Source organism: Streptomyces sp. NPDC096012 (assembly GCF_040426375.1).
In the GTDB taxonomy this organism is placed as follows: domain Bacteria; phylum Actinomycetota; class Actinomycetes; order Streptomycetales; family Streptomycetaceae; genus Streptomyces.
Map to the genome: position 1 here is coordinate 1 of NZ_JBEOTD010000040.1, position 80,847 is coordinate 80,847.

Here is an 80,847-nt window from a genome sequence, read left to right on the forward strand (position 1 = left end):
GCGTGGCCGGACCGGCGGCCGGACCGGCGGCCGGAGCGCGACCGGCGCGCCGCCGTCGTCCTGATCGCGGGCGTGCTGGCGGTGGTCCTGGCGCTGGCGGGGCTGACGTACGCGCTGCTCCACCGGGGCGGTGGGGGCGGCGCGGCCGGCAGGGCGAACGACACGGCGAGCACCGGACGCGCAGGCGGCGGTGCGCACTCCCCCGCGCCGAGTGGCGCCCCCGAGTCGGACGGCGCGGTTCCCCCGCCCGCGCACGGGACCCCTTCGGCGAGCGGTGAGCCGGCCCAGTCGGTGAAGGTGCGCCTGGCCGGGGCGCACACGGCGTACGCGGGGACCTGTCCGCCGCCGGCCGCCCAGGCGCCGTCGTTCACGGCGACGTTCACGGTGGGGCGGCTGCCGGCGAAGGTCGAGTACCGGTGGGTACTGAAGCACGGATCGGTGTCGGACCCGGGGTGGAGGACGCTGTCCTTCCCGGCCGGCGGCGACAGGTCCGGGCAGGTGCGGGTGACGGTGACGGCGTACTCCGACGCGGGGACGATTCGGAACGAGATCGCCGTGGAGGTGCGTGGCCCGGTCCGCGTCACCTCGGAGTCCGTGCCGTTCTCGGTGACCTGCGTGACGGCGGAGACCCCTTCGGCAGGGGCCTCCGCGTCCGCCTCGGGCTCGCCCGGGAGTTCACCCTGACGGGCGAGCTCGTACGGGTCAGGCGGCGTTGGTGAGTACCGGCAGATAGCCGCCGGACTGCCCTGCCGCGGTGGGGTGGTAGGACTCGCCGATGCTGAGCCAGTTGACGCTGTGCAGCCAGGAGTTGCCGGAGCAGATCTCGTGGCCGGAGAACGTGGTGCGGACGTCGCCGAAGACGAAGCCGTGGGCGCCGGCGCGGGTCTTCACGGTGGCGTCGAGGAGGTCGGACGCGTCGTTGATCGCGGACCGCTTCGTCTCGGAGAGGCCGAGGCAGGTCTGGCCGAGCAGGTAGAAGCGGGGGTAGCCGATGACCACCACGCGGGCGGACGGGGCTTTGGCGCTGATCGCGTTGTAGACGGTGTCCAGCTTGCCGGGGAGCGTGTTGGTGACGTACGACCTCGCCGTGTTGATCTTGGCGAGGCAGTCGCTGTCGGACTGGATCACACAGGTCGTCATGACGTCGGCGAAGCCCGCGTCGTTGCCGCCGATGGTGATGGACACCAGTGAGGTGGAGGAGTTCAGGGAGCCGAGCTGGTTCGCGAGGACGTCGTCCGTCTTGGCGCCCGAGCAGGCGTTGAAGGCGAACGAGGACGGGCCGTGGGCGGCGTTCCACAGGTACGGGTACGCCTTCGTGCTGCGGTTGCAGTCACCGCTGGAGCTGATGTAGCTGCCGGAGCCCACTCCGGAGGAGTAGGAGTCACCGAGGGCCACATAGCCGCCGGTCGCGGCCGTGGGGGACGCCTGCGCCGAAGCGACCCCGGTGAGACCGAGGCCGGCGGCGAGGAGGAGCGAGGTAACGAATCCGGTAAGTCGGGAACGTCTCATGGAACCTCCCTTTAGCAGCATCTCTGCCGTAACTGTGGTAGCAACTACGCGTGTTGACGGGAAGTGTCCATGCCAAAACTCTTGGCGTCTCAACAGGATCAACGCAAAATGTTCACCACTCACCTATTGCCTGTGGCAGGTAACGCCCCTTGACGGTCCGTCAGGCGAGCGGCGACGGCCCCGGATCGAGCGCATACCAGGCGGGGGGTCGTCGTCTTGACGGCCCACCCCCGCCTGCGCCACATTGAAGTCCGGCATCCGGCGCGTCGGGGGGCAAACTCGCCCATGCAGACCTTGGGTAGCAAGACACCTTCGTCCGGCGGCTCCCCGCCCGACGCCCTGGGGGGGCGGCCGGGTCCGGGGAGAGATCCGTCGCCGCTGCTCGCGGGAGCCGCGACCGCCGTGGCAGCGGTGGGCGCACTGCTCGCGTCCATCGACTCCGCTTCTCCACTGCGTGGCCCGTGCGCGCTGTTCTTCCTGCTCATGGCGCCGGCCGCGGCGATCGGCACGGCACTGCGCGGGCTGGATCCGTTCGGCCGCGTCCTGTGCGCGCTCGCGGGCGCGGTGGCGGTCGACATGCTGGTCGCCCAGTGCATGCTCGCGCTCCACCGGTGGTCGATCCGCGGCGGGGTGGTCGCGGTGACCGTGCTGAGCCTGTCACTTCTGCTCCTCGGCCTGTTCCGGCAACGGATCTCCGGAAGACGGGCACAAGAGCGAACAACGAAGACCAAGGTGGTGTAACGGCCGAACCAGGAAAGAAGCAAGGAAACCTGGCAGGTCTTGCCTTTCGGGTTCCATCGTCAATACCGTCATGGATCTCACTCGCACCGGTACGTCGGCATACGGCTCCAGGGGGAGGGCTCAGGGCCGCGGCGTCTCCGGGGCGGGGCGCGGTAGGGGGGTGCCGTGCTCGGTGAGCGCAACCGTCACCGAGCCGTGCCGCGCGACCGGCTGCCGTTCTTCCGCGGCTGCCCGGCCAGCTTTGCCAGCTCGTCTGCGGGCACGCGGATCGGTCCACCGTGCCTAGGACGAGAACCCCCCTTTCGAACCGGACACACAGCAGGGCCGCCCGGGGGTGGGCGGTCCACCGGACGAGAGGGAAAAACTCATGAGTTCCGTTGTGCGCCCGCCGAGTTCGGGCAGCGACCCGTCACTCCACGCCGGCTATCGGCCCATCTCCTCCCACCTGGCGATCACTCCGCCGGTGAGCGTGGTGATCCCCGCCATGAACGAGGCGGAGAATCTGCCCTACGTCTTCAAGTCACTGCCCGGCTGGATCCACGAAGTCGTCCTGGTGGACGGCAATTCCACGGACGGCACGGTCGACGTCGCCCGCTCCCTGTGGCCGGAGGTCAAGGTCGTCGATCAGCACGGCAAGGGCAAGGGGGATGCCCTGATCGCCGGATTCGAGGCCTGCAGCGGCGACATCATCGTGATGGTCGACGCGGACGGCTCCGCCGACGGCAACGAGATCGTCTCCTACGTCTCCGCGCTGGTGTCCGGCGCGGACTTCGCCAAGGGGTCGCGCTTCGCCAACGGCGGCGGCACGGACGACATGACCTTCATCCGCAAACTCGGCAACCGGGCGCTGTGCGCGGTCGTCAACCGCAAGTTCGGCGCCCGCTACACCGACCTCTGCTACGGCTACAACGCGTTCTGGCGGCACTGCCTCGACAAGATCGACCTCGACTGCACCGGTTTCGAGGTCGAGACGCTGATGAACATCAGAGTGGTCAAGGCGGGGCTGAAGGTGCAGGAGATCCCGAGCCACGAGTACCTGCGCATCCACGGCACCAGCAATCTGCGGGCCGTCCGCGACGGGCTGCGGGTGCTGAAGGTGATTCTCGCGGAGCGCTCCAACCGGCGTGACCTGCGCCGGCGCACGAACCGCTCGCCGCTGCCGCACACCGGGCGGGGAGAGGTGTCTTGAGCGGTCCCGGCATCTCCGTCGTGATCTGCGTGTACACCGAGGACCGCTGGGAGGACATCCTCGCGGCGGTCTCCTCGGTGCGCGCACAGTCGTATCCGGCGCTGGAGACACTCCTGGTCGTGGACCACAACCCGGCCCTGAAGGACCGGCTGGCCCGCGAGTACCAGGACACCGAGGGCGTGCGGATCCTGCCCAACGCGGGCCCGCGCGGCCTGTCGGCGGGCCGAAACACCGGCATCGCCGCCTCCCACGGCGAGGTGATCGCCTTCCTGGACGACGACGCCGTGGCCGAACGCGACTGGCTGCGCCGCTTCGCCGGGGGCTACGCCGACCCGCGGGTGATGGCGGTCGGCGGCCGCACGATGCCGGTCTGGGCGTCGGGCCGGCGCCCCGCCTGGTTCCCGGAGGAGTTCGACTGGGTGGTGGGCTGCACCTACAAGGGGCTGCCGCCCGGCCGGGTGCGGGTGCGCAACGTCCTCGGCGGCAACGCCTCCTTCCGGCGCACGGCGTTCGAGGCGGCGGGCGGCTTCGCCACCGGCATCGGCCGCGACGGCGACCGCCGCCCCCTCGGCTGCGAGGAGACGGAGCTGTGCATCCGCCTCGCCCGGGCCCGCCCCGGCGCCGTCCTGCTCATCGACGACCGGGCCGTGATCCACCACCGGGTCCCCGGCCCCCGCGAGCACTTCGCCTACTTCCGCACCCGCGCCTACGCCGAGGGCCTGTCCAAGGCCCTGGTCGCCCGGAGCGTGGGGGCGGGCAAGGGCCTGGAGTCCGAACGCCGCTACGTCACCCGGGTGTTGCCGGCCGGGGTGGTCCGGGGCCTGCGGGACGCCCTGCTCGGCAGACCGGGCGGGGCGGGGCGCGCGGGGGCGATCGTCGCCGGGGTGCTCACGGCGGCGGGCGGATACCTCGTGGGCAGTGCGCGGGCCCGGCGGGCGGCGACCACCTTCCGCGTCGTACCGGTCGGCGGAGGCGCACATGACTGACACGCCCGTGCCCATCCTGATGTACCACTCCGTCGCGACCGCTCCCAACGACGCCACCCGCGCGCTGTCGGTCGCTCCGCAGGCCTTCGCGGAACAGATGGCGCTGATCGGCGACCTGGGTCTGACCCCGGTGACCACCACCGCCCTCGCCGACCGCTGGCGCTCCGGCCGGCCCCTGCCCGCCCGGCCGGTGCTCATCACCTTCGACGACGGCTACGAGGGTGTGCACCGGCACGCCCTGCCCGTCCTCGCCGAACACGGCTTTCCGGCCACGCTGTTCGTCTCCACCGGCTGGCTCAAGGGCCCGTACGACACCGGAGGCGGCCTCGACACCATGCTCGACTGGCCGCAGGTGCGCGAACTCGCCGCCGCCGGGGTCGAGATCGGCGGGCACAGCCACACCCACCCGCAGCTCGACCAGCTCGGCGACGGCGAACTGCGCACGGAGCTGACCCGCTGCGCGGAGATCGTCGAGGACGCACTCGGCACCCGGCCGGTGTCGTTCGCCTATCCGTACGGCTACTCCAGCCGTCGGGTCCGCCAGGCCGTGCGGGCGGCCGGGTACGCCCAGGCGCTCGCCGTCGGCAACGCCCTCGCGCGCCGCCGCCAGGGGCCGTACGCGCTGCGCCGCGTCACGGTCCGCCGCGGCACCGGCGCCGAGGAGTTCGAGCGACTGCTCGAAGGCCGCGCCCTCACCCGCGCCTTCGCCCGGGACCGTGCCCTCACCAGGGGGTACGCCCTCGTCCGCAGAGCCCGCCAGGTCCGCCGGAAGGCCATTCGTTCCCGTGTCTGACACGACCACCACGACCGAGAAGGAAGCGCCCGGCGCCCAGGCGCCCGCGACGAACCGGCGCCGTCTGCGGCTGCCCGGCACGGGGCGCTCCCCCGGCGGCAGCCCGTTGTTCCGCAACGCCTACGCGCTGATGCTCAACACCGGCATCTCCGCCGTCCTCGGACTCGGCTTCTGGCTGGCCGCGGCACGCTACTACTCCGAGTCCGCGGTCGGCCAGGGCTCGGCGGCGATCGCCGCGATGAAGTTCCTGGCCGGGCTCACCGCGGTGACCCTGACCGGCGCCCTGGCCCGCTTCATCCCGGTGTCCGGGTCCCGCACCGGCCGGCTCGTTTTCCGTACCTATGCGGGCAGTTCGCTGATCGTGGCGCTGGCCGCCGGTGTCTTCCTGGTGACGCTGGACAGGTGGGGGCCGTCGTACCGGTTCCTGCACGGCCCGGTCAACGGACTCGGCTTCGTCGCGGCCGTCGTCGCCTGGAACCTGCTCACCCTTCAGGACGGTGTGCTGACCGGGCTGCGCAGCGCGCCCTGGGTACCGGTCGGCAACACCGTGTTCTCCGCGGTGAAGCTGGCCCTGCTCGCCGCGTTCGCCGCCGCCGTGCCGACCACCGGTGTCTTCGTGTCCTGGGTGGCCGCGATCGCCTTCTCGGTGGTGCCGCTGGGCTGGCTGGTGTTCCGGCGGCTGGTGCCCCGGCACGTCGGGCGGACCGCGGGCCGCGCCGAGCCGCCCACGCTCAGGGAGGTCGGGAGGTTCCTGGCCGGGGACTACACCGGCTCGCTGTTCTCGCTCGCCGTGATCTACCTCGTTCCGGTGATCATCGCGTCGCAGGTCAGCTCCGCGGACAACGCCTACTTCTACATCGCCACCACCATCGGCGGCACGACCGACCTGCTCGCGATCAACATGGGCGCGTCCCTCACGGTCGAGGGCTCGCACGATCCGGCACGGCTGGCGGCCCACACCCGCGCCGCGCTGAAGCGGATGGCCCGGATCATGCTGCCGATCGCGGGCCTGCTGTTCCTCGGCGCGCCCTGGATCCTCGGTGTGTTCGGCGAGGGCTACGCGCAGGCGGCGACCCCGCTGCTGCGCTGGCTCGCCGTCGGCTCGGTCCTGCGGGTCGTGATCGAGACGTACTTCGCGGTGCTGCGCGCGCAGAGCCGCACCGCCGGACTCGCCTGGCTCCAGGGCCTGTTGTGCGTGCTGGTGCTGGGCCTGACCCTGCTGCTCCTGCCCCGGACGGGGCTGACCGGCGCGGGCGTCGCCGAGGCCGGCAGCATCGCGGTGATCGTGGCGATCACCGCGCCGAGGCTGTGGCGGACGGTACGGTCGGCGCCCGCCGCCCCACCCGACACGGCGGCACCGGACGGCGACCTCGCCGACCTGGGGATGCTCCCGCGCGCCCGCCTCCGCCCGCGCAAGGGGGACCCCACCGCCCCGGCCGGCTCCCCGGCACGCAGGCGCAGCCCGGCGTGGGCGCTGGACGCCGACACGCTGGGCCTCGGCATCCATCTCGACTTCGACCACGCCGAGCGCCGGCCGGACGTCCGGCCGGGCCCCGGCACACCGCCCACGGGCACACCGGTACCGCCGCCCGGCACCCTCTCCGCACCGGCCGACGGGTCCCGCTCGAAGACCGGCGCCCCCTCCACGACGGCCGACGGGTCCCCCGCCAGGACCGGCACTCACTCCACGACGGCCGACGCGTTCCCGACGAAGACCGCCACTCCCTCCGCGACGGCCGGCGTGTCCCCCGCGAGGGCCGGCGTGTTCTCCGCGAGAACGGGCCTGCGCCTCTCGGGAGTGTCCGCTCGCCTCACCGGGAACGGGCGCGAAGCCGCCGGGGCGGACGGAGCCGCGGTGCAGGATGCGGTGCCCGGGGAGCGGGCCGTCCGTGCGTCGCTCCGGGAACGGCTGCTGCCCACCCGTTCGGGCACCGCCCTGGGGTGTCTGCTGACCGCCGCGCTGCTGCTGTACTGGGTGCCCGCGCTCCGGCTCGGCGAGGCCGACCTGGACCGGATGGGCGGTCTCGGGCTGATCTCCGTGCTGCCGCCGGCCACCCTGGTGGGGGCGGCGCTGCTGATCACGGTCTTCGCCGCGCTGCTCCGGCTGCGCGGCGAGCACCGGGCGCTGCTGCTGGTCACGCTGGTGGCCACCGTGGTGTCCCTGCACGCTCTGCCCGCGGTGATCGAGACCGCGCCGCGGTTCCCCACGGCCTGGCAGCACCTCGGCTTCATCGACTACATCGACCGCACCGGCTCCGCCGTGCCGGACCTGGACGCCCGCTGGAGCTGGCCCGGCTTCTTCGCCGTGGCCGCCTTCGCGGGCCGGGCCTGCGGTGTCACCGACTTCACCGAGATCATCCGCTGGTGGCCGACCGCCGTCCAACTGGTCTACCTGGCACCGATGTTCCTGCTCACCCGGTCGCTGCGGGCGAGCTGGCGGGCCAGGTGGACCGGGGTCTGGATCTTCGTGCTGAGCGGCTGGGTCGGCCAGGACTACTTCTCCCCTCAGGGCTTCACCTACCTGCTGTACCTGACCTTCGCGGCGATCCTGCTGGTCTGGTTCCGTCCGCCGCGCGTGCTGTGGAGCGGGCTGCGGCCCGGCGAGGCCGAGGTGGAGCCCACCGACCGGCGTCAACGTGCCGTGCTGCTGCTCGTGCTGGTCGGCCTGTACGCGGCGAGCGTCCCGGCGCACCAGCTCACCCCGTTCGTGATGCTCGGCGTGCTGGCCGCCCTGGTGGCGGCCGGGCGGTGCGAACTGCGGGGCCTGCCCCTGCTGTTCGCGGTGCTGGTCGCGGTCTGGGTCGGCTTCATGGCGGAGCCGTACTGGTCCGGGCACTTCGACGACCTCTTCGGCGGGGTGGGCGGGGTGGGCGGCAACGTCTCGACGTCCGTCTCCGGCCGCATCCAGGGCGGGAGTCCGACGCACAAGCTGGTGCTGTACACCCGGGTGCTGATGGCCGGCTCGGTGCTCGCACTGGCCTGCTGGGGCTGGTGGCGGCGCCGCGCGCACCGGTACCGCGAGAGGTCCCTGCCGATCCTCGTCCTCGTGCCGTTCCTGGGCTTCGGCATGCAGTCGTACGGCGGTGAGATGGCGCTGCGCGTCTTCATGTTCGCCGTGCCGGGCGCGGCCCTGCTCGGCGCCCTCGCCCTCTTCCCGCGCACCGGCGCGACCGCCCCGGCACCGGCCACCGCGCCCGAGACCGCCACCGCCACCGCCACCGCCCGGGAACGCGCCGCAGCGCGGGCGGGGCTCGCTCCGCTGGCCGCGCTGCTCACCGGGCTGCTGCTGATGGGCGGTTTCCTGGTGGCCCGCTGGGGCAACGAGCCGTTCGAGCGGGTCCGGCCGGGCGAGGTCGCGGCCATGGACTGGGTGTACGCCCACGACAAGCCGACCGTGCGGCTGCTGTGGCTGACCCAGGACCCGGTCAACGACGTGACACCGGCGATGCCGTGGGGCGCCCGGGACATGGAGCGGGTCGACTATCTGCCGACGTTGGCGCCGGCCGACCCGGCGCTGGCGTCGGGCCTGGTCAAGGCGCTCAGGGACGCGGGCCCGAACTCGTACCTCATGGTCAACCGGAGTCAGGTGACCTATCTGGAGCTGGACGCGGGCTACTCCACGGACTGGGAGTCCCGGCTGACCGGGAACCTGGACGGCCGCCGGCAGCTGACGAAGGTCCTGGTCAACGAGGACGTCACGCTGTACGCGCTGCGCGAGCGGCCGGCGGGTCCGGTGCCGCGGCCGGATCCGGGGCCGATCGGGCCGCAGGTGACGTGGACGCCGTGGTCGGTGGTCGGCGCGCTGGCCGCCGTGGCCGTGGTCCTGCTGCTGACCGCCCGGGAGGTGGTGCGGGTGGCGGTCCGGCCGAGCGTGCGCCGGCTGCGGCTGCTTCAGGGGTCCTTCTGGTTCTCGCTGCCGCTGCTGGCCACGGTGCTGGCCTCGCTGGTGCTGCGGTTCCTGACGATGAAGTGAGCGTGCGGTGGCTCAGCGGTCGAGCCACTTCACCTCGTAGGCGCGCAGGTCGAACCGCCTGCCGTCGACCTCGGCGCTGATCGTGCGGTTGAGGGTGTTCACGACCAGGACGGTCCTGTCGTCGGCCAGTACGCGGACGTTGGGCCTGTGGTCGGCGGCGACCGGCACGGACGCGTACCTCGTCCCCGGCGGGAACGCCTCGGCGAACCTGGAGACCAGGCCGTACATGGGCAGGGCCCGGCCGCCGTCCGAGCCGCCGGTCGGCGTCCACAGGCAGCCGGCGCAGGCGCCCGACCGCTCCTGCGGGTTCCAGTAGAAACCCGATCGGGCGCCGCCCTTCGCCATGGCGATCATCCCGGTGGCCTGGACCGCCACCCGGTGCGGTTCGCTCCAGCCGTCGCGCTCGTCGTCGGCGCCGCCGGGTTCCACGTAGTACTCGGCCCACCACAGCGGCAGGCCGTGCGTGCGGCGCCGTACCCACGCGCCGACCGCGGTGAGTTTGCCGGTGGCCGCGAACTCGTCGGGGAGCAGTTCGTCGTCGCGGGTGTAGCTGGAGCCGTCCACCACGGCGAAGTCGGCGCCCGCCTTGTGCTCGTTCCAGTAGTCGAAGGCTTCCAGGACCCGCTGGTCCATGGCGCCCCAGGGGCCCTTGAGGGTGGCGGAGGCGTTCGGGTCGCGCGGGTCGACGCTGTCCATCGACAGGTACGGGCCGCCGACCATGATGTCCTTGCCGACCTTCTTCAGGGCCCGGTACACGAGGTTGTACATCCTGGTGTAGCCCTCGTAGTCCCAGCGGGACCGGGCGTCGTTCCAGAATCCCTTGAACTCGTTCCAGACGATGAAGTGCCGCACGTCGGGGTAGCGCCGGGCGACGGTCGCGGCGAGGTCGGCGAAGTCCCGGTAGTGGCCGGCGGTGGGGGCGGTCTCCAGGGCGGCCCGGCTCCAGTCCGTGTCGCCGGCCCCGGCCTTGCCGCCCTTCATCCAGTCCGGGGCGCAGCACAGCGTGATCACGGGGGTGCCGCCGGAGGCGCGGACGAAGTCGATGCGGCGGTCCAGCGTGCCGAAGTCGTAGTGGCCCCGGACCGGTTCGGGGTTGTCCGCGCCCCAGCCCATGATGTGCTGGTTCTGCGGCAGCCCGCCGCCCTGTCCGAGCAGCTGCCGTGCCCGCCGGGTGGCGGCCTGCCCGCCCTGGTCGGCGCTGTACTGGGTGTGCGTGAAGCCCCAGCCGACGTCCGGCGACGGTGGTGCGGCGGGGAGGGCGGGGGTGCCGTGCACCTTGTCGCCGTCGCGGGTGGTGCCCTCGGTACCGGGAGCGCCGGACGGCGTGCCGAGCAGGGTCACGACCAGGGCCAGCACCGCGGCGCCCACCCCGAGCAGGGCGATGAGCCGCCACCGCCGAGTCCCCGCATCCCACCCATGACGCGCCATCGAGGACAACAGTAATGGGGGAGGCCGGACGGGGGGCAGGTCTTGGAAAGACCTGGCACCGGCTCGGAACACCCGGAACGAGCGGCTTCAAATGCCGTGCGCCGGGCCCGTCCGTGCCGGATCATGGCGGCATGTCCGCCAACCCACACGACGCTCTGCCGATCCGGCTCCACGTCGACGACTCCGACTCGCCGTCCGACGTCGTCGACGCGCTGTTCCTCGGCCGCTTCGCGACGGGCGAGCAGCCGTACTCGCACGCGGTGAACATCGACCGCGTGCGCTCCGGCGCGACCCTGCTGCCCGACGGCGCCCGCGTGCTGCGGGTCGCCCGCGACGACGACCGCAGCGCCACCCTCGCCGAGGGCGAGGGCTGGACCCTGCTGGTCTCGCGCTGGAACCGGGGCGCGGACGTGACGGTCACCGCGACCACCGACGAGCTGGCCGAGCGGATCCTCGGCCAGGCCACGGACGGCGCGGCCGACGAGCCCGAACCGCAGCCCGAGAACGTGACGATGGGCTTCTGGTACGTCTCGCCGAGGCGCGGCCCGCACCGCACCACCCGGCAGATCTCGGCGGGCACCTGGAACGAGGTCCGGCCCAACTACACCGGGCCGGTGGCGGACGCGATGGACCGTCTGATGAAGACGACCCCGGAGGACATCGCGGGCCGGCTGCTCCTGCTGCACGGGCCGCCCGGCACCGGGAAGACCTCCGCGCTGCGCACCCTCGCCCGCTCCTGGCGGGACTGGTGCCAGGTCGACTGCGTCCTCGACCCGGAACGCCTCTTCTCCGACGTCGGCTACCTGATGGACATCGCGATCGGCGAGGACGACGGCGCGGGCAAGGGCCGCTGGCGGCTCCTGCTGCTGGAGGACTGCGACGAGCTGATCCGCGGTGAGGCCCGGCACACGGCGGGCCAGGCCCTGTCCCGGCTGCTGAACCTCACCGACGGCCTGCTCGGTCAGGGCCGCAACGTCCTGGTCGGCGTCACCACCAACGAGGACCTGGAGCGCCTGCACCCGGCCGTGGTCCGCCCCGGCCGCTGCCTGGCCCGCATCGAGGTGGGCCCGCTGACCCGCCGGGAGGCGGTGGACTGGCTCGGCACCGAGGAGGGCGTCGGCCGCGACGGGGCCACGCTCGCCGAGCTGTACGCGCTGCGCCGGGGCACGACACCGACATCGGTGCCGGGCGCCCGGGAAGGGGCGGACGCGGGTCTGTACCTGTAGTGCTTTGATGGTGCCATGACCTTGTTCGTCGGCACCTCGGGGTGGCAGTACAAGGACTGGCGGGACGTCGTCTACCCGGCGGGGGTCCCGACCCGGCTGTGGCTGGAGGAGTACACGCGGCTGTTCGCGACGGTGGAGCTCAACAACGCGTTCTACCGGCTGCCCTCACGCGAGAACTTCGCCGCCTGGCGCGAGCGGGTGCCGCCGGACTTCGTGGTCGCGGTGAAGGCCAGCCGCTATCTCACCCACATCAAGCGCCTGAAGGAACCCGAGGAGCCCGTCCACCGGCTGATGACCCACGCGGCGGGCCTGGGCGACCGGCTGGGGCCCGTCCTTCTGCAGCTGCCACCCACCCTGCGCGCCGACCCGCCCCTGCTGGACGCCTGTCTGGCCTGCTTCCCGCGCGGCACGAGGGTCGCGGTCGAGCCGCGCCACGACTCCTGGTGGACGCCCGAGGTGCGCAAGGTGCTGGAAGCCAGGGGCGCAACCCTGTGCTGGGCGGACGTCCTGGCCCGCCCCGTCACCCCGCTGTGGCGCACCACCGACTGGGGCTACGTCCGCTTCCACCAGGGACGCGCCCGGCCCTGGCCGCGCTACGGGCGCCGTTCCCTGGACACGTGGGTCGACCGCATCGCGACGACCTGGTCGGACGGGGAGGACGTGTACGCGTACTTCAACAACGACCCGGGGGGTGCGGCGGTGGCGGACGCGGGTGCCTTCGGCCGAGCGGCCGCCCGGGCGGGGCTCACGGTGACGCGGATCCCGGAACCGTCCCGGCACGGCTGACGGACTCCCGGCGCGCCGACGCCCGGCCACGGGCCTGCCGGTTCGGCTCGGCAACGGCGCCGGCCGACACGGCTCGGCACGGCGGCACGGCACGGCCGATACGGCACGGCACGGCTGGGCACGGCCGGCACAGCACAGCTGGGCACGGCACGGCACGGCACGGTACGGCATAGCTCGGCACAGCACAGCTGGGATCAGCTCGGCGAACGGTGTTCGGCGACGGCGACGGCGACGGCGACGGCGACGACCCGTACGGCTCAGCGACGACGCTCGGTTCAGGGGCCGGCTCGGCTCGGCTCAGCGCTGTCCGTAGGCCGCGCGCAGCGCCTCGCGCACCGCGGCCAGCGCCTCGGGCTCCCCGAGTCCGAGGCGGCGTACCCGCTCGGCGTACGCCTGAGCGGCCAGGGACGCCTCGCGCTCCGCGGCAGAGCCGGCGGCGGCGACGAACGTGCCGTTGCGCCCCCGCGTCTCGATCACGCCGTCGCCCTCCAGCGCCCGGTACGCCTTGGCCACCGTGTTCACCGCGAGCCCCAGGGACTCGGCGAGCCCCCGCACGGTCGGCAGCCGGTACCCGACCGGCAGCGCCCCGGACCGCGCCTGCTCGGAGATCTGCGCCCGCACCTGCTCGTACGGAGGCGCGCTGTCATCGATGTGGATCTTCAGGCTCACAACGCCGATTGTCCCGTACCCGGGGGAAAATGAGAGGCACCCCGGCTTTCCCGCCGCGTACGGTGCCTGCCCATGACAGTGATCGTGCGTGCACTCCGCCCCGACGTCCCTTCCGACGCCGAGGGTTTCGCCCACGTCCGCCGCCTGGCCCTGCCGTACATCCTGTTCACCGCGGAGTCGGTCCGCCACACGGCCGCCCATGTGCACGCCGACGCCCGCTACCGGCCGCTCGTCGCGGAAGAGGACGGCGAGATCATCGGCACGGCCCAGGTGCATCTCGCCCACGACAGCCCCGAGCCGGGCCAGGGCTGTCTGAACGTGTACGTCCGCCCGGACCGGACCCACCGCGGCGCCGGGCGGCTGCTGGTCGCGGCCGGCGAGGCGTACCTGGCCGAGCAGGGTGCGACCAGGTTGTTCGCCTGGGCGCTCGACGAGCCCCCCCCCACCGCGCCTTCGCCGAGCGGCGCGGCTACACCCGGGGGCGTTCGGCCCATTTCCTCCGTCTCGACCTGGCGCACGGCCGCCTCCCGTCCCTGCTTCCGGTTCCGCCGGACGTCGAACTGCGCCCCGCCACCGACTTCGCGGACGATCCCCGGCCGCTGTTCGAGCTGGACGCGGAGACGGTGCGGGACGAACCGGGCGATGTGGCCGTCGAGTTCAGCGACTACGAGGCGTGGCTGGAGGAGACCTGGCGGCATCCGCTGCTGGACCGGAAGCTGACCACGGTCGCCTGTGTCGCCGGCCGCCCCGCCGCCTTCACCGTGGCCTACACCGACGGCGCCGGCCGCTACACCACGGCCATGACCGGCACCGCCCGCGCCCACCGCGGCCGCGGTCTGGCCAAGCTGGCCAAGGTGCACGCCCTGCACCGGGCCCGCGCCGCCGGTGTCACCGAAGCCTTCACCGGCAACGACACCGGGAACGACCCCATGATCGCGATCAACAAGTGGCTCGGCTACGAGATCTGTGCCACGGAGGTGCGCTATGTCCGCGAACTCGGCCGGTGAGCCGGTGTGGTGGCAGGTCGTCCTGGTCAAGGCGGGCCGTACGAAGATCCGTTACCCGGCCGAGCTGCTCCGGGACGACGGGATCCGGATCGCCGTCCGGGCCCCCTGGGCGGGCTCCGGCGTCCGCGACTTCGGCTTCGTGCGCTTCGAACCGGGGGACGTGTTCACCGAGTACTACTGGCGCGACCGCTGGTACTCGGTGAAGGAGGTCCGCGCCGCGGACGGCGGCGTGAAGGGCTGGTACTGCGACATCACCCGCCCCGCGGTCGTCTCCGGCCGGGAACTGGTCGTGGAGGACCTGGACCTGGACCTGTGGCGCTCCGCCGACGGGTCGGAGGTGCGGCGCCTCGACGAGGACGAGTTCGCCGAGAGCGGGCTGACGGAGACGGACCCGCAGGCCGCGTCCGCCGCCGTGGCCGCCCTCGACGAGCTGGAGGCGCTGGCCCGCGCGGGCGGCTTCGGGACGCTGCTGACCTGAGCACCGGACCCTCCGGCCCGCTCACGCACAGCCCCCACCCGGCCTCACACGGTCGCGACCACCGCGTACCGCTCGTCGTCCACGTCCCTCCCCCACAGCAGCGGGTCACCGGACAGCCGCTCCACGGACACCTCCTCCGCCAGCGGCTCCAGGAGGGCGGCGAGCCGGGCGGCGGGTATGCCGACGGGGTGCAGGGCGCCCCAGACGCCTTCGACCAGCACGAATCGGCCGCCGGGCCGCAGCAGGCCCCGCCAGTGCCGCAGCGCCCCGGCCGGGTCCGGCAGCGTCCACAGCACATGCCGTACGAGGACCGCGTCGAAGTGCCGCCGCCCCACCGGCGGGGTGGCGGCCTCGCCCTGCAGCACCACCGCGTCGTGCCCGGCGAGCTTGGCGCGGGCCCGTTGGACCATCGCCGGGGACCGGTCGACGGCCGTGACGCGGTGGCCCTGTTCGGCCGCGAGGAGTGACAGGGTGCCCGTGCCGCAGCCGAGGTCCAGGAGGTCGGCCGGGCGCTCGGACAGCCAGGTCCGGAGCCTGGCGGCCCAGGCCGCTCGGACTTCCGGGTCGCGCAGTCCGTGGTCCGGCTCGTCGTCGAAAGCGGCGGCCTGTGCATCCCAGTCCACGATCGGGGCATTCGCAACCGTGGGCCCGTTCTCTCTCGTCATGACCAGAGAGTGACAGACGCCACTGACAACCCGGACGTGACAGCCGCCACTGACAGAGCCGCATCGATGAGGAACTCTCGCCGAAAGCGTCTGCCTCCGTGACGACACGGGATCCGGCAGGCACCGAAGGAGGCAGTCATGCGCCGTGTGACCGTGCGGAAGCCCCTGAAGAGGACGGACAGCCGCCGGATCCGCGAAGAGGCGCAGGAGCGCCCCTCGGGACATCTGCAAGCGCGTCCGGAAGTGCGCAAGGACGTCGCACGCACCTGGTGGCCGGACGGCTGACGCCGCCGGGGCCCCCGCCGGCACCCATCCTGAGCGCAGTCTGAGCCTCCCCTTAACGGCACCATAAGGATCTCCTCCACCCGTCTCCGGCGGGCGGTTCCACGGTTTTCCGGGGCTAGCTTCTGATCACCCCACGGGATCCAGTCCCCCACGGACCGTTCGGAGGAGTTCCGCATGCCCGCTCGCGCCCGCCGCAAGGCCGCCGCCGCCCTGACCGGGTTGACCCCGCTCGCCCTCACCGCTCTCGCCGCGGCCCCCGCGTCCGCCCACGGCTCGATGGGCGACCCGGTGAGCCGGGTCTCGCAGTGCTACGCGGAGGGGCCGGAGAGCCCGGATTCGGCGGCGTGCAAGGCGGCGGTGGCGGCCGGCGGCGCGCAGGCGCTGTACGACTGGAACGGCATCCGGATCGGCGACGCGGGCGGCCGGCACCGGCAGGTGGTCCCGGACGGCAGGCTGTGCAGCGCGAACAACGACGAGTTCAAGGGCCTCGACCTGGCCCGCGCCGACTGGCCGGCCACGAGCGTGCACAGTGGCTCGTACACCTTCAGGTACCGGGTGACCGCCCCGCACAAGGGCACCTTCGAGGTCTATCTCACCAAGCCCGGTTACGACCCCGCGAAGCCGCTGGCCTGGTCCGCGCTGGATCTGGAGCATCCGGTGGCGACGGTCACCGACCCGGTTCCCTCGGGCGGCTTCTACACCTTCTCCGGCTCGCTCCCCGAGCGGTCCGGGCGTCAGCTGCTGTACGCGGTCTGGCAGCGCTCGGACAGCCCGGAGGCGTTCTACTCCTGCTCGGACGTCGACTTCGGCGGAAGCGGAAGCGGAAGCGGCGACACCGATACCAACGGCAACGGCAACGGCAACGGCAACGGCAACGGTGGTACCGCGGACAACGGCAGCGCGGCGGACACCGGCGGCAAGGGGGGCGCCGGCGGCAAGGGGGGCGCCGGCCGTGCGGGAGACGCCGGGGCCGCCCCGGCCACGGCCACCCCGGCTCCGGCCGCCTCCGCGCCGTCCGACGAGCAGATCGCGGCGGGTGCCGACAGGTCGACGATCGAGCACCACGGCCACGGCGACGACGACGCGAGCACCTCGGCGGAGCCCGGCGCCCCGGCCGACCGGCCGATGGCCGCCGGGTCCCCGGGGAACCTCGCGGAGACCGGCGCGTCCGCCGGCACCTCGTACCTCGCGATCGGCGGCGCGGCGACGCTGGCGCTCGGTTCGGCGGTGCTGTTCGCGTCCGTGCGCCGGCGCGCCACGGCCGGCGGCCACCGCCGGTGAGGTGTTCCGGGGCCCCTCCGGCGGCTCAGGCCGGACGGGCCCCGGCGGCGCGCTTGGCGCGCCAGGTCCTCAGGTATGACAGGTCCCCAGGTGTGACAGGGCCTCAGGTATGACGGAACCTCGGGTGTGACGGCACCTCGGACATGGCGGGCACTCAGGTGCGTCGGCGTCCTCAGACGTTCAGGTGCCTCAGGCGCGTCAGCCGGATCGGGGGCGTCAGGCGCGTCAGCTGAAGACGGACGCGCAGGTCGTGGCGGTGGCGTGGGCCGGGTCGAGTGCGTTGGCCACCTCGTGGAAGGCGATCCGGTCGATCAGGCCGATCGCCACGTGTTCGGAGAGGTCGAGCGGGCACAGGTCCTGCAGCAGGACGTTGTGGACGTCCGAGCCGTTCAGGTACTGGGTGCGCCAGGGGGTGACGACCTCGTCGTGCTGGGTGGCGATGACCGTGTAGTGCACTCCGGGGACGGTGTCGCCGCCCGCGTTGAGCTTGGTGAGGAACGCCGATCCCCTGAGCTGGTCGGCGAGGCCGGGGGTGGTGGCCTTGATCAGGTCCTCGGCGCCGGGGAAGTACGGCAGCAGGTTGGCGAAGCCGTCGAGGTCGGTGCCGTGGTTGTCGGGGGCGATGCCGACGAGGGCGTTCACCTTGGCGGCTCCGCCGAGGAACTTCAGGTAGTAGCGGGGCATCATGCCGCCCTGGGAGTGGCCGACGAGGTCGGCCTTGGCGGCTCCGGTGGCGGCGAGCACCCGGTCGACGTAGGCGGACAACTGCTCGGCCGACCTGTCGATGGGGCCGAGGCCGTAGAAGAGCGGAACGCCGGTCAGCTGACCGTAGTCGAGGGAGAAGACGCAGTACCCGCGGTCCTTCAGATAGGGCGCGAGGGAGAGCCAGTTGTCGACGGAGTTGCCCAGGGTGCCGTGGACCAGGACGACCGGGCGGGGGTGGGCGGCGGAGGGCTTGCAGGAGAAGTCGTTCCAGCCACTGCCCGAAGCGGCGGCGGCCTGAGCGGTGGCAGCGGCGGGGGCGGTCCCGGCAGCATGGCCGGTGCCGGTGCCGGTGGCGTGGGCGGTGGCGGCGGGTACGACGGCGACGGCGGCGGTCAGCAGCAACGCGGTGAGGGGTCTGAGCACTCGCTTCCAGGGCAGCATCGAGTGATCTCCTTGCGGCTCAGAGGGAGGTACGACGGCCTGACCCTGTGATCCGGATCACGAGGATGCTGTTCACTCGTCAAGTTACGAGCGAGTAGTGCAAGTGTGAAGTTACGCGTCAGTAAAAACTTCCAGCGGTAACCGGCGCGTCACCGGAACGCTGACGGATCATCACCAGGCGGGCTTGATCGGACCATAGGGGGCGATCCGCATCAATGGGACCCGCAACACGCGCACTTCCCCCTCGCCCAGCAGTTCGTCCCATCCCCCCACCACATCGGCGGCCGCCGCCTCCGCCGCCCGCACACAGGCCCGCCCCGCGCTCCGTCGGCACCACCAGCCGGGCCCGCGCATCGCCGGGGTGCGACCGCCGGACCACACCGCGATCTCCTGGGTCACCACCTCCGCCTGCGTGGAGGCACGACTCGCGGACGGCACGCGCGCCGCTCCGCCGTGGGCCGGCTGAACCTGCCCGGGGAGACCCCGGGCGCCCCTCGCCGGGAGACCGGACGAGCCCTTCCTGGGGGCCGGGCGGAAGCGGCCCCTCCCCGGGAGGGCGAGCCGCCGCCCGCTACGCCGCCAGTCTTCCCGGTATCACCGCCCGCGGCCCGAACTTCGCCCGCGCGCGGTCCGCGACCTCCTCGATGCGGCGGACCTTCTCGTCCACGGGGTCGAAGGTGAGCTGGTGGGAGGCCCGGTCGGCCGGGGTGAGACCCTCGGCGCGCAGGGCGAGCGCACGGACCCGGGCGCGCTGCAGGCCGAGCGCCTCGTACATGCCGTAGGCCGTCCCGGCCAGGGCCGCCGAGTGCGCGGTCGGTTCCTTCAGGGTGCGGCTGCGGGTGGTCGAGGAGCGGTCGGCGTAGCGCACGGTGAGGGTCAGGGTGCGGCAGACCTTCTCCACCGCGCGCAGCCGGACGCCGATCTCCTCGGCGGCCGACAGCAGCGCCCTGCGGTGCCGGTCGGGATCCAGTTCGTCCACGTCGAAGGGGCGTTCGGTGACCAGGGAACGCGAGACGGCGTTCGGGACGACCCGGCTCCGGTCGATGCCGCTCGCCTTCTCGCGCAGTTCGCGGCCCGTCTTCGCGCCGATCAGCCGCTGGAGCGTGGACAGCGGCGCGGCGGCGACCAGGCCGAGGGTGTCCAGCCCGTACTCGCACAGGGTGCGGGTGGTCGCCGCGCCGACGCCGGGCAGCGCCGACACCGGCAGGCCGGCGAGGAACTCCGCGATGCCGTCCGGGTCCTCGGGCACCGCGCAGGTCACCCCGGGCCGGGCGGCACGCAGCGCCACCCTGGCCAGCATCGGGCCCGGACCGGCGCCGATCGCACAGTCGACGCCGTACCGGGCCAGGGCCCGGACCCGGATCACCGAGGCCAGTTCCACGGCGCTGCGCCCGAAGTACCGTTCGGCGCCCCGGAGATCGGCCAGCGCCCCGTCGGGTGGCAGCGCCTGGACGACCGGCGTGAAGTCCTCCAGCAGTCCGAGCAGCCCCGGCAGGGCCGTCTCGTACATCGGCGGCAGCTGGAAACGTACGCAGAGGATGGTCATCCCGCACTCCCCGGACTCTGGTGCCACAGTTTCCTTCCCACCGCGGGCCCCTCGCCCGCGGGGCGCAGATCCGCCCAGGGGTGCATCTCGTACCCCGTGGGCATACGGATCGTCCGGCCCTCCATCGGGTCGCGGGCCGCGGAGCCGGCCGGTGGGGGCAGCCCGTCGGATCCGGCGAGCCGGGCCCGGGACGGACCACCGCCGTCCCCTGCCGCCGATGCGTCCCGCGCCCTCGTTCCGTCACCCGCCGTGCCGGACGGTTCGGCCAGCCGTGCCGCCACCCCGTCGAGGCCCTCCTCGCCGCGCACGTCGACCAGTTCGGCGAGGTTCCAGGCGGCGGCGCCCACCACGCTCAGGCTGCGCGGGCCGCGCCGCTGCACCACTCCGCGCACCAGCAGCAGCCAGGAGTGGAAGACGGTGTGCGCGCAGGCGTCGTGGGAGTCGTCGAAGAAGGCGAGGTCGACCAGGCCCGTGCCGTCGTCCAGCGTGGAGAAGATGACCCGCTTGCCGGACCGGATCGGCGGGGTCTGGGTGGCCGCCTTGGCGCCCGCGACCAGCACGGTCTCGCCGTGCCGTGCCTCGCGCAGCCGGCGCGCCGAGACCACGCCCAGCTCCTTCAGGAACTCCCGGTGGTCGTCCATCAGATTGCGCGAGGCGTCCATGGACAGCACGCCCAGCTCGGCGCTGAGCCGTTCCGCCGAGGACAGGTCCGGCAGCCCGGCCGGTGCCGTCCTGCGGCCCCCGGCCAGCGGGAGCTGGCCTCCGCCGCCGCCCCGGGCGCCCCGGTGCAGCTCGGTCAGATGCAGTTGCAGATCACGCCGGTTGGCGCCGAACGCGTCCAGTGCGCCCACCTGCGCGAGCCGCCCGGCGAGCGGCCGGCTCGGCCGGGCCCGCTCCCAGAAGTCCAGCAGCGAGGAGTACGGCTGCCCGTCCTCGATCCGCCGCGCCTCGGCCTCGCTGATGCCGTGTACGTCGCACAGGGCGAGCCGCAGCCCCCACACCGCCGGTGATTCAGACACCAGTTCGATCCTGTGTGCGACTCCGGAGACATTGACGTCCAGCGGCAGGATCGGCACCCCGCGCCGCCGCGCGTCCGCCAGCAGCAGCCGCTTGGGGTACATGCCGGGGTCGTGCGTGAGCAGCCCGGCGTAGAAGGCGGCGGGGTGATGGGCCTTCAACCACGCCGACTGGTACGTCGGCACCGCGAAGGCGACCGCGTGCGCCTTGCAGAAGCCGTACGACCCGAAGGCCTCGACGATCTCCCAGGTCCGTCCGATCGTCTCCGCGTCGTACCCCCTGGCCGCCGCGTGCTGCGCGAACCACACCTTGATCCGGGCCTGCGACTCCGGATCGGACAGCCCGCGCCGGATCCGGTCGGCCTCGCCCCGGCCGCAGCCGGTCATGACGGCGACGATGTCGATGACCTGCTCGTGGAAGACGACGACCCCGTACGTCCCCTTCAGCGGCTCCTCCAGGTCCGGGTGCGGATAGCGCACCGGCGCGCGCCCGTGCCGGGCCTCGATGAACGGCCGCACCATGTCGGCGGCGACCGGTCCGGGCCGGAAGAGGGAGATGTCGACGACCATGTCGTGGAAGGTGGCCGGCTGCAGCCGTCCGACCAGGTCACGCTGGCCCGGCGACTCGATCTGGAAGCAGCCGAGCGTCTCGGTGGAACGGATGAGCCCGTACGTCGCCGGGTCGCCCGGCGCCAGCGCGTCCAGGTCGACCCGCTCGCCCGACACCCGCTCGACCTCGGCGACCGCGTGCGCCATCGCCGACTGCATCCGCACGCCCAGCACGTCCAGCTTGAGCAGCCCGAGGTCCTCCACGTCCTCCTTGTCGAACTGCGCCATCGGCAGCCCCTCGCCGCTGGTCGGCACCACCGGCGTACGGGCGAGCAGGGAGGCGTCGGAGAGCAGCACCCCGCACGGGTGCATGGCGATCCCGCGCGGCAGGGCGTCGAGCGCCTCGACCAGCTCCCAGAGCCTGCCGTACCTCTCCTTCTCCCCCGCCAGCCGTTTCAGCTCGGGCAGTTCCTCCAGCGCCGCGCGCGCGTCCCGCGCCCGGATGTGCGGAAAGGACTTGGCGACCCGGTCGATCTCGGCCGGGTCCATGGACAGGGCGGCACCCACGTCCCGGATCGCGTGCCGGACCCGGTAGGTCTCCGGCATCGAGACGGTGGCGACCCGCTCGCCGCCGAACCGGTCGATGATCGCCCGGTACACCTCGAGCCGGCGCGCGGACTCCACGTCGATGTCGATGTCGGGCAGCACCACGCGTTCCTTGGACAGGAAGCGTTCCATCAGCAGTCCGTGCTCGACCGGATCGGCGTGCGCGATCCCGAGGAGGTGGTTGACGAGCGACCCGGCTCCGGAGCCGCGCGCGGCCACCCGGATCCCCATCGCCCGTACGTCGTCCACGACCTGAGCGACCGTCAGGAAGTAGGAGGCGAAGCCGTGGTGGGCGATGATGTCCAGCTCGTGGTGCATCCGCTCCCAGTACGCGCGCCGGCCGCCGTGGCCGAGCCGCACCATGCCCGCGGCCGCCCGCGAGGCGAGGGCCCGCTGGGCGGTGCGGCGGCCGGCGCCGACGAGGTGCGGCTCGGGGAAGTGGACGGTGCCGATGCCGAGGTCGTCCTCGGGGTCGACCCGGCACTCGGCGGCGGTGGCCCGGGTCTGCTCCAGCAGCCGGTGCGCGGTGTCGCGCCGGTACCCGGCCGCCTCCACCACCCGCTCGGCCACCTGGAGCATGGCGCCCGCGTCCTTCAGCCAGGCCTCACCGGAGTCCAGCTCCCCGCGCGGGTCGATCGGGACCAGGCGCCGCGCGGCGTCGAGCACGTCGGCGACCGGCCCCTGACCGGGGTCGGCGTACCGGACGGCGTTGCTCAGCACGGGCCGCACCCCCTGCTCGGCGGCGAAGCCGACGGTACGGGCGGCGAGCCGCAGGGAACCGGTCCCCGTGCCGGTGCGGCCGTGCCAGACGGCCTCGAGGCGCAGGGCGTCGCCGTAGACCTCGCGCCACGGGGCCAGCAGGGTCGCGGCCCGGTCGGGCCGTCCCGCGGCGAGCGCGCGTCCGACGTCGGAGCCCGGACCGAGCAGGACGACCAGTCCGTCGCCCTGCTGCCCGGACCAGGGCAGCAGCGGAGCGCCCCCGCCCGCGTGCGCGGCCGTGACGAGCCGGCACAGGCCGGCCCAGCCCCGTGCGCCGTCCCGGGCGAGGAAGGTCACCCGAGGGGCCGACTCGTCGAGGAAGGCGCCGCCCCGCACCGGGGTACGGCGCCGCTCACCGCGTACGGCCTGGGCCGGTTCCACCGCCAGGTCCACCCCGAACAGCGGGCGGACGCCGACCTTGGCGCAGGCCTTGGTGAAGCGGACCGCGCCGGCGAGGGTGTCGCGGTCGGTGAGGGCGAGGGCGTCCATGCCCCGCTCCGAGGCGCGCTCGGCCAGCCGCTCCGGGTGGGACGCCCCGTGCCGCAGGGAGAACCCGGAGGCGGTGTGCAGATGCGTGAAACCCGGCACACGCACCTCCCCGCACTCGTGAGTCCCGAACGACTCTCGAACATCAGTTCCCACTTCCGCACTCCACCATACCCCCATTCCCGAACATCTGTGCGACACGCGCTCGGCCGCCTCCCACCTGCGTAAACACCGCGCAGACCGCGTCTGCGGGGACATGACACAGCCACCCGGGGACCCGGCTCGGCGGGGCCACCCACCGCGCCGGGCAGGCGGAGCAGCGTTCTCCCTCCATCCCGGCCCCCGGCCCCGGCAACGGCCCCGACCCCGACCCCCGCCCCAGCCACGGCCCCGAAAAAAACGATCTCCCGCCCCGGGCGCCCGGGGCGGGAGATCATGGGGGTCGCTGCCGGTTCAGCCGATCCGCGCTCCCGTGGCCGACAGGGCCGCGGTGACCGGCTGGAAGAACGTCTCCCCGCCGGAGGTGCAGTCACCACTGCCGCCGGACGTCAGCCCGATCGCGTCGCTCCCCGAGAACAGCGAGCCGCCGCTGTCACCGGGCTCGGCGCACACGTCGGTCTGGACCAGGCCGCCGACCGAGCCCTCGGAGTAGTTGACGGTGGCGTTCAGGCCGGTGACCGTGCCGGAGTGCACCTGGGTGGTCGAGCCGCTGCGGGTGACCTTCATCCCGACGGTGGCCTCGGCGGCGCCGGTGATCTGCTGGGTGGAGCCGTTGTAGAGGTCGACCTCGCTCGGGTGGTCGACCTGGGCCGTGTACGCGACCAGGCCGAAGTCGGTGCCCGGGAAGTGGGACTCCGCGTTCCGCCCGATCTGCTTGCCGCTGGAGTCCGTCCAGGTCGAGATGGACTCGGTGCAGTGCCCGGCGGTCAGGAAGTACGGCTGGCCGCCCTTGACCACGTTGAAGCCGAGCGAGCAACGCCCACCCGAACCGGTGATCGCGTCACCCCCGGCGATGAAGGGCTTGAACTCTCCCCTGGAACGCTTCAGTTCGGCCTTGCCGCCGAGTCCGTCGATCACCTTGGCCAGCTTGTCCCACTGCGTTTCGGACACCGTCCGGTCGGCGGTGACGACGACCTTGTCGCCGACCGGGTCGATCGCCCAGGAGGTGCCGGGGATGGTCGCGTCCTTCTTCAGCGTCGCCCGCGCGGCGCCGAGTTCGGCCAGGGAGTTGGTGACGATTCTGGCCTTGGCCCCGGCCGCCTCGACGGTCCTGGCGGCGGCCCGGTCGAGCACGTTCACGACGAGGCTCTTCGCGTGGGCGTCGTAGTAGCTGCCCGCCCCGGCGGCGCCGAGGTCGCCGTTCAGGCTGGAGGCGAGCTTTCCGGCCGCCGGCGCGGACAGGACCCGCAGCTCCGGCGCGGGCTTCGCGGGCTCGCTGGCGTTCGCATTCTGCAAGGTGACACCCGCGGCGACCAGTGCGGCGATGCCCGCGCCGGTCATGGCGGTCCGCCGGCCGGTTATGCGTCGGTGCTTCAAGTCACGTCCTCCTGTGGGGGCCGGCCGGTGAGGTTGTGGGGGCCTGACGGGCCGGAAGGCTGGTTGGCGGGCGCCCACTCTTCCGAACCGCACAGGGAGCACACAAGGTCGACTTCAGGACGCGCGCACGGAGGACCTGCGCGCCCCGTTCGGCACGGCCGCGCGCCCCCACGTCAGGGAATTCGCGCAGCAAACACTACGAGCGAGTAACCGCCAGGCGGACCGCGATCGCCGCCCGTGGCCGAAAACCGCCCCCGTATCCGGCCGTTCCGCCCAGCCGAGAGCCCCCGCACGCGGCATGGCGTGCGGGGGCTCGGCGGAACCGGGAGTCAGTCCGTCAGGGAAGCGTGACCCCGTAGTAGCTCAGTGCCTCGGTGACCGGCTGGAAGAAGGTCGTACCGCCGGAGGTGCAGTCGCCGCTGCCGCCCGAGGTCAGACCGTAGGCCACGCTGCCCCCGTAGAGCGGGCCGCCGCTGTCGCCGCCTTCGGCGCAGACCGTGGTCTGGATCAGGCCGTAGACGACGTCACCGCTGCCGTAGTTGACCGTGGCGTTGAGCGCGGTGACCCGGCCGCTGTGGGTGCCGGTGGTCGAGCCGCGCCGGTAGACGGTCGTGCCCACGGACGGGGTGGCCGCGCTGCTGATGGTCTGGCTGCCGACCGCGCTCGGGTGCGCGACCGAGGAGTTGGTGTAGCGGACCAGCGCGAAGTCGTTGCCCGGGAAGCTGTAGCCGACGTTCGTGCCCAGCACGGTCGTGTGGGCGGAGTTGCTGTACCAGGTGGAGGCGACCTGACCGCAGTGGCCGGCGGTCAGGAAGTAGTAGGTGCTGCCGCTGCGCACGTTGAAGCCGAGCGAGCAGCGGTAGGAGCCGCCGTAGATGGCGTCGCCGCCGGTGATCAGCTTGTTGAACTTGCCGGAGGTGTGCTTGATGGTGAGCGCGCCCGCGTTGCCGCCGGCCTGTTTCTTGATCTTGGCGATCTCGGCCTTGGACACCGTGCTGTCGACGGTGACGAGGACCCGGTTGGTCTTGCTGTCCACCGCCCAGGCCGTACCGGGGATGTCGGCCTTGAGGACGGAGGCGCTCGCGCTGGTGAGCTGGGTGGCGCTGAACGGGTGGGCGTCACTGGCGTTCGCGGTGGGGGCGGCGAACGCCGCCGCGGCCAGGAAGCCGGTGGCCACGGCCACCAGCCGGGTCCGTCTGGCAGTGGCGCTGCGGGGAGTGGTGCGCTTGATCCTCACGTTTCGTTCCCTCCATGGGAAATCGGGGGCCCGCGTGGGGTCGGGGCCCGTGAGGCGCAGTCAGGTATGCGGTTGATTCCCGAACATGCATGTTCCTGACAAGCGCTGAGGGGGAGTATTCGGCCGAACGGCCGGTCGGCACAAGGGCGCCTTTCGGCCGTCGGATTTTGAACTACCTCGGGCCTCGTGGCGCACGCGCGCCGCCCCGGCGCGTCTTCTGACGCCGGCTCAGCGGATCCCCGGGCGGCGTTCCCCTGACACCGGCTCAGCCCACGTTCCGCCGGTCAGGCCCCCCTTCCCCCGGGGCTCAGCCCAGCGCACGCTCCCCCGCGTCGATCGCCACGTCGAGCGTGTTGCCGGGGGGCGGGAACGGGCAGACGAAGTGGTCGGCGAAGGCGCACGGCGGGAGCTGGGCGCGGTTGAAGTCGACGACGGTACGGCCCTCGGCGTCCGGTGCCTGCGGATAGAGGAAGCGGAACCGGAAGCTGGTGTCGCCGCTGGTGGCGTCGGCGAACACCGCCCACAGCAGCCCGTCGCCCTGCTGCGCGACCTGCAGCGTCCGCTCCTGTCCGGCCAGGGTGAAGGCGAGTTCGCCGGCGAGTGCGAGCCCGCGTTCACGGCCGTCCGCGTTGCCGACGCGCACGGTGCGCGGGCCGGCGTAGGGCGTGAAGCGTCCCGGCACCGACCAGCGGGAGGCGTGCGGAGTGACCTCGACACCCCGGAAGGCACGACGGGCAGGGAACTCGGGGTCGTACACCCGTACGCCCCAGACGCCCTCGCGGACCAGCACGAACAGCCGTTTCCCGCCGAGCGCGACGCGGGCCCCGGACTCCGGCCCGCGGTCGGCGGCGAGGTGGACCTCCCCGGTGAAGGGCCGGCCGTCCACGGTCAGGCCGTCGGTCTCGGTGGCGGTGAGCACAATTCCCGCACCATCCGCCACCCAGATCCCGGGAATGTCCGGAAGTCGCCCTTCCGGATAGTCCCCGACCCAGTGCGTGGCCGTCAGCGCGAGCGGGCCGTAGGGCGCCGAGACCGTCTTCTCACGCTCGGCGTGCCAGTGCTCCCACGCGTCGGAGGCGTCCGTCGTCATGCCGTCGTTTCCTTTCCCGTGCGATCGACCTTTCCATACCGGGTTGCCCCGGTCACAACGGGATGGCCGGTGCGCCGGTCGGCGGGGCGGTCGGCGGGCCGATCGACAGGCCGCTCGGTGAGCCGGTCGGCGGGGCGGTCGGCGGGCCGGTCGGTGGAGCCGGACAGGCCGAGGTGCTCGCGCAGGGTGCTGCCCGGGTAGAAGGTGCGGAACAGCCCTCGATGCTGGAGCAGCGCCACCGTGCCGTTGACCAGCCTCTCCAGATCGCGGCGCGGTTCGACGGGGACGAGGTGGAACCCGTCCGCGGCGCCGTCGGCGTGCCAGGCGGCGACCAGCTCCGCGAGATCGACCGGACCGCCCCGGTACAAGGGGCCCTGCGCGGTCTGCCGCGGTCCCCCTCCGCCGTGCCCGGGCTCGGCCGCGTGCTCACCGTCACCGAGGTCCACCAGCAGACTCGCCAGCACCCGCAGGGAGTCCGGCTTCCGCCCGAACCGGTCCGCCCGCGCGCGCAGCCGGTCGCGTACGGCTGCGGCTTGCACCGCGGTGACGGCGCGGACGAGGACCACGTCCGCGTACCCGGCGGCGTCGGCCGCGGCCCCGGCCCCGGTGGCGTCGACGTCGACCACGCGGACGAGGTGTCCGTGCGGCGGCCGTGGCACCGCAGCCACCGGACGGGGGCCGGACGGCGGAGCGTCCTCCCCGGTGGCGGACACGTCGATCCGCCAGCCCGCCCGCCCCCCGCTGACCTGGTCCAGGCCGGCCACGGCCGTCTGCGCCCGCAAGGGCCCGGTGCGGGCGGTGACCGTGGGGACCAGCCCGATCCGGCGGGTCGCGGACGCCACTCGGGACAGCGTCTCGAGCGCGTCGAAGCCGGGCCGGCCCGGAGAGTCGTCCAGCGTCACGAAGTCCAGCCCGCCGCGCTCGGCGAGCCGGGCCAGCTCGGCGTAGGAGCCGGCGTCGGGGGAGTCCGGCTGATCGACGGCGGCGGCGAGGTGCAACAGCCCCCGGCCGTACCGCGAGGCGCTCACACCACCACCTCGGCCCGCCACCCGCACCGGCCGGCCAGGTCCCGCAGGAAGGTCAGCACCGCCCGGGCGGTGGCGTCGTTCTGCCGGAAGGCGGCGCCGCCGGTGCGCGGCCGGGTGAAGGCGCCGGGGGTACGGGCGTCGGTGTAGGGGCCGAGGGCGAAGCGCCGCGGATGGGGGCGTCCGGCACCGTCGAGGATGCGGCCGTCGCCGGGATCGACCCGGAGCAGCCCAGCGGGGGTCTCGCAGGCGCCGTCGTCGTGCAGCTCGCGCAGCAGTCCGTCGCGGGCCCGGCCGACGGTGGGCGCGGGCAGCCGGGCCTCGACCAGTGCCCGCGCCTCGATGTGGAAGCCCGGCACGGTGGGGCTGGCGGCCCGGAACACCCCGTCCTCGGCGGTGACGGCCATGTCGGCACCGACGAACCGGAGCAGACCGGCCCGGGACAGCGCGAGCATCTGCCGCAGCCGGGGCCCGGGCGGGCCGGACGCCAGATAGCTGAAGAACCCGTGCCACCAGGGGCCTGTGTCCCCGAGCCGCACGAGCTGCCCGTAGACGGAGAGCAGCCCGAGGAAGACCCCGAGGTCGGCGCTGTGCGCCGGGTCGTGACGGCGGCTCAGGTCGCCCTCGACATAGTCCCGCAGTCCTTCCTGGAACGCCTCGTGGGAGGTGTGGCGCACTCCGGCGAGCGGGTGGTCCAGTGCGGCGAGGTCGAGGCGGTCCGCCGGGTCCGGTACGGCGGCGGCGATCAGCGCCCGGGCCTCGGCGGGGTCGCCGGCGGTCGCGTACCTCTCCTCGAAGTCGGTCCAGGCCATCGCCGTACGTTCCGGATGCGCGCCGAACAGCCGGTGGTAGTGGGCGAAGCCCAGCTCCTTCTCCACCAGGGGCCACACATCGCGCCGGAAGTCGAAGCCCCCGGGTCTGGCCAGCAGTTCCCGGACCTCGGCCGGCCCGAGGAATCGGGGCAGCGGGGGGCGGGCGCCGGTCCAGTCGTAACCGATCTTCGAGTGGTACGGCACCCCGCGCCGCGAGCCGACGTACAGCACCGGTTCGCGGCCCGAGGGGAGGTAGGCGCCGTCCCGGTACCGTCCGCCGCGTCCCTCGGTGAGGAGCACCATCAGGTCCACGAAGGCCAGCCCGAAGCCCCGTACCAGGACGGGTTCACCGGCCGGCAGCGCGGACAGGTCGCTGTCGGCCGTGAAGTCGGGCGGCAGGTGGAGCAGGCCGTGTTCGGCGGCGTACGCGGCCAACCGGGCCTGTTCGTCGTCCGGTTCGGCGTCCAGATGGCCGAGGGCGAGGACGACCAGGTCGGCGAGGAGGGGGCGCGGGCTGCCCTCCAGCCACACCTGCTGGCGGCCCTCGCGCGATCCGGTGACCCGCAGGGCGCGCCGCGGATGGTGGTGCACGCCGACGCCGGGCGGCAGGCCGGCGCGGGCCTGCTCGTACACCCAGCGCAGATAGCGGCCCTGGAGCCGGCGGTCGGCGAAGGTGCGGCCGTCCAGTGCGGCCCACTCGTGCAGTGTGGGGCCCTCGCGCACCGGGCCGTCCATGGTCACGGTCTCGTCGGTGAACATGGTGACGTCCTCGGCGTGCGAGTTCATCCACAGCAGCGGTGACTGCTCCTCGCGCCAGATGCGTCCGCCGCCCGGTGGATGGGGGTCGACGAGGTGGATGTCGAGGCCCGGGCCCGCGTACAGCTCCGGCGCGTTGGCGGCGAGGCGTTCGAGGACACCGGTCCCCCGCGGCCCGGCCCCCACGATCACCAGCTGCGGCCTCATCGGACGTACCCCGCGCGGTGCGCGCGGTTCCTCTGCGCCGTACAGGGCCGGACGCGGGGCCGCACATGGGACCGGGCGCGGAGCCGGCCGCGGGAACGGCAGGGGACGTTGGCGGAGGTGTCGGATGGCATGCGAAGGCTCCCGGACGCATTGGTCGTCAGAACGGGGTGATGCCTTCACACGAGTGCGCCGAGCGGCGCGGGCACGGCCGAGCCCCTCAGCAGGGCCGTGCCGCGAGAGTACGCGGAGGTTTCCCTCCGCTGTCAAGGTTGTCCAGACTATGAGCCGTACGTCTCAGGTCAGTTGACGCGCAACCGGATGCCTGTTCCACTTGCCCCATGCATCCGCAGCAGTGGCTGGTCACCCGCTCCCACATCGACTTCGGTCGCGTGTGGTCCTGTTCCTGTTGAGCCGACCCCCTGCGTGCCCGCCCCGCTGAGGGGCGGCCGTCTCACGCGCTCCGCGCCCCCCTGCTTCCCCCTTCGCCTTCACACGCGCACCCCTCCCCTCGCGCCCCCTGCACGCTTCCGCCTCCAGGAGACCGCCACCGGATACGCACGCCGTGCCTTCCCGGCCGTCAGGCCCTCGTGTGCTCAGCAGCCATCACATGGGCAACAGCAGTCGCACCCGTCACATCCGCAGCCATCGCACCCGTCGCAAGGACAGTCGCAGTCGCAGTCCCGGCAGCAGCCCTCTCGCTTCTGGCGCGACCACGGGCCCTCGTACTCCCCGGCGCAGCACATCTGGCAGCTGCAGCACAGCAGGAGGAACATGCCGCAGCCGGGCAGGAAGCCACGGGGCGGCCTGGGCTTCGGGGCGGGGACGGAGGGAGGGAACAGGGGGTGCCCCGGCGCCGCCTGCGCCCGGTACGCCGGTCCCGACTCGTGCGCCACCCCCGGCAGGTAGGCGCCCCCCGACTCGTGCGCCACCTCCCGCTGGTCCGCCGCGCCCGGCCGGTGCTCCGCGCAGCTCGGCAGTGCGCCGAACGCCCGGTCCACCGAGCGCCGCAGCTCGTGCACCAGCAGCAGATGCGCCAGCTTGCCGTCGGTGAACTCCGCCTCCCGCAGCGCCAGCCGGATGCCGTGCAGGGCGTCGTCGGCGAGCCGGCGGACCTCGGCGAGGGAGGTGCCCGTGGCGGTGAGCGGGTTCCAGGCGCCTGACGCGGCGTCAGCGTGCCGGTCCTCCACGGCGTCCAGCAGGTGCGCCAGGCGTCCGAACAGCCGGCCCGCCTCCGCGAGCGGCTCCGCGTTGGCCGGCCGCCCGGCCAGCACCGCGGTGTGCGCGAAGGCGGCCGCCGTCGCCGTCTCGGTCGGCTCGGTGACCGTCAGGATCGGGGTGCCCGGCCCGGCCAGGGCCTCCAGGCCCGGCTGCCGGTCGACCGCGTCCACCAGGACGTCCGTGTCGAAGCCCACCGCCGATCCGCCGCGCGCCCCGGCGCGGCCCCAGCCCGCCGCCACCCGGCGCGCCGCGGCCGCCAGGGGGCGGCGCGCGAGCAGCCCGTCCCGGTCGGCGACATGGTCGCGCACCTTGGCGGAGGCGAGGACCAGGGAGACCGCGGCGGCGAGTCGCGCGCCCTCGCCCTGGGCCACGGACGCGGTACGCATGCCGCGCAGCGCGCACGGGCCGGCCGTGCGCCGGGCCCCGCTCACCACACCGGCCTGAGCCTCCGTCAGAACCGATATGAGCAAGCCGTCGTAGTTCGTCACGATGCGTGCGAATTGCCCGTGATCCCGCCGCAACGCGAGACACAATCCGCACAGATGCGCCATCCACTGGGCCTTCAGGCCGCCCCCGAGTCGATGGGAGCAGGGTCTGACGATTCCGAACACAGTGATCCCCCGTGCCGTGAGACGACGTTGAGCTGCGGCAGCGTATCGGCCGACCGTCGGCTCGTAGCACCGCGTCCGTTCACCCGTATGCACGGTGCATCACCCATCCGCCGCCGACAATCATATTTCACTCACAGTCAGCAGCCGTATGAGTCGCGACCCTTGGGGCACAAGGACTCTCGACGGATCCGCTGTGCACCAGTACCGTCACAAACCCCCCGCGCGGCGTCTATCCACTTGGCGCGCCGTCCGCATCATGGATGACCATAGGGATGCGGAAAGCAAGAAAGACCGCTGTGAGAGGAGGCGTCCATGGGATCGGTACGCAAGGCGAGTGCGTGGCTCGGCCTCGTCGACGACAACGATGACGAGCGATACTACGACGACGAGTACTCCGAGGGCCCTGAGCCCGGGTCCGGGGACGCCTGGGTCACGGACCCCCGGGTGAAGGTGGCCACGGACACGGCCGAGGAGAAGGGCCGGCGGATCGGCACGGTCACCCCGGACAGCTTCCGGGACGCCCGCGCCATCGGCGAGCTGTTCCGGGACGGGGTCCCGGTCATCATGAACCTCACGGCGATGGAGCCCTCCGACGCCAAGCGCGTCGTGGACTTCGCGGCCGGACTGACCTTCGGCCTGCGGGGCACCATCGAGCGGGTCGCCAACCGGGTGTTCCTGCTGACGCCCTCGAACACGGAGATCATCAGCGGTGAGCCGGCCGGCCGCCGCGAGGACGGCTTCTTCAACCAGAGCTGAGGCAGGGCCGCTCACCGGCCCTGCCTCCCCGGAGGCTCACCGGAAGGCGTCGAGCCCGGTGAGCGCCTTGCCCAGCACGAGCTGGTGCATCTCGACGGTGCCCTCGTAGGTGAGCACCGATTCCAGGTTGGTCGCGTGCCTCATCACGGGATATTCGAGGGAGATCCCGTTGGCACCGAGAATCGTGCGTGCCGTGCGGCAGATCTCGATGGCCTCGCGGACGTTGTTGAGCTTGCCGAAGCTGACCTGCTCGGGACGCAGGCGGCCGACGTCCATCCGCCGCCCCAGATGATGGGCGAGCAGGATCCCCTTGTGCAGCTCGACCGCCATGTCGGCGAGCTTGGCCTGGGTGAGCTGGAAGCCCCCGATGGGCCGCCCGAACTGCTCCCGTGTCCTGGCGTACTCCACCGCGGCCTCGAAACTGCTGCGCGCGGCGCCCATCGCGCCCCAGACGATGCCGTAGCGGGCGTGGGAGAGACAGCTGAGCGGTCCGCGCAGGCCGGTGACCTCCGGCAGGACGGCCGTCGCCGGCAGTCGTACGTCGTCCAGGACGAGCTCGCTGGTGACGGAGGCGCGCAGGGACCACTTGTGCCTGATCTCCGGCGCCGAGAAGCCGGGGCTGTCGGTGGGCACGGCGAACCCGCGGATGCCCTCCTCGGTCTGCGCCCAGACGACGGCCACCCCGGCGACCGATCCGTTGGTGATCCACATCTTGCGGCCGTTGAGGATCCAGTCGTCGCCGTCACGCTTGGCGTGGGTGCGCATGGAGGCGGGGTCGGAGCCGTGGTCGGGCTCGGTCAGGCCGAAGCAGCCGATCACCTCGCCGGCGGCCATGCGCGGCAGCCACTGCTGCTTCTGCTCCTCGCTGCCGAACCGGTGGATCGCGTACATCGCGAGCGAGCCCTGCACGGAGACCAGGGACCGGATGCCCGAGTCGGCCGCCTCCAGCTCCAGGCAGGCCAGCCCGTACTGCACGGCCGTCGCCCCCGCGCAGCCGTACCCGGTGAGCGACATGCCGAGGGCGCCGATGGTCCCGAGTTCCCGGGCGAGTTCCCGGATCCGCGGCAGCTCCCCCTTCTCGTACCAGTCGGCCACGTACGGCAGCACGCGGTCGGCCGCCCAGCCGCGGACGGTGTCCCGGACGGCCAGGTCCTCCGGCTCCAGCAGGTCGTCGATCCCCAGCGGGTCGGCGGCATCGAACGGGGGCAGCTTCGCGGACGCGGACATGGGAACACCCTCCGGGACACGGAACTCGGAAAAACTAGCAGCGCTAGTTACGGCTCTCCGGCCGACGTTACGGTGCAGTGTCCCGCACGTCCAGAGGCGGTCAGGCCGTGACCCGCGGCTTCCCGGCCGCCGCCTCCGAGTCCCGCGGCGCCGGCAGCCCCGCCCCGAACCCCGTGCTCTCCGCCCCGGCCCCGGCGCTGTCCGCCCCGGCCCCGGCGGCGTCCTCGCCGCACTGCATGATCCGCGGCAGTCGCAGCGCCATCACCGCGCCCAGCAGCAACAGGCCCGCACTGACGAGCAGCGTCACGTGCAGCCCGTGCACGAAGGAGTCGCGCGCCGCCTGGCGCAGGGCGGCTCCGGCGGATCCGCCCAGCCGTCCGGCGACGTCGTAGGCCTCGCCGAGCGAGTGCCCCGCCGCAACCGACGCGGGCCTCGGAACGCCCGGCACCGACCGCAGTCCCGGCGCGTAGGCCGCGTTCATGACAGTGCCGAGCAGGGCGATGCCGATGCCGGCGCCGAGTTGGTACGACGTCTCGCCGATCGCCGCCGCGCCGCCGGCCTGGTCCGCCGGGGCCTCGCTGAGCATCGACTCGTACGCGCCGAAGAGCGTGGTCTCCAGGCCGAAGCCCAGCAGCACGAAGCCGGCCAGCAGCAGAGCGGTGTTGTCGGTGCCGCCCATCGCCGTCAGGGTGAGGACCGCCGCCGCCGTCAGGCAGAAGCCGACACTCACCATGCGGCGCGGTCCGAAGCGGCGCAGCGTGCGCGCGCCCCCCAGGCCCGCCGCCATCGCGGCGACGGTCAGGGGCAGCAGCCGCAGGCCCGTCTGCAGGGGGGAGAGGCCGAGCACCAGTTGCAGGTACTGGGCGGCGATCAGTTCCAGGCCGACCAGCGCGAGCATCGCCAGCACGATGCAGCCGACGGAGGTGCTGAACGCGGGCCGGCGGAACATCCGCAGGTCCACCAGCGGGTGCGGGAGCCGGCGCTGGCGTCGTACGAAGAGGAAGAGGAGGGCCGCGCCCAGCAGCAGCGGCGGCAGGGCGGACAGGCTCGTCGGCGGATCGCCGGCGCCCAGTTGCTTCACCCCGAGCACGACGCCGAAGAGCCCGGCAGCCGCCATCAGCGCGCCGGTGACGTCCCACGGGCCGCCTCGATCGCCGCGGGACTCGGGCAGCAGGATCCTGCCCACCGGCAGGCTGACCAGCATCAGCGGGATGTTGACCAGGAAGACCGCGCCCCACCAGAAGTGCTCCAGCAGGAACCCGCCGAGCAGCGGGCCGACCGCCGCGCCGACGGCGGCGACCGCGCTCCAGATGCCGATGGCCAGCGCCCGCTCGCGCCGGTCGGGGAAGACCTGGCGCAGGATCGACAGCGTCGCGGGCATGATCATGGCCCCGCCGACGCCGAGCAGCGCACGGGCGAGGATCAGTGTCTCGGCGCTGGGCGCGAAGGCGGCCGCGGCGGAGGCGACGCCGAAGAGGGCGTAGCCGAGCAGCAGGACGCGTCTGCGGCCGATCCGGTCGCCCAGGGTGCCGAAGAGGATCAGCAGCGAGGCGCAGACCAGCGGATAGACGTCGACGATCCAGAGCAGTTCCGTGGCACCGGGCCTGAGGTCCTCGGTGACGGCGGGGACCGCCACGTGCAGCACGGTCGCGTCGAGTGCGACGAGCAGCAGGCTCGTGCACAGGACGAGGAGGACGACCCAGCGGTTGGCACCGGCCCCGGCCGCCCGACGGCGCGGCCCTGCGGCAGCCGTGGTCGTCCCGGACATGTACGTACCTCCCAGATGGTCCCTCGCGTGGGGCGGAGTGACGGGGTGGGGATCCCCTGTCGTACGGCCGGAGAGGAGCGGTGTCTCCGGCCCGCGCAAACCCTCGCAGGTGACTCGCCAGCGTACGCGAGTTCACCGCACGGTCACGTGGCGGACGTCTCACACGCAGGACGGAACCCGTGTGGCGTACAGCACCTCGCCTCCTTCCGGCCGGGGCCCGGCGACCGGTCCGGCTCCCCGTGCGGTCGATAATCGAGCCCGTGACCGACCTTGCGACGCGCGTGGGCCCGCCCCGCACCCCTCTCCTGCGCCGGGCCGCCCCGGCCCTCCTGGGCTATGTGGCGGTCCGCGCCCTGGGCCTGCTCGCGCTGGTGGTGTGGAGCGCCGCGCGCGGCAAGAGCGCGTACACCCTGCTGACCGCGCGCTGGGACTCCCTTTGGTACACCCGGGTCGCCGAGCGGGGGTACGGCTACCAGGTGCGGCTGCCGAACGGCGACGTCCACTCCAATCTGGCGTTCTTCCCGCTGCTGCCCTGGCTGGAGCGGCTGCTGCACTCCGTGGCGCCGCTGTCGTACGCGGACGCCGGTTTCGTGGTGAGCCTGGCGGCCTCGCTCGCCGCCGCGGCCGGGATCTTCGCGGTCGCCGATCACGTCCACGGCTCGCGGGCGGGTGTCTTCGCGGTGCTGCTGTGGGCGGTGCTGCCGGTCGGCGTCGTGCAGTCGATGGCGTACAGCGAGTCGCTCTTCACGGCGCTGGCGGCCTGGTCGCTGTACGCGCTGCTGACCGGGCGGTGGATCGGCGCGGGTGTGCTGGCGGCGTTGGCGGGGCTGACCCGGCCGGTGGGGGCGGCCGTGGTGGCGGCGGTGTGGGTGGCGGGGGTGATCTCGTTCGTGCGAGAGCGAAGCGCACCCGATGCGCACGGCGCGCACGGTGACGAAGGCGCCCCGGAGCGGGCTCTCGGAGCGCGCGCGGGGAGCGAGCGCTGGGCGCCTGCGCCGAGGGGCACGGGGGGCGCGGGCGGTGCTCCGTACGCGCCCCGCGGGCGTCGCGCGCTCGGTATGGCGCTCGCTCCGCTGGGCGCCGCCGGCTACGTCCTGTGGGTCGGCCGGCGCACCGGCAAGGGTCCGCTCGGTTACCTGGACGTCCAGGCCGGCTGGCGCAACGGTTTCGACGGCGGGTACGCCTTCGCCCGCTTCGTGGCCGACAAGTTCACGTCGTTTCCGTCCGCCCTGGCGGGTCTCGGCCTGATCCTCGCGGTCGCCCTGCTCATCTGGCTGTACGTCACCGGTGTCCGCGGGCGTCAGCCGGTCGAACTGCCGGTCTACACCGGCGTCGTGCTGGCGCTCGCCCTGTGCGCGTCGAGCTACTTCGGCTCCAAGCCGCGGCTGCTCATACCCGCCTTCCCGGTGCTGCTGCCCCTGGCCTGCGCCCTCGCCCGGGCGCGTACGTCCCGATCCGTGCTGGTCACGGCGGGGTTGGCGGTCGCGGCGGCGCTCTACGGGGCGTTCTGGCTGAACGGCTCCGGCCCACCATGATCCACACCGACGGGCCGATGACGTCCCGGAGAATTCCACGCCAGGACCGGGTTAACGCATTTATAAGCGCCATATAAACAACACCCGGCATGATCAAAGGAATTGAAGAGAGGGGCCTCACAGGATTGCGGAATCCCGGGAATTCGGGCCGCCCTTGAGAGGTTTCCCACATCACATCGTCATCACAAAGCCCCTGTTTCGTCCGGGAACACAGCTCACTCGCTGTAACGTCGATTGGGTGCGTACCGAACGAAACCTCACCCGGCGTCTGGACCGGGTGTTCGCGAGACTCGACCGAGAGCCGGAACGACCTGCCCACATCGATGTGCCGAGGATGAGCCGGCACCGGGTCGTCCTGTTCTCGGCGACCCTGGCCTTCTACCTGGCGATCGTGTGGGCCGTGGTGACCACCTCCTGGCTGGTCCGGCTGGACTGGCAGGTCATGTTCTTCCGGCCGTACCAGCAGTGGCCGCAGATCCACGCCTTCCTCGACTACTACGTGGTGCTCGGCCAGCGCGGCCCCACCGCCGTGATGGTCGCGTCCTGGCTCGGCTGGCGCTCCTGGCGGCAGCACACCCTGCGCCCGCTGCTGACGCTGGCCGCCTCCCTGCTGCTGCTGAACATCACCGTCGGCTCCGCCAAGATCGGGATGGGGCGGCTCGGTCCGCACTACGCGACGGTGATCGGCGCGAACGAGATGGGTCTGGGCGGCGATATATTTCCCAGCGGGCACACCGCCAACGCGGTGGTGACCTGGGGAATCCTGGCATATCTGGCCTCCACCCCGAGGGCGCGCCGCTGGTTGTCCGCGCTGTCGGCGGTCACCTCGCTCGGCGTCGGGCTCACCACCGTCTACCTCGGTACGCACTGGCTGAGCGACGTGCTGCTGGGCTGGGCCGCCGGTCTGCTGATCCTGCTGGCCCTGCCGTGGTTCGAGCCGCTGATCGCCATGTCGGAGGGCCGACTCTTCGACCTGCGCGACCGCTGGCGCGACCGCCGCAGCCGGCCGGTCGCCGAACCGGTCGTCCCCGTCACGCCGGTGGTGCTCAAGCCGCGCGGCGTGCCCGCCGAGGCGGCGCCGGTGCGCGAGCCGGTCTCCTCGACGCGCGCCTCCCGGGGGGCGGTGCACCTGGCGCCCGGACCGCACACGACCCGGTCCGAACGCACCCCGGTCACCCCGGTGGGCAGCCGCCGGCCCCCGCACGCCGACCGTCTCCCGCGCGGCGCCTCCCCGTCGGCCCGCCCCCTGGCCGGCGGCTGAGGACGGGCGGCACCGCGGGTCCGGTACGCACGACCAGCCCGCGCCACGCCGAAGGCCCCGCTCCCTGACAGGAGCGGGGCCTTCGTCGCGCATACGTCCGCGGCGCCGGGGTCAGCCCTTCCAGGCGCGGCTCACCCGGCCGTCCCGCACCTCGAAGTTCAGCCGCCCGGCCCGGTACTCCATGGTGATGATCGCGCCCGGCGGCAGCGACCGCACCGTCGGCCACCCCCGCTGCCGAGCGAGCCGCTCGGCGTGCGCGGCGTCGAGGCCGACGTACCCGTCCGGACTGTCCTGGGGCTCCGCTGGCGGAGTGGGAATCGGTGCCATGCCGCCACGCTAGGCCGCATCCGGCGGGGACGGAAGCCGGGCATGACCGGGTAAGAGAAGCATCCGATCCCGGTCACACTTGTGTCACAACCGCCCGGGTCGCGTTTCCGTCGAACTCCGTCACACGTACGGGGGTTTCCGTACCGCTCACCGGGGTAATCGAACAGAATTCTTGCGCGCCGGCAGCACCGCTTCGTAATAACCGGCGGAAAGTTCACCGGCGCGGAACGGGGCATCCCGGGATGCGATTCCCCGAGTAATCCGGCGCCGTCCCCGGGCAGCTGACGGCGCATAGGAATTTCACGGATTCAGCACACAACCGCCGTACGCCCCCTGTCGGCGCCCCGGGCCGCGCGAGCACCGAGTGCGGGCACGGGGGCCGAGCCCGCCCGCGGACGCGGACGGCCGCCGCCCCGGTGGGGCGGCGGCCGGCCGGTGCCGGGTTCCCGCTCAGAGCGCCAGGCGCTGTCCGGGCACGATCAGGTCCGGATCGCCGCCGATGACGGACTCGTTGGCGGCATAGATCCGCTGCCAGGAGGTGCCGTGCCGGGCGGCGATGGTGCTCAGCGTGTCGCCCTCGCGGACGGTGTAGTCACCTCGGGAGGCGCCGTGGGCCGCCGGGGCCTGCGGCTGCCGCGGCGCCCTGGCCGGGGCGGACGTCGACCGGACCGGTCGCGCCGGGGCGGACTTCGTCGTCACGCCCTTGGAGACGGTGCCGCCGGAGGAGCCGCCGGTGGCCGAGGCGGGCGCGGCGCCGAAGGCTCCGGCGCGGCCGGAGCAGACCGGCCAGGCGCCCCAGCCCTGGGCCCGCTGGACCTGGGTGGCGACGGCGATCTGCGCGCTCCTGGAGGCCTGGTCGGCCGTCGGGGCGTAGGCGGTGCCGCCGTACGCGCGCCAGGTGCCGGCGGAGAACTGGAGCCCGCCGAAGTAGCCGTTGCCGGTGTTGATGTGCCAGTTGCCGCCGCTCTCGCACTGGGCGATGCGGTCCCACACTCCGTTGTCCGCCGCTGCGGCGTTTCCGGTCGCGGCCAGCAGCCCCAGTGGGGCCAGCAGGGCGGCGCCGGCCAGCGCGGCCGTCGTACGGCCCTTGCGGGCGCTGTCGTCACGGGCGGTGCTGCGGGTGGTATCGGCACACTCGGACATGTGATTCCCTCTCCACGAACCCGGGCTCCCCCGGGCGGAGCGCGGCTCGCCGCGGAAGGCCGCGGTTCCTCGCGTCCGCCCCGTCCGTCGCGTCCGGCGTCGGCGATCGTGCTCTGCCTCTTCCGGCCCGGCGGACGTACCCGAGCGGTGCTCGTTGCACACGGCGGAGGAATGTAAGGAGGTCGAGCGGCCGGGATCAACCAACTGGCCGTCATTCCAGGCCAGTTGCCCGTTACCGCGGGTACCGACGATTTTCGGTCACCCATTTCATCCGGCGATTTCCTGATTTGTGGACCAACAGGTGAAGCGATCTGTGACCCACTTCACCCGTTCAATTCCCCTGACGGCGTGAAGAGTTGACACTCCGTGTCCTTTTGTACACCCAAAGTGACGCCATGCGGCAGATGGTTGCAAACGGTCCGTCTCGGGGCGTGACTCCCACCACAGGACGTCCGTTGTCTTCTTCATGAGCCCGGAACCCCGGGGCTCATCGGCCGGGAGCCACCCGGCCGGCCCCAGCACCGCATCCCGAGGGAGCCACCGTGCCGCGCATGCTCGACGTCAGTGACGCCGTACGCGCCGAGATCGGCGACGAAGAAGCCGACCGGCTGCTCGCCGGAGAGAACGCCCCGGGCAGTTACGACTGCACGTCCTGTCGCACCCCGGGCGACTCCGAGCAGGAGCGCACCAGCACCGTTCTGTTCGTCGGCGACGAGACCGCCGTCCTCGCCTTCGCCCACGCCGGCTGCCTGCCCTCGCAGGTCGTGCAGGTCACCGAGGAGCAGCTGCAGGGCGCCGTCCGCTCCATCGGCGGTGCCGCCGGCGACATCGCCGGCGGCACCCCGGACAAGGCCGTGCCCGAGCAGGCGGTGCTCGGCGTGACGAGCGGACTCGTCCTGATCGAGGGTGAGTTGCACCCGGCGCTCGTCGTCGAGCCGACCTCGGCGATCGTGCGCCCGGGCACCACCGGGGCGGGCGACGACTTCCTGCCGCTGCTCATCGAGCAGGGCTACCTGCCCATGACCGACCTGTCCACGGTGCCGCCGGTGCTGCACGGCTGGTCGGTGCTGCTCGCCGTGGGCCAGCTGCACGCGGTGCTCCAGCCCGGCGCGGGCGGCGGGCAGCCGGTCGCGTGGTGGCAGGCGCACCAGCCGCTGCAGGTGACGGACAGCTGGCGGGCGGCGGCCAACAAGCACCAGCAGGTGCTGATGTTCGCGGCCCCGGTGGGGTCGATCGGGCGGCAGCCGCGCGAGGACCTGCTGCGGGACGCGCTGGACAAGGCGGCGGCGAACGGCAGGCTGGTCGCCGCCGCCCTGCCGCTCGCGGGTACCTGAGCCCGCCTGCCGGGCGGTGAGCCACGGTGCGCCGGCGGCCGCGGACCGCCGGCGGTCGTCCGCGTGGCTCCCCCGCGCTCCCTCAGGCGTGCGCGCAACCGCATCCCTTTGGATGCGGCGTCGTTTGGACATACGTGCACGCATACGACACTCCCCCTCCTCGCCGGTCCTCCTTCGTCTCCGTTCCGTCCGCCCGGTCGGGGCAGGAGGGTCTCGGCGGGCCGTCGGCCACGCCGATCTACGACACGCTCTACGCGGAGTGGGTCAGGAGCTTCCGCACGCTGCCGGGTGACCGCAGCGGCGAGGAGGAGCTGGGGTTCAGCGCCTTCGGGGACCTCCCGGACGGCCTGGGATCGTACGGCGGGCACCGGGCGGGTTCGTTCAGCAGCTCGTACAGCGCCTACAGCGCCGGGGCCTACAGCGCGCGGCAGCAGTCGCAGTCCCAGTGGCAGCGCGTCGGCACGCTCGGACGGCAGCAGGACACCGGGATGCACCACGTCCCGGCGGCCCTGCCGCTGCCTCCGGGACCGCGCCGGGGAGTGTGACGGAGGAACGGCGAAGGGGCGGCCCCCGGTGCTCCGGGGGCCGCCCCTTCATGTCGTGCGGCGGTTACTTCTTCTTGGCGCCGCGCTTCTCGCGCACCCGCACCGAGATGTGGATCGGGGTGCCCTCGAAGCTGAACTCCTCACGCAGCCGGCGCTCGATGAAGCGGCGGTAGCCCGCCTCGATGAAGCCGGAGGCGAAGAGCACGAACCGCGGGGGCTTGGTGCCGGCCTGGGTGCCGAAGAGGATGCGCGGCTGCTTGCCACCCCGGACCGGGTGCGGGTGGGCCGCGACCAGCTCGCCGAGGAAGGCGTTGAGACGGCCGGTGGGCACCCGGGTCTCCCAGCCGGCGAGGGCGGTCTCGATGGCCGGGACCAGCTTCTCCATGTGCCGGCCGGTGCGGGCCGAGACGTTGACCCGGGGCGCCCAGGCGACCTGGCCCAGCTCGGTCTCGATCTCCCGCTCCAGGTAGTAGCGGCGCTCCTCGTCGAGGGTGTCCCACTTGTTGAAGGCGAGGACGACCGCCCGGCCCGCCTCCACGGCCATGGTGACGATGCGCTGGTCCTGGATGGAGATGCTCTCGGACGCGTCGATCAGGATGACGGCGACCTCGGCCTTCTCCACGGCGGCGGCCGTGCGCAGGGAGGCGTAGTAGTCGGCGCCCTGCTGCAGGTGGACGCGCTTGCGGATACCGGCGGTGTCGACGAACTTCCAGGTCACCCCGCCCAGCTCGATCAGCTCGTCGACCGGGTCGCGGGTGGTGCCCGCCATCTCGTTGACGACCACGCGCTCCTCGCCGGCCACCTTGTTCAGCAGGGAGGACTTGCCGACGTTCGGGCGGCCGATCAGGGCGATGCGGCGCGGGCCGCCGACGGCGGTGCCGAAGGTCTGCTCGGGCGCCTCGGGCAGCGCCTCCAGGACGGCGTCCAGCATGTCGCCGGTGCCGCGGCCGTGCAGGGCGGAGACCGGGTGGGGCTCGCCGAGGCCCAGGCTCCACAGGTAGGAGGCGTCGGCCTCGCCGCTCGGGCCGTCGACCTTGTTGGCGCACAGCACGACCGGCTTGCCGGCCTTGCGCAGCAGCCGTACGACCGCCTCGTCGGTGTCGGTCGCGCCCACCTTGGCGTCGACCACGAAGACGACCGCGTCGGCCGCCTCGATCGCGTACTCGGCCTGGGCGGCCACGGAGGCGTCGATGCCGAGGACGTCCTGCTCCCAGCCGCCGGTGTCGACGACCTTGAAGCGGCGTCCGGCCCACTCGGCCTCGTAGGTGACGCGGTCGCGGGTGACGCCCGGCTTGTCCTCGACGACCGCCTCACGGCGGCCGATGATCCGGTTCACCAGGGTCGACTTGCCGACGTTGGGGCGGCCGACGACGGCGAGCACGGGCAGCGGACCGTGGCCCGCCGCCTCGATGGCGCCCTCGACGTCCTCGCGGTCGAAGCCCTCTTCCGCGGCGAGCTCCATGAACTCCGCGTACTCGGCGTCGCCGAGAGCCCCGTGCTCGTGCTCGTGCTCGGCCGAGCCGTCGGGCTGGATGTCGTCGTTCATGAAGTGCGTACCTCGTCGTTCATTCTTGGTGGTCGGTGGACCGGCCCGGAGTCGTCCCGGCTGATCCACTACTCAAGTGTCGCCGAGCGCCCGGTCAGGCGCCTGGCGTTTTCCAGGTGGCGGCTGAGCTGCTTCTGGATGCGCTCGGTCGCCTCGTCCAGCGCCTTGCGGGTGCGCCGCCCGCTGCCGTCGCCCGCGTCGAAGGGATCGCCGAAGACGACGTCGACCCGGGTGCGCAGCGGCGGCAGCGCCTTTACCAACCGTCCGGGCCGGTCGGAGCTTCCCAGTACGGCGACGGGCACGATCGGCGCCCCGCTGCGTACCGCGAAGTAGGCGAGCCCGGCACGCAGGGAGGCGAAGTCGCCCTCGCCCCGGGTGCCCTCCGGGAAGATGCCCAGCACTCCCCCGGCCCCGAGCACACCGAGGGCCCGGGTGACGGCGGTGCGGTCGGCGGAGGCGCGGTCCACCTTCAGCTGGCCGATACCGGTCAGGAAGGGGTCCAGCGGGCCGATGAACGCCTCCTTCTTGATCAGGAAGTGCGTCGGCCGGGGCGCCACGCCCATGACCATCGGGCCGTCCACGTTGTGGGAGTGGTTCACCGCGAAGATCACCGGGCCGGTCGCCGGCACCCGCCAGGCGCCCAGCACGCGCGGCTTCCACAGCCCGTACATCAGGCCGACGCCGATGCGGCGCCCGACCTCGGCCCCCCGCTCCGAGGGCAGGGACGGTCCGGTCACTTCCCGGCCCGCTTCTCCTCGACCAGGGTGACGACGCACTCGATGACCTGGGCGAGGGACAGCTCGGTGGTGTCCACCTCGACCGCGTCGCCGGCCTTGGCGAGCGGCGAGGTCTTGCGGCTGGAGTCGGCCGCGTCCCGGCGGATGAGGGCCTCGCGGGTGGCGTGGACGTCGGCGCCCTGGAGCTCCCCGCTGCGGCGGGCCGCGCGGGCCTCCGGGGAGGCGGTGAGGAAGATCTTCAGGTCGGCGTCCGGCAGGACGGTCGTACCGATGTCGCGGCCCTCGACGACGATGCCGTTCTCCGCGCCGGTGGCGAGCGAGCGCTGCAGCTCGGTGATCCGGGTGCGCACCTCGGGCACCGCGCTGACCGCGCTGACCTTGGAGGTGACCTCCTGGGTGCGGATCGCTCCGGCCACGTCCACGCCGTCGACCGTGATGGCCGGGGCGGCCGGATCGGTGCCGGAGAGGATCTCGGGCTTGCCTGCGACGGCGGCGATGGCGGTCGGGTCATCGATGTCGATGCCGTTGGTCACCATCCACCAGGTGATCGCCCGGTACTGGGCACCGGTGTCCAGGTAGCTCAGGCCGAGCTGCGCGGCGACGGCCTTCGACGTGCTCGACTTGCCGGTGCCGGAGGGACCGTCGATGGCGACGATCACGGGCTTGGCGGTCGGGGCGGCGCCGTTTTCCACGGGAGGGCACCTTCCTGGTGAAGGGTGGCGGGCGGGGTGCGGGACGCGAGGGCGCCCCGCACAAGGTTACTGGCTCACGGGAGGCGCCCTCACCGGCCGGTGGGAGCCGGTCCCGGCAGGGCGCGGGAACCGCTCGCGGAGGAGCCGTGGAAGCCGGTGCGCGCGCTCACTGGCGCAGGGCCCAGCCCCGCTCGCGCAGCGCCTCCCGCAGGCCCGCCGCCGCCCTCGGTTCGACCATGAGCTGCACCAGGCCGGCCTGCTGCCCCGTGGCGTGCTCGATGCGCACGTCCTCGATGTTGACCCCGGCCCGTCCCGCGTCCGCGAAGATGCGGGCCAGCTGGCCGGGCTGGTCGTCGATGAGCACGACGACGCTCTCGTACGCCCGCGGCGCGCTGCCATGCTTGCCGGGTACCCGCACCTGGCCCGCGTTCCCGCGGCGCAGCACGTCCTCGACGCCCGCGCCGCCCTCGCGCCGCTTGGCCTCGTCGGAGGACTGCAGGGCACGCAGGGCCCGCACGGTCTCGTCCAGGTCGCCGGCGACGTCGGAGAGCAGGTCGGCGACGGGCCCGGGGTTCGCGGAGAGGATGTCGATCCACATGCCCGGGTCGGAGGCGGCGATCCGGGTCACGTCCCGGATGCCCTGCCCGCACAGCCGTACGGCGGCCTCCTCGGCGTGCTCCAGGCGTGCGGCGACGATGCTGGACACGAGGTGGGGCATGTGGGAGACGAGGGCGACGGCGCGGTCGTGGGCGTCGGCGTCCATGACGACCGGGACGGCACGGCAGTGCGAGACCAGCTCCAGGGCGAGGTTCAGCACCTCCGTGTCGGTGTCCCGGGTCGGCGTGAGCACCCACGGGCGGCCCTCGAAGAGGTCGGCGGTGGCGGCCAGCGGGCCGGACTTCTCGCGGCCGGACATGGGGTGCGTGCCGATGTACGCGGACAGGTCGAGGCCCAGCGCCTCCAGTTCGCGGCGCGGGCCCCCCTTGACGCTCGCCACGTCCAGGTAGCCGCGGGCCACGCCCCGGCGCATGGCGTCGGCGAGCACGCCGGCCACGTGCGCGGGCGGGGCGGCCACGATCGCGAGGTCGACGGGGCCCTCGGGGGCCTCGTCGGTGCCGGCGCCCAGTGCGGCGGCGGTGCGGGCCTGTCCGGGGTCGTGGTCGGTGAGGTGGACGACGACCCCGCGCTGGGCGAGGGCGAGGGCGGCGGAGGTGCCGATCAGTCCGGTTCCGATGACGAGGGCGGTTCTCACTGGGCGATGTCCTTGCGCAGGGCGGCCGCGGCGCCGAGGTAGACGTGGGCGATGCCGGTGCGGGGCCGGTCCGACTCGACGTGGGCGAGGACCCGGACGACGCGGGGCATGGCGCCCTCGATGTCGAGTTCCTGGGCGCATATCAGGGGGACGTCGACGATGCCGAGCTTGCGGGCGGCGGCCGCCGGGAAGTCGCTGCGCAGGTCGGGGGTGGCCGTGAACCAGATGCTGATCAGGTCGTCGGTGGTCAGCCCGTTGCGTTCCAGCACGGCGGTGAGCAGTGCTCCGACCTGCTCGTCCATGTGTCCGGACTCGTCCCGTTCCAGCTGGACGGCCCCCCGGACCGCTCGTACCGCCACGGCGCTGCTCCTCGCTGACAGGTGTGTCTGTTCTGGCCCGTCCAGCGTAGTCAGCCCGCGCGGTCCGGGCGTACGGCGCCCGATCACTGAGACGATGCGAATGGTCCGGTATCCACCGGTTTCACACCCTGCTCTTCGACATCTGTACGGAGTGGTGACATGACCCAGCCCGCGACGCGGCGCACGGTTCTGGCGACGGGCGCTGCGGCGCTCGCGGCGGGATGCGTGGGATGCGGTGGCAACGACAAGACCTCGAAGCCCGCGTCCCCCTCCTCCGCCGCCTCGGGACCGACCTCCCCCACGGCCACCGCCTCGGCCTCCACCACCGCCTCGGCCTCCACCTCCTCAGCCGGGAAGGAACTGACGAAGACCAGTGACATCCCGGAGGGGGGCGGCAAGGTCTTCGCCGACCGCAAGATCGTGGTGACCCAGCCGGCGAAGGGCGAGTACAAGGCGTTCTCGGCGATCTGCACGCACGAGGGCTGCACGGTGCGGCAGGTGGCCGACGGCACGATCGACTGCCCCTGCCACGGCAGCAAGTTCCACATCACCGACGGCTCGGTGGCGCACGGACCGGCGACCAGGCCGCTGCCCGCGCGGAAGATCGAGGTGGAGGGAAATTCGATCCGGGTGATCTGACCGGGCCGCGTACGCTCCGGGCATGCCGCCCGAGGATCCCGAACACCTGGTACGCGACCACACGATCTACTCCTGTGTCATGGGTTCGCGGGCCTTCGGCCTCGCGACCGACGCCAGCGACACGGACCGGCGGGGCGTGTTCCTCGCCCCCACTCCCCTGTTCTGGCGGTTCCAGAAGCCGCCGACGCATGTGGAGGGGCCGGGCGAGGAGCGGTTCTCCTGGGAGCTGGAGCGGTTCTGCGAGCTGGCTCTGCGCGGCAACCCCAACATCCTGGAGTGCCTGCACTCCCCGCTGGTGGAACAGCTGGACGGCACCGGCCGCGAGCTGCTGTCCCTGCGCGGCGCCTTCCTGTCCCTCCAGGTCCATGAGACCTTCGGCCGCTACGCCCTCTCCCAGCGCCGCAGGCTGGAGGCGACCGTCCGGACGAAGGGCGCCCCGCGCTGGAAGCACGCGATGCACCTGCTGCGGCTGCTGATGAGCGCCCGTGACCTGCTGCGCACCGGGGAGCTGCGGATCGACGTCGGTGACCGGCGCGAGTCCCTGCTGGAGGTCAAGCGCGGTGAGGTGCCCTGGGCACGGGTCGACGCGTGGATGGCGGCCCTCGCGGCCGAGACCGAGGAGGCCCTGCGGGGCAGCCCGCTGCCGCCGGAGCCGGACCACGCACGCGTCGCCGACTTCCTCTTCCGCGTCCGCCGGGACTCGGCCGCCGGACACCGCGGGCGGACACCGCCAACGCCGGCCCCCGGGGTCGAGGCGCCCGCCCCGGACCGGCGGACGCCCGCGCCCGGTTCAGCCCGCCAGCCGCAGGCGCACCACGAAGTCGTGGAGGGCGTCGTGGGCGCCGGGGGCCTCGGGGAGGGCTGAGCCGGCCTGCGCCTCGTCGAGCAGCGCGTGCAGCCGCTCCACGTCGGCCTCCACGCGCGCGGGGTCGACGTCGGCCGTCCCGTGCTCCCGCACCGCCTTGGCGGCTATCAGCTCCGGCAGGTAGCCGGGAGCGCCGACGGTGGCCAGGAGCGTGGGCAGATGGGCCTGGACCTCGCCGGTGCGCATGAGGTGGATGCCGGTGAGCAGCACCCGGAACGTGTAGAGCAGCGGCTTGAGTTCCTGGGTCTTCTCGAAGAGCCGCCACTGGGTCACCGCGAACCCCCGGTAGTGGTGGGCGTGGTGGCTGGTGAGGACGCCGGGTGCCAGGGCGGCCAGCTCCCGGTGGGCTTCACCGGTGTGCACGACCAGGGGGGACAGCAGCTGCTCCAGGACGTAGCCGTTGCGGCGGAGCATCAGCCGGACGAACTTGCGCAGGTCGTGGGTGACGAGGTCGAGTTCGACGCCGAACCGCACCCAGGCCCGCGACCGGGTCTCCTCCGGCTCGCGCAGGCCGACGAGTTCGGCCGCCGGCAGCAGGTGGACGCCGCGCAGGTCCACGTCGGAGTCCTGCGAGGGGAAGCCGTACAGGTGGGCTCCGGAGACGGTCGCGAACAGCAGCGGGTCGGGCTGTTCCGCGACCACGGGCGCGAGGTCGATGCCGAGGTCTTCGATCATGGCCCTAAGCGTCCCAGAGCGCACCAAGGGCCAACAGGTCGCCTCGGTACTCGATCCGCTCGGCCCAGTCGGCCGGCCAGGCGTCCGCGCCCAGCCAGGCACCCGCGAAGGCGCCGGTGAGACAGGCGATGGAGTCGGAGTCGCCGGCGGAGCAGGCGGCCCGGCGCAGCGCGGTGACGGGCTCGTCGGGGAAGAGCAGGAAGCACAGCAGACCGGTGGCGAGGGCCTCCTCGGCGATCCAGCCCTCGCCGGTGGCCAGGCACGGGTCGGCCTCCGGGGAGGCGGTCCGCACGGCCTCCTGGAGCCGGTCGAGGATCGCCAGGCACTCGTCCCAGCCGCGCGCGGCGAAGTGCTCCGGGCCGGGATCCTGGGAGCGGGTCCACAGGTCGCCGAGCCAGGTGTGGTCGTAGCGGGTGCGGTTGTCCAGGGCATAGGAACGCAGCCGGCCGACGAGTCCCGCCGGATCGGTGCCCTCGGCGAGCAGGTGGACGGCGTGGGCGGTGAGGTCGGAGGCGGCCAGCGCGGTGGGGTGGCCGTGGGTGAGCGCGGACTGCAGCCGGGCGGCGCCCGCGCGCTGTTCCGCGGTGAGCCCGGGCACGAGGCCGACGGGGGCCACGCGCATGTTGGCGCCGCAGCCCTTGGAGCCGACCCGGCTCGCGTCCCGCCAGGACAGCCTCTCGTCCTGGAGCGCCTCGCAGGCGGTCAGGCAGGTGTTGCCGGGGGCCCGGTTGTTCTCCGGCGACCGGTACCAGTCGACGAACTCCTCGCGCAGCGGCCGCGCAAGCCGCTCCGGGGTGAGGGGCCCGCCTTCCCTTGCGGTCCGCAGTGCCCGCCCGACGGCCAGGGTCATCTGCGTGTCGTCGGAGACGAGGGCGCGCCGCGGCAGCTCCATCTCCCGCCAGGGCCCGCACTTGGCGAGGATCGAGGGCACGTCGTGGAACTCCGTCGGGAAGCCGAGAGCGTCCCCGAGGGCGAGGCCGATCAGTGCTCCGGTCGCGGCACGTTTGGACACGCGATTCACCATCCCCTTTATCGTCAGTCTGACAATAAAGGGGATGGGTGATCAGGGCAAGCCGTTCTAGAGGTCGACTTCCTTCATCAGCATGCCGACCTCCGTGTTGGACAGGCGCCGCAGCCAGCCCGACTTCTGGTCGCCCAGGGTGATCGGGCCGAAGGACACGCGCACCAGCTTGTCGACGGGGAATCCCGCCTCGGCCAGCATGCGCCGCACGATGTGCTTGCGGCCCTCGTGCAGGGTCACCTCGACCAGGTAGTTCTTGCCGGTCTGCTCCACGACCCGGAAGTGGTCCGCGCGCGCGTAGCCGTCCTCCAGCTGGATGCCGTCCTTCAGCCGCTTGCCGAGATCGCGCGGGATGGGGCCGACGATGTGCGCGAGGTAGGTCTTCTTCACGCCGTACTTGGGGTGCGTGAGGCGGTGCGCCAGTTCACCGTGGTTGGTGAGCAGGATGACGCCCTCGGTCTCGGTGTCCAGCCGGCCGACGTGGAAGAGCCGGGTCTCCCGGTTGGTGACGTAGTCGCCGAGGCACTGCCGGCCCTCCGGGTCCTCCATCGTCGAGACGACACCGGCGGGCTTGTTCAGCGAGAAGAACTGGTACGACTGGGTCGCCACGGTCAGGCCGTCGACCTTGACCTCGTCGTTCTCCGGGTCCACCCGGCGGCCCTGCTCCAGCACGATCTCGCCGTTGATCTCGACCCTGGCCTGCTCGATCAGCTCCTCGCAGGCCCGCCGGGAGCCGTAGCCCGCGCGCGCGAGGACCTTCTGCAGCCGCTCGCCCTCCTGCTCGGCGCCCGGGAAGGTCTTGGGCAGCTTGACGTCCTTCTTGTCGGCGTACCGCTCCCGGTTGCGCTCCTCGACCCGCGTCTCGTACTCACGCGAGCGTGCGGGGGTCGTACGGCCGCCCTGCTGGGGCTTCTTCGGGCCGCCCTTGGCGCCACCGCGGGCCGCGCCGCCGCGCCCGGACTTGGGGCCCTCCTGGGAGGCGCCGGGACCCACGTCGTAGCGGCGCTCCTCGGGGCGGGGCTTGCGGGGACGCCCCTGCCCCTGCTTCTGGTCCCTGTCGTTGCCGGCACCGCGGTAGTTACCGCGCCCGCCGCTCTTGCCGCTGCCGCTGCTTCGCATCAAGGTTTCCGTCTTAGTCGTCTGCGTCCTGACCGCCGGGCGCGTCGGGCGCGTCCGGGTCGAACGACGGGACCCCCTCCTGGGTCTCGGCCTCGATCGCCTCCGCCTCCGGGAGGAAGGGCGCGAGCTCCGGAAGTTCGTCAAGGCCGCGCAGGCCCATCCGCTCCAGGAAGTAGTTCGTCGTCCTGTACAGGATCGCACCTGTTTCGGGTTCCGTCCCCGCCTCCTCGACCAGACCCCGTTGCAGGAGGGTGCGCATCACGCCGTCGCAGTTGACTCCGCGTACGGCGGAGACGCGGCTGCGGCTGACCGGCTGGCGGTAGGCCACCACCGCGAGGGTCTCCAGCGCCGCCTGGGTGAGGCGTGCCGTCTGGCCCTCCAGGACCAGCCGCTCCACGGCGGGCGCGAAGGCGGCACGGGTGTAGAAACGCCAGCCCCCCGCGACGAAGCGCAGCTCGAAGCCGCGGCCCTGCACGGTGTACTCGTCGGCCAGCTCGCGCAGTGCGTCGGCGATCTGCCGCCTCGGCCGCTCGAGGATCCTGGCCAGGTGCTCCTCGGTCGCGGGCTCGTCCACGACCATGAGCATCGCCTCCAGGGCGGGCTTCAGCCGGAGGTCGGCGACGGCGCGCGGCCCCGCCGGGAGCTCTGCGGTCTCCTCGCTCATGCCTTCTTCTCCTTGGGCTCCTCGGGCGGCCGGTCGAACTCGTCGGTGACCATCGGCGCCTCGTGCGTCTCCCCGCCCGTCCAGCGCACGGTCAGCTCGCCGAGTGCGCTCTCCTGGTCCAGGGCGACGGCCTTCTCGCGGTACAGCTCCAGCAGGGCGAGGAACCGCGCCACGACGGTCAGGGTGTCGTCGGTGTCCTCGACGAGCGTCCGGAAGCTCGCCTCGCCCAGTTCCCTGAGCCGCGCCACCACGATCCCCGCCTGCTCCTGCACGCTGACCAGCGGGGCGTGGATGTGGTCGACGTAGACCTGCGGCCGGGGCCTGGGCTGCATCGCCTTGACGGCGAGCCGGGCGAAGCCCTCGGGGCCGATGCTGATGACGACCTCGGGCAGCAGCTCGGCGTGCCCGGGTTCGAGGCCGACGGTACGGGGGTAGCGGCGGGCCTCCTCGTCGAGGCGCTCGTTGAAGATGTCGGCGATCTTCTTGTACGCGCGGTACTGGAGCAGGCGCGCGAAGAGCAGGTCCCGCGCCTCCAGCAGCGCCAGGTCGGCCTCGTCCTCGACCTCGGCGGCGGGCAGCAGCCGGGCGGCCTTGAGGTCGAGCAGGGTGGCGGCCACGACCAGGAACTCGGTCGTCTGGTCGAGGTCCCAGTCCGGCCCCATGGCCCGGATGTGCGCCATGAACTCGTCGGTGACCTTGGACAGGGCGACCTCGGTCACGTCCATCTTGTGCTTGGAGATCAGCTGGAGGAGAAGGTCGAAGGGGCCCTCGAAGTTGGCGAGGCGCACCTTGAAGACGCCGTCGGCGGGAGCCTGCTCACCGGGAGAGACGTCCGGCCCGGACAGGACCGGCTCAGCGGCCGCGGGTGCGGGGGGCTCGGGCGGCTCGACAGGCTCAGTCTCGGGGGCTTGCGGTCCGGGAACCGCTTCCGGTCCGGGAACCGCTTCCGCTCCGAGAACCCGTCCGGCTCCGGGAGCCTGATCCGTTCCAGGAGCCTGTTCCGCTCCGGGAAGCTGCTCCGGCACCCGGGAGTCGCGCTCCGCCGGGGCGGGCTGCGGCGGTGCGGCCGATGCTGCTCCCGGGCCCCGGCCCAGCGCACGCCGGCGACCGGCGGCGCCGGACGCGGATGCTGGTACGGGTGCGGGAACATCGTTCGAGGACATGGCCCCCGCAGGCTACCGTTACCGTCCGCGCAGCCGTCGTACCAGGATGCTCGCGTCCCCGCGGGACTCCAGGTCGGCCAGGACCACGGCCACCGCCTCGCGGACGATGCGCCCGCGGTCGACGGCGAGACCGTGCTCGCCGCGGAGCACGAGACGGGCGTGCTCCAGGTCCATCAGCTCCTCGGCCGACACGTACACCGTGATCTTCTCGTCGTGCCGCTCACGCCCGCTGGGCCGCCGGTTCGCCGCCCGGCCTCGCTTGCGCGGCTGCCCGGCGGCGGAATCCTCCTGCGCCGCCTGACCGCGCGCCGGGCGGCTGCGGGACTCGCCGTCCTCGGCCGGCTCGGCCTCCGCCGCGGCGTGCTCCGCGCCTTCGCCGTCGCCGTTGTGCACGGGCACCGACTGCGGTGCGTCCTCGGCGGCGGCCTCGTCGCTCTCCCCCGCGGGAGCCGGCACCCGGGCCTCACCGTTGGCCGGGCGCCGGGGAGTCGACGGCTGCAGCGCCGTTCCCCCTGTCGTACGGAAGAGTTCGTCGGCCCCCGGCAGACTCACTCGGCGTGACACCGGGCGAGCACCTCCCTGGCGAGCTGGCGGTAGGCGGCGGCACCGACGGAGTTGGAGGCGTACGTGGTGATCGGCTCACCGGCGACCGTGGTCTCCGGGAAGCGGACCGTGCGTCCGATGACCGTGTGGTAGACGTGGTCGTCGAACGCCTCGACGACACGCGCGAGCACCTCACGGCTGTGCACCGTGCGCGAGTCGTACATCGTGGCGAGGATGCCGTCCAGTTCCAGCTCGGGGTTGAGCCGCTCCTGGACCTTCTCGATGGTCTCCGTCAGCAGGGCCACACCGCGCAGCGCGAAGAACTCGCACTCCAGCGGCACGATCACCTTGTGCGCAGCCGTCAGAGCGTTGACGGTCAGCAGGCCGAGCGAGGGCTGACAGTCGATCACGATGTAGTCGTAGTCGGGCAGCAGCGGCTTGAGGGCGCGCTGGAGCGTCGACTCACGGGCCACCTCGGAGACCAGCTGGACCTCGGCGGCGGACAGGTCGATGTTGGACGGCAGCAGGTCCATGTTGGGGACCGCCGTCTTCAGCAGGACCTCGTCGGCGGACATGCCCCGCTCCATGAGCAGGTTGTAGACGGTGAGGTCCAGCTCCATCGGGTTGACGCCGAGACCGACCGACAGCGCGCCCTGCGGGTCGAAGTCCACGAGCAGCACGCGCCGTCCGTACTCCGCGAGCGCGGCACCCAGGTTGATGGTCGACGTCGTCTTGCCGACGCCGCCCTTCTGGTTGCACATCGCGATGATCTTCGCGGGGCCGTGATCGGTCAGCGGGCCCGGGATCGGGAAGTACGGCAGCGGGCGTCCGGTGGGACCCACGCGCTCACGGCGCTGGCGGGCCGCGTCGGGCGCGAGCGTGGCCGCGTACTCCGGATCGGGCTCGTACTCGGCATCGGGGTCGTAGAAGTGCCCCTCGGGCAGTTCGTCGTAGTCGGCGAGTTGGTTGTGGGGCGCGCCACTTCCGTCGCCGGCCATGGCGTTCACGTGATGGCCATCCATGCTCTGGTGTGCTGTCCGGGCCGGTTGCGGCCCCGGACTCTGGTGGGCTGCGAAGGTGCGCACAGCTACGGAGCCGACAGCCTCGAATCCCGTGGGGTCCTGGCCCCGTACCGGCATTCCTGGTTGACCACCCCCGGGAGAAAATGTCGACTCATTCACAAGTCGTCTTACCTCCTTGGTGACCAGGAAACTTCTAGACAAGGTCAGCGTGGCACCATGCCGACGGTTGGCGACTCTATGGCGTGTCGGCGGTCCGCAGCAACACAATCCGCCGGACCCGGCCGGATGTGTCGGCAATGAAACATCTCGCTGTCAAGGGCGTACGGCCGTCGCACAGCAGGTTTCACCGGTGTGCGAATCGGTCGAAGGGTTACGTTCGAGGCGAGTTGACCGAGAGCCGCAAAGTGACCATACACACATCCGGCCGGACCTTGTCGGGCAAGGTCCGGCCGGTTGCGTGGTGTTGACGAGCCGTGTTGACGAATCGCCTTTTTCCGGTGGGCGACTTAGCGACTCAGCAGGTCACCGGGTCAGCCGAGCACCGAGCTCAGCTCGACGTGCTCCAGGCCGAGCGCCTCGGCGACCTCCTTGTAAACCACCTTGCCGTCATGGGTGTTGAGACCCTTGGCGAGCGAGGCGTCGCGGCGCAGCGCCTCGGCCCAGCCGTTGTTGGCGAGCGAGACGATGTACGGCAGCGTCGCGTTGGTGAGGGCGTTGGTGGAGGTGTTCGGCACCGCGCCCGGCATGTTGGCCACGCAGTAGAAGACCGAGTTGTGGACCGTGAAGGTCGGCTCGGTGTGCGTGGTGGGGTGGGAGTCCTCGAAGCAGCCGCCCTGGTCGATCGCGATGTCGACAAGAACACTTCCGGGCTTCATGCGGGACACCATCTCGTTGGTGACCAGCTTCGGGGCCTTGGCGCCCGGGATGAGGACCGCGCCGATGACGAGGTCGGCGTCGAGGACGGCCTTCTCCAGCTCGAAGGAGTTGGACATGATCGCCTTGACCTTCGTGCCGAAGATCTTGTCGGCCTCGCGCAGCTTGTTGATGTCGCGGTCGAGCAGGGTCACGTCGAAGCCCATGCCGACGGCGACCTGGGTGGCGTTCCAGCCGGAGACACCGCCGCCGATGACCACGGCCTTGGCCGGGGTGACGCCCGGGACGCCGGCCGGCAGCACGCCACGGCCGCCGGCCGCGCGCATCAGGTGGTAGGCGCCGACCTGCGGGGCCAGCCGGCCCGCGACCTCGGACATCGGGGCGAGCAGCGGCAGCGCGCGGTTCGGCAGCTCGACCGTCTCGTAGGCGATGGCCGTGGTGCCGGACTCGATGAGCGCGTCCGTGCACTCCCTGGAGGCGGCCAGGTGCAGGTAGGTGAAGAGGGTCTGGTCCTTGCGGAGGCGGTGGTACTCCTCCGCGACGGGCTCCTTGACCTTCAGCAGGAGGTCGGCGGCGGCCCACACCTCGTCGGCGGTGTCGAGGAGGGTGCCGCCGGCGGCGGTGTACTCCTCGTCCGTGATCGAGGAGCCGAGGCCGGCGCCCCGCTCGATGACGACCTGGTGACCGTTGCGCACCAGCTCGTGCACACCGGCGGGGGTGATGGCCACCCGGAACTCGTTGTTCTTGACCTCGCGGGGGATGCCGACCTTCACGTCGATCACGGTCCTTGGCTCAGAGGGTATGGGGGGGTGCATTGCGTGACATACCCAGGCGTGCGGGGCACACCGGGAGACACCGCAGGAGAACGTGCGGCAGAGCCAGTTTAATGAAGGCGTTCCGGGTGTCTAGCCTTTCATTGCATCAATCTTTGTCGGATGCACTACGGATTTCGCAGGCACTCGCGCCCGCTTCCAGCCCTTCCTCGCCCTCCGAGGGCTCCTCATCCAGCATGCGCTCGGCCGCGGCGCGGTGCAGATGGGCCGACGCGGGGTCGCCGAGACGCTCCAGGGTGTCGGCCAGCCGCAGCTGCAGGGCGGCCTGCAGGCGGACGTCCTCGGCGCGGCGCGCCCACTCCACCGCCAGCTGGCAGGTGCGCAGCGAATCGGCGGGCCGTCCCGCGTACTCCTGCACCCGGGCCAGTTCGCTCAACGCACGGGCGTGGGCGGCCACATCGCCGCTCCTGCGGTAGCCGTTGACGGCGGCCCGCCAGTTCCTGAGCGCCTCCCCGTAACGGCCCGCGTAGGTGTGGGCGCCGGCGATCCTGCCGTACAGCCGGGCGGCCTGCTCGCGCTCACCGCGGGCCAGCCGGTCGCCCAGGGCCCGGCCGAACCAGTCGGCCGCCCGGTCGTAGTCCCCCAGCTCCTGGTACGCGCCACCTACGGATTCCATTGCGCGACCGGTGGCGTACGGGTCGTTCGCTTCGCGTCCGGCCGCCAATGCCAACCGATATCGTGCCAGCGCGTCCCGGGTGCGGCCGGTCTGGGCGTCCAGATCGCCCAGGTTCAGCAGGGCCGCGGCCTTCTCCCGGGGCAGCCCGCGGCGCTCGGCGACGTCGAGGACGAGAGCGTGGACGCCGTACAGGTCGGGAGCGGCCGCCTGGGTGCCGACATGCGCCACGATGGCGCGGACCAGCTGCGACAGCAGCCGCCTGGCGAGGGTGTCCAGCTCCCCGTCGGCCACCGCGAGACGTGCGGAGGCCAGCAGGGCGGGCCGCCGGATGCGCAGCCAGTCGGCGGCGGCCCGGGGATTGGGGAAGCGCACCTCGCGGGGCATCGCGCTGAGCTTCTCCCGGGCCTGCGGACTGTCCGTCTCGGTGATCGCCCGGCAGGACTGCAGCAGCCGCACCGTCCGTTCCAGCATCCTGGCCCGGGCCAGCTGCAGTTCCGCGGGCCGCTCCTGGCTCTCGGCCAGAGCGCGCAGCATGGGGTGCAGGCAGCCGGGGACGTCGTACTGGGGCAGGGGGGTGTGCGTCGCGCGCAGCAGGCCGTGGGCGACGAGGTCGTCCAGGACGGTGCGGGCCGCGTCCACCGAGCAGCCGGCGAGCGACGAGGCGGTGTGCGGGTCGATCAGGCCGGCCGGGGCGAGGGAGAGCAGTCGCAGTATCCGGGCGGCCGGCCCGGGCAGCTGGGCGTGGACGAGCCGCAGGACGCGGGCCAGCGGGGTCCCGTCGGCGCCCTCGTCGGTGCCGGTGTGCAGCCTCTTGGCGAGGTCGGAGACGGCGGCCTGGGGGCGCGCGGCGAGCCAGCCGCCGGCCAGCACCAGTGCGGCCGGGTGCCCCTGGCAGGCCTCGGCCAGGCTCTCGGCGGCGCGCGGGTCGACGGTGATGCGGACCGAGCCGGTGAAACAGGCCAGCAGTTCCACCGCGGACTTGGTGTCGAGTCCGCCCAGGGTGCAGGGGCGGACGTCGGCGATGCCGGTGAGCGGTCCGCCGGAGACGGCCACCACCAGGCAGTCGGGGGCGTCCGGAAGCAGCGCGTCGACCTGTTCGGCGCCGGCCGCGTCGTCCAGCAGGAGCAGCGCCCGCCGGCCGGCGAGGGCCGTGCGCAGGGCCTCGGTCAGGTCCTCCTCGGCGGCTCCGGCCGGGGCGGGCAGGTCCAGCGCGGCGAGCAGTTCGCGGGCGGTGCGCTCCACCGGGACGGGGCTGCCGTCCGGTTCGCTGAGCCGGGCCCGCAGCACCCCGTCGGGGTAGCGCCCGGCGACCTGCCGGACGAGTTCCTCGGCGAGCGCGGTGCGGCCCGAACCGGGGCGGCCGGCGATCAGCAGCACCCGCGCGCGGGGCGCCTTGCGGCCGGAGAGGGTGTCCAGGCCCGCCCGCTCGATGTCGGCACGCAGCTCTTTCAGCTCACGTGTGCGGCCCAGGAAGCGATCCCCCGCGACCGGGTGCGCGGACAGCCGCGCATCGTCTGTGTCCACCGCCTGATCCGTCACGGGCCACACTCCCGTCCCACCGCACGCGCGAGCCCGCCGGTGACTTCCGGTACGGGCGTTTGCAGAGCCTAGTTCACGCTCTGCGACGTTCCGTGACGAGCGCGGCGGGCACATCGCCCGATCGGATCAGGCGATGGTCACACCAGTGGGCCGGACGGGGGACTCAGGCCTCGAAGGGGCGGGCCGGCCACGGCGCGTCGGCCGGCCGCAGGGCGTCCAGTCCGTCCCCGGCGCGGGCGGCGACCAGCGCCAGGACGCCCACCACCAGGCAGTTGTTGTGCAGGTCACCGGCCAGCACCCGGCGCACCAGCTCGTCGACCGGCACGCGCGCGTGCTCCATGTCGGTCTCCTCGTGCTCCGCCTCGAAGCGCTCTCCCTCGGCCTCCGAGAGATCGCGGGCCAGGAAGATCCGTACGGCCTCGTCGCAGCCGCCGGGGCTGGTGTACACGTCGGTCAGCACCCGCCAGTCCTCGGCCTTGACGTGCGCCTCCTCGTACAGCTCGCGCTGGGCCGCGTGCAGCGGGTTCTCGCCGGGCACGTCCAGCAGGCCGGCCGGGATCTCCCACAGCCTGTGCCGCACGGGGTGGCGGTACTGGTTGATCAGCAGCACCCGGTCCTCCTCGTCCAGGGCGAGGACCGCGACCGAGCCGGGATGGACCTGGTAGTCACGGCGGGCCACCGAACCGTCGGGCATGACCACGTCGTCGGTGCGGACGGAGGTCTTGTTGCCCGTGAAGGGCGTCCGCGTCGCCCGGATCTCCCACTCCTCGGGGGTGTCCTTGATCGTCATGCCCTGTCCTCCCATGAGAAAGCCGGGGTGCCCGCCCTTGCGGGCATGCACCCCGGCCACCGTACAACCGGTGTGTTACTCGGCGTTCTTCCGCTCGACGGAGGCCTTCACCAGGCCGGCGAACAGCGGGTGCGGGCGGGTCGGGCGCGACCGCAGTTCGGGGTGCGCCTGGGTGGCGACCAGGTAGGGGTGGACGTCGCGCGGGTACTCCACGTACTCGACGAGCTTGCCGTCCGGGGAGGTGCCGGAGAACAGGATGCCGGCCTTCTTCTCCAGCTCCGCGCGGTAGGCGTTGTTCACCTCGTAGCGGTGCCGGTGCCGCTCCTCGATGTACTCCTTGCCGTCGTACACCTCGCGGACGATCGAGCCCTCGGCCAGCTTGGCCGGGTACATGCCGAGTCGCATCGTGCCGCCCATGTCGCCCTCACCGGCGACGATGTCCATCTGCTCGGCCATGGTGGAGATGACCGGGTGGGCGGTGGCCGGGTCGAACTCGGTGGAGTTGGCGTCCGGGATGTCGGCCAGGTTGCGCGCGGCCTCGATCACGATGCACTGCAGGCCGAGGCAGAGGCCGAGCAGCGGGATCTTGTTCTCGCGGGCGTAGCGGATGGCGCCGACCTTGCCGAGCACGCCGCGGTCGCCGAAGCCGCCCGGGATGCAGATGCCGTCGACGTCGGCGAGCTGCGCCTCGGCACCGGCCGGGGTCTTGCAGTCGTCGGAGGTGACCCACTTGATCTTCACCCGGGCGCGGTTGGCGAAGCCGCCGGCGCGCAGCGCCTCGGTCACCGACAGGTAGGCGTCGGGCAGGTCGATGTACTTGCCGACCAGGGCCAGGGTGATCTCGTGGTCGGGGTTGTGGACGCGGTCGAGCAGGTCGTCCCAGGTCGTCCAGTCGACGTCGCGGAACGGCAGGTCCAGCTTGCGCACCACGTAGGCGTCGAGGCCCTCGGCGTGCACGACCTTCGGGATGTCGTAGATCGAGCGGGCGTCGGGGCAGGCCACGACGGCGTCCTCGTCGACGTCGCACATCAGCGAGATCTTGCGCTTGATCGCGGTGGGGACCTCGCGGTCGCAGCGCAGCACGATGGCGTCCGGCTGGATACCGATGTTGCGCAGCGCGGCGACCGAGTGCTGGGTCGGCTTCGTCTTCAGCTCGCCGGAGGGGCCGATGTAGGGCAGCAGCGAGATGTGCACCACGAAGACGTTGTCCCGGCCGACCTCGTGGCGGACCTGGCGGACGGTCTCCAGGAACGGCAGCGACTCGATGTCGCCGACCGTGCCGCCGACCTCGGTGATGACGACGTCCACCTCGTCGGTGGCCATCCGCCGGATGCGGTGCTTGATCTCGTTGGTGATGTGCGGGATGACCTGCACGGTGTCGCCCAGGTACTCGCCGCGGCGCTCCTTGGCGATCACGGTGGAGTACACCTGGCCGGTGGTGACGTTGGCGGAGCCGTCCAGGTTGCGGTCGAGGAAGCGCTCGTAGTGGCCGATGTCCAGGTCGGTCTCGGCGCCGTCGTTGGTGACGAACACCTCACCGTGCTGGAAGGGGTTCATCGTGCCCGGGTCGACGTTCAGGTACGGGTCGAGCTTCTGCATCACGACGCGCAGGCCGCGGGCCTTGAGCAGCATGCCCAGGCTGGAGGCGGTGAGGCCCTTGCCGAGAGAGGAGGCGACACCCCCGGTGACGAAGATGTGCTTGGTCGTCGTGTTTTTCGGCGGCATGGCCAAGAGGGGGCTCCCGTGGTCGCTGTCTGTCGTGCGGTACGGCCTCCGGCCCGGATCTTCGGGGGTGCCGTCGCTGCGGTTCGGGGGTTCCAGTCCCACCGGTCCACGGGCTACCAGGGTATCAGCGCCTGGAGGAGATGGCCTCCGGCCACGCTCCGCGCCCGGCCGGGCACGGCACGGCACGGCAGGTGTGACCATGGCACGCTCCGGTCACATGGTTCTCACCCGTTGGTCACCCGTTCGGCCCACACGGGTTGCCCGGAGCGGCACGCAGATCATCTACGTGCGTCGTATCCTGCTCGGACATTCGCTGCCGAGCCCGGCCGGAAAAGACGGCACACCCCCGCCACCATCATCCGGAACACGAGAGCGCGGCAGTTCGTTGAGCAAGGACTGTCGTGTTGCCTCAGGGCTCGGCGGCTGCTTTGCTTCACCGCTCAACGACGCATAACAACGACCCCTTGACCGCACTAGCGACAGCCCCCTGCGCGGGGGTGACGTGGCCGTTCGACTGGAGTTGCACGTGGCCGGGCGCATCGAAGACTACGCACTCATCGGAGACATGCAGACCGCCGCACTGGTCTGCCGGGACGGCACGGTGGACTGGCTGTGCCTGCCCCGCTTCGACTCGCATGCCATCTTCGCCGGCCTGCTGGGCACCGAGGAGCACGGCTTCTGGCGGCTCGGCCCGGCGCACGCCGCCGACGCCTGCCCCCCGTCGGCCGCCCGGCGCAGCTACCGCGGCGACTCGCTGATCCTGGAGTCGGAGTGGGACACCCCGCGCGGCACGGTCCGTGTGACCGACTTCATGCCCCCGCGCGACGGCGCCCCGCAGCTGATCCGGATCGTGGAGGGCGTCACCGGCCGGGTGCCGATGCGCTCGGCGCTCAGGATGCGGTTCTCCTACGGCCGGGTCGTGCCGTGGGTGCACAAGCACGAGGGGCGGACCGTGGCGGTCGCGGGTCCGGACTCCGTGTGGTTCGACACAGAGGCGGAGACCTACGGGAAGTCGCTGACGACGTACGCCGACTTCACGGTGGCCCCGGGTGACCGGATCGCCTTCACCATCTCCTGGGAGCCCTCGCACAAGCCGCCGCCGCCGCTGCCGGAGCCCGAGCAGTCCCTGGAGGCCACGGAGACCTTCTGGCGCGAGTGGGTCGAGCACTGCACGTACCACGGCCCGTACCGCGAGGCGGTCGTCCGCTCGCTGATCACCCTGAAGGCGTTGACGTACGCCCCCACCGGCGGCATCGTCGCGGCCCCCACCACCTCCCTGCCCGAGGACATCGGCGGGGTGCGCAACTGGGACTACCGCTACACGTGGCTGCGGGACGCGGCGATCACCCTGTCCTCGCTGCTGCGCACCGGCTACCGCGAGGAGGCCCGTGCCTGGCGCGAGTGGCTGCTGCGCGCGGTCGCCGGCGACCCGGAGAACCTGCAGATCATGTACGGCATCGCCGGCGAGCGCGAGCTGGGCGAGGCCGAGCTGGACTGGCTCCCGGGCTACGAGAACTCCGCCCCGGTCCGGGTGGGCAACGGCGCCGCGCACCAGCTCCAGCTGGACGTGTACGGCGAGGTCACCGAGGCCCTGCACCTGGCCCACATGACCGGCCTCGCCCGCAACGACTACGCCTCCCTGCTCCAGCTGAAGCTGATCCGGTATCTGGAGGACCACTGGCAGGAGCCGGACGAGGGCATCTGGGAGGTGCGCGGCCCGCGCCGGCACTTCGTGCACTCCAAGGTGATGGCCTGGGTCGCGGTGGACCGCACCATCAAGCTGATCGAGTCCGGTGACGCGGACGGCCCGCTGGAGCGCTGGAAGGAACTGCGCGACGACATCCACCGGGACGTGTGCGAGAAGGGCTACGACAAGGAGCGCAACACCTTCACCCAGTCCTACGGCTCCCAGGAGCTGGACGCCTCGCTGCTGCTGATCCCGCAGATGGGTTTCCTGCCGCCGGACGACAAGCGCGTGATCGGCACGATCGAGGCCATCCAGCGCGAGCTGTCCACCACGGACGGGTTCATCCTGCGGTACCCCACGGAGGGCGAGGACGAGGGTGTCGACGGCCTGCCCGGCGACGAGGGCGCCTTCCTGGCCTGCTCGTTCTGGATGGCGGACGACCTGGCGATGATCGGCCGGGTGGACGAGGCCCGCAGGCTGTTCGAGAAGCTCCTCGGGCTGCGCAACGACCTCGGCCTGCTCGCCGAGGAGTGGGACCCGCGCCTGCAGCGCCAGGTCGGGAACTTCCCACAGGCCTTCAGCCACGTCCCGCTGATCGACACCGCCCTGCGGCTGACGGCCTCCGGGGCGTACGGCGGCTGAGCGGCGCCGCCCGGCGCGACCGGGCGGCCGCACCACGCCTAGCCTGGAAGCGGACATCAGCCCCTCTCGCGGAGGGCGGCGGCCATGGCTTTCTCGAAGGCGGGCGCGGCCCTCGCCGCGCTGCGTGAGGACCTGGCCGGCGATGTGCTCGCCCCCGGGGACCTCGGCTACGACCGGGCCCGCGCCGTGTTCAACGCGAGGATCGACCGCCGGCCGGCCGTGATCGCCCAGTGCGCGGACTCGGCCGACGTGGTGCGGGCCGTGCGGTTCGGCAGGGAGCTGGACCTGTCGATCGCGGTGCGCGGCGGCGGGCACAGCGTGGCCGGCTCGGCGCTGGGCGACGGCGCGCTCGTGGTGGACCTGCGCCGGATGCACCGGGTGACCGTCGACCCGGCGGCGGAGGCGGTGCGGATCGAGGGCGGCGCCACGATGAGCCGTCTGGACCGGGCCACCGAGCCCTACGGCCTGGCGACCACCGGCGGGCGGGCGTCCACCACCGGTGTCGGCGGCTTCGTCCTGGGCGGCGGCACCGGCTGGCTCGACCGCGCCTTCGGCCTCGCCGCGGACAACCTGCTGGGCGTGGAACTGGTGACGGCGGACGCCGAGCGGATCCACGCGAACGCCGACGAGAACCCCGAGCTGTTCTGGGCCCTGCACGGCGGGGGCGGCAACTTCGGTGTCGCCACCGCGCTGACCCTGGGGCTGCACGAACTGCCCGAGTTCTCGATCGTCCTGCTGATGTTCCTGCCCCAGCTCGGACCGGACGTGACGCGCGCCTTCCGGGAGATCATCCGGACCGGGCCGGACGAGCTGAGCGGCGCGGTGATGTACCTGACCGGTCCGCCCGCCGAGTTCACCCCCGCGGAACTGGTGGGCAAGCTGCTGTGCGCCGTGCTGCTGACCTACGCGGGCGGCTGGGACGGGCTGCGGGGGCTCGCCCGGCCGGTGCTCGCCCTGCCGCACGAGGTGGAGCTGGCCGGTGACATGCCGTACGCCGACGTGCAGTGCCTGCTCGACGACCCGCCCGGGATGCGCAACCACTGGTCGGCGGAGTACCTGACCGCTCTGCCCGACGCCCTGGTGGAGGTCTTCTGCGAGCGCGGGGACGGCATGCCGGTGCCGACCGGCACCCGGCACCTGCTGTTCCCGCAGGGCGGGGCGATCGCCGCCGGTCCGCGCGAATACCCCGTGCCGTACCGGGACGCGGCCTGGGCCGCGCACCCCTTCGCCGTCTGGGAGGACCCGGTCGACGACGAGCGGGCGATCGCCTGGGTGCGGGGCGTCCGCTCCGCCGTCCGGCCGTGGAGCACCGGCGCCGTGTACCTGAACTTCATCGGGGACGAGGGCCCGGACCGGGTCAGGGCGGGCCTGGGCGAGGGGAACACGCTGCGTCTGGAGAAGGTGAAGCGGCGCTACGACCCGGACAACGTGTTCCGCTTCAACCACAACATCCGGCCGGTGTAGTCCGGAGATGTCCTTCGGGCGTTCACGCAGGTAGCGTCCGCTGCATGGACAGCGGCACGGAGAGCAGACCCGCCACGCAGGGCGCCGGGATCACCGTTCAGCGGGCACTGGAACTGCCCGGTCTGCGCAGCGGGCTGCCGGAGATCGTGGCGGGCGCCGACCGGCTGGGGCGCACCGTGCGCTGGGTGCACGCGGGCGAGGTACCGAACATCGCCTCGCTGCTCAAGGGCGGCGAACTCCTGCTCACCACCGGCTACGGCCTCGGCACCCGCCCCGCCGAGCAGCGGGCCTTCGTGCGGACCCTGGCCGAGCGCGGGATCGCCGCCCTGGTGGTGGAGCTGGGGCCGCGCTTCACCCGGCTGCCCGCGGCCCTGGTCGACACCGCCCGCAGCGCGGGGCTCCCCCTGGTCCAGCTGCACCGCGAGGTGCCGTTCGTGACGGTGACCGAGGAGATCCACACGGAGATCGTCAACGGCCACTACGCGCTGCTGCAGCGGGCGGAGGAGGTGCACCGGCGCTGTACGGAGGCCCTGCTGAGCGGCGGCGGGGTGCCGCAGGTGCTGGGCATCCTGGCCGACTTCGGCGCGAACCCGGTGTTCCTGGAGACGGCGGACGGCCGGCTGCTGTACGCCGCCGGGTCCGGGCCGGAGGGCGCCGACCCGCTGCAGGTGTGGGAGGGGCTGCGCGGCCCGCACAAGGACGCCCCGCCGCCGGCCGGTTCGGTACTCGTCGACGTGCCCGGCGGCGGTCCCGGTACGGCGGGCTCGGTGCGCGCCCGCCTCGTCCTGCTGCCGGTCCGCTCGCCGCTGGCCCCGGTGCACAGGATCGCCGCCGAGCGGGCCGCGGGCATCCTGGCCGTCGTGCTCATGCAGGCCCGGCAGGAGGAGGAGCTGGCGGCCCGCGGCCGCGGCGACTTCCTCACCGATCTCGCCGAGGGCCGTATCGCCGCGCAGGACGCCCCCGCGCAGGCCCGGGTCCTGGGCTTCAAGCCCGGCGGGAGCCCGCTGCTGCCGGTGGTCATGCGGATCGGGGACGTCCTCTCCGCGGACGGGGGGACCGCCCGGACGAACGCGACCGAGCGGGGCGGCGGCTGGGCGGTGCTGGCCAGGGCCGTCTCGGAGGAGCTGGCCGCGGTGGGCATGCCGGTGCTGCTGGGCGTGCGGCCGGTGGAGGGCCGGGTACTGGTCCTGCTCGGGCTGCGCGCGGAGACGGAGCGGTCGGTGGTCGCGGACCGGGTGGCGGCGGCGCTGCGGGCGGGCGTGGAGCGGGCCGGGATGCAGCGGCCCGGCGCAGCCGCGCCGGTGGTGGTCGTCGGTGTGGCGGGTGGCTGGGCGGCTGCCTCGGCCGGACTGCGGCACGCGGCGCAGACGGCGACGGCGGCACAGGGTCTCGGCGACCGGCCCTGGTACGACGCCCGCCGCCTCGACATCGACCTGCTGCTGTGGCGGCTGCGCGACGATCCCGACCTGGCGGCCTTCGTGGACCGCGCGATCGGCCCGCTGCGCGAGCACGACCAGCGCTCCAAGCCGCCCCTGCTGCCCACCCTCGAGACATATCTGGCGCACGCCGGCCGCAAGGCGGAGACGGCCCGCGAACTGCACCTCAACCGCCAGACCCTGTACAACCGCCTCGCCCGCATCGGGGAGTTGCTCGGCACCGACCTCGACGACCCGCAGACGGTCCTGGCGTTGAGCCTGGCCCTGCGGGCCCGCCGCCACGTCCCCTAGGAGAGCGGCCGCGGCTGGGTCAGCTCGTCGTACACGCTGAGCACTTGGGCGACGGTCTCGTCCTCCGTGGGCCAGCCGGCGGCCTGCCGCACGCCCCGCTCGCGCAGCAGTTCGCGCCGTCCCGGGTCCGCGAGCAGGCGTACGACGGTGTGGGCGAGCGTCTCGGCGTCGCCGTACGGGACGAGTTCGGCCGCGTCGCCGACGAGGTCCGGGATGCCGCCGACGCGGGTCGCGACGAGCGGCACGCGTGCGTGCAGCGCCTCCTGGGCGAGCACCGACCGGGACTCCCAACTGCTCGTCAGCAGGGCGAGGTCGGCGGCGGCGAGCAGTTCGGGCACGTCCTCGCGGCGGCCGATGAGCCGCACCGGGAGTCCCTCGTCCTCGATCCGCCGCTGCAGCAGCGGCCGCAGCGGGCCCTCCCCGGCGACGGCGACCAGCGGCACGGGGTCCAGGTCCCGCCAGGCGCGGGCCGCGTCCAGCAGGACGTCGTAGCCGCGGTGCGTCTCGAGGGAGCCGACCGCGATGAGCAGCGGGCGGCCGGTGGCACCGAGTTCGGCCCGGAGCTTGGGCCGCCGCCCGTCGGGATCGTCGGCGGCCGGGAACCCTTCCGCGGCGGTGTCGGGGCCGGACAGGCAGGACCGGCGCTGTCCGGGCAGGCCGACCGCCCCGAGCCGGGCGTCGCGCGCGCCGCTGAGCCGTGCCCGGTCCACCAGGTCGGAGCTGGTGCCGAGGACGACGGCCGCGGTCCTCGCCACCCGTCGCTCCAGCAGCCGCAGCAGATGGGCCCGCGCGCCCTCGGCCCTCGCCCGGTTGTGCCAGGTCACCACCAGCGGGGTGGTGCGCCCGCCGAGGGCGAGCACGGTGCGGAAGGAGGCGTGCAGACCGTGCGCGTGCACCAGGTCGGCGTCGGCGCAGGCCGCCCGGAGCGCGGCCACGGAGACCGGATCGCTGCTGCGCGGCACGGGCACGTGCCCGGCGCCGGCCCCGGTGAAGTCGTAGGCGCGGTCGGCTTCGAGGGGGGCGCACACCGTGACGCGCACGCCCCTGGCGACGAGCCCCTCCGCGAGGGAGCGCACGTGCGCGCTGCTGCCGGCGTTGGCTCCGCCCAGCACCTGCACGGTGCGCAGCGGCGACTGGCCGTGCGGTGCGTTGCTGCTCACGGGGCTCACGGGGCCGGGGCTCCTGGTTCGACGCGGTGCGGTCACGGGGAACGTACAGAAGGTAGCGGGCTCAGGGGGGTGGAAGGACCTACCCCGCGTGCCTCCGCCGTGGACCTACCGGCCCGTCGCCCGCCCCGCGTTCCCGTCAAGCATGCCAGGAGACAGGGCCGTTCCGGTAAACGCGGGCGGGCGCACCCTGCGTCGGGCCGGGGCAATGCGCCGGTGCACGCCACCCACACGGGTGAGGGAGCGCCCGGCCCATCCGAACCCCGGCCTCCCGGGTACGGCGAGGTCAGGCGCTCACGGCCGGCGGGCCCACGCGCTCACCCGGTCCCCGTGCACGGCGGCGGCCACGACGGCCACGGCGTGCGCGAGCAGTCCCGCGCGCCCGTTGCCCGCCACCACGGCCGCCCCCAGCGCGGCCCCCAGGGCGTGCGCCCCCGCGTCCCCGATCATCGTGCGCTCTCCGAGGTCACCGGGCAGGACGGCCAGGGCGGCGCCCATCGCGGCGGCCGACAGCCCGGCCCCGGTCCCCTTCCGCAGCAGCCCGGGTGCCCCGAGCGCGAGCACCGCGCCGAGAGCCCTGCCCGGCCGTACGTCGACCAGGTTGACGAAGTGCGCGGTGCCCGCGATCACGACACCGGCGAGCAGTCTGTCCAGCGGCCGCTCCTTCAGCAGCGCGCCCGCGACCAGCCCGGCCGCGGATATCCCGGCCAACTTCACGGCGCCGCTGGTGACTTCGCCGTTCCGCAGGGCGCCGAGGTGCGCCCGGAAGCCGCGCCGGTGATCACCGGCGGCGTCGTCGTACGCCCCACAGGCTCCGGCGGCCAGCACGGCGAGCCCGGCGCCGGTGTGCACCCGGCCGGCGGCGACCGCCGCACCGAGCGCCGACGCGGGTGCCGCGTACAGCTCGACGCGCCGCCCGGCGTGGTTCGTCCGCTCCCAGCGTGCGGGGCCCCCGGGCGGGTGCGTCCGCAGGAGGGCGCACGCGGCCCGGGTGAGCGCGGCGGACAGCACAAGGGGGCCGGACCTTCGGGTGACGATCATCCGGCCACCCTAGGGTCCCGCTAGAGATCCGCCCGCGCCGCCGCCAGCAGTTCCTCCGCGTGCGCGCGGGCCGTCTCGGAGTCCTCCTGCCCGGCCAGCATCCGGGACAGCTCGCGGACGCGTTCCTCGCCCTCCAGGACCTTCACGCCGGACCGGGTGACGGATCCGTCGTTGGTCTTCTCGACCAGCAGTTGCCGGTCGGCGAAGGCAGCCACCTGGGGCAGGTGGGTGACCACGACGACCTGCGCGGTCCTCGCGAGCTTCGCCAGGCGCCGCCCGATCTCGACCGCCGCCTTGCCGCCGACACCGGCGTCGACCTCGTCGAAGAGGTACGTCGGCACCGGGTCGGTGCCCGCGAACACCACCTCCACGGCCAGCATCACGCGGGACAGCTCACCACCCGAGGCGCCCTTGGCGATGGGCCGGGGCGGGGCGCCGGGGTGCGGGGCGAGCAGCAGCTCCACCTCGTCGGCGCCCGCGGGACCGTAGGCGACGGTACGCCCGCCGACCTCGACGCCCTCGGGGTCCTCGGTCTGCCGGATGTCGAAGGACACGCGCGCGTGGGGCATCGCCAGCGAGGCCAGCTCGGCCGTCACGGCGGCCGCGAACCGCTCGGCGGCCTCGGTCCGCGCGTCCGTCAGCGCCTGCGCGAGCGCGCCCAGCTCGGCGCGGAGCGCGTCCCGCTCGGCGGCCAGCTCCCCGATCCGCTCGTCGTCGCCGTCCAGCTCGGTCAGGCGCGCGGCGCTCTGCTCGGCCCAGGCCAGGACGGCGCCCACGTCCTCGCCGTACTTGCGGGTGAGCCCGGTGAGCGCGGCCCGGCGCTCCTCCACGGCGGCCAGCCGCAGCGGGTCGGCGTCCAGATCGTCGGCGTACCCCGCCAGCTCACCGGCCACGTCGCCGAGCAGGATCCCGATCTCCCCGATCCGGTCGGCGAGCCCGGCCAGCGCCGGATCGTGCGACCGCACGGCCTCCAGGGCCCGGTGGGCGCCCGCGACGAGCGTCGAGGCGTCGATCCCCTCCGGGTCCTCGGGGTTGCCCGCGAGAGCGGCGTGCGCGACCGTCGCGGCGGACGACAGCGCCTCGGCGTGCCCCAGCCGCTCCGCCTCCTCGGCCAGCTCCACGTCCTCCCCGGCCCGCGGCTCCACGGCGGCGATCTCCTCGAGGCCGTACCGCAGCAGGTCGGCTTCCTGGGCCCGCTCACGCGCGCGGGTGGTGATCTCGTCCAGCTCGACGGCGACGGCCCGCAGCCGCCGGTAGGCCTCCGTGTACTTGTCGAGCGGCCCGGCGACCGCGTCCCCGGCGTACCGGTCGAGCGCCTGCCGCTGCCGGGCCGGCTTCAGCAGCCCCTGCTGGTCGGTCTGCCCGTGCACGGCCACCAGGTCGTCGGCCAGCTCCGCGAGCAGCCCCACCGGCACGCTGCGCCCGCCCAGATGGGCCCGGGAGCGGCCCTCGGCCGAAACGGTACGGCTGATCAGCAGGGCCCCGTCGTCCAGCTCGGCCCCGGCCTCCTCGGCGCGTACGAGGGCGGCGGCGTCCGCGGGCACCGCGATCCGCCCCTCCACGACCGCCTTCTCGGCACCGATCCGCACGAGCGCCGGGTCCGCCCGGCCACCGAGCAGCAGCCCCAGGCTGGTGACCACCATGGTCTTGCCCGCACCCGTCTCACCGGTGACGGCTGTGAACCCCGGTGACAGCTCGACGACGGCATCGTCGATGACCCCGAGCGACCGTATCCGCATCTCCTCCAACACGGAACAGACCATACGAGGTCCGGGGCGGGGAGTGCACACAGGCCGCCCTTGTCACTCCGGCGAGTGGCCCGGCGCGAAGGTGAACGGCGTCCGGCCCGAACGATCGCGGGGTCCGGCCCGAAGGGGTTCGGGCCCGGCCCGAACAGTCGCGAGGTCGGGCCCGAAGAGGCTCGGGGCCCGGCCCGAACAGTCGCGAGGTCGGGCCCGAAAAGGCTCGGGCCCCGGCCCGAACAGTCGCGGGGTCCGGCCCGAAGAGGCTCGGGCCCCGGCCCGAACAGTCGCGGGGTCCGGCCCGAAGAGGCTCGGGCCCCGGCCCGAACAGTCGCGAGGTCGGGCCCGAAGAGGCTCGGGCCCCGGCCCGCAGGGGCGCGGGGAGCCGCGCGGCCGGCCGTGGGGCACCGCACCCGCACCCGCACCCGCACCCGCCGACGAGCGGATCCGCCCCGTCGCGTGGCGCCAGGGCCCGCCCGTCCGACGATTCGCGTCGTCGCCCGACGGCGCGTGGCGGACGCGAACCGTCGTGCGGCCCTAGTGCGGCGCCCCCCGCCAGCCGGTGGTGGGCAGGGCGAACTTCGCCACGAGCCGGTCCGTGAACGACGAGTGATGCAGCCGGGCCAGCCGTACGGGGACGGCCCCGCGCCGGACCTCCACCCGCGCGCCGGGCGGCAGCTCCACGGTCCGCCGCCCGTCGCACCACAGGACGCCCGGCGGGATGTGCGGCAGGACCTCCACCGCGAGCACCGAGTTCGGCGAGGTGACCAGCGGCCTGGCGAACAGCGCGTGCGCGCTGATCGGCACCATCAGCAAGGCCTCCACCTCGGGCCACACGACGGGGCCGCCGGCGGAGAACGCGTACGCCGTGGATCCGGTCGGCGTGGACAGGACGACCCCGTCGCAGCCGAAGCCGGTCACCGGGCGCCCGTCGATCTCCAGCACCACTTCGAGCAGCTTCTCGGCGCCCGCCTTCTGCACGGCCGCCTCGTTCAGCGCCCAGTCGGTGTGCACGATGTCCCCGTTGCGGTGCACGACGACGTCGACGGTCATCCGTTCCTCGACCTCGTACGACCGCGCCACCACCCGGTCGACCACCCGATCGAGGTCGTCGCGCTCGGCCTCCGCGAGGAACCCCACGCGTCCGAGGTTGACGCCGAGCATCGGCACCCCGGAGGCGCGTGCGAACTCGGCGCCCCGCAGCAGGGTGCCGTCGCCGCCGAGCACGATCAGCAGCTCGCAGCCGTCGAGGCACTGCGGAGTCGCCTCCTTGACCAGTTGCACCTCGTCCGGCAGCGGCAGGTCGCGCGCCTCCTCCTCCAGCACCCGCACCCCGATGCCGTGCCGCAGCAGGCCTTTGACGACGAGTTCCGCACTGCGGATCGCCGCGGGCCGCCCGGTGTGGGCCAGCAGGAAAACAGTTCGCGCCAGGTTCTGTGTCAACGCGGCCCCTCCGCCACTGCACGCTCGACGTCGGCCGGGTCCGGTGCGGGAGCCCCGGACCGCAGCCAGAGAAAGTACTCGACGTTACCCGAGGGGCCCGGCAGCGGACTCGCGGTGACGCCACGCACCCCGAGCCCCAGCTCCCAGGCCTTCCCGGCCACCGCCCGCACGGCCTCCGCCCGCAGCTGCGGACTCCGTACGACACCCCCGCTGCCCAGCCGTTCCTTGCCCACCTCGAACTGCGGCTTGACCATCATCACCAGGTCGGCGTCCGGCTTCACGCACCGCTTCAGGGCGGGCAGCACCAGCCCGAGCGGGATGAAGGACAGATCGCCCACGACAAGATCCACAGGTTCCCCATCGATCGCCTCAAGCGTCAACTCGCGTACGTTCGTACGGTCCTTGACGGTGACGCGTTCATCGCTCTGCAGGGACCAGGCGAGTTGGCCGTAACCGACGTCCACGGCGACGACGTGGGCGGCGCCCGCGCGCAGCAGGACGTCGGTGAAGCCGCCGGTGGACGCGCCGGCGTCCAGCGCGCGCCGGCCCTCGACGGCGAGCCCCTGCGGCACGAAGACCTCCAGCGCGCCGGCCAGCTTGTGGCCGCCCCGGGAGACGTAGTCGGGATCGCTGTCGTCGGTCTGGACGACGATCGCCGCCGCGGGCTCCACCTGGGTGGCCGGCTTGGTCGCCACGGTCTTGCCGACGGAGACCCGCCCGGCGGCGATCAGCTGGCCGGCGTGCTCGCGCGAGCGCGCCAGCTTCCGGCGGACCAGCTCCGCGTCCAGACGACGGCGTGCGACTCCTGCCACGTTCGGTTCAGCTCCTGCTCTGGTGGTACGGCGATCGGTGGGTGCGACCCGGGGGTCTCATCAGGGGGCTGCGGCCGGCGGCCGGCCGGGAGCCGGCGGCCCCGGACGGGCGTCGAGCGCGGTGAGCGCGTCCCGCAGCCCCCTGTGTACATCCTCGTACACCTCGACGTGTCCGTCGGTGGCGAGGTGGTCGGCGTCGGCCAGCCGCTCCAGTCCGGCGTCGACCTCGGCGTTGCCGGTGGGGGTGCGTGGGACGTTCAGGGGGGCCGGGGCGGCGGGGTCGTACTCGGGCCCGGACTCGGGTTCCGGGACGATCGCGGCGGCCTGCGGGACGGCCTCGGACACGGACTCGCTCATGCCCAGACGCTACCCCGAACCACTGGGGTAGCGTCGGTGGCCATGGCCACGGTCGAGGAGTGCCGCACCGCACTGGGGAAGCTTTCGGACACCATGCAGGACTCCGAGGGCGAGGTCCGCGCGGCCGCCGCCCTGGACCGGTCGGTGAGCTGCCACATCACCGATCTCGACGTCACCTTCGTGGGCCGGATGACCGGCGGCCGGATCGAGGTGGACGACACCCACCCGGGGCCGCCGCGCGAGCGGGCGCAGATCAGGCTCGTCATGGCCGGCGACGACCTGGTGGCGCTGGTGGACGGCGAGCTGAACTTCGCGACCGCCTGGGGCAGGGGCCGGGTGCGGCTGGAGGCGAGCCTGCTCGACCTGTTCCGGCTCAGGAAGCTGCTGTGACCTTCTCCGCCCGGGCCCTGCGCGCGGCCGGCACCACCAGCGGGGTGCCCGTCTCCGGGTCCTCGATGACCTGACAGCGCAGCCCGAACACCCGCTCGACCAGTTCGGCCGTCACGATCTCCTTCGGCGCTCCCTCGGCGATCACCTCGCCGCCGCGCAGGGCGATGAGGTGGGTGGCGTAGCGGGCGGCGTGGTTGAGGTCGTGCAGGACGGCGACCAGCGTGCGGCCCTGCGACTCGTGCAGCTCGGCGCACAGGTCGAGGACGTCGATCTGGTGCTGGATGTCCAGGTAGGTGGTCGGCTCGTCGAGGAGCAGCAGCGGGGTCTGCTGGGCCAGCGCCATGGCGATCCACACCCGCTGCCGCTGGCCGCCGGACAGCTCGTCCACGTACCGCTCGGCCAGCTCGGCGACGCCCGTCTGCCGCATCGATTCGCGCACGACCCGCTCGTCCTCGGCGGACCACTGGCGCAGCAGCCCCTGGTGCGGGTAGCGGCCCCGGCCGACCAGGTCGGCGACGGTGATGCCGTCGGGCGCGATGGAGGACTGCGGCAGCAGCCCCAGGGTGCGTGCGACCTTCCTGGCCGGCATCGACTGGACGGCCTGGCCGTCGAGCAGCACGCGGCCCTGGCTGGGCTTGAGCATCCGCGACAGCGCCCGCAGCAGCGTCGACTTGCCGCACGCGTTCGGGCCGACGATCACCGTGAACGAGTTGTCGGGGATCTCCACCGACAGCTGCTCGGCGATCACGCGCTGGTCGTAGGCGAGGGTGACGTTCTCGGCGGACAGACGGTTCACAGTGCTCCTCGTCGTGTTGGTGTTCGGGCCGCTCATATCCGGCCCGCCCGGCGCTCGGTGACCAGCAGCCAGAGCAGGTAGGCGCCGCCGAGGACACCGGTGACCACACCGACGGGCAGCTCGTCGGCGCCGAAGGCGCGCTGGGAGGCCCAGTCGGCGGCAACCAGCAGGGCGGCGCCCATGCACAGGGAGGGCACCAGATTCGGTCCCGGGGAGCGGGTCAGCCGGCGGGCGAGCTGCGGCGCGGTCAGCGCGACGAAGCTGACGGGGCCGGCGGCGGCCGTGGCGGCGGCGGTGAGCAGGACGGCGGAGAGCATCAGCACGAGCCGCACGCGCTGCACGCGCACGCCGAGCGCGTTGGAGACGTCGTCGCCCATCTCCATCATCCGCAGGCCGCGCGCGTTGGCGAGGACCAGCGGCACCACCACGGCGCACAGGGCGAGCAGGGGCCGGACCTGGTCCCAGTCGCGGCCGTTGAGCGAACCGGTCATCCACACCACCGCACGGGCCGCGTCGACCAGGTCCGCCTTGGTGAGCAGATAGCCGTTGACCGCGGTGGCGACGGCGTTGACACCGATGCCGACCAGCACGAGCCGGTACCCGTGCACGCCCCGCTGCCAGGCCAGCAGGTAGATGGCCAGGCCCGTGGCCAGACCGCCGACGAGAGCGCCGACGGTCACCTGCGTGGCGCTGCCGGAGAGCAGCACGATCACGGTGAGCGCGCCGGCCGTCGAGCCCTGGGCCAGCCCGAGCACGTCCGGGCTGCCCAGCGGGTTGCGGGAGACCGACTGGAACAGGGCGCCACCGAGGCCGAGCGAGGCTCCGGCCAGCAGGCCCACCAGGACCCGGGGCAGCCGCAGCTCGTTGACGATGAAGTCCTGGTAGGCGGTGCCGTCGCCGGCGAGCGTGCGCAGCACGTCGGCCGCGGGGATCTGCGCGTCGCCGGTGCCGATCAGCGCGACACCGGCGGCACAGGCGGCCGCCAGCAGCAGCACGACGACGATCAGCGCGCGCGGGTCCAGGCGCAGGGAGAGCCCGCCGGGGGTGCGTACGGCACGGCTCCTGGAGAGTGTCTTCACAGCTGGGCCGTCCTCCGCCGACGTACGAGAAAGATGAAGACCGGGCCGCCGACGAGCGCGGTGACGATGCCGACCTGGAGCTCGGCGGGCCGGGCCACGACCCGGCCGGCGACATCGGCGCCGAGCAGCAGCACGGGCGACAGGACCATGGCGTACGGCAGGATCCAGCGCAGGTCGGGGCCGGTGAAGGAGCGCACCGCGTGCGGGACCATCAGGCCGACGAACACGATCGGACCGCAGGCGGCGGTGGCCGCCCCGGCCAGCAGCACGGCGGCCAGCATGGCCAGCGCACGGGTGCGGTCGAGGTCGGCGCCGAGGGCGCGGGCCGTGTCGTCGCCCATCTCCACGGCGTTCAGCGGCCGGGCCAGCACGAGGGCGAGGACCGTGCCGACCGCGAGGAAGGGCAGCACCTGCAGGGTGGTGGCGTTCGAGGCCGAGGAGAGCGAACCCACCGTCCAGAAACGCATCTTGCCCAGCACCGCGTCATCCAAGATCATCATGGCTTGGAGGTAGCCGTAGAGGGCGGCGCTGATCGCCGTACCGGCCAGCGCGAGCCGTACCGGCGTGGCGCCCCGGCTGCCGCCGAGGAACCACACCAGCGCGCCGACCGCCGCGGCACCGGCGAAGGCGAACCACACATAGCCGCTGAGGCTCGTGACACCGAAGCAGGTGGTGGCCGTGACGACGGCCGCGGAGGCACCGGCGTTGATACCGAGCAGACCGGGGTCGGCCAGCGGGTTGCGGGTGAGCGCCTGCAGCACCGCACCCGACAGGCCGAGGGCGGCACCGGCCAGCAGTCCGAGGACCGTACGGGCCAGCCGCTCGTCCACGACCACGTCGCCGTAGCTCCCCGAGTCATGGAACAGGCCGTGCCAGACCTGGTCCAGGGGCAGCGCCTTCGCCCCGATCGCGATGCTCGCCAAGGCGACGAGCACCAGGAGCGCGACGGAGAGCAGGAGCCCGAAGGCCCTCGCCGCCCGGCGGGTCGGAGGCGCGGGGGCGGCCTGCGCGCACGTTTCCGGAGGACTGTCGACCAACACCCGGTTAGGTTAGCCTACCCTGCCTCATCTCTCGATCCCCGGGCGTCTCCAGTGACGGCTCAAAGCCCCAGCCGCGCCAGCGCCTTCGCACCGTCCAGCGTGCAGGAACCCTCACCCGCCGCCGTCCAGGCCGCCGCGCACAGCGCCCGCAGCCCGTCCAGCGCCTCGCCCTCGCCCTCCAGCTCCAGCCGGTCCGCGCCGGCCGACGCCGTCCAGCCACCGCAGCGGAACCCGTCCCCCTCTTCCGTGACGTCCGGCTGCCCGGAGAGCAGGCCGCGCAGATCGGCGTCCACGTACGTGGGCCGGTGCCGCGGAGGCGCGGCGAGCAGCCCGGCCCCGTCGGTGACACCGGTGAGCACCAGCAGCGAGTCCACCCCGCCGTTGAACGCGCCCTCGATGTCGGTGTCCAGCCGGTCCCCGACCACCAGCGGCCGCTTCGCGCCCGTCCGGATGATCGTCTCCTTGTGCATGGGCGGCAGCGGCTTGCCCGCCACCTGCGGCTCGGCACCGGTCGCGATCCGCACGACCTCCACGGCCGCCCCGTTGCCCGGCGCGATCCCCCGGTCGCTGGGAATCGTCAGATCCGTGTTGGACGCGAACCACGGCACCCCGCGCGCCACCGCGTACGAGGCCTCGGCGAACCGGCCCCAGGGCAGTTCCGGCCCGCCGTACCCCTGCACCACCGCCGCCGGATCGTCGTCCGCCGACTCCACCGGGGTCAGCCCGCGCTCGCGCAGCGCCACCCGCAGTCCCTCACCGCCGATCACCAGCACGCGCGCGCCCTGCGGCACCTGCTCGCTGATCAGCCGGGCGACGGCCTGCGCGGAGGTGATCACGTCCTCGGCCCTCGCCGGTATGCCCAGCTCCGTCAGGTGCCCGGCCACGGCGTCCGGCGGCCGCAGCGCGTTGTTGGTGACGTACGCCAGCCGCATCCCGCGGTCGCGCGCCGCCGCCAGCGATTCCACCGCGTGCGCGATCGCGTTCCCGCCCGCGTAGACCACCCCGTCCAGATCGAGCAGCGCCGTGTCGTACGCCTCGCTCAGGGGCCGCCCGCTGCCCTCGGGCCTCGTCCTGACGCCGTGGCTCATGTTCATCGCTCCTCGTTCACTCGCCTTTCCCCGATCATCCCGCATGCCGCCGACACACGTACGATGCCGGGATGAACACTGCAGGTCACTCGGAAGCAACGGCGCGCCGAGGCCTGGAACTCACCCCGTTCCGCGGCCTTCGTTACGACCCCGAACGGGTCGGCAGCCTGGCCTCCGTCACCTCTCCGCCGTACGACGTCGTCGTACGTCCCGACGGGGTCCACCACCTCCAGTCGGCCGACCCGCACAACATCGTCCGGCTGATCCTGCCCCAGGCCGGCACCCCGAGCGCCCGTACCGAACAGGCGGCGGACACCCTGCGCCGCTGGCTGGACGAGGGCATCCTGGCCGCGGACCCCGAGCCCGGCCTGTACCTGTACGAGCAGCGCGACGGCGACGGCATGGTGCAGCGCGGCGTGATCGGTGCCCTGCGCCTCTCGGAACCCGGGGAGGGCGTGGTGCTGCCGCACGAGGACGTCATGCCGCACGTGGTCGCGGACCGCGCGGCCCTGATGCGCGCCACCCGGGCGAACCTGGAGCCGCTGCTGCTGACCTACCGCGGCAACGGCACGGCGGCCGAGGTCGTCGAACGCACGGCCGCCGGCCCCCCGCTGCTCGCGACGACCACGGAGGACGGCTTCCACCACCGCCTGTGGTCCGTCACCGACCCCGCCGACGTGGGACTCATCCAGTGCGAGCTGGCCCACCACCAGGCCCTGATCGCCGACGGCCACCACCGCTGGGCCACCTATCTGCGGCTGCGCGCGGAACACCCCTCCCCCAGCCCCTGGGACCACGGCCTGGTCCTCCTGGTCGACACCGTCCGCTACCCGTTGCGCGTGCGCGCCATCCACCGCCTGCTGCACGGCCTGCCGGTCGCCGACGCGCTGTCCGCCGTGGACGGCCTGTTCCAGGTACGACGCCTCGACACGCCGCTGGCCCAGGCGCAGAAGACGCTGGCCGAGGCGTCCTGCGCGGGCAACGCCTTCCTGCTCGCCGGCGACGGCGCCTTCCACCTGCTCGACCGTCCCGACCCGGCACTGCTGAACCGGACGATCCCGGCGGACCGCCCGGCCGCCTGGCGCTCCCTGGACGCCACGGTCCTGCACGCCACGCTCCTCGCCCACGTCTGGCACATCCCCGAGGACTCCCCGGCCCACATCGCCTACATCCACGACACGGCCGCCACGGTGGAGAAGGCCGAGCGCGACGGCGGAACCGCCGTGCTGATGCACCCCGTCCGCGAGGAGGTCGTACGCGACCTGGCCCGCCAGGGCGTGACGATGCCGCGCAAGTCGACGTCCTTCGGCCCGAAACCGGCCTCGGGCCTGGTGCTGCGCGCACTGGAGTGGTGACCGCCGCCGCGGGCACCGGAGGCGGGCAGCGGGGCGGGTGTCCGGGGCCGGGCGTCCCGGGGCAGACGTGGGAAGTCCCGGGGCAGACATGAAAAAGAGGGCAGGCTCCACGGGGAGCCTGCCCTCTTCACAATGCCCTGGTCTCAGCGACGGAGGTCAGTCCTTGTCGCCGTCGGTCCGAGCGGACTGGTCGGTCTCAGCGGCCCGACCGGCGTCACCGGACTCACCGGACTGACCCGACTGGTCGGACTGACCCGACTGGTCGGACTGACCCGACTGGTCGGACTGACTCGACTGATCGGCCTGACCGGGCTCGTCCGCCTTGGCGTCGTCCGCCTCGTTGTCCTCCACCACGTCGTGGTCGTCGGTCGCGTCGTGGGTGTCCGTCGCGTCGTCGTCCGAGGCGTTGTGGTCGTCGGAGGCGTCGTGGTCGCCCGAGGCGTCGTCCGCCTTGTCGTCCGTGCCCTGGACCTCGGCGTCGGCGTCGGCGTCGGCGTCGGTCACGGTCTCGGTGCGGGGCTCGGCCTCGGTGCGGGGCCCAGCCTCGGTGCGCGGCTCGGCCTCGGTGCCGGGTTCGATCTCGTTGCCGGTCTCGTCGAGGGCGTCCACGAACTCGACTCCGTCGAGTTCCGCGAGCCGGTCCGAGGCGTCCGTGCTGCCGTCCCGGTCGGCCTCCACGGCCTTCGCGAACCATTCCCGCGCCTCGCGCTCCCGGCCCACGGCGAGCAGGGCGTCGGCGTAGGCGTACCGCAGCCGCGCGGTCCACGGCTGCACCGAGTTGGAGGCCAGCTCGGGGCTCTGCAGGGTCACGATGGCCGCGTCCAGCTGCTCCATGTCCCGCCGGGCGCCGGCCGCGACGAGCCGCATCTCGACCTGACCGGCCTTGTCCAGCCTCTGCACCTCCGGCGCACCGGCCATGTCCAGCGCCTTCTCCGGCCGGCCGAGCCCGCGCTCGCAGTCGGCCATGACCGGCCACAGGTCCACGGAGCCGGTCATGCGCCGCGCGGCCCGGAACTCGGCGAGGGCCTCGCTGTACTTCTGGTTCGCGTACGCGGCGAAGCCACCGGCCTCGCGTACGGCGGCCACGCGGGAGGCCAGACGCAGGGCGACCTTGGAGTAGGCGTACGCGCCCTCGGGGTCCTCGTCGATGAGACGGGCCACCATCACCAGGTTCCTTGCGACGTCGTCGGCGAGCGTCTTGGGCAGGCTCTGCAGCTCCTGCCTGACGTCCTTGTCGATCTCCTCGCCGGTGACGTCCTCCGGGATCGGCAGCCGCTTGATCGGCTCGCGGTCGCGGTCACGCTCGTCGCGGAAGCGGCCACCGCCACGGCGGTCGTCGCGTCCGCCACGGTCGTCACGCCCCCGGAAACCGCCCGGCCGGCCGCCACGGTCGTCGTCCCGACGGGGCCCGCGGCCACCTCGGTCGTCACGGCCGCGGAATCCGCCACGGTCCCCACCACGGTCGCCGCGGTCGTCACGGCCCCGGAAACCACCGCGGTCCTCACCACGCCGGTCGTCCCGACGGTCATCCCGGCGGTCGTCCCGACGGTAGGAGGGACGATCGCCGCCGCGGTCATCGCGACGGAAGCCGCCACGGTCGCCGCCGCGGTCGTCGTCGCGTCGGTAGGAGGGGCGGTCGCCGCCGCGGTCATCGCGACGGAAACCGCCACGGTCGTCACGGCGGTCGTCGCGCTGGAAGCCGGGGCGCGCGCCACGGTCGCCCTCGCGACGGTCGTCACGCTGGAAACCGGGACGGGACCCACGGTCACCCTCACGGCGGTCGTCACGCTGGAAACCGGGGCGCGCGCCACGGTCGCCCTCGCGACGGTCGTCGCGCTGGAAGCCGGGCCGGGACCCGCGGTCACCCTCGCGACGGTAGCCGCCACCACGGCTGTCGTCCCGACGGTCGTCACGGCGGTCGCCGCCGCGGTCATCGCGACGGAATCCACCGCGCTGCTCGCCACGGTCATCGCGCCGGTCGTCGCGACGGCCGAACCCGCCGCGGTCGTCGTCGCGCCGGTAGGAGGGGCGGTCGCCACCGCGGTCGTCACGGCGGAAACCGCCACGGTCGTCACGGCGGAAGCCGCCACGGTCGCCGCCGCGGTCGTCACGCTGGAAACCGGGACGGGACCCACGGTCACCCTCACGGCGGTCATCGCGCTGGAAGCCGGGGCGGGAGCCGCCGCGGTCACCCCGGGCACGGTCGTCGCGCTGGAAGCCGGGGCGGGACCCGCGGTCACCCTCGCGACGGTCGTCGCGCTGGAAGCCGGGCCGGGACCCGCGGTCACCGTCGCGACGGTAGCCGCCACCACGGCGGTCGCCACCGCGGTCGTCACGGCGGTCGCCACCGCGGTCGTCACGGCGGTCGCCACCGCGGTCGTCGCGACGGAAGCCGCCGCGGTCGCCACGGTCGTCACGGCGGTTGAACCCACCGCGGTTGTCGTCACGCCGGCCGGAGCCGCCGCGGTCGTCGTCGCGCCGGTAGGAGGGGCGGTCGCCACCGCGGTCATCGCGACGGAAGCCGCCACGGTCGCCGCGGTCGTCACGGCGGTCGTCGCGACGGAAACCGCCACGGTCACCCCGGTCACCACTGTCCCGTCGCCGCTGGTCGCGCTCCGGTCGGTCGTCGGGAGAGTTGGTGGACATGGTGACTCCTGTCTTCGGTACCGCAAGCATTGTAAAAACGAAAGGACCCCTGGTCCCAGCTGAACGCTGGTGACCAGGGGTCCTCCCCAAAGATTGTTCGGCGGTGTCCTACTCTCCCACAGGGTCCCCCCTGCAGTACCATCGGCGCTGTAAGGCTTAGCTTCCGGGTTCGGAATGTAACCGGGCG

Annotated in this window: 65 protein-coding genes, 1 rRNA gene and 6 pseudogenes; 25 read left to right on the forward strand and 47 right to left on the reverse strand. The window is 73.1% G+C overall.

Going from position 1 to position 80,847, the window contains the following annotated elements:
• Nucleotides 1–684, forward strand: a pseudogene (locus ABVB68_RS29665) (serine/threonine protein kinase); the annotation flags it as partial.
• Nucleotides 685–702: 18 nt separating this feature from the next.
• On the opposite strand, the gene ABVB68_RS29670 reads toward ABVB68_RS29665, so the two are convergent.
• A complete protein-coding gene (locus ABVB68_RS29670; protein ID WP_353604255.1) occupies nt 703–1,509 on the reverse strand; it encodes an SGNH/GDSL hydrolase family protein in 807 nt (268 codons plus the stop codon).
• A 402-nt stretch (nt 1,510–1,911) separates the two neighbouring features.
• Here ABVB68_RS29670 and ABVB68_RS29675 point away from each other — a divergent pair, with 402 nt between their 5' ends.
• From ABVB68_RS29675 to ABVB68_RS29695, 5 genes are all read left to right on the forward strand, one after another.
• Nucleotides 1,912–2,250 (forward strand): hypothetical protein, encoded by a 339-nt coding sequence (locus ABVB68_RS29675; RefSeq protein WP_353604256.1) that lies wholly within the window; start codon nt 1,912–1,914, stop codon nt 2,248–2,250.
• A gap of 367 nt (nt 2,251–2,617) precedes the next feature.
• The gene (locus tag ABVB68_RS29680) at nt 2,618–3,439 is read left to right on the forward strand and encodes a glycosyltransferase family 2 protein (protein ID WP_353604257.1); all 822 of its coding nucleotides are present in this window, start codon (nt 2,618–2,620) and stop codon (nt 3,437–3,439) included.
• Nucleotides 3,436–4,425: a glycosyltransferase family 2 protein gene (locus tag ABVB68_RS29685; protein WP_353604258.1), complete on the forward strand. Its 990-nt coding sequence runs from the start codon at nt 3,436–3,438 to the stop codon at nt 4,423–4,425. Before ABVB68_RS29680 ends, ABVB68_RS29685 begins: the two co-directional genes overlap by 4 nt.
• Nucleotides 4,418–5,218, forward strand: a complete 801-nt coding sequence (locus ABVB68_RS29690) for a polysaccharide deacetylase family protein (RefSeq protein ID WP_353604259.1) — start codon at nt 4,418–4,420, stop codon at nt 5,216–5,218. Before ABVB68_RS29685 ends, ABVB68_RS29690 begins: the two co-directional genes overlap by 8 nt.
• Complete coding sequence (locus ABVB68_RS29695; RefSeq protein ID WP_353604260.1) at nt 5,211–9,191, forward strand: lipopolysaccharide biosynthesis protein; 3,981 nt, start codon at nt 5,211–5,213, stop codon at nt 9,189–9,191. Before ABVB68_RS29690 ends, ABVB68_RS29695 begins: the two co-directional genes overlap by 8 nt.
• A gap of 12 nt (nt 9,192–9,203) precedes the next feature.
• On the opposite strand, the gene ABVB68_RS29700 is transcribed toward ABVB68_RS29695, so the two are convergent.
• The gene (locus tag ABVB68_RS29700) at nt 9,204–10,619 is read right to left on the reverse strand and encodes a glycoside hydrolase family protein (protein ID WP_353604261.1); all 1,416 of its coding nucleotides are present in this window, start codon (nt 10,617–10,619) and stop codon (nt 9,204–9,206) included.
• A 131-nt stretch (nt 10,620–10,750) separates the two neighbouring features.
• On the opposite strand from ABVB68_RS29700, the gene ABVB68_RS29705 reads away from it, so the two are divergent.
• Nucleotides 10,751–11,845: a DUF5925 domain-containing protein gene (locus ABVB68_RS29705; RefSeq protein ID WP_353604262.1), complete on the forward strand. Its 1,095-nt coding sequence runs from the start codon at nt 10,751–10,753 to the stop codon at nt 11,843–11,845.
• Nucleotides 11,846–11,860: 15 nt separating this feature from the next.
• Nucleotides 11,861–12,631: a DUF72 domain-containing protein gene (locus tag ABVB68_RS29710; protein WP_353604263.1), complete on the forward strand. Its 771-nt coding sequence runs from the start codon at nt 11,861–11,863 to the stop codon at nt 12,629–12,631.
• Nucleotides 12,632–12,928: 297 nt separating this feature from the next.
• Here the strand turns inward: ABVB68_RS29710 and ABVB68_RS29715 are convergent, their stop codons facing one another.
• A complete protein-coding gene (locus ABVB68_RS29715) occupies nt 12,929–13,300 on the reverse strand; it encodes a GntR family transcriptional regulator (protein ID WP_353604264.1) in 372 nt (123 codons plus the stop codon).
• Between the two features lie 72 nt (nt 13,301–13,372).
• Between ABVB68_RS29715 and ABVB68_RS29720 the strand changes: the two are divergent.
• Nucleotides 13,373–14,307 (forward strand): annotated as a pseudogene (locus ABVB68_RS29720) (GNAT family N-acetyltransferase).
• On the forward strand, nt 14,285–14,785 hold the full coding sequence (locus tag ABVB68_RS29725) for a ribonuclease FAU-1 family protein (protein WP_353604265.1): 501 nt from the start codon (nt 14,285–14,287) through the stop codon (nt 14,783–14,785). The pseudogene ABVB68_RS29720 and the gene ABVB68_RS29725 overlap by 23 nt, the downstream one beginning before the upstream one ends.
• 44 nt (nt 14,786–14,829) lie before the next feature.
• Here the strand turns inward: ABVB68_RS29725 and ABVB68_RS29730 are convergent, their stop codons facing one another.
• Nucleotides 14,830–15,450 carry a class I SAM-dependent methyltransferase gene (locus ABVB68_RS29730; RefSeq protein ID WP_353604266.1) on the reverse strand — a complete coding sequence of 207 codons (621 nt, stop codon included), beginning with the start codon at nt 15,448–15,450 and terminating at the stop codon, nt 14,830–14,832.
• A gap of 138 nt (nt 15,451–15,588) precedes the next feature.
• On the opposite strand from ABVB68_RS29730, the gene ABVB68_RS29735 reads away from it, so the two are divergent.
• Both ABVB68_RS29735 and ABVB68_RS29740 read left to right on the forward strand, forming a co-directional pair.
• Nucleotides 15,589–15,735 (forward strand): hypothetical protein, encoded by a 147-nt coding sequence (locus ABVB68_RS29735; RefSeq protein ID WP_353604267.1) that lies wholly within the window; start codon nt 15,589–15,591, stop codon nt 15,733–15,735.
• A gap of 174 nt (nt 15,736–15,909) precedes the next feature.
• Entirely contained in the window at nt 15,910–17,016 is a 1,107-nt protein-coding gene (locus ABVB68_RS29740) for a lytic polysaccharide monooxygenase (RefSeq protein ID WP_353604268.1), read from the forward strand.
• Nucleotides 17,017–17,241: 225 nt separating this feature from the next.
• Here the strand turns inward: ABVB68_RS29740 and ABVB68_RS29745 are convergent, their stop codons facing one another.
• Complete coding sequence (locus ABVB68_RS29745; RefSeq protein WP_353604269.1) at nt 17,242–18,162, reverse strand: esterase/lipase family protein; 921 nt, start codon at nt 18,160–18,162, stop codon at nt 17,242–17,244.
• A gap of 171 nt (nt 18,163–18,333) precedes the next feature.
• Nucleotides 18,334–18,535 (reverse strand): annotated as a pseudogene (locus ABVB68_RS29750) (MarR family transcriptional regulator); the annotation flags it as partial.
• On the opposite strand from ABVB68_RS29750, the pseudogene ABVB68_RS29755 reads away from it, so the two are divergent.
• Nucleotides 18,530–18,628: pseudogene (locus ABVB68_RS29755) on the forward strand (cupin domain-containing protein); the annotation flags it as partial. The pseudogenes ABVB68_RS29750 and ABVB68_RS29755 overlap by 6 nt on opposite strands.
• A 105-nt stretch (nt 18,629–18,733) precedes the next feature.
• Here ABVB68_RS29755 and ABVB68_RS29760 read toward each other — a convergent pair.
• The 8 genes from ABVB68_RS29760 to ABVB68_RS29795 all read right to left on the reverse strand — a co-directional run bounded on the left by ABVB68_RS29760 (nt 18,734) and on the right by ABVB68_RS29795 (nt 31,616).
• Nucleotides 18,734–19,708: a DNA polymerase Y family protein gene (locus ABVB68_RS29760; RefSeq protein WP_353604270.1), complete on the reverse strand. Its 975-nt coding sequence runs from the start codon at nt 19,706–19,708 to the stop codon at nt 18,734–18,736.
• Nucleotides 19,705–23,226 (reverse strand): DNA polymerase III subunit alpha, encoded by a 3,522-nt coding sequence (locus ABVB68_RS29765; protein ID WP_353604271.1) that lies wholly within the window; start codon nt 23,224–23,226, stop codon nt 19,705–19,707. Before ABVB68_RS29765 ends, ABVB68_RS29760 begins: the two co-directional genes overlap by 4 nt.
• A 351-nt stretch (nt 23,227–23,577) precedes the next feature.
• A complete protein-coding gene (locus tag ABVB68_RS29770; RefSeq protein WP_353604272.1) occupies nt 23,578–24,660 on the reverse strand; it encodes a S1 family peptidase in 1,083 nt (360 codons plus the stop codon).
• Nucleotides 24,661–24,997: 337 nt separating this feature from the next.
• Nucleotides 24,998–25,897, reverse strand: coding sequence for a S1 family peptidase (locus tag ABVB68_RS29775; protein WP_353604273.1), 900 nt, complete (start codon nt 25,895–25,897; stop codon nt 24,998–25,000).
• Nucleotides 25,898–26,204: 307 nt separating this feature from the next.
• On the reverse strand, nt 26,205–26,987 hold the full coding sequence (locus ABVB68_RS29780; protein WP_353604274.1) for a DUF1684 domain-containing protein: 783 nt from the start codon (nt 26,985–26,987) through the stop codon (nt 26,205–26,207).
• The gene (locus tag ABVB68_RS29785; protein WP_353604275.1) at nt 26,984–28,015 is read right to left on the reverse strand and encodes an LLM class flavin-dependent oxidoreductase; all 1,032 of its coding nucleotides are present in this window, start codon (nt 28,013–28,015) and stop codon (nt 26,984–26,986) included. The genes ABVB68_RS29780 and ABVB68_RS29785 overlap by 4 nt, the downstream gene beginning before the upstream one ends.
• On the reverse strand, nt 28,012–29,787 hold the full coding sequence (locus tag ABVB68_RS29790; protein WP_353604276.1) for an FAD/NAD(P)-binding protein: 1,776 nt from the start codon (nt 29,785–29,787) through the stop codon (nt 28,012–28,014). The genes ABVB68_RS29785 and ABVB68_RS29790 overlap by 4 nt, the downstream gene beginning before the upstream one ends.
• A 593-nt stretch (nt 29,788–30,380) precedes the next feature.
• Nucleotides 30,381–31,616 (reverse strand): DUF5685 family protein, encoded by a 1,236-nt coding sequence (locus tag ABVB68_RS29795; RefSeq protein WP_353604277.1) that lies wholly within the window; start codon nt 31,614–31,616, stop codon nt 30,381–30,383.
• 312 nt (nt 31,617–31,928) lie between these two features.
• Between ABVB68_RS29795 and ABVB68_RS29800 the strand changes: the two genes are divergently transcribed.
• Entirely contained in the window at nt 31,929–32,372 is a 444-nt protein-coding gene (locus tag ABVB68_RS29800) for a cell division protein SepF (protein WP_353604278.1), read from the forward strand.
• Between the two features lie 36 nt (nt 32,373–32,408).
• Here the strand turns inward: ABVB68_RS29800 and ABVB68_RS29805 are convergent, their stop codons facing one another.
• Both ABVB68_RS29805 and ABVB68_RS29810 read right to left on the reverse strand, forming a co-directional pair.
• On the reverse strand, nt 32,409–33,599 hold the full coding sequence (locus tag ABVB68_RS29805; RefSeq protein WP_353604279.1) for an acyl-CoA dehydrogenase family protein: 1,191 nt from the start codon (nt 33,597–33,599) through the stop codon (nt 32,409–32,411).
• A gap of 100 nt (nt 33,600–33,699) precedes the next feature.
• Nucleotides 33,700–35,367: an MFS transporter gene (locus ABVB68_RS29810; RefSeq protein WP_353604280.1), complete on the reverse strand. Its 1,668-nt coding sequence runs from the start codon at nt 35,365–35,367 to the stop codon at nt 33,700–33,702.
• Nucleotides 35,368–35,627: 260 nt separating this feature from the next.
• On the opposite strand from ABVB68_RS29810, the gene ABVB68_RS29815 reads away from it, so the two are divergent.
• On the forward strand, nt 35,628–36,902 hold the full coding sequence (locus ABVB68_RS29815) for a glycosyltransferase family 39 protein (RefSeq protein ID WP_353604281.1): 1,275 nt from the start codon (nt 35,628–35,630) through the stop codon (nt 36,900–36,902).
• Nucleotides 36,903–37,140: 238 nt separating this feature from the next.
• The gene (locus ABVB68_RS29820) at nt 37,141–38,163 is read left to right on the forward strand and encodes a phosphatase PAP2 family protein (RefSeq protein ID WP_353604282.1); all 1,023 of its coding nucleotides are present in this window, start codon (nt 37,141–37,143) and stop codon (nt 38,161–38,163) included.
• 111 nt (nt 38,164–38,274) lie between these two features.
• Here ABVB68_RS29820 and ABVB68_RS29825 read toward each other — a convergent pair whose 3' ends face one another.
• Nucleotides 38,275–38,490: an I78 family peptidase inhibitor gene (locus ABVB68_RS29825; protein WP_353604283.1), complete on the reverse strand. Its 216-nt coding sequence runs from the start codon at nt 38,488–38,490 to the stop codon at nt 38,275–38,277.
• A 450-nt stretch (nt 38,491–38,940) separates the two neighbouring features.
• The gene (locus ABVB68_RS29830; RefSeq protein ID WP_353604284.1) at nt 38,941–39,633 is read right to left on the reverse strand and encodes a transglycosylase family protein; all 693 of its coding nucleotides are present in this window, start codon (nt 39,631–39,633) and stop codon (nt 38,941–38,943) included.
• A gap of 542 nt (nt 39,634–40,175) precedes the next feature.
• Between ABVB68_RS29830 and ABVB68_RS29835 the strand changes: the two genes are divergently transcribed.
• The gene (locus ABVB68_RS29835; RefSeq protein ID WP_353604285.1) at nt 40,176–40,967 is read left to right on the forward strand and encodes a DUF8842 C-terminal domain-containing protein; all 792 of its coding nucleotides are present in this window, start codon (nt 40,176–40,178) and stop codon (nt 40,965–40,967) included.
• Between the two features lie 134 nt (nt 40,968–41,101).
• Nucleotides 41,102–41,512 carry a hypothetical protein gene (locus ABVB68_RS29840; RefSeq protein ID WP_353604286.1) on the forward strand — a complete coding sequence of 137 codons (411 nt, stop codon included), beginning with the start codon at nt 41,102–41,104 and terminating at the stop codon, nt 41,510–41,512.
• A gap of 64 nt (nt 41,513–41,576) precedes the next feature.
• On the opposite strand, the gene der is transcribed toward ABVB68_RS29840, so the two are convergent.
• The 5 genes from der to aroH all read right to left on the reverse strand — a co-directional run bounded on the left by der (nt 41,577) and on the right by aroH (nt 46,098).
• Entirely contained in the window at nt 41,577–43,058 is a 1,482-nt protein-coding gene (gene der / locus ABVB68_RS29845; protein ID WP_353604287.1) for a ribosome biogenesis GTPase Der, read from the reverse strand.
• Between the two features lie 68 nt (nt 43,059–43,126).
• Nucleotides 43,127–43,729: a lysophospholipid acyltransferase family protein gene (locus ABVB68_RS29850; protein WP_503006355.1), complete on the reverse strand. Its 603-nt coding sequence runs from the start codon at nt 43,727–43,729 to the stop codon at nt 43,127–43,129.
• A 62-nt stretch (nt 43,730–43,791) separates the two neighbouring features.
• Nucleotides 43,792–44,487, reverse strand: a complete 696-nt coding sequence (gene cmk, locus ABVB68_RS29855; protein ID WP_353604290.1) for a (d)CMP kinase — start codon at nt 44,485–44,487, stop codon at nt 43,792–43,794.
• Nucleotides 44,488–44,653: 166 nt separating this feature from the next.
• Nucleotides 44,654–45,739 (reverse strand): prephenate dehydrogenase, encoded by a 1,086-nt coding sequence (locus tag ABVB68_RS29860; RefSeq protein ID WP_353604291.1) that lies wholly within the window; start codon nt 45,737–45,739, stop codon nt 44,654–44,656.
• Nucleotides 45,736–46,098, reverse strand: coding sequence for a chorismate mutase (gene aroH / locus ABVB68_RS29865; RefSeq protein ID WP_353604292.1), 363 nt, complete (start codon nt 46,096–46,098; stop codon nt 45,736–45,738). The genes ABVB68_RS29860 and aroH overlap by 4 nt, the downstream gene beginning before the upstream one ends.
• 159 nt (nt 46,099–46,257) lie before the next feature.
• Here aroH and ABVB68_RS29870 point away from each other — a divergent pair, with 159 nt between their 5' ends.
• Both ABVB68_RS29870 and ABVB68_RS29875 read left to right on the forward strand, forming a co-directional pair.
• A complete protein-coding gene (locus ABVB68_RS29870) occupies nt 46,258–46,737 on the forward strand; it encodes a Rieske (2Fe-2S) protein (protein ID WP_353604293.1) in 480 nt (159 codons plus the stop codon).
• A gap of 22 nt (nt 46,738–46,759) precedes the next feature.
• Nucleotides 46,760–47,602, forward strand: a complete 843-nt coding sequence (locus ABVB68_RS29875) for a nucleotidyltransferase domain-containing protein (protein WP_353604294.1) — start codon at nt 46,760–46,762, stop codon at nt 47,600–47,602.
• Here the strand turns inward: ABVB68_RS29875 and ABVB68_RS29880 are convergent.
• From ABVB68_RS29880 to pyrG, 11 genes are all read right to left on the reverse strand, one after another.
• On the reverse strand, nt 47,528–48,277 hold the full coding sequence (locus ABVB68_RS29880; RefSeq protein WP_353604295.1) for a nucleotidyltransferase domain-containing protein: 750 nt from the start codon (nt 48,275–48,277) through the stop codon (nt 47,528–47,530). The two genes, ABVB68_RS29875 and ABVB68_RS29880, sit on opposite strands and share 75 nt — an antisense overlap.
• A gap of 4 nt (nt 48,278–48,281) precedes the next feature.
• A complete protein-coding gene (locus tag ABVB68_RS29885) occupies nt 48,282–49,301 on the reverse strand; it encodes an ADP-ribosylglycohydrolase family protein (RefSeq protein WP_353604296.1) in 1,020 nt (339 codons plus the stop codon).
• Between the two features lie 54 nt (nt 49,302–49,355).
• Nucleotides 49,356–50,417 (reverse strand): pseudouridine synthase, encoded by a 1,062-nt coding sequence (locus ABVB68_RS29890; RefSeq protein ID WP_353604297.1) that lies wholly within the window; start codon nt 50,415–50,417, stop codon nt 49,356–49,358.
• A 13-nt stretch (nt 50,418–50,430) separates the two neighbouring features.
• Nucleotides 50,431–51,081 carry an SMC-Scp complex subunit ScpB gene (scpB, locus tag ABVB68_RS29895; RefSeq protein ID WP_353604298.1) on the reverse strand — a complete coding sequence of 217 codons (651 nt, stop codon included), beginning with the start codon at nt 51,079–51,081 and terminating at the stop codon, nt 50,431–50,433.
• A complete protein-coding gene (locus ABVB68_RS29900) occupies nt 51,078–52,244 on the reverse strand; it encodes a segregation and condensation protein A (RefSeq protein ID WP_353604299.1) in 1,167 nt (388 codons plus the stop codon). Before ABVB68_RS29900 ends, scpB begins: the two co-directional genes overlap by 4 nt.
• Nucleotides 52,245–52,262: 18 nt before the next feature.
• Complete coding sequence (locus ABVB68_RS29905) at nt 52,263–52,808, reverse strand: hypothetical protein (protein ID WP_353604300.1); 546 nt, start codon at nt 52,806–52,808, stop codon at nt 52,263–52,265.
• The gene (locus tag ABVB68_RS29910) at nt 52,793–53,926 is read right to left on the reverse strand and encodes a ParA family protein (RefSeq protein ID WP_353604301.1); all 1,134 of its coding nucleotides are present in this window, start codon (nt 53,924–53,926) and stop codon (nt 52,793–52,795) included. Before ABVB68_RS29910 ends, ABVB68_RS29905 begins: the two co-directional genes overlap by 16 nt.
• Nucleotides 53,927–54,339: 413 nt before the next feature.
• Nucleotides 54,340–55,455 (reverse strand): alanine dehydrogenase, encoded by a 1,116-nt coding sequence (gene ald / locus ABVB68_RS29915; protein ID WP_353604319.1) that lies wholly within the window; start codon nt 55,453–55,455, stop codon nt 54,340–54,342.
• 148 nt (nt 55,456–55,603) lie between these two features.
• A complete protein-coding gene (locus ABVB68_RS29920) occupies nt 55,604–57,670 on the reverse strand; it encodes a tetratricopeptide repeat protein (RefSeq protein ID WP_353604302.1) in 2,067 nt (688 codons plus the stop codon).
• A 163-nt stretch (nt 57,671–57,833) separates the two neighbouring features.
• A complete protein-coding gene (locus ABVB68_RS29925; protein ID WP_353604303.1) occupies nt 57,834–58,460 on the reverse strand; it encodes an NUDIX domain-containing protein in 627 nt (208 codons plus the stop codon).
• Nucleotides 58,461–58,535: 75 nt separating this feature from the next.
• Nucleotides 58,536–60,185, reverse strand: a complete 1,650-nt coding sequence (gene pyrG, locus ABVB68_RS29930; RefSeq protein WP_353604304.1) for a CTP synthase — start codon at nt 60,183–60,185, stop codon at nt 58,536–58,538.
• A 526-nt stretch (nt 60,186–60,711) separates the two neighbouring features.
• On the opposite strand from pyrG, the gene ABVB68_RS29935 reads away from it, so the two are divergent.
• The 3 genes from ABVB68_RS29935 to ABVB68_RS29945 all read left to right on the forward strand — a co-directional run bounded on the left by ABVB68_RS29935 (nt 60,712) and on the right by ABVB68_RS29945 (nt 65,705).
• On the forward strand, nt 60,712–62,514 hold the full coding sequence (locus tag ABVB68_RS29935; RefSeq protein ID WP_353604320.1) for a glycoside hydrolase family 15 protein: 1,803 nt from the start codon (nt 60,712–60,714) through the stop codon (nt 62,512–62,514).
• A gap of 84 nt (nt 62,515–62,598) precedes the next feature.
• Nucleotides 62,599–63,978 carry an FAD-binding protein gene (locus ABVB68_RS29940; protein ID WP_353604305.1) on the forward strand — a complete coding sequence of 460 codons (1,380 nt, stop codon included), beginning with the start codon at nt 62,599–62,601 and terminating at the stop codon, nt 63,976–63,978.
• A 44-nt stretch (nt 63,979–64,022) separates the two neighbouring features.
• Nucleotides 64,023–65,705, forward strand: a complete 1,683-nt coding sequence (locus tag ABVB68_RS29945) for a PucR family transcriptional regulator (RefSeq protein ID WP_353604306.1) — start codon at nt 64,023–64,025, stop codon at nt 65,703–65,705.
• Here the strand turns inward: ABVB68_RS29945 and ABVB68_RS29950 are convergent.
• From ABVB68_RS29950 to ABVB68_RS29975, 6 genes are all read right to left on the reverse strand, one after another.
• Nucleotides 65,702–66,874, reverse strand: coding sequence for a glycosyltransferase family 4 protein (locus ABVB68_RS29950; RefSeq protein ID WP_353604307.1), 1,173 nt, complete (start codon nt 66,872–66,874; stop codon nt 65,702–65,704). The genes ABVB68_RS29945 and ABVB68_RS29950 overlap by 4 nt on opposite strands.
• Nucleotides 66,875–67,165: 291 nt before the next feature.
• Nucleotides 67,166–67,912, reverse strand: coding sequence for a hypothetical protein (locus ABVB68_RS29955; protein WP_353604308.1), 747 nt, complete (start codon nt 67,910–67,912; stop codon nt 67,166–67,168).
• 20 nt (nt 67,913–67,932) lie between these two features.
• Entirely contained in the window at nt 67,933–69,675 is a 1,743-nt protein-coding gene (gene recN / locus ABVB68_RS29960; protein WP_353604309.1) for a DNA repair protein RecN, read from the reverse strand.
• Between the two features lie 516 nt (nt 69,676–70,191).
• A complete protein-coding gene (locus ABVB68_RS29965) occupies nt 70,192–71,097 on the reverse strand; it encodes an NAD kinase (protein ID WP_353604310.1) in 906 nt (301 codons plus the stop codon).
• Complete coding sequence (locus ABVB68_RS29970) at nt 71,094–71,909, reverse strand: TlyA family RNA methyltransferase (RefSeq protein ID WP_353604311.1); 816 nt, start codon at nt 71,907–71,909, stop codon at nt 71,094–71,096. Before ABVB68_RS29970 ends, ABVB68_RS29965 begins: the two co-directional genes overlap by 4 nt.
• 60 nt (nt 71,910–71,969) lie before the next feature.
• Entirely contained in the window at nt 71,970–72,266 is a 297-nt protein-coding gene (locus ABVB68_RS29975; protein WP_353604312.1) for a hypothetical protein, read from the reverse strand.
• 42 nt (nt 72,267–72,308) lie between these two features.
• Here ABVB68_RS29975 and ABVB68_RS29980 point away from each other — a divergent pair, with 42 nt between their 5' ends.
• Nucleotides 72,309–72,656 (forward strand): sterol-binding protein, encoded by a 348-nt coding sequence (locus ABVB68_RS29980; RefSeq protein ID WP_353604313.1) that lies wholly within the window; start codon nt 72,309–72,311, stop codon nt 72,654–72,656.
• On the opposite strand, the gene ABVB68_RS29985 is transcribed toward ABVB68_RS29980, so the two are convergent.
• The 4 genes from ABVB68_RS29985 to ABVB68_RS30000 are packed head-to-tail and all read right to left on the reverse strand — an operon-like array spanning nt 72,640 to nt 76,659.
• Entirely contained in the window at nt 72,640–73,488 is an 849-nt protein-coding gene (locus ABVB68_RS29985) for an ABC transporter ATP-binding protein (RefSeq protein ID WP_353604314.1), read from the reverse strand. The genes ABVB68_RS29980 and ABVB68_RS29985 overlap by 17 nt on opposite strands.
• The gene (locus ABVB68_RS29990; RefSeq protein WP_353604315.1) at nt 73,485–74,531 is read right to left on the reverse strand and encodes a FecCD family ABC transporter permease; all 1,047 of its coding nucleotides are present in this window, start codon (nt 74,529–74,531) and stop codon (nt 73,485–73,487) included. Before ABVB68_RS29990 ends, ABVB68_RS29985 begins: the two co-directional genes overlap by 4 nt.
• Entirely contained in the window at nt 74,528–75,571 is a 1,044-nt protein-coding gene (locus ABVB68_RS29995) for a FecCD family ABC transporter permease (protein ID WP_353604316.1), read from the reverse strand. Before ABVB68_RS29995 ends, ABVB68_RS29990 begins: the two co-directional genes overlap by 4 nt.
• A gap of 59 nt (nt 75,572–75,630) precedes the next feature.
• A complete protein-coding gene (locus tag ABVB68_RS30000; protein WP_353604317.1) occupies nt 75,631–76,659 on the reverse strand; it encodes an HAD-IIA family hydrolase in 1,029 nt (342 codons plus the stop codon).
• Nucleotides 76,660–76,730: 71 nt separating this feature from the next.
• On the opposite strand from ABVB68_RS30000, the gene ABVB68_RS30005 reads away from it, so the two are divergent.
• Nucleotides 76,731–78,014, forward strand: a complete 1,284-nt coding sequence (locus ABVB68_RS30005) for a DUF1015 domain-containing protein (protein WP_353604318.1) — start codon at nt 76,731–76,733, stop codon at nt 78,012–78,014.
• 396 nt (nt 78,015–78,410) lie between these two features.
• Here the strand turns inward: ABVB68_RS30005 and ABVB68_RS30010 are convergent.
• The 3 genes and pseudogenes from ABVB68_RS30010 to rrf form a co-directional block, all read right to left on the reverse strand.
• Nucleotides 78,411–79,295, reverse strand: a pseudogene (locus ABVB68_RS30010) (tetratricopeptide repeat protein); the annotation flags it as partial.
• A 693-nt stretch (nt 79,296–79,988) separates the two neighbouring features.
• Nucleotides 79,989–80,642, reverse strand: a pseudogene (locus ABVB68_RS30015) (DEAD/DEAH box helicase); the annotation flags it as partial.
• A 113-nt stretch (nt 80,643–80,755) separates the two neighbouring features.
• Nucleotides 80,756–80,847, reverse strand: a 5S ribosomal RNA gene (gene rrf / locus ABVB68_RS30020); the annotation flags it as partial.

Bases quoted from the DNA above. Each gene is read 5' to 3' on its own strand.
- ABVB68_RS29670 (WP_353604255.1), bottom strand. From the start codon at position 1,509: ATGAGACGTTCCCGACTTACCGGATTCGTTACCTCGCTCCTCCTCGCC.
- ABVB68_RS29680 (WP_353604257.1), top strand. From the start codon at position 2,618: ATGAGTTCCGTTGTGCGCCCGCCGAGTTCGGGCAGCGACCCGTCACTC.
- ABVB68_RS29690 (WP_353604259.1), top strand. From the start codon at position 4,418: ATGACTGACACGCCCGTGCCCATCCTGATGTACCACTCCGTCGCGACC.
- ABVB68_RS29700 (WP_353604261.1), bottom strand. From the start codon at position 10,619: ATGGCGCGTCATGGGTGGGATGCGGGGACTCGGCGGTGGCGGCTCATC.
- ABVB68_RS29705 (WP_353604262.1), top strand. From the start codon at position 10,751: ATGTCCGCCAACCCACACGACGCTCTGCCGATCCGGCTCCACGTCGAC.
- ABVB68_RS29710 (WP_353604263.1), top strand. From the start codon at position 11,861: ATGACCTTGTTCGTCGGCACCTCGGGGTGGCAGTACAAGGACTGGCGG.
- ABVB68_RS29725 (WP_353604265.1), top strand. From the start codon at position 14,285: ATGTCCGCGAACTCGGCCGGTGAGCCGGTGTGGTGGCAGGTCGTCCTG.
- ABVB68_RS29730 (WP_353604266.1), bottom strand. From the start codon at position 15,450: ATGACGAGAGAGAACGGGCCCACGGTTGCGAATGCCCCGATCGTGGAC.
- ABVB68_RS29735 (WP_353604267.1), top strand. From the start codon at position 15,589: ATGCGCCGTGTGACCGTGCGGAAGCCCCTGAAGAGGACGGACAGCCGC.
- ABVB68_RS29740 (WP_353604268.1), top strand. From the start codon at position 15,910: ATGCCCGCTCGCGCCCGCCGCAAGGCCGCCGCCGCCCTGACCGGGTTG.
- ABVB68_RS29745 (WP_353604269.1), bottom strand. From the start codon at position 18,162: ATGCTGCCCTGGAAGCGAGTGCTCAGACCCCTCACCGCGTTGCTGCTG.
- ABVB68_RS29760 (WP_353604270.1), bottom strand. From the start codon at position 19,708: ATGACCATCCTCTGCGTACGTTTCCAGCTGCCGCCGATGTACGAGACG.
- ABVB68_RS29780 (WP_353604274.1), bottom strand. From the start codon at position 26,987: ATGACGACGGACGCCTCCGACGCGTGGGAGCACTGGCACGCCGAGCGT.
- ABVB68_RS29790 (WP_353604276.1), bottom strand. From the start codon at position 29,787: ATGAGGCCGCAGCTGGTGATCGTGGGGGCCGGGCCGCGGGGGACCGGT.
- ABVB68_RS29800 (WP_353604278.1), top strand. From the start codon at position 31,929: ATGGGATCGGTACGCAAGGCGAGTGCGTGGCTCGGCCTCGTCGACGAC.
- ABVB68_RS29805 (WP_353604279.1), bottom strand. From the start codon at position 33,599: ATGTCCGCGTCCGCGAAGCTGCCCCCGTTCGATGCCGCCGACCCGCTG.
- ABVB68_RS29810 (WP_353604280.1), bottom strand. From the start codon at position 35,367: ATGTCCGGGACGACCACGGCTGCCGCAGGGCCGCGCCGTCGGGCGGCC.
- ABVB68_RS29825 (WP_353604283.1), bottom strand. From the start codon at position 38,490: ATGGCACCGATTCCCACTCCGCCAGCGGAGCCCCAGGACAGTCCGGAC.
- ABVB68_RS29830 (WP_353604284.1), bottom strand. From the start codon at position 39,633: ATGTCCGAGTGTGCCGATACCACCCGCAGCACCGCCCGTGACGACAGC.
- der (WP_353604287.1), bottom strand. From the start codon at position 43,058: ATGAACGACGACATCCAGCCCGACGGCTCGGCCGAGCACGAGCACGAG.
- ABVB68_RS29850 (WP_503006355.1), bottom strand. From the start codon at position 43,729: ATGTACGGGCTGTGGAAGCCGCGCGTGCTGGGCGCCTGGCGGGTGCCG.
- ABVB68_RS29870 (WP_353604293.1), top strand. From the start codon at position 46,258: ATGACCCAGCCCGCGACGCGGCGCACGGTTCTGGCGACGGGCGCTGCG.
- ABVB68_RS29875 (WP_353604294.1), top strand. From the start codon at position 46,760: ATGCCGCCCGAGGATCCCGAACACCTGGTACGCGACCACACGATCTAC.
- ABVB68_RS29880 (WP_353604295.1), bottom strand. From the start codon at position 48,277: ATGATCGAAGACCTCGGCATCGACCTCGCGCCCGTGGTCGCGGAACAG.
- ABVB68_RS29885 (WP_353604296.1), bottom strand. From the start codon at position 49,301: ATGGTGAATCGCGTGTCCAAACGTGCCGCGACCGGAGCACTGATCGGC.
- ABVB68_RS29890 (WP_353604297.1), bottom strand. From the start codon at position 50,417: ATGCGAAGCAGCGGCAGCGGCAAGAGCGGCGGGCGCGGTAACTACCGC.
- scpB (WP_353604298.1), bottom strand. From the start codon at position 51,081: ATGAGCGAGGAGACCGCAGAGCTCCCGGCGGGGCCGCGCGCCGTCGCC.
- ABVB68_RS29900 (WP_353604299.1), bottom strand. From the start codon at position 52,244: ATGTCCTCGAACGATGTTCCCGCACCCGTACCAGCATCCGCGTCCGGC.
- ABVB68_RS29910 (WP_353604301.1), bottom strand. From the start codon at position 53,926: ATGCCGGTACGGGGCCAGGACCCCACGGGATTCGAGGCTGTCGGCTCC.
- ABVB68_RS29925 (WP_353604303.1), bottom strand. From the start codon at position 58,460: ATGACGATCAAGGACACCCCCGAGGAGTGGGAGATCCGGGCGACGCGG.
- pyrG (WP_353604304.1), bottom strand. From the start codon at position 60,185: ATGCCGCCGAAAAACACGACGACCAAGCACATCTTCGTCACCGGGGGT.
- ABVB68_RS29940 (WP_353604305.1), top strand. From the start codon at position 62,599: ATGGCTTTCTCGAAGGCGGGCGCGGCCCTCGCCGCGCTGCGTGAGGAC.
- ABVB68_RS29945 (WP_353604306.1), top strand. From the start codon at position 64,023: ATGGACAGCGGCACGGAGAGCAGACCCGCCACGCAGGGCGCCGGGATC.
- ABVB68_RS29955 (WP_353604308.1), bottom strand. From the start codon at position 67,912: ATGATCGTCACCCGAAGGTCCGGCCCCCTTGTGCTGTCCGCCGCGCTC.
- recN (WP_353604309.1), bottom strand. From the start codon at position 69,675: ATGGTCTGTTCCGTGTTGGAGGAGATGCGGATACGGTCGCTCGGGGTC.
- ABVB68_RS29975 (WP_353604312.1), bottom strand. From the start codon at position 72,266: ATGAGCGAGTCCGTGTCCGAGGCCGTCCCGCAGGCCGCCGCGATCGTC.
- ABVB68_RS29980 (WP_353604313.1), top strand. From the start codon at position 72,309: ATGGCCACGGTCGAGGAGTGCCGCACCGCACTGGGGAAGCTTTCGGAC.
- ABVB68_RS29985 (WP_353604314.1), bottom strand. From the start codon at position 73,488: ATGAGCGGCCCGAACACCAACACGACGAGGAGCACTGTGAACCGTCTG.
- ABVB68_RS30000 (WP_353604317.1), bottom strand. From the start codon at position 76,659: ATGAGCCACGGCGTCAGGACGAGGCCCGAGGGCAGCGGGCGGCCCCTG.
- ABVB68_RS30005 (WP_353604318.1), top strand. From the start codon at position 76,731: ATGAACACTGCAGGTCACTCGGAAGCAACGGCGCGCCGAGGCCTGGAA.